This window comes from Plasticicumulans acidivorans (genome assembly GCF_003182095.1).
In the GTDB taxonomy this organism is placed as follows: Bacteria; Pseudomonadota; Gammaproteobacteria; order Competibacterales; family Competibacteraceae; genus Plasticicumulans; species Plasticicumulans acidivorans.
In genome coordinates, this window is the sequence record NZ_QGTJ01000002.1 from 1 (window position 1) to 92,337 (window position 92,337).

Sequence of the window (92,337 nt, forward strand, 5' to 3'; positions counted from 1 at the left end):
CATTATCCCGATTCCTTCGACAGTTGCAAGCCCTATCTTTCCAGACTCGCTATCGACCTCAACATCAAGACCTTTAACACCCCGCTCAATCAGCCTTTCAGCAGGACCAACCAAGCAAGAGCCGCGCATCATACCCCCTAAAAAATTTTAGTCAAGGCCTATATCAAGAACCAATGGCTTTATGCTGTTAAGCTATTCCACCAGACTCTTGCGGCAACCCAAAATACGCCCTCAACAACCACTCCTGGGCGCCTTTCACGGATCATTGAATCTCGGATCAGCGCGTTCCCGCACCATCAGTTATTGCTACAACACACAGCAATCACTGGGTTGGCGCACAGTACAGCGCTTTCCTCCAAACAGAAGCCCGCCTGAACGGCGGGCTTTTATACACACGGGCACGGAGGCGTGTGTTCAGAAAACCTTCGCGTCCAGCTCGCCGCTGGCGTAGCGCTTGGTCATCGTCTCCAGCGACAGGGCGCGGATCTTCGACGCGTTGCCCGCGGTGCCGAAGGCTTCATAGCGCTCAAGGCAGATGCCCTTCATCGCCTTGATCGTCTCGCCAAGGTACTTGCGCGGATCGAACTCCTTCGGATTCTTGGCGAGGAAGCGGCGGATCGTGCCAGTCGAGGCCATGCGCAGGTCAGTGTCGATGTTGACCTTGCGCACACCGTGCTTGATGCCTTCGACAATCTCCGCAACCGGCACGCCGTATGTCTCGCCGAGATCACCGCCGTACTCATTGATGATCGCCAGCCAGTCCTGCGGCACCGAGCTCGATCCGTGCATCACCAGATGAGTATTGGGGATGCGGGCATGGATCTCCTTGATACGCGAGATCGCCAGCACATCACCGGTCGGCGGGCGGGTGAACTTGTAAGCACCGTGGCTGGTACCGATGGCGATGGCGAGCGCATCGACCTGCGTCGCCTGCACGAAGCGCGCAGCCTCTTCCGGGTCGGTCAGCAGCTGCGAGTGATCGAGCTTGCCTTCGGCACCGATGCCGTCTTCCTCGCCGGCCATGCCGGTTTCCAGCGAGCCGAGGCAACCCAGTTCGCCTTCGACGGATACGCCGCAGGCATGCGCCATCATCACCACCTGACGCGTGGTGTCGACGTTGTAGTCGTAGGTGGTCGGCGTCTTGCCATCTTCACCCAGCGAGCCGTCCATCATCACCGAGCTGAAACCGAGCTGGATCGAGCGCTGGCATACGCCCGGCGAGGTACCGTGATCCTGATGCATGCACACCGGAATCTCGGGAAACTCCTCGATCGCCGCCAGAATCAGATGGCGCAGGAACGGCGCGCCCGCGTATTTGCGGGCACCGGCCGAAGCCTGGACGATGACCGGGCTGTCGGTCTGCGCCGCAGCCTCCATGATCGCGCGCATCTGCTCGAGGTTGTTGACGTTGAAGGCCGGCACGCCGTAGCCGTGCTCGGCCGCGTGATCCAGCAACTGACGCATCGAAATCAGGGCCATGTAATCTCTCCGGAAGCGGCGGACAGCGCCGCCGTCTGGGTTAGTGGGCTGTTACAACGCGGGTTTTTTCTGGCATCTGCGACGAATGATGGGTAACGATCAGCCAACGATCGCCCGACTTACGATAAACGAACGTGTACCGGGCCGGCACTCGACCGTTCTTCGTCTCGAACTCGTAGATGCCCGAATCGACGGCGATATCACCAAACAGCTGGATATTGCTTTCAAGGATGCGCCCACGCGGCTGCTTCTGCAGGAAATGCACGAAGTAATCGCGCAGCTCCGCCGGCGTGTGGCGGACCTGGTTGGAAAGTGTCGGCACCAGGATCGCGTCGGTGGCGTAGTTCGCCACCACGGCATCGGCATTCCCCGTACCGAGCGAGCGGTCCCAGCGATCGAACAGCGCCGCGATCTCCGCCTTCGATACCGCCGGCCCGGCCTGCACCGGTGGCTTGCCGCTCGCAGCACAGCCGCACACCAACGCGAGCGGCAGCAGCAGTGTCGCGAGATGCAGACGCAACTTGATGGTCATCACCATTCCTCCCTGTCATGAAAGCAGTGGTCCGCCTCGTGCGGCCCGTTGATCCAGTGTTCGCCTCAGCCGGCGCGACTCTCCAGCACCTCGATCGCCGGCAGCACCTTGCCTTCGAGGAATTCTAGGAAAGCACCACCGCCGGTGGAGATGTAGCCGACCTGATCAGCGATGCCGTACTTGGCGATCGCCGCCAGCGTGTCACCGCCACCGGCGATCGAGAAACCGGCGGACTGCGCAATTGCCTGCGCCAGCGCCTTGGTGCCACCACCGAACTGATCGTACTCGAACACTCCGACCGGACCATTCCAGACGATGGTACCGGCCTTGGCGATGATCTCGGCGAGCTTGGCTGCGGTCTGCGGGCCGATGTCGAGGATCATGTCATCGGCCTGCACGCCGTCGGCGGCAATGGTGCGCGCGGCGGCCTGCGCCGAGAACTCACTGGCGACGACGACGTCGACCGGCAGCGGCACTTCAGCACCGCGCGCCTTCATGATCTCGATGATCGCCTTGGCCTCGTCGACGAGATCGGCTTCGGCCAGCGATTTGCCGATATTCAGGCCGCTCGCCAGCATGAAGGTGTTGGCGATGCCGCCGCCAACGATCAGGCCGTCGACCTTCTCCGCCAGTGAGCGCAGGATCGTCAGCTTGGTGCTGACCTTGGAGCCGGCGACGATCGCCACCAGCGGACGCTTCGGATCGCCCAGCGCGCGCGACAGCGCATCGATTTCGGCTCCCATCAGCGGACCGGCACAGGCGACCTTGGCGTACTTGGCGATGCCGTGGGTGGTGGCCTCGGCTCGGTGCGCGGTGCCGAAGGCATCATTGGCGTAGATGTCACACAGCGCCGCCATCTTCTGCGCCAGCTCGTCGTTGTTCTTCTTTTCGCCTTTGTTGCAGCGGCAGTTTTCGAGCAGCACCACCTCACCCGGCGCGACGGCGAAGCCACCCTCGACCCAGTCGGTGACCAGCCGCACCGGCTGACCGAGCAGTTCGCTCAGGCGCCCGGCGATCGGCGCCAGCGAATCTTCCGGCTTGCATTCACCCTCGGTCGGTCGGCCCAGGTGCGAGGTCACCATCACCGCCGCTCCTTTATCCAGCGCCATGCGGATACCCGGCACCGAGGCGCGGATGCGGGTGTCGTCGCTGATGTTGCCGGCATCGTCCTGCGGCACATTGAGATCGGCGCGGATGAACACGCGCTTGCCGGCCAGATCGAGATCCGAGAGCTTGAGCACTTTCATCGAAGGGTCCCTGTGGTGATGGTCGAAGGTGCGGACAGAGCCAGCCAATGGCGGGCGACATCCAGCATGCGGTTGGCGAATCCCCATTCGTTGTCGAACCAGGCCAGCAGACTGACCAGCCGGCCATCGCCGCCGACGCGCGTCAGGCTGCCGTCGACGACGCCGGAATGGGGATCGTGATTGAAATCGCAGGAGGCGTGCGGCAGCTCGGTGTAGGCCAGCAGCCCGGCCAGTGGCCCCTCCGTGGCGGCGCGCAGTATGGCGTTGACCTCGCCCGCGGTGGTCGCCCGTGCCAGCGTCAGCACCGTATCCATCGCCGAGACGTTGAGCGTCGGCACGCGCACGGCCTTGGCCTGGATGCGCCCGTCGAGCTGCGGCAGCAGCCGGCCGATGCCGCGTGCCAGGCCTGTCGACACCGGGATCATCGACTGCATCGCCGAGCGCGTGCGGCGCAGGTCGACATCGTGATAGGCATCGATCAGCGGCTGATCATTCATCACCGAATGCAGCGTGCTGATGAAGCCAGCCTCGATGCCGAACGCCGCATCCAGTACAGACAGCACCGGCACGATGCAGTTGGTAGTGCAGGAGGCGTTGGAGACGATGCGCTCGCGGCCGCTCAGCGACTGCTGGTTGATGCCGTAGACGATGGTCGCATCGGCCTCAGCGGCCGCCGCCAGCGGGTGCGAGACCAGCACCCGCGGCACGCCGGCAGCGAGATAGGCGTCAGCCCCGGCGCGCGTCGAGTAGCTGCCGGAGCAGTCGAGCAGCAGATCGAGCTCAAGGCCGGTCCAGTCGACCTCTGCCGCCGCGCGGCCGTGGCTGACGCGCAGCGGCCGCCCGCCGATCGACAGGCCATGCTCGAATTCGGTGACGCCGACCGGGAAGCGGCCGTGCGTCGAATCGAAACGGGTCAGGTAGGCCAGGCTCGCCAGATCGGCCGCGGGTTCGTTGATGGCGACGATCTGCAGATCGTCGCGGCCGCTTTCGACCAGTGCCCGCAGTACGCAGCGCCCGATGCGGCCATAACCATTGATCGCGAGTCGCGCCATCGCCTTAGAGCAGCTCCTCCGCCACTTTGACGACGTTGGCCACGGTAAAGCCGAAGTGCTCGAACAGCTTGCCGGCCGGCGCCGACTCGCCAAAGCGGTCGAGGCCGACGACGCGGCCGTCGAGACCGACGTACTTGTACCAAGGCGCGGTCGCCCCGGCCTCGATGACCACGCGCCGGCGGCAGTCATTCGGCAGCACCGACTCGCGATAGGCCGCATCCTGCGCTTCGAACACTTCGGTGCACGGCAGCGACACCACGCGCACCGCCACGCCGCGGGCGCTCAGCTCGGTAGCGGCCGTCACCGCGATGCCGATTTCGGAGCCGGTGGCGATCAGGATCAGTTCCGGCGACCCCTGGCAGTCGACCAGCACGTAGCCGCCGCGGGCGACATTGGCCAGGGTCGCGGCATCGCGCGCCTGGTGCGGCAGATTCTGGCGCGAGAACACCAGCACGCTCGGACCGTCGCGGCGCTCGATCGCGGCCTGCCAGGCCACGGCCGCTTCGACGGCATCGCACGGCCGCCAGACCGCGATGCCCGGCATCACCCGCAGCGAGGCGAGCTGCTCGATCGGCTGGTGCGTCGGCCCGTCCTCGCCGAGGCCAATCGAATCATGGGTGTAGACGAAGATGCTCGGAATCTTGGCCAGCGCCGCCACGCGCAGCGCGTTGCGCGCGTAATCGGAGAACACCAGGAAGGTGCCGCCATAAGGGATGAAGCCGCCATGCAGCGCCATGCCATTCATCACCGCCGACATGCCGAACTCGCGCACGCCGTAGTTGATGTAGTCGCCGGCGAAATCATCATGACGGATCGCCTTGGCACCTTTCCAGAAGGTGTTGTTCGACGGTGTCAGATCCGCCGAGCCGCCGAACAGCTCCGGCAGCTGCGGGCCGAAGGCATTCAGCACCCGCTGCGAGGCCACGCGGGTGGCGATGCTTTCGCCGGCGGTCTGCGCGGCGGCGATGAATTCTCCGGCATGGCCGGCGAAAGGCTTCGGCAGTTCGCCACGCAGGCGCCGCTCGAACTCGGCCGCCAGCGCCGGGAACACCGTGCGGTAAGCGGCAAAACGCGCATTCCACTCGGTTTCCTGCCCGGCACCGCGCTGGCGGGCATCCCAGCCGGCATAGAGCTCGGCCGGCACAACGAAGGGCGGATGTTCCCAGCCGAGCTGGGCACGCGCCGCGGCGACTTCATCCTTGCCGAGCGGTGCGCCATGCACATCGTGGCCACCCTGCTTGTTCGGAGCACCAAAGCCGATGATGGTCTTGCAGACGATCAGGCTCGGCCGCGCCGTCTCGGCGCGCGCCGCCTCGATCGCCGCAGCCACGGCATCACCGTCATGGCCGTCGAGCGGGCCGAGGACCTGCCAGCCGTAAGCCTCGAAACGCTTGGCGGTGTCATCAGCGAACCAGTGCTCGACATCGCCGTCGATCGAGATGCCGTTGTCGTCGTAGAACGCGATCAGCTTGCCGAGGCCGAGCGTACCGGCCAGCGAGCAGACTTCATGCGAGATGCCTTCCATCAGGCAACCATCGCCGAGGAAAACATAGGTGTGATGATCGACGATGCTGTGGCCGGGCTTGTTGAAGTGCGCGGCCAGCGTTTTCTCGGCGATCGCCATGCCGACCGCGTTGGCGAGGCCCTGACCGAGCGGGCCGGTGGTGGTCTCGACGCCCGGCGTCATGCCGTACTCCGGATGACCGGGGGTCTTCGAGCCGAGCTGGCGGAACGCCTTGAGGTCTTCGACCGACAGTGCGTAGCCGCTCAGGTGCAGCAGGGAGTACAGCAGCATCGAGCCGTGACCGTTGGACAATACGAAGCGGTCGCGATCGGCCCAGTGCGGGTTGGCGGGGTTGTGCCGCAGGAATCCATTCCAGAGGCTTTCGGCGATATCCGCCATGCCCATCGGGGCGCCGGGGTGGCCGGAGTTGGCCTGCTGCACGGCATCCATGCTGAGGGCGCGGATCGCATTCGCCAATTCTCTGCGCGAAGGCATCGGGGGATCTCCTGAGACGCAAAATCAATCGGCGCCGGAACCGGAGGCCTTGGACGACGGGGCGCTACGGGGCGGGAAGCCGCGCGCCCTCGAACCGCGCCACCCGCCGTCGCGGGCGAACGGGCGGCCCGGCAAGTGGCGCGCGAGTATACGGAAAACCCCCTGCCCCGCCAAACGACTGGAGCAGGCAAACGCCATGTTCAGGCCGCCTTCCATTTGATCGAGCAGCCCATGCTGGCGATCTGCTGCTGCGGACCGGCTCCGCTGTCCGCAACCTGCTGCATGGCCTCGAACAGCTCGCGCCGCACGTCGGCCGGCGCCGGCTCGCGCGCGCTGGCATCGAGACGGCCGCGATACTGCAGTTCGAGCGCCGCGTTGTAGCCGAAAAAGTCCGGCGTGCACACCGCGCCATAGGCCCGCGCGACTTCCTGCGTCTCATCGAACAGATAGGGAAACGGATAATCGAACTCGCGGGCGACGGCTTTCATCTGTTCGAAACCGTCCTCCGGATAATCTGCCGGATCGTTGGCGCTGATCGCGACCACGCCGATGCCGAGTCCGCGCAATTCGCGCGCATCACGGATCAGGCGCTCGCGGATGGCCTTGACGTACGGGCAATGGTTGCAGATGAACATGACCAGCAGACCCTGAGGCCCGCGGCAGTCATCGCGGGTCCAGATGCGGCCATCGACCCCCTGCAGCCGAAAATCCGGCGCCGGCGTACCGAAGTCGCAGATGGGCGTATTCAGCGTGACCATGAGGCATCCTCCGTGAAAGAGGCCCGCCGCAGGGCGGGAACGGCCTTCGTTGTAGCACCACGATGCGCCCCCGTGAACCGCGCCAGCGCATGCAATCGCATGGCACGGTCGTTACACTTCCGCAGTTGCAATGCCCCGCCGCTGTGGGCTTCACCGATAAAACATGCAGACCACCGCGCGAGTGGTGCTGAGGATCATTCATGAGCGACGCTTATCTGTTCACCTCCGAGTCCGTATCCGAAGGCCATCCCGACAAGATCGCCGATCAGATCTCCGATGCCGTGCTCGATGCGCTGCTCGCCCAGGACAAGCATGCCCGCGTCGCCTGCGAAACCCTGGTCAAGACCGGCGTCGCCATCATCGCCGGCGAGATCACCACCAGCGCCTGGATCGATCTGGAAGACCTGGTGCGCAAGGTCATCTGCGACATCGGCTACACCTCCTCCGACGTCGGCTTCGATGGTGCCACCTGCGGCGTGATCAACATCATCGGCAAACAGTCGGTCGACATCGCCCAGGGCGTCGACCGCAGCAAGCCCGAGGATCAGGGGGCCGGTGACCAGGGCCTGATGTTCGGCTACGCCAGCGACGAAACCGACGTGCTGATGCCGGCGCCGATCTGCTTCTCGCATCGCCTCGTCGAGCGTCAGGCCGAGGCGCGCAAGTCCGGCCTGCTGCCGTGGCTGCGTCCGGACGCCAAGTCACAGGTCACCTGCCGCTATCAGGACGGCAAGGTCGTCGGCATCGACGCCATCGTGCTGTCAACGCAGCACAACCCCGACGTCAAGTACACCGACCTGCGCGAAGCGGTGATGGAGCTGATCGTCAAGCACGTGATCCCGGCGGAGCTGATCAGTGCCGACACGCAGTTCCACATCAACCCGACCGGCCAGTTCATCATCGGCGGACCGGTCGGCGACTGCGGCCTGACCGGGCGCAAGATCATCGTCGACACCTACGGCGGCATGGCCCGTCACGGCGGCGGCGCGTTCTCCGGCAAGGACCCGTCCAAGGTCGACCGCTCGGCCGCCTATGCCGGGCGCTACGTGGCAAAGAACATCGTCGCCGCCGGCCTCGCCAGCAAGTGCGAAATCCAGGTCAGCTACGCCATCGGCGTCGCTCAGCCAACCTCGATCTCGGTGACCACCTTCGGTACCGGCAAGGTCAGCGACGCGCGCATCGTCGAACTGGTGCGCGAACACTTCGACCTGCGCCCCTATGCGATCACCCGCATGCTCGATCTGCTGCACCCGATGTACCAGCCGACCGCAGCCTACGGCCACTTCGGCCGCCACCCGGTCGAGATGAGCTATGTCAGTCCGAAGGGTGAAACTGAAACCTTCACCGCCTTCCCCTGGGAAAAGACCGACAAGGCTGCCGCGCTGCAGGCCGCCGCCGGCCTCTGACAAGGCTTATCGCACGGACGACAAAAAGGGCCGCAGTCGCGGCCCTTTTTCATGTGTCCGAAGCCCCGCGCGAACCGGCCGCGCGGGGCCTGCGGCCTCAGTCGATCACCAGCATCAGATCCTTGGCGTCGACGCGCGTGCCGACGCCGACGTGGACTTCCTTGACGGTACCGGCGCGCTCGGCGCGGATCGTCGTTTCCATCTTCATCGCCTCGATCGACAGCAGCACGTCGCCCTTCTCGACGTGCAGCCCCGAACGCACCGCCACACTGACCACCAGCCCCGGCATCGGCGCCGGGATGTGGTGCGGATTGCCGTCCTCGGCCTTCGGATGCGCCTTGACCAGTGATTCCATGCCCTTCTTGGTCACGCGCACGGTGCGCGACTGGCCGTTGAGCTCGAAGAACACTTTGACCTGGCCTTCGGCATCCGGCTCGGAGGCCGTCAGGTAGCGCACGATCAGCGACTTGCCGCGGTCGATGTCGAGCGTAATGTCTTCACCCGACTCCATGCCGTACCAGAACACCGGCGTCGGCAGCACGCTGAGATTGCCGTACTGGCTGCGCTGCCTGGCATAGTCGAGGAACACCTTCGGGTACATCAGATACGAGGCGAGCTCGGTGTCACTGATCGCGCGATCGGCCTTGGTCGCCGCTTCGATGCGCACGGCATCCAGATCCGCCGGCGGCAGGTCGGCACCCGGGCGCACGGTGAACGCCTCAGCGCCGGCCAGCACCTTCTTCTGCAGCTCGACCGGCCAACCGCTCGGCGGCTGGCCGAGTTCGCCGCGGAACAGCTGCACCACCGACTCGGGGAAGGCGATCTCGCGGGCCGGATCGCTGACATCGGCCGGCGTCAGCCCCTGAGTGACCATCATCAGCGCCATGTCGCCGACCACCTTGGAGGTCGGCGTGACCTTGACGATGTCACCAAACAGCTCGTTGACCTGGGCATAGGCCTCGGCGACCTCCTCCCAGCGATGCTCGATGCCGAGCGAACGCGCCTGCTCGCGCAGATTGGTGTACTGGCCGCCGGGCATGGCGTGGCGGTAGACATCGGCGGTGCCGGAGCGGATGTCGCTCTCGAAGCCGGCGTAGTGCCGGCGCACGCCCTCCCAGTAACGCGACACCGCGCGCAGCGCCTGCACGTCGAGGCCCGGATCGCGATCGGTATCGCGCAGCGCGGCGACGATCGAGCCGAGGTTCGGCTGCGAAGTCAGGCCGCTCATTGCATCCATCGCCGCATCGACTGCGTCGCAGCCGGCCTCGACGGCGGCCAGCACGCTGGCGGCGGCGATGCCGGAGGTGTCGTGCGTGTGGAAGTGCAGCGGCAAACCGACTTCCTCGCGCAGCGTCAGCACCAGCTTGCGGATCGCCGCCGGGCGGGCGACGCCGGCCATGTCCTTGATGGCAATGGCGTGGGCGCCGGCGGCTTCCAGCGCCTTGGCCATCTTCACGTAGTAGCCGAGGTCGTACTTGTTCGGCTCCGGCGCCAGCATGTCGCCGGTGTAGCAGACGGTGGCCTCGCAGAAGCCGCCGGCCTCGATGACGGCGTCCATCGCCACGCGCATGTTCTCGACCCAGTTCAGCGAATCGAACACGCGGAACACGTCCATGCCGGCGGCGACTGCCTGCTGCACGAAATAGCGCACGACGTTGTCCGGGTAGCTGGTATAGCCGACGGCATTGGCACCGCGCAGCAGCATCTGGAACAGGATGTTCGGCACACGCTCGCGCAGACCGTGCAGGCGCTCCCAGGGGTCTTCCTTGAGGAAGCGCATCGCCACGTCGAAGGTCGCGCCGCCCCAGCACTCCAGCGAGAACAGCTGCGGCAGCTGCGCGGCGTAGTACGGCGCGATGGTCCACAGATCACGCGAACGCATGCGTGTGGCGAGCAGCGACTGGTGCGCATCACGCATCGTCGTATCGGTGATCAGGGCCTGCTTCTGCTCGCGCATCCAGCGCGAAAAACCCTCGGCGCCGAGCTGCTGGAACAACTGGCGGCTGCCGACCGGTGCCTCACCGGCAAACGGCGACGGCAACTGCGCCGGCTGCCGGGTGTCCGGCACCGAGCGCCCGGCCACTTCGGCATTGCCGTTGACGGTCGTTTCGGCGATGTAGCGCAGCAGCCGCGTGCCGCGATCGCGGCGCTTGGAGAAATGGAACAGCTCCGGCGTCTCGTCGATGAAGCGCGTGATGTAGCTGCCGTCACGGAACTGCGGGTGGTTGATGACGTTTTCGAGGAAGGCGAGGTTGGTCGCCAGGCCGCGCACGCGGAATTCGCGCAGCGCCCGATCCATGCGCTGGATGGCATCGTCGGCGTCCGGCGACCAGGCCGTGACCTTGACCAGCAGCGAATCGTAGTACGGCGTGATCACCGCGCCCGAATAGGCCGTGCCGGCATCGAGACGGATACCGAAGCCGGCCGCGCTGCGATAGGCCTGGATGCGGCCGTAATCCGGGGTGAAGCCGTTCTCCGGGTCCTCGGTGGTCACCCGGCACTGCAGCGCATGACCATGCAGGTGAATGTCCGCCTGCGCCGGCACGCCGCTGTCCGCCGTACCGATCTCCGCGCCCTCGCTGACGCGGATCTGCGCCTTGACCAGATCGATGCCGGTGACCATCTCGGTGACGGTGTGCTCGACCTGGATGCGCGGGTTGACCTCGATGAAGTAGAAGGCGCCGGTATCGGCATCCATCAGGAATTCGACGGTGCCGGCGCAGGAGTAATCGACGGCGCGCGCGAGCTTCAGCGCCGATTCGCACAGCGCGGCGCGGGTGGCCGCGGTCAGGTATTGCGCCGGGGCACGCTCGACGACCTTCTGATTGCGCCGCTGCACCGTGCAGTCGCGCTCGAACAGGTGCACGACGTTGCCATGGCGGTCACCGAGGATCTGCACCTCGACGTGACGGGCACGGCGCACCAGTTTTTCCAGGTAGACCTCGTCGTTGCCGAAAGCCGCCTTGGCCTCGCGTCGCGCCACCTCGATCTGCGGGCCGAGATCGGCCTCGGACTCGATCACGCGCATGCCGCGCCCGCCACCGCCCCAGCTCGCCTTGAGCATGAACGGGTAGCCGATGGCCGCCGCCATCCGCTTGACCTCGTCGAGGTCCTCCGGCAGCGGACCGGTGGCCGGCATCACCGGCACGCCGGCGCTGACCGCCATGTTGCGCGCGGCAACCTTGTTGCCGAGCGTGCGCATCACCTCCGGCGCCGGACCGATGAAAATGATCCCCGACTTGGCGCAGGCCTCGGCGAAATCCGGGTTCTCCGACAGGAAGCCGTAGCCGGGATGAATGGCGTCGACCTGCGCCTCACGGGCGATACGCAGGATGTCGTCGATGTCGAGATAGGCCTGGATCGGCTTCTTGCCCTGGCCGACCCGGTAACTCTCGTCGGCCTTGAAACGATGCAGGGCGAAACGATCCTCCTCGGCGTAGATCGCGACAGTGGCGATGCCGAGTTCCGCGGCCGCGCGCATGGCACGAATGGCAATCTCGCCGCGGTTGGCGACGAGCAGACGACGGATCTTGCGAGGCATTAGGTGGCTCCCGGAGCGCACTGCACGCTCAAGTAGTTATCTTATGTATTAACATGATTGATGTTATTGCGATGCCGCATTAGTAAAGCTAAACCGGATTCCCGACGCCCACAATGCCAATACAGACCTGCGTGTTGCAGCCGTTGCGGCCACGTGCAACGGGCGCAACGCAAGCCATATTCCGCAATCGAAAACACGGCTGCCGATGACGCCTGCAGACAAGAAAGCGGCGCCTGCACGCTGCATCACGCCGCTGACGGCTGTCTGTGCACGGGTAGCGGACTGCATCGACACGACACGATCTGCGGCTTGCACTGCACGGGCGAGTCGCTAAACTCCGCGGCCACTCCTGAGGAGCGCTGCAACGGGTCCGGTCCCGCCAGGCTCAGGGTTTTCCGTTTCAACGGCGCTCGTTCGACCCCCTGACTGTGATGGCGGTCGGCGAGCGAGCCCCCAGGCAGCGCCCCGCCTCACAGTCTGCCGCTGAGGTAATGACTGATGAGCGCAGTGCCGCAGACCCCCGCAAACAGCGATTTTCACGTCGCCGATCTGTCGCTGGCCGATTGGGGCCGCAAAGAAATCCGCATCGCTGAGACCGAAATGCCCGGCCTGATGGCGGTGCGTGCCGAATATGCAGCCGCACAGCCGCTCAAGGGCGCGCGCATCACCGGCTCGCTGCACATGACGATCCAGACCGCGGTGCTGATCGAGACGCTGGTCGCGCTCGGAGCCGAAGTACGCTGGGCCTCGTGCAATATTTTCTCGACGCAGGACCACGCCGCCGCGGCGATCGCCGCCGCCGGCATCCCGGTGTTCGCCTACAAGGGCGAATCGCTCGACGACTACTGGGATTATTCGCACCGCATCTTCGAGTGGGCCGACGGCGGCCACTCGAACATGATCCTCGACGACGGCGGCGACGCCACACTGCTGCTGGTGCTCGGCAGCCGCGCCGAGAGCGACCGTTCGGTCATCGCCAAGCCGACCTGTGATGAAGAAGTCGCGTTGTTCGCCGCCATCGCCCGCACGCTGGAGCGCGATCCGCACTGGTACTCGACGCGCCTGGCCAAGATCAAAGGCGTCACCGAGGAAACCACCACTGGCGTGCACCGCCTCTACCAGATGGAGAAGGAAGGCCGTCTGCCGTTCCCGGCGATCAACGTCAACGACTCGGTGACCAAGTCCAAGTTCGACAACCTCTACGGCTGCCGCGAATCGCTGGTCGATGGCATCAAGCGCGCCACCGACGTGATGATCGCCGGCAAGATCGCCGTGGTCCTCGGCTACGGCGATGTCGGCAAGGGCTGCGCGCAGTCGCTGCGCGGGCTGGGCGCGACGGTATGGGTCACCGAGATCGACCCGATCTGCGCGCTGCAGGCGGCGATGGAAGGCTACCGCGTGGTGCGCATGGACGAGATCGCTGATCAGGGCGACATCTTCGTCACCACCACCGGCAACGTCGGCGTCATCACCCACGAGCACATGCTGCGGATGAAGGATCAGGCCATCGTCTGCAACATCGGCCACTTCGACTCCGAAATCGAGGTCGCCAGCCTGCGCCAGTATCCGTGGGAGAACATCAAACCGCAGGTCGACCACATCATCTTCCCCGACGGCACGCGCATCATCCTGCTTGCTGAAGGCCGCCTGGTGAACCTCGGCTGCGCCACCGGCCACCCGAGCTTCGTGATGTCCAACAGCTTCACCAACCAGACGCTGGCGCAGATCGAGCTGTTCAACCACACCGAGAACTACACCAAGCGCGTCTACGTGCTGCCCAAGCACCTCGACGAGAAGGTCGCCCGCCTGCATCTGGCAAAGATCGGCGCGCGGCTGACCGAGCTGACCGACACCCAGGCCGCCTACATCAACGTGCCGAAGGAAGGCCCGTACAAGCCGGAGCACTACCGCTACTGAGCTTGTCGCGCCTGCGTCCCGTGCTGAGGGGCGCATCGGCTGGCGGCGGGGCTCGTGATGCCCGCCGCCATTTTTATCGGCCACCGCTCCGGGGACTCCGAGTCGATGGACACTCAACGCCGTTATCCGCAGGTTTGCTCCTGCGAATTCTTTCCACCGCACAGCGAAGACGGCCTGCAGAAGCTGCTGGTCACCAGTGCGGAGCTCGATGCACTGCGCCCCGCCTTCCGCTCGGTCACCTATGGTGCCGGCGGCAGTACGCGCGAGCGCACCTTCGTCACCGTCACCGCGCTCGGCGGGCTCGGCATCGATGCCGCTCCGCACCTGACCTGCGTCGGTTCGACGCGTGCCGGCATCGCCGAAATCCTTGAGGAATACCGCGTCCAGGGCGTGCGCCGCATCGTCGCGCTGCGTGGCGACGTGCCTTCAGGCATGCGTGACATCGGTGATTTTCGCTACGCCAACGAGCTGATCGAGTTCATCCGCGCAAGCACCGGTGAACATTTCCATCTCGAAATCGCCGCCTACCCGGAATACCACCCGCAGTCCTCCCGCCCCGAGCGCGACCTCGACAACTTCGCGCGCAAGGTGCAGGCCGGCGCCAATTCGGCGATCACGCAGTATTTCTACAACGCCGACGCCTACTTTCATTTCATCGATGAAATCGAGGCCCGCGGCGTCGACATCCCGGTGGTGCCCGGCATCATGCCGATCACCAATTTCACGCAGCTCGCGCGTTTCTCCGATGCCTGCGGCACCGAGATCCCGCGCTGGATGCGCCGCCAGCTCGAAGCCTACGGCGAGGACCGCGACGCCATCCGCGCTTTCGGTCTCGACGTGGTCACCGCGCTGTGTGAACGCCTGCTCGCCGCCGGTGCGCCGGGGCTGCATTTCTACACGATGAACCAGTCCGGCCCGACGCTGGAGATCGCCTCGCGACTCGGTCTGCTGCAGGCCTGAAGGTTCAGCCGGCCTTAAGCCAGCCGCCGGCGGGCGGGCCATAATCGCAGCCAACGGCGTCGCATCGTTCGCGACGCCGGGAGGAGTCCCGATGCGTGCCCTTCGCTTCGCGGTGCTGCTGCCCGTCCTGCTCGCAGGCTGCGCCACCCCTGCACCACCGCTGCCCGTGCAGCCCTACACGTCACCTGCCAATGCTGAAACCACGGCAGCCGATGGCTGCGGACATTTCGCCACACAGATGGAATTCGCCCCGCTGCGCGAGCATCTGGCGCTCGACAACCTGACCAGCCAGACGCCGCAGATGCTCGCCGACCGACGCGTGCCGACGCGTGCCGAGCGCACGCTGATCCGCCGCTGGCTGACACAGCGCGACAGCTGCCAGCGCGCCGCGATCGACGCCGAGCGCGAGCAATCCTCGCCACAGATGATCGCGCTCGATGAGCAGCTGCTACGCGACAACCAGGCCCTCGGCGAGCAGCTGGCAAAGGGCAGACTCAGTTATGGCGAATTCGCCCGCCGCCGGCAGGCGCTGGTCGATCGCTACAACGACGACTGGCAGGCGCAGTGGCAGGCGTATTCGGCCGCGCGCAGCGAAGCCGAGCGCCGGGCGGCCGAAGACGCCTGGCTGCGCGATCGCTACTGGCGCGACCGCGCCTACTACGACAGTTACTGGGGCACACCGGCCTACGGCCCGGGCTGGTACGCCTACCCGTATTACGACGCGCACAGCCACGTCTACATCGGCATCGGCGGGCGTTTCTGAGTGCCGGGGCGCGCTGCGCGCCCCGAGCGCTCCCGGCTCAGCGCTTCGGCGCCGGCACCACTTCGATGGCGACCGCCTGCGTGTAGCTGACCTCGACCAGATCGCCGACCTTCACCCCGTCGAGGCGCTTGGGATCACGCACGACGACCTCGACCAGATTGCCCTTCGGCCCCTTGAGCGTGACCGACGGCCGTTTCGAGTCGATCTTGACGATGGTCGCCACAGCGGTGACCTCGGTAGCGACGACGCCGGCCGGCTTGTCACCGAGCGCGGCGCGGTCCTTGTATTCGTTGGCGTCGAGCCGCGGCGTTTCCGTGCCCTTCTTGTGCAGCTGGATCAGCGTCGATTCATAGAAGCTGACCTGCACCAGGTCGCCCTTCTTGATCATCGCGAAGTTGCGCACTTCCGGTCCGGCCTGAACGTCGAAGGTGCGACCGTCCTTCGTGCGCAAGGTGACGATGCGCTTGCCGTGGTTGATGGCAACCACCTTGGCCTCAGCGCTGATGGCGTTGACGGCGACCACCTCCGGCTGCGGTGCCGGGGCAACCGGCGGAGTCGTTTCCTGCTGTGCGCAGGCACTCAGCGCAGCGAGTACGGCAACGGCACAAAGATGACGAGAAATGTTCACATCGGGCTCCCTGATCAGTCGAAAAACACAGGCTGCATTGCGTGAATGACTTATGGGTTCGAATACGCGTCGATACGCCCGCCGGACGATAGCCCACGTCCCGGCACCCAGCCAGTACCGGCGCTTAGCAAGCACTGGCGACCGGCGCACCGGGCCGCGATCGCCCGCCTGCGCTATGGTGCCGGCGATTCATGACGCCCGATGACGACAGGAGCCCCCCATGCACAATGCCGAACTGATCCGCCGCGACCTCGCGGCCGTCTGGCACCCCTGCACACAGATGAAGGATCACGAATGGCTGCCGCTGCTGCCGATCGCCCGCGGCGAGGGCGTGTGGCTGGAAGACTTCGACGGCAAGCGCTACCTCGACGCCATCAGCTCCTGGTGGGTCAACCTGTTCGGCCATGCCAATCCGCGCATCAGCGCGGCGATGAAGGATCAGCTCGACCGGCTGGAGCACGTGATCATGGCCGGCTGCACGCACGAGCCGATCGTCGAGCTCTCGGAGCGGCTGCTGGCACTGGCGCCGCCCGGCCTGGCGCGCGCCTTCTACTGCGACAACGGTTCGAGCGCGATCGAAGCGGCGCTGAAGATGAGCTTTCACTACTGGCTCAACAGCACCGGCAGAGCCGACAAATGCCGCTTCGTCACGCTGGCCAACAGCTACCACGGCGAAACCCTCGGCGCACTCGCCGTCGGTGACGTGGCACTGTTCAAAACCACCTACGCGCCGCTGATCAGCGAGGCGATCACCGTGCCCTCGCCCGATGCCTACCTGGCACAGCCCGGAGAAACGCCCGCCGACTGCGCGCGCCGCGCCGCCGCGGCGCTCGAAGCCACGCTGCAGCAGCACGCCGGCGAGGTCGCCGCACTGATCATTGAGCCACTGGTGCAGTGCGCCGGCGGCATGCGCATGTACGACCCGGAATACCTGCGCCTGGCGCGCGCTGCCTGCGACCGCCACGGCGTGCACCTGATCGCCGATGAGATCGCCGTCGGCTTTGGTCGCAGCGGCACGCTGTTCGCCTGCGAGCAGGGGCCGATCACACCGGACTTCCTGTGTCTGTCGAAGGGGCTGACCGGCGGCTACCTGCCGATGTCGGTGGTACTGACCACGGCACCGATCTATCAGGCCTTTTATGACGACTACACCAAGCTCAGCGCCTTCCTGCATTCGCACAGCTACACCGGCAACGCCCTGGCGGCGCGGGCGGCGCTGGCCACGCTCGACATCTTCGAGCAGGACGAGGTCATCGAGCGCAACCGCGCGCTCACGGCGCACATGGCCCGCATCTGCGAACCGTTCCGCGCGCATGCCCACGTCGCCGAGGTGCGCCAGCGCGGCATGATCCTCGCGATCGAACTGGTACGCGACAAAGCCACGCGCGAGCCCTACCCCTGGCAGGAACGGCGCGGGCTGACGGTCTACCAGCATGCCCTCGACCGCGGCGCGCTGCTGCGCCCGCTCGGCAACGTCGTCTACTTCATGCCGCCGTATGTGATCACCCCCGCCGAGCTCGACCGTCTGGCCGAAATCGCCTGGGAATGCATCGAGCTGGCGACACTGGACCCGGTGCCGTTCGGTGACATCAACAGCGACGGCCCCAGCGGCTGGCTCGCCTGAGACCGGCGCGCGCCCCTTCAATCCAGACGCTGCCGACCTCCGCGCCTGATGCGAAGCCGGGCCGTGCGCACGCTGTGCGACAGAACGCCGATCTGTTGAACCATGCGCCGCCGACACCATGCTCACGCGGCTTCATGGCTGTTTTCTCAGGGGAAAGTGATTTCTGCCACGCGTGTGCCACACACGCTCAGCAGCACCGTCATTCATTCGATGAATTTGACGGATGTTTGTCATAAGCGCGCCCACGGCCTTATCAGCCTCCGCTGCCGCACTGCGCGGCAGCACGCTGTTCGCCGCCTCCGCCGCCGCAACCCCGGTGCAATGGAGCGCCGCCAGCGGTGGCAACGACCACGGGTATGAATACGTTGCCGCCACACTGACGTGGAGTGACGCCAGCACCGCCGCCGCGGCGTCGAGCTGGCTCGGTCTCAACGGCCACCTGGTGACGATCACCTCGGCCGCGGAGCAGGTATTCCTGCTCGACCGGGCCGGCGATGGCCAGACCGGGGCCAGCGATGCGCAGCTCGAAGGTCAGCGGGTGTGGACCAGCGGCCCCGAAGCCGGGCAGCAGTTCTGGGCTGGCACCCGCTCGGCAGCAGTGTCGGCGGCTTTTTCACCAGCTGGAACAGCGGTGAGCCGAACAACATCAATGACACAGGCTACGCCCGTCTGAACTACGGCTACCGGAGCGATCTACCAGGCTACGCCGCGCGCGACGGTTATTTCGTCGAATACAGTGCCGCCGCCAGCCCCAGCAGCGTGCCCGAGCCGGGCGGACTACGCTGCTGGCCACCGGGGTGTTGACGCGGCTGCGCCGGCGCCACGGTCGCCGCCAGGCCCGGCTCGCCAGCGGCAGCGCAGCCCGAGAGCCCGGCCGCCGCCGAGTTTCTGCGGGCTGGTGGCGGCGACATGATGCCGTGCAGCATCGAGCGGTGGCGGTTAGCATGGAGGCTTCCCTTCGACTTCTGAGCGCCACATGGAAATTCTCGCCCAGTTCTTCGACATCGTGCTGCATCTGGACAAGCACCTTGCGCTGCTCGCCGCGGATTACGGCGTGTGGATGTACGCGATCCTGTTCGCGATCATCTTCTGCGAAACCGGCCTGGTGGTGACGCCGTTCCTGCCCGGCGACTCGCTGCTGTTCGCCACCGGCGCGCTGGCCGCCACCGGTGCGCTCGACGTGCACACCGCCGTCGTACTGCTGATGCTCGCCTCCTTCCTCGGCGACAACACCAACTACTGGATCGGCCATTTCCTCGGCGAAAAAGTCTTCAGGCCCGATGCCCGCGTGCTCAAGACCGAGTACCTCGACAAGACCCACGCCTTCTATGAAAAGCACGGCGGCAAGACGGTGCTGCTGGCGCGCTTTGCACCGATCGTGCGCACCTTCGCGCCCTTCGTCGCCGGCGCCGGCAGCATGCACTACCAGCGCTTCGTCGGCTTCTGCGCACTCGGCGCGATCTGCTGGGTCGGCTCGTTCCTCTACGCTGGCTACCTGTTCGGCAACATTCCGCTGGTGAAGAACAACTTCACGCTGGTGGTGCTCGGCATCATCGCCATTTCGCTGCTGCCGGCGATCATCGAAGTCATCAAGCACCGCCGCGCCGCCAAGGCGCAGGGTTGATCATGCGCGACCACGTCCGCCACCTCGTCGCCAGCCTCGACATCGACCTCGCCCGCGAGCGGGTCGCCACGCTGCCCGGCTGGCTGGCGGACGCCGGCATCATCATGGCGCAAGCCAGCGCCTGCGGCGCCGACGGGCCGGCGTTCGCGCCGGGACCGCAGGTCGCCGCGGCGCTCGACTGCAGCGAGCGCGACATCGAACGCCTGCGGCGACTGCCGCTCAACGGCCTGAGCCTGCAGAGCGGGCGCATGTTCTATCACTCGGCGCCGCCGGCGCTCGCCCACTGCCCGCACTGCGGCCATCCGCTCGATCTGCGCAGCGATCCGCGCTGGATCGACGCGCTGGAACACTGGATGCTGGAAGCCGGCGACGGCGGCCTCGAATGCAGCGCCTGCCTGCAGAAAAGCCCGCTGCCCAGCTGGCTCCACACGCCGCCGGTGGCCTTCGGCACCTTTGGCCTCAGTGCCTGGAACTGGCCGCCGTTCAGTGCCGCCTTCGTCGAACGCCTGCAGGACTTCATCGGTGCGCCGCTGCAGGCAATCGATCCGGAAGCCCCCTGAAACGCCCCTCCCCGTCCGCCGCCGCACCGCCCCGAGACGCACCCGATGTCCCTGCCCACCCTGCTGCTGTATTGCCGCCCCGGTTTCGAAGGCGAATGTGCCGCCGAGATCACCGAGCTGGCCGCTGCGCTCGGCTTTCCCGGCTACGTCAAAGCCAAGCCGGACAGCGCCTGCGTCAGTTTCCACCCCTATGCGGGCGATGCACTGGCGCTGCTGCGGGCGCTCGATTTCCAGCAGCTGATTTTCGCCCGGCAGATGATCGCCTGTGCCGAGCTGCTGCGCGGGCTGCCGGTCGATGACCGCATCACGCCACTGCTGGCCACGGCGCGCACGCTCGGCGCAACGTTCGCTGAAGTGCACATCGAAACGCCGGACACCAATGAGGCCAAGGCGCTGTCGAGTTTCTGCCGGCCATTCACCAAAGCCTTCACCGCTGCGGTGCGCCAGGCCGGACTGCTCGGCACCGATGCCGCGGCGCCGTACCTGCACCTGTGTTTTTTGTCATCGAGCGCCTGCCACGTCGGCCTGTCGCTCGCCGGCCAGCGCTCACCCTGGCCGATGGGCATTCCGCGCCTGCGCTTTCCGTCGCAGGCACCGAGCCGCTCGACGCTGAAGCTCGAAGAAGCCCTGCATGTGTTTCTCGGTGCCGCAGGGCAGGCGCGCGAGCTCAAAGCCGGCATGCGCGCCGTCGATCTCGGCGCCGCACCGGGCGGCTGGACCTGGCAGCTGGTGCGGCGCGGCCTGCACGTCAGTGCGATCGACAACGGCCCGATGGATGAAAACCTGATGGCGAGCGGCCTGGTCGAGCATCGCCGCGAAGATGGTTTTCGCTACCGTCCGCCACAGCCGGTCGACTGGCTGGTCTGCGACATGGTCGAGCAGCCGGCGCGCATCGCCCGTCTGATCGCGCGCTGGCTGGCCGACGGTGACGCCCGCCAGGCGATCTTCAATCTCAAGCTGCCGATGAAGAAGCGCTACGCCGAGGTACAGCGCTGCCGCGAGATCATCGCCGAGACGCTGGCCGGCCGCGCCTATCGCCTGTCATTGAAGCAGCTCTACCACGACCGCGAGGAAGTGACCGGCTGGCTGCGCTGCAGCAGCCGCTGAGCGCCGCACCCGCTCAGGGCTGCGGCCAGGCGAAGGCGGCGAACTGCTCCGGCGGCAGCGGTCGCGCGTAGAAATACCCCTGCGACTCGTCGCAATGATGTTCGAGCAGGAAGCTGCGCTGTGCCGCCGTCTCCACGCCTTCGGCGATGGTGCGCAGATTCAGCGCCCGCGCCATCTCGATGATCGCGCACACGATCGCCGCGTCGTTGCCGTCGTCGACGACGTCACGGATGAAGGACTGGTCGATCTTCAGGCGGTCGATGCGCAGGCGCTTGAGGTAGGCGAGGCTGGAATAGCCGGTGCCGAAATCATCGATCGACAGCTTCACGCCCAGATCCTTCAGGCGCTCGAACACCGCCGACATATTGCCGGCTCCGCCGAGCAGCACCGATTCCGTCAACTCCAGCTCAAGGCATTCGGGCGCCAGCCCGCTGGCCTCCAGCGCGGCCCGGACGGCCTGCTCGATGCCGCCGCGGCGAAACTGGATCGCCGAAACATTGACCGCCACCGTCATCGCGGCATGACCGGCCTGCCGCCAGGCCTGCGCCTGCCGGCAGGCCTCGTGCAGCACCCAGTTGCCGATCTCGACGATCAGCCCGGTTTTTTCGGCGATGCGGATGAAACGATCCGGGCTCAGCAAACCGTCGCCCGGGTGCTGCCAGCGGATCAGCGCCTCGGCACCGATCAGCGCACCGCTCGCCAGGTCGATCTGCGGCTGGTAGTGCAGTACCAGCTGACCGCCACTCAGGGCATTGCGCAGCCCCTGGGTGATGCGCAGGTACTCGATGCCGTCGCTGTTCAGCCTCTCGGTGAAATAGCGATAGGTGTTGCGCCCGGCGTCCTTGGCGTGGCGCAGCGCCGTATCCGCGCAGCGCGACAGGGTTTCGAAGCCGTGACCATCGTCTGGAAACAGCGCAATGCCGACCGATGCACTCAATGACCACGAACCGTCCGCACACGACACCGGCGTGGCCAGCTGTGCCAGCAGGGCTTCGACCGCCGCATTCAGCGCCTCGGTATCGGCCACCTGCGTCAGCGCCAGCAGGAATTCATCACCCCCCTTGCGACACAGCAGGTCGCCTGCCGCCACCGCCTGACGCAGGCGCGCGGCGAGGATCGTCAGAATCCGGTCACTGGCGGCATGGCCGAGGGAATCGTTGAGAAAGCGGAAGTTGTCGAGGTTGATCTGCAGCAGGGCGAGCTTGCCGCCATTGCTCTCGGCCAGGCCGATGGCCGCTTCCAGCTGTTCACGGAACAGCTCGCGATTGGGCAGACCGGTCAGTGCATCGTGTGAGGACAGAAACTCGATGCGCGCCTCGGCGCTCTTGCGCTCGGTGATGTCACTGAAGGTGCCGATGTAATGCGTGATCTGGCCGTCCTCGGTACGCACCGCCGCGATCGACAGCCACTCCGGAAACACCTCGCCGTTGCGGCGCCGGTTCCAGATCTCTCCGCGCCAGTGGCCAAACAGGCGCAGGCTCTCCCACATGGCTTCGTAGAACGCCCGCTCGTGCTGGCCGGATGACAGACAGCGCGGCGTGTCGCCGACGATGTCCTCGGATTCATAACCGAAGATGCGGGAAAACGCCTTGTTGACCAGCAGAATCCGCTCCTCGGCATCGGTGATCATCACCCCTTCGCCGCTGCCTTCGAGCACCTTCTGGTAGAGCCGCAGCGACTCCCGCGAGCGTTTGCGCTCAAGGACGATGCCGATGATCGAGGCGCCGACTTCGAGCAGTTGCTGGTGGAACACGCTCGGGGCGCGGTTCTCGAAACTCGACAGCGCGAAGGTGCCGACGACTTTGCGGTCGAGCGCATAAATTGGTACCGACCAGCAAGCGCACAGGTTGAAGTCGTAGGCGAGCTGGCGCAGATCGCTCCAGCGCGGGTCCTGGAAGGTATTGCTGACGAACTGCGGCTCCTGCCGAAACACCGCATTGCCACAGGAGCCGGCACCAGGCCCCGGTCGCATGCCGTTCAGCCGCGACCAGCCCTGCGGCGGCAGGCTCGGCGCGGCGTACACGTTGAGCGCCTCACGCGCACTGTCCAGCAGCATCACCGAGCCGACGGAACGGGGTAGCAATCCTTCCGCCAGACGACAGACCTGATCGATCACTTCGTGATGATCGGCACCGCAGACCACCGATTCGAGGATGGTTTGCTGCAGATGCAGTAGCTTTCCCTGCTCTTCGCTGGACAGCGCGCAGGCGGACACCTCATCCGTCGAGACTCTCGCCGCTCTCTGCGAGCGCAGGTTGCTGTTGTTTTCACTCATGATGGACGGACACGATCCTGCTTGGCATAGCCACGGTGCAACAGCGCCGCAACGGGCGCGCCGCAGCGCGCAGGCACCATCGTATGCAGGGATTCACACCTCAGCCAGCGCTCAGTTCACCGCGCAGGTCACAACGGATGGCGGCACGCACCTCGGCGGCCGACAGCCCCTCGGCGAACAGGTAGGCGAGTTTGGTCAGCGCCGCTTCGGCCGTCATGTCCTGGCCACCGACGCAGCCGGCGGCGGCGAGTGCGGAGCCGGCGGCGTAGGTGCCCAGCTCGGCACGGCCTTCGAGACACTGGGTGACGACGACGATGACCACGCCGCGGGCGCTGGCCTGCGTCAGCGCGGCGAGCACGTCCGGATCACGCGCCGGGCCATTGCCGGCGCCATAAGCTTCCAGCACCAGCCCGGCGAGCGGCTCGGCGAGGGCACGGCGCAGAAAGTCGGCACGGATGCCCGGAAACAGCCGCAGCGCGGCGACCTCGGCATCGCCGAACGGGCGCAGCCGGAACGGCAGCGCCGCCGGCGCGCGCACGCGCTCGCGGTGAATGCGGATATCGATGCCGAGTTCCGCCAGCGGCGGCAGATTCGGCGACTCGAACGCCCCCAGCCCCTCGGCCTTGACCTTGGTGGTGCGGTTGCCGCGCAGCAGCACGCCGTTGAAGGCGACGCAGACTTCGGCAATGCCGCAATGCCCGGCGAGGATCAGCGCATCGAGCAGGTTGTCGCGGGCATCGTTGCGCGGCTCGCACAACGGGATCTGCGAACCGGTGAGGATCACCGGCTTGCGCAGCCCTTCGAGCATGAACGACAGCGCCGAGGCGGTGTAGGCCATCGTATCGGTGCCGTGCAGCACGACGAAGCCGTCGTAGGCGTCGTGGCGCGCGGCGATATCGGCCGCGATGCGGTTCCAGTCATCCGGGCGCATGTTGGCGCTGTCGAGCAGCTCGGCGTATTCGTAGAGCTCGAAGTCCGGCACCGTCGGCGCATCGAGCTGCGGCAGGGCCTGGCGCAGCCGCGCCAGAAAACCGGGCGCCGGCACGTAGCCCGAGGCACTCGGCACCATGCCGATGGTGCCGCCGGTATAGGCCACCCACACCCGCGGCTTCATGCGCTCAAGCCCCGCTCACCCTTGATCCGCTCGAATCCTGCCAGCGCCTGCGCGCGGCTGCTGGCGAAATCGACGATCGGCAGGGGATAGCCCGCGCCCGGCTTGAAACAGCACCGCGCCGTCTCCGCGGCCGGCAGGGTCCACGGCGCATGGATGTACTTGGTCGGTACCGCCTTCAGCTCCGGCAGCCAGCGGCGCACGTAATCGCCGCCGGCATCGAATTGCTCGCCCTGGCGCAGCGGGCTGAACACGCGGAAATACGGTGCGGCATCGACGCCGCAACCGGCCGTCCACTGCCAGCCCAGCGTGTTGCTGGCGAGGTCGGCATCGACCAGCGTGTCCCAGAACCAGCGCGCCCCCTCCTGCCACGGGATGCGCAGGTTCTTGACCAGGAACGAGGCGCACAGCATGCGTACGCGGTTGTGCATCCAGCCCGTCGTCCACAGCTCGCGCATGCCGGCATCGACCAGCGGATAGCCGGTACGCCCCTGCTGCCAGGCGGCCAGCGCCGGGGCGTAATCCTCGGCCCACGGATAGGCGTCGAACCGCGCCTGCAGCGGCCGCTGCGGCGAATCCGGGTGGTGCCAGAGCACATGCGCGGCGAATTCGCGCCAGCCCAGCTCGCGCAGGAAGGCTTCGCCGCCGCGGCTCTCCAGCGGTTGCCCGCCACAGCGGTTGGCGACCGCCCACCACACCTGCCGCGGTGAGATCTCACCGAAGTGCAGATGCGGCGACAACCGCGACACCGCCGGTGCCGCGGGCAGATTGCGTGCATCAGCGTAATCGAACAGCCCCTCGTCGAGGAATTCGAGCAGCCGGCCGCGGGCCCCCGCCTCACCGGGGTTCCAGGCCGCCTCGATCCCCGCGGCCCAGGGGATGCACGGCAGCAGCGGCCAGTCATCGAGCGCTTCGCTGCGCGGGCGCCGCAGGGGCGCCAGCACCGTCAACGGCGCCGGATGCGGCGCGGCCACCGGCCGTCGCGAGACGCTCTTCCAGTACGGCGTAAATACCCGGTACGGATCACCGTTGCCGGTGCGCACGTCCCAGGGCTCGTTCAGCAGACTGGCCGGAAAACTGTGCGCCTCCAGCCCGGCGGCACGCAGAGCATGCTTGATGTCGGCGTCACGCGCGCTCAGCGCCGGCTCGTAGCCGCGATTCCAGTACACGGCACCGGCCTGCGTCTCGGCAACCAGGGCCTGCAGCACCGCCAGCGAATCTCCGCGACGCAGGACCAGGCAGCCGCCACGCTCGCCCAGTGCGCCAGCCAGCGCCCGCAGGCTGTGATGCAGCCAGACGCGGCTTGCCGCCCCCGCCTGCCACGGTGCCGCTTCGTGTTCAGCCAGCACATAGAGCACGACGACGTATTGATGCGCCCGGCAGGCATGATCGAGCGCGGGGTTATCAGCAAGGCGCAGGTCGCGCCTGAGCCAGACGATGGCGGTACTCATGGACGGCGGCTCCTTCGGCGAACTCGGCGATGGCGGGCAGCGCGTCAGCGGGCGAGGCATGACGCCCGCAGTCTACACGCCCCGGCGCGGGGGCCGCCGCTCAGCCGGCACTCGTGCCGACGATGTCGAGGACTTCGTCGAGACGGGCTGCCGCGGCGTAGCCGAGCTCACTCAGATAACCGCCGTCGGCCTGGGTGATCAGACCCTTGCCGTGCAGGCGCGTCGCGGCCGCGACCAGCTCCGGCGCAGCGTCATGATGGACTTTGAGACCCTCCTGTTGCGACGTGGCACTGAACAAGGCCAGCAAACGCAGCTCGGCATACAGGTCCGGGGTCAGACGATGACTCATAATCAGGCTCCAGGGGTCAAATGACGACGCGCCGCGGCGCGCCGGCGATAAAGGCTTGCACGTTCTCCACCAGCTGATCGACCAGGCGCTGACGCGCCTCGCGCGAACCCCACGCATTGTGCGGGGTGACGATCAGATTGGGCAGATCGTCCACCAACAGAGGATTGCCGGCGAGCGGCGGCTCGACGCTGAGCACGTCGACGCCGGCGCCACCCAGTCGCCCGCGGCGCAGGGCGGCGACAAGCGCCGCCTCGTCCACCAGTCCACCACGTGCGGTATTGATGAGGATGGCATCGGACTTCATCGCCGCAAGTTCAGCTGCGCCGATCAGGCCACGCGTCTCGGCGGTCAGCGGACAGTGCAGGCTGAGCACGTCAACCTGAGACAACAGCTCGGCCAGCGGGACGCGCCCCTCGCCCGCGGGCCGACCGGGCAGCGCAGCGATCCTGACCTGCATGCCGAAGGCCTGCGCCAGCTGCGCCGTGGCCCGGCCCAGCTCGCCATAGCCGACGATACCGAGCACGCGGCCACCCAGTTCACGAATAGGATGGTCGAGCAGGCAGAACTGCCGCGCCTGCTGCCAAGCACCGGCGCGCAGCTCGCGCTGGTAGGCATTGAAGCTGGTGGCCACCGTCAGCATCAGCATGATCGCGTGCTGCGCGACCGACTGCGTGCCGTAACCACGGCAGTTGCTGACGACGAGACCCCGTGTCCGTGCCGCATCGAGATCGACGTTATTGGTACCGGTGGCGGCGATGCAGATCAGCTGCAGCTCTTGCGCCTGACGCAGCGTTTCCGCATCGAGCATGACCTTGTTGCTGATGACGATGCCGGCGCCCTGAATGCGCGTGCACACCTCATCGCGTTCGGTAGCGGCGTGATACTGAAGCGTCCCGCAGACGCGCTCCAGAGCGGAAAAATCGAGATCGCCGGTATCCAGCGAATCGCGATCGAGAAACACTGCGCGCATGAAAGTCTCCCGGTGGCGGTAAAGGACTGCCTCACGAGCGGTGGCCGCGGCGCCGCTGACTATAATCGCCTGCCCACCGCATCGTTCCCCAGACACCGCCCAGTACGCGGAGAATCTCACATGAGTCACGCCCCCGCCGCAGCGCATGTGCACGGCCGCAGGAGCATCACCGGCATCCTGCTGACCAATCTCGGCACGCCGGACGCGCCGACACCGGCCGCACTGCGCCGCTATCTCGCTGAATTCCTCTGGGATCGGCGCGTCGTCGAGCTGCCGCGTGCGCTGTGGTGGCTCATCCTGCACGGCATCATCCTGCGCACGCGACCGGCCAGATCAGCCCGTAAATACGCAACCGTGTGGACGACGGAGGGCTCGCCGCTGCTCGCCACCGGCCAGCGTCAGCGCGCCGCGCTGCAGGACCTGCTGCACGCCCGGGAGCTTGGCTCGGTAGAGGTGGCACTCGGCATGCGCTACGGGCAGCCGTCGATCGCCACGGCACTGCGCGAGCTGCGCGAGGCCGGCTGCAACCGCCTGCTGGTACTGCCGCTGTATCCGCAGTACAGCGCCGCGACGACCGCCTCGACCTTCGATGCCGTCGCCGCGGAACTCGGTCGCTGGCGCTGGCTGCCGGAGCTGCGCTTCATCACCCACTATCACGATGATCCGCACTGGGTCGAAGCCGTCGCGGCGAGTATCCGCCACGCCTGGCAGGATGCCGAACCCCAGCGGCTGCTGTTTTCCTTCCATGGCTTGCCCGAGCGCAATCTGCTGGCCGGCGACCCCTACTTCTGCGAGTGCCATAAAAGCGCGCGACTGATTGCCGAGCGTCTGGCGCTCCCCGACGAACGCTGGGCAGTCGCATTCCAGTCACGGTTCGGCCGCGCTGAATGGCTCAAGCCCTACACCAGTGCGACGCTGCAGCAGTGGGCGCAGTCAGGCGTGAAGTCCGTGGACGTGATCTGTCCGGGATTCGCAGCGGACTGCCTGGAGACACTGGAGGAAATCGCCATCGAAAACCGCGACCTGTTCCTCGCCTCCGGCGGTGAGACCTTCCGTTACCTACCGGCGCTGAACGCCGCACCCGGACACATTGCGGCACTCGCCACGCTGGTGGAGCGCCACATCACCGGCTGGTCGAACCCCGACACCATCGATGACGAGAGTCTGGCGGCCTCACGCACACGTGCGCTGGCTCTCGGGGCAAGTGACTGAAAGTCTTCGAGCAAAAAAATGCCGCCGAGGAACGCCTTCCCCGGCGGCTTTAAAAAAGTATGCAGCCAAACTGAAACAGAAGACTTACTACACGGCCCTGCGGTCGCCATCCTGACCACCGTGAAACCGTCACTTCTCCATGGCCTCCCTGGCGCGTCGCTCCCTGCGACGGCTGGCATCATCCTGATGCCGATCCCTGCACTTCCTGAAGCATCCCTGCGGGTTCTACGTCCTGTATGAACCCTGGACTTCCTGTCCAGCTTCCATGCTGCGCTTCCTGCGCTTCCTGCGCTTCCTGCGCTTCCTAGCGCGGATCCCTGGGCCGTCCGTCGAGCCCTGTAGCTACTCCCTGCCTGAGCAGCGTCCTCATCGCGGCGATCCGGCCGCGTTGCGTCCTTGCGTGGGAGTTATTCTGGCAGTGCATCCCCGATGAGAAAGTCCGACTACCTCTTATCTTGCGGGACGACAATTCTGAACATGATGTACGAATCGTCTTACACGATCTTCGCCTCGCCTTTATGGAGATATGCATGCGCGAGCTCTATCCGGACCTCCTCCCCTACGCAAGCCACCGCTTGAATGTCGATTCCCGGCACAACCTCCATGTGGAGGAAGCTGGCAATGCCGGCGGTCTGCCCGCGCTGTTTCTGCACGGTGGCCCAGGCTCCGGCTGCCAGCCGATGCATCGCCGCTTCTTTGACCCGGCGCGCTATCGCATCGTGCTGTTCGACCAGCGCGGCGCCGGACGCTCGACGCCACATGCAGAACTGACCGACAACACCACACAGCATCTGGTGGCGGACATCGAACGCATACGCGAACAGCTCGGCATCGAGCGCTGGGTCGTGTTCGGTGGTTCCTGGGGTTCGACACTGGCGCTTGCCTATGCCGAAACCCATCCCGAGCGCGTGCTCGGCCTGGTGCTGCGCGGCATCTTTCTGTGCCGGGCGCATGACATCAGCTGGTTTTATCAGGAAGGGGCCAGCCGGCTGTTCCCCGATGCCTGGGAGCAGTACATCGAACCGATTCCGCCTGCGGAGCGTCACGAGATGGTCGCCGCCTACTACCGGCGACTGACCGGCGGCGACGAAATCGAGCGCATGCGCTGCGCCAAGGCCTGGTCGAGCTGGGAGGGCTCGACGCTGAGCCTGCTGCCGAGCCCGTCGACGGTCGACCAGTTCGCCGAACCGCACCATGCCCTGTCACTGGCGCGCATCGAATGCCATTACTTCATGCACGACAGCTTCCTCGAACCCGATCAGCTGGTGCGCGATGCCGGCCGCCTCGCCGACATACCCGGCGTCATCGTCCACGGCCGCTACGATGTCATCTGCCCGCTCGACGGCGCCTGGGCACTGCATCGCGCCTGGCCCGGTTCGCAGCTGGAGATCATCGCCAATGCCGGTCACGCCGCCAGCGAACCGGGTATCGTCGATGCGCTGGTGCGCGCCACCGACGCGCTCGCCGATCGCTTCGCATGATCGGTCTGCTGCAGCGGGTCAGCCGGGCCAGAGTCGAAGTCGCCGGCTGCGTCAGCGGCGAAATCGGCCGCGGCCTGCTGGTGCTGGTCGGGGTCGAACGCGGCGACGGCGAAACGCAGGCGCAGCGGCTGCTCGAACGCCTGCTGGGTTACCGCGTATTTGCCGATGAGGCCGGGCGGATGAACCGCAGTCTGAGCGACATCGGCGGCGGCCTGCTGCTGGTGCCTCAGTTCACGCTGCCAGCCGACACCCGCAAGGGCACGCGCCCGAGCTTTACACCGGCGGCCGAGCCCGCCGCGGGCAGGCGCCTGTTTGAATATCTGCTCACACTGGCGCACGAGCAGCATGCGACCGTCGCCTGCGGCGTGTTCGGTGCCGACATGCAGGTCGAGCTGGTCAACGACGGCCCGGTGACCTTCTGGCTGCAGGTCAGTCCGCCGGCTTCAGTGTGATATCGACCGCAGGACCGATGAAGCGCGGGCGCGTCTGCAGCAGATAGACATCGAGCACCGCCCACAAACGCGCCACCGCTTCGCGCAGGCGCGTCTTCACACCGTAGAGCGCCGGGACATCGGCGGCATCGAAGCCGATGGCGTCGAGGCCACTGCGTTCGGCGATGAACAGCGCGCGCTCATTGTGAAAGCGCTGCGAAATCACCGTCAGCTGCGTCTGCCCGAACACCTCGGCCGCGCGCACGATCGAATCGAGCGTGCGCAGGCCGGCGTAGTCGAGCGTCATCGCCTGATCCGGCACGCCGGCCTGCAACAGCGCCTGGCGCATCGCTTCCGGCTCGTTGTAATCGACGCGGCGGTTGTCGCCGCTCAGCAGCAGATGGCGCACCTTGCCGGCGTGATAGAGCCCGGCGGCGGCCTGGATGCGCGCCACGAAATACAGGTTGCGGCGGCCGTTGCCCAGGCGTTCGCTGGTACCGAGCACCAGGCCGAGCGCCCGCGGCGGGATCGCTTCGACACGGTCATACAACCGATCCTGAGTGCTCGTCGCCACCCAGCAATCACAGGCCACCGTCACGACCACCATCAGCAGCACGGCCACGCCCCCCCAAGCGATCCATCGGCGCGCCATCATCTTCACCCAGCGTCCTCCTCAAGGCTTCGCCAAAAAACAAGGCGGCCCGCAGGCCGCCTTGTCCGTGAAACACGTTCGCAGCGTCAGAGCGCTTTGACGTGTGCGATCAGCTCGGCGACCACCTTCTGCGCATCGCCATACACCATGCGGGTGTTGTCGAGGTAGAAGAGATGGTTCTCGATGCCGGAGAAGCCGGCGCCCTGGCCACGCTTGATGACCAGCACGTTCCGCGACTGATCGACGTTGAGGATCGGCATGCCGTAGATCGGGCTGTCTGGATTGCTCTTGGCAACCGGGTTGACAACGTCATTGGCGCCGATGACCAGGCTCACATCGGTGCTGGCGAACTCATTGTTGATCTCGTCGAGGTCGAAGATCTTGTCGTATGGCACACCGGCCTCGGCCAGCAGCACGTTCATGTGCCCGGGCATGCGACCGGCGACCGGATGGATCGCGAACTTGACTTCGACGCCGCGCTCTTCGAGCAGCTCGGCCAGCTCCCAGACCTTGTGCTGTGCCTGCGCCACCGCCAGACCGTAGCCGGGGACGATGATGACCTTGGCTGCGTAGCACATCTGCACCGCGGCATCCATCGGCTCGGAGGCCTTCATCGAGCCGGTGATCTCCTCCTCAGCCGCGGCACCGCCGCCACCGCCGAAGTTCGAGAACAGCACGTTGCTGATCGGCCGGTTCATCGCCTTGGCCATCAGCTGCGTCAGCAGCGTACCGGCGGCACCGACCACGGTACCGGCGATGATCATCGCCGCGTTCTGCAGCACGAAGCCCTCGAAAGCGACCGCCAGGCCGGTGAAGGCGTTGAACAGCGAAATCACCACCGGCATGTCGGCGCCGCCGATCGGCAGCGCCATCATCGCGCCGAAGGCCAGCGCCGCGAGGAAGAACACGATGATGGTAAAGGCACCGGCGTGACCCTTGCCGACGATGATCAGGCCGAACAGCAGCGCCAGCGCGAACACGGCGAGGTTGACCAGCTTCTGGTTGGGGAAGCGGATCGCCTTCTTCATGCGCCCGTCGAGCTTGGCCCAGGCGACCACCGAGCCGGAGAACGACACCGCACCGATCAGCGCGCCGAGCACGCCGAGCAGGAGCACGGCGAAGCCGTGCTCACCTCCCTTGAGCAGTTCGACGGCGGCGATGCACGCGGCGGCACCGCCACCCATGCCGTTGTAGATCGCGATCATCTGCGGCATGTCGGTCATCGCGACCGTCTTGCCGGACTTCCAGGCGACATAGGAGCCGACGCCGATGGCGATCAGGATCAGCAGATAGTTGCTCATCCCCGGGGTGAAGAAGGTGATCAGGGTCGCCACCAGCATGCCGGCACCGGCCCAGACGATGCCGCTGCGCGCGCTCTTCGGCGACGACATGCGCTTGAGGCCGAGGATGAACAGCACGGCCGCGGCGAAATAGCACAACTGAATGAACGCCACGACGGCTTACTCCTTGCTGCTCTTGAACATTTCGAGCATGCGCTCGGTGACGACGTAGCCGCCGACGGCATTACCGGCCGCCAGCGCCACGCCGACGAAGCCGATGATCTGCTCCAGCGCGGTCTGCGCCTGGCCGAGCGCGACCATCGCGCCGACGACGACGATGCCGTGCACGAAGTTCGATCCGGACATCAGCGGGGTGTGCAGGATGACCGGCACGCGGGAGATGACCTCATAGCCGACGAAGCCCGCCAGCATGAAGATGTACAGAGCGGTGAAACCTTCGATCATGATTCAGCCCCCCACGGCCTTGCGGGTCGGTTCGTGACGGATCGCGCCGTCGTGCGTCAGGCAGCTCTTGATGACCACCTCGTCGTTCCAGTCCAGTGTCAACTGGCCGTCCTTGACGAACGGCGAGAGGAAGTTGAACACGTTCTTCGAGTAGGTCTCGCTGGCATGCACCGGAATCATGCTCGGCACATTGAGCGGGCCGTGGATGATGACGTCGTTGTACTCGATGGTCTTGCCGGGCTCGGTCAGCTCGCAGTTGCCACCCGACTCGGCAGCGAGATCGACGATGACTGAACCGGCCTTCATGCCCTCGACCATCGCTTTGGTGACGATCTTCGGCGCAGCACGACCGGGAATCGCCGCCGTGGTGATCACCGCACTCGCTGCGGCGATGTGGCGCGCCAGCACTTCCGCCTGCTTGGCGATTTCTTCCTTGGTCAGCTCGCGGGCGTAGCCGCCCTGGCCGGACGCATCGACACCGGTGTCGATGAGCTTGGCGCCGAGTGACTCAACCTGCTCCTTCGCTGCGGCGCGGATGTCATAGGCTTCGACCATTGCGCCGAGGCGCTTGCAGGTCGCGATCGCCTGCAGACCGGCGACACCGGCGCCGACGACGACGACTTTGGCCGGACGGATGGTCCCGGCAGCGGTGGTCAGCATCGGGAAGAAGAAACTCGCCAGCTCGGCGGCCATCAGCGCGACCTTGTAGCCGGCGATCGAGGCCTGCGAAGACAGAGCGTCCATCGACTGCGCGCGGGAAATGCGCGGCAGCAGCTCGAAGGCAAAGCTCGTGATCTTCTTGTCGCGCAGGCGCTTGACCAGCTCGGGATTGCGGTGTGGCGCGAGAAAACCGAGCAGCACGGCACCTTCATGCAGACGCTCGACCTCTTCCAGGGTCGGCGGCTGCACCTTGACGACGACATCCGCCGCGCTCATGGCCTGAGCGGCATCGTCGAACAGGCTGGCCGAGGCCTCTTCGTACTGCACATCGCTGAAGTGCGAACTCTTCCCCGCACTGCGCTCGACCTGCACTTCGGCGCCGAGCTTGGCGAAGCGCCCGGCGACGCTCGGATCGAGCGCGACACGGCGCTCGCCCGGAAAGGTCTCTTTCGGGACCACCAAACGTAAAGTCATGCGATTTCTCCAAACAGAAACCGCCCCCCTGGCGGGCAGGCGGTTTCCTGCTGCGTCGTAACAACATTCCCCGGACCCGGCTCACACCGGCGAGGATTGCGGCTAGAGCATTAGCTCTAAATTGACCGCTGATCGTCCGGGTATCGTATCCGAAGCGCTTCCGCTCATGAAAGCGGCTTGTCCCTACTATCCACACCGCCCGTGCGGTGTTATCTAAGCGACTGAGCAGGAAAAACTTGGGCATCAACCCTGCGCCATAAGTCATTGAAGCTTCATTCTCCGTGAGGATGATCGGAGAACGGCCTGACGAGGGGGGAATGATGTACGGTCTGGATCAGCCAGTCTTGCGCACGGACGTCTCCGGAATGCCGCTTGAGTGGATCGACTACCAGGAAGCGGTACGCCTGTACTGCTCCGGTCACGTCGCCTACTCCGCCGGCTCGCTGCTGTATCGTCTGCATGGCGGGTTCAACGCCGTCACCGGCCGGCGCAGCAGCATCCCCGTCCATGCCGTACTGGCTACGCATGCCGGCCGTTTCGCCATCCTGCGCGCCCGTCCCGACTATCGGCCACCGCTTTCGAACGCTGCGCTGTTTCGCCGCGACTTCCACGTCTGCCTGTATTGCGGCGACACTTTTCCGACCCGCGAGCTGTCGCGCGACCATGTCACACCGCTGGTGCAGGGCGGTCAGGATCGCTGGACCAACGTCGTCACCGCCTGCAAGCGCTGCAATCACGCCAAAGGTGGCAGAACGCCCGAGCAGGCCCACATGCCGTTGCTGGCGGTGCCGTTCACGCCAACGCACGCGGAGTACGTGTATCTGCAGGGCCGGCGTATCCTTGCCGATCAGATGGAGTTTCTACGTGCGCACTTTCCGCGCAGCAGTCCGCTGCATGAGCGCCTGCGTCAAACCCGGCCCATGCAGTGAGGCACACCACACAGCAACCCGGAGAGCATCTGTCTTATGTCTTCAGAGCATCGCGCCGTCGTCCGCTGGCAACGTCACACGCCGGATTTCGACCTGAAAACCTTTGATCGCAACCACACGATCGAATACGAGGGAGGCGAATCGGTCAGAGCATCCAGTGCCCCCGACTACAACGGCGATCCAAGTGCGGTCGATCCCGAGCAGGGGCTGGTCGGTGCGCTGGCCAGTTGCCACATGCTGACGTTTCTCGCTGTGGCGGCATTGCGCCAGTTCGTCGTCAACGCCTATGAAGACGACGCCAGCGCCGAGCTCGGCAAGAATGAAGCGGGCCGCATGATGGTGAAACGCATGGTATTACGGCCGAAAGTGACATTCGCTGCGGGCGCCGCCCCCAGCGAAGCGCAGCTGGCTGCCCTTCACGAAAAAGCGCATGCCAACTGCTTCATCGCCAATTCACTGAGCAGTGAAGTCGCCATCGAGCCGCGCTGACGACCCGGGCCCGCCGCTCAGCGCCCGCTGCGCGGCGGAAATGCCAGAACGCGGTGAGAAATCTCGCTGCCGGCGGCCAGATGAGGCATCGGCGCATGGAAGCGGATCAGACCGCAGGACGGGCATCTCTGGTAGGAATACAGGGGATGCACGACCGTTTCGAGTTGAGCACCACAAATACATGCAGATGTAGCGGCATCCGCGCCCTGCCCGCCGGTCAGGAACTGCATCATCGTCAACGTTTGATCCAGCATCGTGTGCTGCGCCTGCCACCAAACCTTGGCACCCAGATCAAACCAGACAGGGATCATTTTATTCTCCTCACCCCTCGACAAGAGGACTCTTTGGTGCGCCTGCAGTGATCTTGGCAAATCGCACTGCACACCAATCCTTTGCATACGGCACGCCAATCACACTCCTGCGCCTTCAGGTCCGGCGAGCAATGGCCGACGCGGCGCGGAAGCGTTGCGTTTGTTGCACTGCATTGTCAATTGCTTATGACATTTTCGCGTCAGATTTAAAGCGGAACGAAAGCAGCTGCGTGCCGTATTCGTGACAACCGTGGTCCATACTCAGGACACGCGTTGCGTATCGTGAGGAGATTCCGACGTGGACATACATGAACTGATCCAGCAATGGGAACGACGCGGCGTCCCCCAGCTCAGCGCAAAAAGTTTTTCCATCCAGCTCCCCCTGCGTGAAGCGGCACGCCTTGCAGCTCTTGAGGAAATGTTCCCGTTCAAACGACGCGAGGAACTGATCGCAGAGCTTCTCGCCACGGCACTCGACCAGATCGAAGCCGCCCTCCCTTATGTACAAGGTGAGCGTGTCATCGCCGAAGACGAAGATGGCAACCCGATTTTCGAGGATGTCGGTCTGACACCGCAGTTTTTACACCTCACCCGCAAGCATGAAGAGCAATTGCGTGCCACTCCCGAGGCATGAAGCCGCCGGGAGAATTTCTGTCCACCCGGCCGGCCGGCGGGGGTTCTTTTTTTCTTTGCGGAGGGCGGCAGTCACTTGGCAAACGCATGCGAACCGATAAACTAACCACGCTCTGTTGCATGGTTCCAACAACTGTGCATTTTCTGTCACACCTCGATAAATAGGGAGTCAATCTCGATGAAGACCGTAATCAAGCTGTCGGCCCTGGCCGCCGTTGCTGCTCTGTCCGTCGGCTGCGCCAGCACCGGTGACGTTGAGGCCGTCCGCGCCGAAGCCCAGAAGGCCCAGGCGACTGCCAACCAGGCCCTGAGCACCGCCAACGAAGCCAAGGCCATCGCCACCGATACCAGCGAGAAGCTGAACCGCATGTTCAAGAAGAGCATGTACAAGTAAGCAGTACGCGCTGGACCCGCAAGGGTCCGCAGCAAGCCCGAGGACCCGGCGTAAATCGGGTCCTTAGCGTTTTGCAAGCCCGTATCGCATATTGAAAAGGCCCGCCTGGATCTCTCCAGGCGGGCCTTTTGTTTTATCGGCGGCGGATACGTCTCAGGGCGTGATGGCCACCGGCATGCCACTCGCCTGACGCACCACGGTCTCGACGATATCCGGTGCGCTGAGCTGCACGTTGGGCAGGCGGGAGTGAATCATCGTCACCGTGTCCGAGATCTGTTTGTCAGTGGGTATCTCGTCCTCTTCCAGCGGCGAGTGGTATTCGAGATACAAACGACCATCCTTCCAGCCCAGCTTGGCGAGCTGATTGACCAGCGTCACCTTGGTACTGACCGGTACCTCGGGGAACAGGCGCTCGATGTCCTCCGGATACATGCGGATGCAGCCATGCGTCACGCGCATGCCGATGCCATTGGGATTGTTGGTGCCGTGGATCAGATACCCCGGGATGCCAAGGCGCATCGCACGCGTACCGAGCGGATTGTCCGGCCCGCCGGGCACGACATCGGGCAGCGGGTCCCCCTTGGCCAGATGCTCGGCCTTGATCGATGCCGGAGGCGTCCAGGTCGGATTGACCTGCTTGGCGACGATGCGCGTGGTCCCCAGCGGTGAATGCCAGTCCATGCGGCCGATGCTGATGGCGAAGGTCTTCACCACGCCTTCGCCACCTGGGTAGTAGTACAGGCGCATTTCCGGCACGTTGACGACGATGCCCTCGTGCGGCGCATCCGGCAGGATGTGTTCCAGCGGCAGGATGACCGGTGTGCCTTCACCCGGGAGCCAGCGATCAACGCCGGGGTTGGCGGCGACGATTTCGTCATACCCCAGGCCGTTGCGGCGGGCGATATCGAGAAAGGTATCTTCCTGCCGGGCGTATTCGATGCGGATCTCGCCGACCAGATCGGTCCCGCTCGGCGGCAAGGGATAAGTATCGACGGCGGCGGCATGACCGCTGGCTGCGAGGAGGAGCGCGCCGAACCAGCAACGACGGGAAACAGTGGAGAAGACCATCTGCAACGAGGACTCCGGGCAGGAAAAGGGCGGCATTATAGGTACTTCGAGAGCCTGTGACAGAGCACCGGGCGCTGTGTTCAGCCCCCGCGACGAGCCTTTTCCGGCAGCAGCGTTTCAATGATGCCAAGCAGGCGTGCCAGCGCACCGCGATTCTGAGCCACAACCTGCGCAGCCGCTGCCGAGGCCCGGGCGCGCGCCTGAGCATCGGTCAACCAGTCCTCCAGCTGCGTCACCAGCGCTGTACCGGCATCAACGCACTGCCCGCCACCCGCCGTCAGCAGCAGTTGTTCGGCCTCAGCGAAATTGAACATATGCCGTCCGAACAGCACGGGCACACCGAGCGCCGCCGGTTCGAGCACGTTATGCCCGCCGACCGCCACCAGACTGCCGCCGACGAAGGCCACGTCCGCCGCGGCGTAGAGCAGCAGCAGCTCCCCCAGCGTATCGCCCAGGTAGACCTGACTGCCGGCGGCCGCCTCGCCGCAGCTGCGCTGCGCCAGAGCCAGACCGCGGCGGCGGACCAACTCGGCCACGGCGGCGAAACGCTCCGGGTGGCGGGGCACCAGGATCAGCAGCCAGTCCGCATGGCGCTGCAGCAGTTCGGCATGCGCGTCGAGCAGCAGCTCGTCCTCACCGGCATGGGTACTGGCCGCGATCCACACCCGCCGCTGCGCGCCCCAGGTGTCGCGCAGCGCCTGCCCCTGCGCCGCCAGTCCGGCCGGCACGCTCAGATCGAACTTGAGATTGCCGACGCATTCGACGTGTGGCGCACCGAGTGCCCGAAAGCGCTCGGCATCCGCGGCCGACTGTGCACCGATCACATCGACCGCGGCCAGCGTCGGTCGGGTCAACCAGGGGACACGTGCATAACCGCGCGCCGAGCGCGGCGACAGGCGCGCATTCGCCAGCAGCAGGGGGATACCGCGGCGACGGCAGCCATTGAACAGCTCGGGCCACAGCTCAGTCTCCATGACCACCAGCAGGCACGGCTGCAGCCGGTCGAGGAAAGCGCCGATCACGCCCGGCAGGTCATAGGGGATGTAGCGATGGTGGACGCTGTCACCGAGTGCCTCGCGCACCTGTTGCGAGCCGGTCGGGGTCGTCGTCGTCACCAGCAGCGGCTGCGCCGGCCGCGTGCGCAGCAGCGCGCGCACCAGAGGCAGCGCGGCGCGCACTTCACCGAGAGAGACAGCATGGATCCAGATCATGCCGCGTGGCAGATCCGATGCACCGCGACCGAAACGTTCGCCGATGCGCTGTCGATACCCGGGACTACGTCGTCCGCGCCACCACAAACGCAGCAGTGCGAACGGCACCACCAGATACAGCAGAACGCCGTAGAGCAGCCTGATACTGCCCGCGCGGATCACGCCAGCCAGGATTTGACGTTGTCCCACGGTGCCGCAGCCAGTTCGGGAGCCGGCCAGCCGTCGACGGCCCTCAGATCCGCCGCACTCGGATGCAGGCCGTCGGCACGCAGCAGCTCCATGACTTCGTCCGCCAGCAGCGGCGCTGTCGCCACGTTCGCCGACCAGGCGGTGATGAAACCATCGATCTGCTTGACCACCGGGAGCACCGCGATCGCATCGCGCAGACGCGCCGCCGCCCGCTGCACCGAAATACACGCGCTCTCGGTTCCGGCGAGCGACACCCACGGCATATAGCGCTCGATCTCGCCGCGCACCTGCTCGATCTGCTCCTCACCATCGACGGTCGAGCTGACGTCGCTGTTACCGCCGCCGAGATACCAGACGACACGCCCCTCGGCATCACGATGCGAGGTGACGTTGAAGCGCCGCCGCCCGCTGTCGTCCACGGCGTTGACGAAGACATCATCGGGTAACTGGCCACCGCGCAGCATCACCAGCGACTGCTGCCAGATGTGCAGCGGCACGCTGCCCAGCAGCGCTGAGCCGGTACCGGCGGTGAACACCGTGCGCTGTGCCTGCAACACCACGGGGTCGCGACCGTCGACGCGCAGATTGACGCTGCCGTCACCGGCGAGCACGACCGGGCCACGGCTGTGTAGAATGTACGGCCGCACCGGCCAGACCAGGGCTTCGAGCAGGCTGCGGTTGTCGATGACGAAGCCATCCAGCCGGTCCATATGCCCGCCGCGCTGCTCGCTGTGCCAGGATGCCGGCAGCTCGGCATCGGCCAAACCACTGCGCTCCACCACTGCCGGCTCATGCTTGCGGCGCAGGCCGAGCCAGCGCCGCAGGCTGAAGCCGCTGTTCGCCAGCACCGGCAGCTGCCAGCGCAGCGGCTGCTCGCTCAGGATCCGCACACGGCGCAAATCGATTTCACCACTGCCGGCGCACATCTCGCGCCAGCGCGACACCAGCGTCGAGACCTGTTGCGCCTGCGCCTCCGTGGGGGTCCAGGGACCGACGGTCGGATGCGCGACGATGAAGCCGTGACCGTGTATCGACTGGCCGCTGCCGATGCGATCGCTCTCGATCAGCAATGCGCTGTAACCCTCGCGGCAGGCGCGGTTCAACAGCCACAGGCCGGAAAACCCTGCACCGACGATGAGCAGATCAAGCTTGACTGCAGAACTGAGCATGAGGATCGCTGACTCCATGGCAGTGGCCTTCGCGCCCTGCCCGTCCTGGATGTGCATGGATGCGCGACACGTCTGGCGCGGCCGCGCAGGGAGACTTGCGGCGGCGGATCATAGCACAGGGGTTTTTTCACCCTGAGCAATGCGCTTCGCAAGCATCCGGTGCGCGGGTACCATGCGCCCTCCCCCAATCCCGGAGCCGATCGTTCATGACCAGCCGGGCTCTGTACCTGCGCCTGCTTGCCTATGTGCGCCCGCACCGGCGCATGTTTGCCATCTCGCTCGTCGGCACGGTGGTGCTCGCTGCCTGCGAACCCGGTATCGCCGCGCTGCTGCAGCCGTTGCTCGACGGCAGCTTCGTCGACAAGGATCCGCAGATGATCCGCACCATTCCGCTGCTGCTGATCGGGCTGTTCCTGATCCGTGGCAGTGCCGACTTCGTCAGCGAGGTCGCGATGAAATGGGTGGCCACACGTGTGGTCATGGATCTGCGCCAGTCGATGTTCGCGCGCATGCTGGTGCTGCCGACCAGTTACTTCGACCGCAATGCATCAGCCACGCTGCTGTCGAAGATCACCTACGACACCAACCAGGTGACGACCGCCTGCACCGATGCGCTGGTCACGCTGGTCAAGGACGGCCTGACCGTGGTCGGCCTGCTCGGCTGGATGTTCTATCTGAACTGGAAGCTGTCGCTGTTCACGCTGGCGATCGCGCCGGTGGTCGCCGGCATCATGAAGGTGTTCTCCAAGCGCCTGCGCCAGCTCAGCCGCCGCCTGCAGGGCGAGATCGGCGAGCTCAACCGCATCGTCGAGGAGGCGCTGACCGGTCACAAGGTGGTCAAGATCTTCGGCGGCCAGGCCTACGAGGCCAAGCGTTTCGACCGCACCAGCAACTGGGTGCGCCGGCTGCAGATGAAGCTCGCCGCCAGCTCGCAGGCCGCGGTGCCGGGCGTGCAGTTCGTCGGCGTGCTGGCGCTCGCCGCCGTGATCTATTACGCCTCGGTGGAGGCGGCTGAAGGCGACATCACCGTCGGCGGCTTCGTCTCGCTGTTCGGCGCGATGGGCATGCTGTTTGCGCCGATCAAGCGCCTGACCAAAGTCAACGAGCAGTTGCAGCGCGGCCTGGCTGCCGCCGAAAGCATCTTCACGCTGATCGACGCCGAGCCCGAGGCCGACCACGGCAGCCGCCGTCTGGAGCGCGCCCACGGCACGGTGCGCTTCGAGCAGGTGAGCTTCCAGTACGGGCCGGACCTGCCGCAGGTGGTCGAAAGCATCGACCTCGAAGCGCATGCCGGCCAGACCATCGCCCTGGTCGGAGCCTCCGGCAGTGGCAAGACCACGCTGATGGCGCTGCTGCCGCGGCTCTACGAACCCAGCAGCGGGCGCATTCTGATCGACGGCATCGACGCTCAGGAGCTGACGCTGGCCTCCCTGCGCGCCAATATCGCCTACGTCTCGCAGGAAACGGTGCTGTTCAACGACAGCATCGCCGCCAACATCGCCTACGGCTGTGCCGTCCCCCCCAGCCGCGAGGCGATCGAAGCCGCCGCCGAAGCCGCCTACGCGCTGGAATTCATCCGTGAACTGCCGGACGGTTTCGACACTCAGATCGGCGAGCGCGGCCTGCGCCTGTCCGGCGGCCAGCGCCAGCGCCTGGCGATCGCCCGCGCACTGCTGAAAAACGCGCCGATCCTGATCCTCGATGAAGCCACCTCGGCGCTCGACACCCAGAGCGAGCGCATGGTGCAGGCGGCGCTGGAGCGCCTGCGCGCCGGGCGCACCGCCTTCGTCATCGCCCACCGGCTGTCGACGATCGAGAGTGCCGACCGCATCATCGTCATGCGCAAGGGCCGCATCGTCGAGACCGGCGGCCACGACGAACTGCTGCACCAGGGTGGCGTCTACGCCCAGCTGCACCGTCTGCAAGAAGGTGTGCCAACGCCCTGAAAGCCGTCGTCGGCGGGAGCACTTCGGCTAACCTTCCGGGCATGGATGCCTTGCTCACCCCCCGCAGCCGACACTGGCTCATGCGCGTCGCGCACCTCACAAGCCTCGTCACCCTCGCCGGTCTACTCCTGCTGTGGACAGGCGTGCTGGTGCACCTCGACGGCGCCCGCGAACAGGCACGGGCACAAGCGCTGACCAGCACCAGCAACCTCACGATCGCCCTGCGCGAGCACGTGCAGCACTTGATCAAAGAAATCGACAACGTCCTGCTGCTGGTGCGCACACGCCAGATGACCACGGTGGAACCGAGCGGGCCGCTGCTGATTCCCGAAAATCTGCAAGGACGGCTGATACTGCTCGATGCCCGCGGCCGCCAGACCGAAGCCACGACCCTCGATGCCGACACCGCGCAATTCCTGCACGCCGACTTCAGCGCCGCCAGTGGCGAAGACCGCCTGCTGATCAGCCGCCCGCACTTCGACACGCGCTCGGCACGCTGGGTCGTCGGCTTTGCCCGTGCGTTCGGTCAGGACTCAAAGCCCCCCAAGGGTGAAGTCGTGTTCCTGCTCGATACCGCCGTGCTGCAGAGCTTCTATGACCAGCTCGACCTCGGCCACACCGGCACCCTGCTGCTCTGCGACACCCAGGGACGAGTGCTTGCGCGCGGCGCACACGAAAACTACGGGCGCGGCCTCGGCATGGTCCTGGCGCCACTCGTCACCCCCCAGGGCGACAGCGGCACGCTCGACGGACGCAGTCCGATCGATGCGATCGAGCGCCTCGGCAGCTGGCAGCGCCTCGAAGCACAGCCCCTGCTGGTTGCCGTGCAACGCGCCCGCAGCGACGTATTCGCTGGGTATTTTCAGCATCGCCAGCGCCTGCTACTGACCGCCGCGACCGCGAGCGCCGGCCTGCTGCTGATGCTGGTGCTGTTCCTGCACAGCTGCCGGCGGGAATGGCATGAGCTGCTGGCGCTCGAACATGCCCGCAATGAACTGGCCACCGCCGAAGAGCGCTGGCGCCTGGCGCTGGAAAACGCCGGCGACGGCGTCTGGGACTGCCGCCCGGGCAACGGCACCGTGTTCTATTCACCCGAGTGGCGCGAACGTCTCGGCCTGCCGGGCACCGAGTCCCTGCCGATCGATACCGTGCTGGAGCTGCTGCACGCGGACGATCGCGATGCCGTCAAAGCCCGCTTCGACGCACATGTACATGATGAAACACCGCGCTTTCGCAGCGAACACCGCATGCGCATGGCCGATGGCGGCTACCGCTGGGTGCTGAGCCGCGGCGTGGCCGTCGAACGCGACGCCACCGGTTATGCACTGCGTGTGATCGGCACCACGACCGACGTCACCGAAGCCCACGAGCTGCACCAGCAGCTCGAACGCCAGACCGTCGGCCTGCGCCAGATCAACAACCGCCTCGCCGCCAAGGAGCGGGAGCTGACCCGTCTCGCCGCCACCGATCCACTGACCGGCGCCTACAACCGGCGCACCTTCATGCAGCGCGCCGAGCTGGAAGTCGCGCGCGCCCTGCGCCGCAAGATGCCGCTCAGCCTGCTGATGCTCGACCTCGACCACTTCAAGCGCATCAACGACACCTGGACACACGCCGGCGGCGACGCGGTCCTCAAGGCGGTGACGCAGTTGTGCGCGCGGCTGCTGCGCAACCAGGACACCTTCGCACGCATGGGCGGCGAGGAATTCGCCGTGCTGCTGCCGGATACCGGCGCCTTCGAGGGCCGCAGCATCGCCGAGCGCCTGCGCGCCGCGATTCACGAACTGCAGATCACCCATGAGGCCGAAACGATTCCGGTGACCGCGAGTCTCGGCGTGGCCACCCTCAGTGCCTACGACAGTGATGGCGAAGCCCTGCTGCGCCGTGCCGACGTCGCCCTCTACGCCGCCAAACGCAGCGGGCGCGACCGCGTGGTCATGGCCAGCAGCGAAGGCCATACACCGCTGCAGCCCGACGGCTTTGATCCGGTCATCTGAGCGGCGGCAGCGCGGCCACGCGCGCCAGCAGCCAGTCGACCACGGCGCGCAGCCGCGGCGGCTGATGCTGCAGGCCGGGAAACACCACGTACAGCGGCGCCGGCTCGCCGTGCCAGTCATCGAGTGCGGTCTGCAGGCGGCCGCCACGGACATCGGCGGCGACGTCGATCCACGACTTGTAGGCGACACCGCAGCCGGCCAGCGCCCATTCACGTACCGCTGAACCATCATCGCTGGCAAGACCGCCGCGCACCTGCACCGACACCGCGCCCTTCGCTCCGCTGAACTGCCAGTCGGTATACGGACGTGAATCCAGCCGGTAGCACAGGCATTCGTGCTGGGTCAGATCGGCCGGCGTCGTCGGCCGGCCGGCACGCGCCCAGTACTGCGGCGCGGCGCAGACCACCCGGCGGTTGTCGGTCGCCAGTGCACGCGCCACCAGTGCCGAATCCGGCAGCGAACCGTAGCGCACGGCGAGATCGACCGGTTCGGCGTGCAGATCACTCAGCGCATCGCCCAGACGCAGCGTCACGCTCAGGCGCGGATGCTCGCGACGAAATTCGGCGAGCCAGGGCAGCAGGTACTGACGGCCGAAATCGGCCGGGCCGGCAATGCGCAGCTCGCCGGCAATCGTCGAGCGCGTCTGTGCCAGCGCCGCGCGGCCATCCTCGACCGCCGTCAGCGCTCGCCGGGCGTGCTCGTACCAGATTTCACCTTCCGAGGTCAGTCGCAGCTTGCGCGTGGTGCGCTCCACCAGCCGCACACCGAGGGCGGCTTCCAGGCGCTTGAGCGTGGCACTCGCCGTCGCCGGCAGCAGATCGGCGGCACGCGCGGCAGCGGACAGGCTGCCCAGCTCGGCAACGCGCACGAACAGTGCCAGGTCATCGACCGAGAACACACCGCCCCTCCGCGCCGGCCGCCGCCGGATCAGTCCTGCTGGCCGAGTTTCGCTTTGAGGTCGGCAAAGGGGTTGTAGGTCGCCACCGGCCCCTTGGCGCCGGCGATCGCGCCGCCCTTGGCGCGGGCCGCTTCTTCCTGGCGCTGGTGCTCGTTATCGTGACAGAACAGGCACAGCAGCTCCCAGTTGCTGCCATCGGCCGGGTTGTTGTCGTGATTGTGGTCGCGATGGTGCACGGTGAGTTCGCGCAGATTCTGCAGGTTGAATTCGCGGCCGCAGCGCCCACATACCCAGGGGTACAGCTTCAGTGCCTGCTCGCGGTAATCCCGCTCGCGGGCTTCGCGGTTTTGCCGCGCGCTGGCAACCAGCTGATCGAGCTTCGTCGCACTGGCCTGCGGCTTCTTCGGCGGACGGTTCATGAGGTCGACTCCCTGAACGATGAACGGACGGATGGCTGACCTCCTAGCTTCGACCAGCAAAGCTTGCAACGGAAGGCTCTGTCGTTGTCTAAAGTCGCTATTTCACATTGAAGCTCTTGCCATCGACTGATTTCACCGGAGGCTGCCCCATGCTGACACGTCGTCCGAAAATCCGCCGCCTGCGCTGGCTCGGCGCCGCACTGCTCTGCGCCGTGACCTTCACCGCGACCGCCAAAGTGCGCAGCACCCACGCCAGCGAAGCCGTCACCCATCAACAGGTCACCAACGGCAAGGCCCATCCGGCCAAAACCCGCGCCGTCGCCAAACCGGCGCACGTCAGCCCGACCAAGGCCACCAAGGCCACCAAGGCCACCAAGGCCACCAAGGCAAAGGTAACTCACGCCAAGCCGCAGACCGCCAAGGCCCGGCCGGCACACGCCAGGCCCGGCGTCGCCAAAAACGGCAGGGCGCACAGCGCCCCGGGACTGGTCGGTAAGGCCACCGTCTATCACAGCCGCTTCAACGGCCGGCGCACCGCCAGCGGCATCCGCTTCGACCCGCAGGCCATGACCGCAGCGCACCGCACGCTGCCACTCGGCACCTATGTGCGCGTCACCCATCAGGGCACCAGTCGCAGCGTCGTCGTGCAGATCAACGATCGCGGCAGCGGTCACAACGGCCGCGTCATCGACCTCTCGCCGGCCGCTGCCCACCAGCTCGGCTTTCGCACCGGCATGGTGCGGGTGACGGTCGAGCCGATCAGCCACGGCTGAGCGACGCCGGCATCCGCCTACGGCCAGCGTGCGTACAGCCTTTGCACCTCGCCAGGAGATCATCACCATGTTCGGTTTCGGCAAGAAACTCTCCCTGCCCGGCCCCGAAGAGGCCCTGCCCGGCCGCAGCGTCGAGATGCGCGTGCCGGCGCAGCATTTCGTCAACGCCCACCCGCTGCGTCCGCCGTTCCCGGCCGGCCTGCAGATCGCGGTGTTCGGTCTGGGCTGCTTCTGGGGTGCCGAGCGGCGCTTCTGGCAGCAACCGGGGGTGTATTCGACAGCGGTCGGCTACGCCGGCGGCCTGACGCCGAATCCGAGCTACGACGAGGTTTGCAGCGGCCGCACCGGCCACAGCGAAGTCGTGCAGGTGGTTTTCGATCCGGCGCAGATCAGCTACGAAGAGCTGCTCAAGGTGTTCTTCGAAGCCCACGATCCGACTCAGGGCATGCGCCAGGGCAATGATGTCGGCACGCAATACCGCAGTGCGATCTACGCCAGCGACGAGGCTCAGCTCGCCGCCGCGCAGGCGGCCTGCGCGCGCTACCAGCAGGCCTTGAGCGCGGCCGGATTCGGCGTGATCACCACCGAGATCCGCCCGGCGCCGCCGTTCTACTACGCCGAGGAATACCACCAGCAGTATCTGGCGAAGAATCCGCACGGCTACTGCGGTTTGGGCGGCACCGGCGTCGGCTGCCCGAACGGCCTCGCCAGCGCCGGCTGAAAACGCGCGCTCAGCCGCCGAGCGCGCGGCCGACGATGCTGCGGGCGTAGTCGCTCAGCGTCAGCGCCAGCGCCGCTTCATGGCCGCCGGCCGACATCTTCGCCCAGGTCTTGCGCACGATGGCGATGACCTTGTCGTCATCGTGCTGACGGCCGAAGGCATCGAAATCGTGCTGCAGGAATGCCAGGCAGATGGCGTCTTCCAGCGCCTGCACCTCGGCGTCGAGCTTGAGCTTCTCGCGGCGCACCAGCGCCTGCACGCGGGCGATGGTGTCGGCGTCGTAGCCGGCAGCGGCGAGCAGCTCACCGGCGCGCTCGGCATGAAAACGCTTGAGCTGCGCGCGCCACTGCAGATAACCCTCGCGGGTCATCGGAAAATCGCTGCGCGGGCTCTTCCAGCGCTCCAGATGGTGCGCGCGGGCGGCCAGACGCAGCGCCTCGCTGGCCTGCGGGTACAGCCGCACCAGCCAGGTACTGACGCGCTGCCCTTCGAGCAGGGCCTTCGCCTGCGGCCCGCCGTCGTGCTCGACGACATGCGGGTCGGCCGCATTGGCGGCGTCGATCAGTTCGAGGGCGCGGGTGAAGCGGTCATCGGGGCTCATGAGCGGTCAGTCCTGGCGGCAAGGCGGGTACTCAGGCTACCGGCAAAGCCGGTTCAGTAGCCACGTTTGAGATCGACCAGTCCGCTGACCGCCTCCCCGGCTTCGAGGCGCCGGATCTTTTCGGCGATCTGCGCGGCCGAGTCCTCGACCAGCGTCAGTGCGGCGATATGCGGCGTCAGCGTCACCCGCGGATGCGTCCACAGCGGGTGGCCGGCCGGCAGCGGCTCGTCGCGGCAGACATCGAGCACCGCATGGCCGACCTGGCCTTCGGCCAGCGCCGCCAGCAGATCGTCCTCGACCAGATGATCACCGCGCGCGATGTTGATCAGCAGCGCACCGCGACGCAGTGCCGACAGCGTGCGCCGGTTGAGGATACCGCGGGTTTCGGTGGTCAGCGGCAGCAGGCAGATCAGCACGTCGCAGGCCGACAGGAAGCGCTCCAGCTCCGCGGCGCCGGCGAAGGCTTCACCGCCTTCGAGCTCCTTGCGCGTGCGGCTCCAGCCGCGTACCGGAAACCCGAGGTCGCCCAGCGCGGCGGCCACCGTCAGCCCGAGTGCGCCGAGGCCGAGCACGCCGATCGTCGGCCGCCGGCCGAGCGGCAGCGGCCGCCACTCGCCGCGTGCGGCCTGGGCGGCGTAGTCATCGAAACGGCGGTAGCGGCGCAGTACCGCATGCAGCACGTACTCGACCATCTGCAGGGCCATGCCGGCATCTTCGAGGCGGATCAGCGGCACGCCGACCGGCAGCGTGTCCATCGCCAGCACGGCATCGACACCGGCGCCGAGATTGAAGACCGCGCGCAGCTGATTCTGCCTGGCGAACACCGCCGCCGGCGGCTTCCATACCAAGGCGTAATCGCAGGCCGGCAGCTCGGCATCCGCTGCCCAGGCGTGCAACTGGGCCTGCGGCAGGACGGTGGCGAGCGCGGATCGCCAGACGGCGGGCGCGTCGCCCGCGGCGCTGTAGAACAACAGATTCATGCAAGCTCCCGATGGCTGGGTGAAAGGGCTGCCCCGCCCGCAGTGCGCGCGGCGGCGGGCAGGTGCAGCGCCAGCCCCCAGCGTAGCCGGCTTGCGGCCGCCGGTGACAGTGGGCACGCAGCTGTGCGCCGTTGCGGGCTTGCTACACTGCGCGGCTGCCGGAACTCGCATCCGGCCGGAGCACAACGGCATGTCGGTCAAGAAATACCTCAAACAGCTCATCGTCGGTCATGCCCTCGATCCGCTGGCGGCGGATACGCGGCGCCGGACCTCGATGATCGCGCTGATGGCCTGGATCGGGCTGGGCGCCGACGGCCTGTCCTCGACCAGCTACGGTCCGGAGCAGGCGTTCGTCGCCCTCGGCGAACATACCTTCCTCGGTTTTTACCTGGCGCTGGCGACCTTCGCGACGGTGTTCATCATTTCGCTGGCCTACAACCAGGTCATCGAGCTGTTCCCGTCCGGCGGCGGCGGCTACAAGGTGGCCACGCAGCTGCTCAGCCCGCGTGCCGGGCTGGTTTCGGGCTCCGCGCTGCTGGTCGACTATGTGCTGACGGTGGCGATCTCGATCGCCAGCGGCACCGATGCCATGTTCTCGCTGCTGCCGCTGTCCTGGCAGGACTACAAGGTCCATACCGAAGTCGGCCTGCTGCTGCTGCTGCTGACGCTGAACCTGCGCGGCATCAAGGCCTCAGCGCTGCTGCTGCTGCCGATCTTCGCCGGCTTCCTGATCTCCCACACGGTGCTGATCGTCTACGGCATCAATGCCCACGCCGACCAGCTGCCCGACCTGTTCACCGCCACCCTCGCCGAAACCCGCACGCTGACGCAGGAGCTTGGCTGGGTCTTCGTCGCCGCGCTGTTTCTCAAGGCCTATTCGCTCGGCGGCGGCACCTACACCGGTCTGGAGGCGGTTTCCAACAACGTCAACATGCTGGTCGAGCCGCGTGTGCGCAACGGCAAGGCGACGATGGCCTACATGGCGGTGTCGCTGGCCTTCACCGCCGGCGGCATCATCCTGCTCTACCTGCTGTGGGCCAGCGAGCCGGTGGCCGGGCAGACACTCAATGCCGTGGTGTTCCAGTCGATCCTGTCGAGCTGGCACATCGGCGACAGCGTCGCCGAACAGACGGTGCTGTGGCTGGTGCTGGCGCTCGAAGCAGCATTGCTGATGGTCGCCGCCAACACCGGCCTGCTCGGCGGCCCGGCGGTACTCGCCAACATGGCGGTCGATTCCTGGGTTCCCCGCCACTTCCGCTCGCTGTCGACACGGCTGGTGACGCAGAACGGCGTGGTGCTGATGAGCCTGGCGGCGCTGGCGATCCTGCTGTGGTCGGGCGGCGATGTCGGCGTGCTGGTGGTGCTGTACTCGATCAACGTGTTCCTGACCTTCACACTGACGCTCGCCGGACTGGTGCGCTACTGGTGGCGCAACCGCCTCGATGAAGAACACTGGCTGCGCCGCCTGCTGCTCGCCCTCAGCGGCTGCCTGGTGACGAGCTTCATCCTGCTCGTCACCACCGTCGAGAAATTCGCCGAGGGCGGCTGGATGACCGTGCTGATCACCAGCGCCGTGGTCATCGTCTGCCTGCGCGTGCGCGACCACTACGACCGCGCGCGCCGCGAACTGGAACGCCTCGACGCGCAGCTCGCCCCCTCGCTCGGCCCCGAGGACGACAACGAACCGCGCTGCCCGCCACTCGACCGCGATGCCCCCACGGCGGTGTTCCTGATCGGCAAGAACCGCGGCATCGGCATGCACGCCCTGCTGTGGGTGTATCGGATGTTCCCCGGCCACTTCCGCAACTTCATCTTCCTGTCGGTCGGCGAGGTCGACTCGCAGAGCTACAACGGCGAGGGTGCGCTGCGTTCACTGCGCTACCGCATCGAGAATTCGCTGCATTACTTCGTGCGCGTCTGTGCCCGTCGCGGGCTGGCGGCGGAAACCCGTGCCGCCTTCGGTGCCGATCCGCTTGATGAGCTCGAACAGCTGGCCGCGCAGGTGATGAATGACTACCCCAACAGCGTGTGCTTCGCCTCGAAGCTGATCTTCCGCAGCGATGACTGGCTGACGCCCTGGCTGCACAACCAGACGGCGCTGACGATGCAGCGCCGTCTGTTCCTGCGCGACCGGCAGATGGTGATCGTGCCGCTGAAGGTCTGACGCGGCCGGCTAATAATCGATCAGCATCACGCCGGCCATCGCCAGCAGGTAGGCCAGCGGGTAGAAGGCCAGCACCAGGCGATCGATGCGCTGGATGCGCGCCAGGTGGCCGTCGGCCTCCTGGCGGCGCAGGTAGACCGACAGCACCAGCATCAGACCGGTGACGACGAAGGTGCTGATCAGCAGGATGTCCATCAGCGTCAGGTAGCCAAGCCGTGGCAGATCGCCGGAAATGGTGAAGCTGAAGGCGATGAACAACAGCAGGTTGCCGCCGGCGACATCGACGCGCTTGCCGTAGTCGCGCAGGAAGAAGGTCACCCAGGAGACGATGATGATGATCAGGATCGGCAGGAAAATCCGCGATATGTAGTAATTCAGGTGACGTTCGGCAACGAAGCCGAAGTTGTAGCGCGACACCGGCAGCCCGGTGCTGTCGCTGACGCTGTCGATGGCGCTGGTGTGGTGCGTCAGCACCCATTCCTCCTCGCCGAGCGCACCACCGACCTCAGTGAAACCGGGCAGCTCGGTGAAGTGATAGAGCCACTCCGGCCACAGCGCCTCGATGCGCACGAAGAACTTCTGCTGATCGAACGGAAACCGGCGGAAGTCGAAATCCGGCGCCTGCAGTGTCAGCGAGGCACGCTCGAAATAGGTCGCGTGGCCGTCGGGCTGCAGCACCACGACACGCCGCTGCGACCAGCGGTTGCCCTGCTGGTTGGCGAAGATGAACTCCGGCCAGCGCGCGTGCAGGCTCGCCACGTACTGCGCAAAGCTGTCGCCGACGAACACGCGCTGGCGGCAATCGCATTCCTGCGGATTGAAGGCCAGCGCCGGGTCGCTCCAGTCGAGCATCAGGCTGGCGACGATGCCGTAATTTTCGGCGCGCTGGTCGACGCCGGTGATCTGGTGCAGCTTCAGGCCGATCGACACCGCCAGCGGCTCACGCAGCACCGCCGGCCCGCGCGCCGACACGCGCCCCTGCTCGACCTCCGCGGCATTGATGCCGAGGCTCAGGTGATAGGCACCGGCCGCGACGCGGCCGTCGACCGGCTGCGCGCGGATGCGCAGGCGCGGATTGTCGTCACGCGCCCCGAAGGTGTGGTGCAGCACCAGCGCCTGTCCCTTGCCGGTGGCGCTGACGCTGGCCAGCGGTTTGTCACCGAAGTCATACAGCGTCAGCTGCGGCAGCCAGTCACCGTCGGCTTCGAGGCGCACGCTCAGCGTCTCTCCGCGGTTGATGCGCTGCAGCTCATACAGGCGCAGCGCGTGCGCCGGATCGAGCCTGGCATCGAGGCTCTGCACGCGCTCGCTGCCGACGCCGACCGGCTGCAGAAAGCTCAGCTGCGGCGCCGCGCCCTCGGCCATCGCCTCCAGACGGAACCCGCCCACGCTCGGGCGCAGCGGCGTGCTGGCGACCAGCAGCCGGTAGTCACCGTCCGCCGGCGCGGTGAAACGCAGCCGCGCGCCGTAGCCACCGTCACCGGCGTCGTCATTGCTGGCGAGGAAGAACCGCTCGGCGAGCCTGGCAAAGGCTTCCGGGCGATCGCGGCTGTGCACACGCAGCCGTTCGACTTCCGGCAGGTAGTCGTGCAGCAGGGCCGCGGTGTCGACCTCGGGACGCAGCACGCCGATCCAGGGATCGAGGCTGCCGCCGCTCGCCTGCAGCGTCAGCGTCACGCTCTGCCCGGCACGCAGCCCGTCGAGGCGATAGAGCAGGTCGCGCTGCAGCTCCAGCTCCCCGTCCAGTGCCGCAGCCCGCACCGGCGCCGCTGACAGCACCAGCAGCAGCCAGCACACCCACACGCCCAGACCGTACGAGCGCCCACGCGCACCGCACACCGCTTGCCTCATGATCGAGACTCCCTGAACGCGCCACGCCACGCGGCCCCGCGCACTGCCGCCTATCTCGCCATGAAGCGATTGTTTACACCATAGCTCGCCCGGGCCGGCTGCAAAAACCCTGTGCCGGGTGCGGATCTGAGCCTGACCAACTACGGTTAATCTGGATGCGCAAGCCGCCCCCGCGCCCAGCGCGGTGTCGGCGCTCCAACCCGGACCCGGAGCGACATGGCCAGCGCGGCCCAGCCGGTGAGCTGGCTTCTCGATTGGCTTTTTTCGTACCCAGCCCCGACCGAGTCCGTATCTTGGAAGGCAAACCGCTCTCTCCCGACAATGACACCACCCCCGGTCTGAACCGCTTTGCCGTATGGCTGGTCCTGGTGGTCGCACTGCTCGCCACCGGCACCGCCTGGCACCGTGTACGCTCCGACGTGCTCGACGCCGCCCAGCTGCATTTCCAGCGCATGGCGCTGCAGCTCGGCACGGCCATCAGTGAACGCATGCGCCACTATGAGCTGGTGCTGCGCGGCGGCGTCGGCATGTTCGTGGCTTCGCGCGACGTCGAGCGTGACGAATGGCGCCGCTACATCGCCAACCTCGACCTGGCCAGCAGTTCTCCCGGCATCCAGGGCGTCGGCTACGCCGTGCGCACGCCCGCCCCGGTACTGCCGCTGCTCGAACAGCGGGTCCGCGAGGAGGGGTTCACCGACTTCAACGTGCGCCCGCCCGGACCGCGAGCGGAGTACGTGCCGATCATCTACCTGGAGCCGTTCAGCGACCGCAATCTGCGCGCCTTCGGCTACGACATGTTCTCGGAGCCGATACGGCGCGAAGCCATGGAGCGCGCACGCGACAGCGGCCTGCCGGCGCTGAGCGGCAAAGTGACGCTGGTGCAGGAAACCGATGCCCACAAGCAGGCCGGCACCCTGCTCTACCTGCCGGTCTACCGCAACGACGCCACACCGCTGAACGTCGCCGAGCGTCGCGCCGCTCTGCAGGGCTATGTCTACGCGGCGTTTCGCATGGACAACCTGATGCACGGCATTTTCGGCAACCGCCCGGTGGAGCTCGACTTTGCCGTATTCGACGGCGACAGCGACGAGCGCGCCGCGCTGCTGTTCGATTCAAGCGCCCGCGACGGCCTGCCGCCCGAGCACGAACCGGGCGAGCTCTACCTGCGCACGCAGCATCGCCTGGACATTGCCGGGCGCACCTGGACGCTGCGCTTCGACACCACCCCCGCCTTCTGGAGCAGCGTCGATCTGAACAAGCCGCGGCTGGTGCTGCTCGGTGGCCTGTCGACCAGTATCCTGCTGGTCGCCATCGCCTGGTCGCTGGCGCGCACGCGCAGCCGCGCACTGAGCTACGCCCGCGAGATGACCAGCGCGCTGCGCACCAGCGCAACGCTGCAGCGCGCGATTCTGGAAAGCACCGACTACGCCATCATCAGCACCCGGGTCGACGGCGCGATCGAGCTGGTCAACCCGGCCGCCGAACGCATGCTCGGCTACGACGCCAGCGAACTGGCCGGCCGCCCGCTGCCGGAGTTCTTCCCCGACAGCGAACTGGCCAATCGCGCCAGGCAGCTGGCAGTGGACCTCGGCGAGCCGATCGAGCCCGGCTTCGAGACGCTCGTCGCCTGCGCGCGCCGCCAGCTGCACGATGAACACGAGTGGAACCTGCGTCAGCGCGGCGGCGGCCAGCTGCCGGTGCTGCTCGCCGTCACCGCGCTGCGCAGCGAACTCGGCGAGATCAGCGGTTTTCTCGGTGTCGCTCAGGACTTCACCGAGCGCCGCCGCGCCGCGCAGGCCGCACACCAGTTCACGATCGAACTCGAACAGCGCGTCGAGGAGCGCACCCAGGCGCTGGCACAGATCAACCTGCAGCTCGAAGCCGAGATCGCCGAGCGCCGCCATGCCGAGCAGCGCCTGCAGAAAGCCTACACCGACCTGCAGGTGTCGATGCGGGCGGTACAGCGCCACGCGCGCGAGGTGGCGATCCTGCGCGAAATGGGCGACCTGCTGCAGACCTGCGCCAACCTGCAGGAGATCGGCGAAGTGATCGAGCGCTTCGCCGTGCGCCTGTTCGAGCACGAGACCGGCGGGCTGTATCTGTTCAAGTCCTCACGCAATGTGCTCGAAGCGATCGCCACCTGGGGCGAGCTGCCGGCCGGCGATGCCGTGTTCGCCCCCGAGGCCTGCTGGGCATTGCGCCGCAGCAAGCCGCACATCGTCACCGCCGGCAGCCGCGACGTCAGCTGTCAGCACGTCAGCACCGCGCAGAGCTATCTGTGCATCCCGCTCAGCGCCCAGGGCGAGCTGATCGGCCTGCTGCACCTGCGCGCCACCGACACCCACGATGAACTCGACGAGCGCATGAGCTGCTGCACCTCGGCCGCCGAGGTGATCGGCCTGGCGATGGCCAACTTCCGCCTGCGCGAACGCCTGCGCGAGCAGTCGATCCACGACGACCTGACCGGCCTGTTCAACCGCCGCTACCTCGAAAACACCCTGGATCGCGAGGAAAGCCGTGCCGCCCGCGCCGGCAGCACGCTCGGCATCCTGATGCTCGACATCGATCACTTCAAACAGCTCAACGACACCTGGGGCCACAAGGCCGGTGATCTGGCGCTGCGGGCCGTCGGCCGCCTGCTCAGCGCGCTGGTGCGCAACGCCGACATCGCCACCCGCTACGGCGGCGAGGAATTCGTCATCGTGCTGCCCGACGCCGCCCGCGAGGCCTGCCTGCGCCGCGCCGAGGAAATCCGCCAGCGCATCGCCGAGGCGGCCGCCAGCGACCCGGCGCAGAACCCGCATCCGCTGACCGTGTCGATCGGCGTCGCCCTGTTCCCACAGCACGGCGAACACTGGCAGGCGGTGCTGCTCGCCGCCGATCAGGCGCTGTATCAGGCGAAGAAACTCGGCCGCAACCGCGTGGTGGAAGCAAGCGACAGCAGCAACCCGGCAGAGCCCCATCCCGCCTGACAGCCACAGATCCCGGCGGGTGAATCACACGACAGGGGAAAGCGCTGTCGGGCGCTGCGCGCCGACGTAAAGCCTCAGGAAGCCCGGCGGGCCGCGGCCGCCAGCGGAATCCCCAGATAGACGAGACGCTTCATTTCATTGCGTCCGCGCGTGACGTTATCGAGGATCAAGCCACAGCTGAACGACAACAGCGCACACACCATCATCGACGCCGACAGGACCGCCGTCGGAAACCGCGGCACCAGCCCCGTCTCCAGGAATTCGACGATCAGCGGCGTCGAGAGCAGCACCGACAGCGAGGCGAGCAATGCGGCACAAATGCTGAAAAACGAAAAAGGCCGTTCCGAGACGTAGAGGCGGGCAATGGTCTTGAGAATGCGCCAGCCATCCCGATAGGTCGACAGCTTGCTCTGCGAACCTTCCGCTCTGGCGCCATAAGGGGTCATCACCTCGCCATAGGGCATGCGCAGTTCCAGCGCATGCACCGTCAGCTCGGTTTCGATCTCGAAGCCGGTCGACAAGGCCGGAAACGATTTGACATAGCGACGGCTGAAAACGCGGTAGCCCGACAGCATGTCGGTAAACCCGCCACCGAAGATGTACACGACGCTTTGCGTGAGCAGGCGGTTGCCCCACTGATGTCCCCGCCGATAGGCGCTGGCCGCCTCGTCGGCCGCCGTCTCGCGGCAACCGACAACCATATCGAGGCGCTCGTCGATCAATTTATCGACCATCCGTGTCACCGATGCCGCATCGTAGGTCGCGTCGCCGTCGACCATCACGAAGATGTCAGCCTCGACATCGGCAAACATCCGCCGCACGACGTTGCCCTTGCCTCGCAGCGGCACGGCGATCACGCACGCACCTTCCGCGACCGCGACCGCGGCCGTGGCATCGGTCGAATTGTTGTCGAAGACGTAGGCGTCAATGTCTGGCATGACCTGGCGAAACGCCCGGATGACACGGGCAATGGCAGCCTCCTCGTTGTAGCAGGGCACAATTAGAGCGACTTTCAAGTCACGATACGGCATGAGCTATCTCGATTCGTAAAAGGCCATGATTGACTGGGGTCAGACTTCACCGGCTCAAGCCAACTGCGCAGAGGCGAGCCGGAGAACCCACCCCGCATTATTCTGCCCCGCCTGCATCCCGCTGGCTCCTGCGCTCAGCGAATTCGCGCAGCGGGCGATGAAACCTCGTGGCCACCGGCGAATGCAGCGCGCGGCTGCACAGGCGGACTCACTGCCGGAAATCGTCTGCAATGCGTAGCGTTGAGCACGCCAGTATCCGCCCAAGGCAATTCGGACATCCCATAGCAGAAAGCCACCGTTCACGGACAAGCCGAATGCGTCAGCCGGGTCATTTGGCAGCTCCCGATGCGTCCGCCTTCAATACCAGCAGCACGCCATCCGAGTCTCTGGCGAGGATGTCGAAATATTGCTCATAGGCCTGCTCGTCGAAGCGCGGAAAACGCTTGGTCGCGATGACCAGCAAGCGCGCATGAAACCCGCTCATCAGCGCTTTCATTTTATCCGGCTCGATCACTCCGCACGTACCTGTGGAACAGTCCAGCATGTTTCTATAACGCCCTGGACCAAACCAGTCACCTATTGAAACACCATCAAAGAAATAGATGGCGTTTTCAAAGCCGACCTGGAGCATGCGGGCACCCAATTGCGGGGCTACCTCATTGGCTTTAGAAAACAGCGTATAGCCCGCCCGCCCGCTCAATGCCGCATCCCAGCGGACCATGGCCGACCTGGCATGTCGCAACTGTCCCCATACCGATGCGACGACAGCCAACAGCACAATAATCTGCGCGACAACAGAAATGCGAATCCGCCATCGCAGCCGCTTCGCAAACAGGCCGTGTACCCACGGCAGTCGACAGATGCGATCCACAAAAAACCATGATAAAAAAGTCGCGACTGCATAAATCGGCGCCAGATAACGATCGACCTGAGTCACAAAAAACCAGAATAAAAGATAGCTGACAAAAATAAACTGAAAGCAGCGAATCGGACTTGGCAGGCGTCGCAGAAACAGGCTCGGCAGGGCCAGAATCCATAACCCGGCGCCAGCGGCTTTTAAAGCGGCAAATATATTCAGGGTGGCGGGAGAAACACCGAATGATGCCTGCTCCTGCTTTTGCACCAGCAGATCGCCCTGATCCCAGAGGAATGTCCCGAAAACATTCCCGCCTGCCGGATGCACCGGATCTCCGGAGACGACATAGCTGCGGATGTACCAGCCGGCCCCCGTCAACAGCAGTGCGGCCGTAAAAACGCTGACCGGCTTCCAGCCCCGGCAGCGGATCGGCACATACAGGAGGGCCAGCAGCGCGAACACCATGCCGAAATACTTGCTGCCCGCGGCGGCCCCTGCCAGCACGCCCGCGACCGCCAGCCACACCGTATGCGACCGGGCCGGCATCGACGCAGACCAGATCGCCAGTGCCAGCGCACTGCCCCAGCAGAACAGAGCCAGGCCGTTATCGATGTAGGCATAACCCAGGGTGTCACCGATCGGCCGCAGCACGAATAAACTCAGCGCCGCCAGCACCCCGGCGTTAACCGAGCCGGTCTGCCACCTCGATACCCCCAATAAGCCCAGCGCCATGACAAACAGCGGCAAAGTGGCAAACACCTGCGCCACAAGTTCACCGCCCAGCATCAGCCCGAGGGTAATCAGCAAATTGACGTTCTGCGGAAACAGCGGAAAACGAATGTACTCATGTACGACGATCGCCTGGTGCTGCAAATAAGCCCGTGCGAGCGGCAAATGATACATCGTGTCGTCCCAGTATCCTGGCGCGTGCATGGCGGCCAGTATCGTCATTACCAGCAGCGCCGATACCACGATGGTTTCAAGACCGGTCAAGCCCGGGGACTCAAATGAAAATCGATTTTTTCGTGACCACAGCGACCAGACGGCTACAGCGAGGAGAAACGTCGCCCCGCCCAGGACCCACTGCAGATTGAGATTTCCGTATGCGCCCAGAATAACGAGCAGCAGAATGTTCAGCAGCATTCCATGGCTGATGGCGAAAAACCATTCGAAATATCGGTTTCTTGACGGCTCGCCCGCCTGCGCCCACAGGCTCAGACGCTCTGCGAGCGCAAAGCCGCAAACGGCACAATGCAGCAGGAACAGCACGCTCAAGCCACCGAGTCTGATGAACTCAATCAGCATGTGACCGCTTCCCGTTTATCAGTTGCCATAACCTCACCATGCACAAAACACCTATCAGAAATTCGCCACAAAATCATAAAACACAAAAACAGCAGAAGCTTTCGAGTGCAGATCGAATACGAACCCGCATCGGTTTTTCAGTGAATGCAATGACGGTTTTTAAACCCGAAACAGCGCACACCACGGCAGGAATAAACATTTCATACGCCACAGCAATGACATGCGGTAAGTTTACAGGCTTGAAGAAGCCTTCAATACCGTCGAGCGTATTCCGTAAGTCTCCGCATCAAGGTCGCGCGCGCAGCGGCCAGGCGGTGGGGCTGTGATTTTTGCGACGGGCGGTAAAGCACTCGCGCTTCACCCTCGGTAACGGGATCTGGCGGCGGCAGCGACGTGGCGAGTTCATTCGACGCCGGCATACGGGCACAGCGCCGGTGGAGTGGAAATTTCAGCCGCCTGCGTCACCCGCCCAGATGGCCACCGTCCTCCCTTCCGCTGAGGCAGCAATCATTTCGCTCATAAGGAATCTGCGCGTTTTTCCAACCATCGAGCCGGCCTCGATACGGGTTAAGCCCGATGCACTCATGGCAGAATCTGGGGCTCCATCACGTTACGTGACCTTGTGTGCATCATTGACCGGCGGAGACGGCGAGCATGTTCGATACCAGTGGTTATCGCATCGGCGTTGACCTCGGCGGCACCAAGATCGAGCTGCTGATGCTCGATCCGCTGGGGCGCGAGCAGTGGCGGCGGCGAGTTGCCACGCCGCAGGGCGATTACGGCGCGACGCTGGCGGCGATCCGCCGGCTGGTCGACGATGCGGAGTCGGCGCTCGGCCTGCGCGCCAGTGTCGGCGTCGGCACTCCCGGCGCGCCGTCGCCGCTCAACGGCCGCATGCGCAACTGCAACTCCACCTGGCTCAACGGCGAGCGCCTGCAGGACGACCTCGAAGCAGTGCTCGCCCGTCCGGTGCACATCGCCAACGACGCCAACTGCTTCGCGCTGTCCGAGGCCATCGACGGTGCCGCCGCCGGCGCACGCTGCGTGTTCGGCGTGATCCTCGGTACCGGCGTCGGCGGCGGCATCGTCGTCCACGGCCAGCCGCTGAGCGGCTGCAATGCCATCGCCGGCGAATGGGGACACAACCCGCTGCCCTGGCCGCAGGACGAAGAACGCCCCGGCCCGGCCTGCTACTGCGGCCGCCACGGCTGTATCGAGACCTGGCTGTCCGGCCCCGGCTTTGCCGCCGATCACGTCCGTCACGGCGGTCTTGAGCGCGAGGCGCACGCCATCGCCCGCCGCGCCGCGCAGGGCTCCGTCGACTGCCTCGTCAGCCTCGAACGCTATTGCGAACGCCTGGCCCGGGCGCTCGCCCACGTCATCAATCTGCTCGACCCGGAGGTCATCGTTCTCGGTGGCGGCCTGTCCAACATCGAGGCGCTGTACACCGAGGTACCGCGCTACTGGAAACGCTGGGTGTTCTCCGACATCGTGCGCACCCGTCTGCTGCCGCCCAAGCATGGTGACTCCAGCGGCGTGCGCGGCGCCGCCTGGCTGTGGGCGCCCTAGGCCACGGCCTGCCACAACAGGCGCAGCGCCAGCGCCGTCACCAGCATTTTGAAGCCGGCACGAAACGCCGCTTCCGGCAGCCGGTGCAGCAGGCGCAGTCCCAGCCAGTTGCCGAACAGGCCGGCCAGCAGGATCACGCCGAGCAGCGGCAGCCAGTCGGTGAAGGAAAAACCGAGGCCGATGAAAGTCAGCGCCTTCAGCCCGTGCTGCGCCGACATGCAGGCGGCGAAGGTGGCGACGGTACGCAAACGCTCGGCGTGCAGGCGGTGGACGAAGGCTGCGACCAGCGGCCCGGTGGCGCCGACGAACATCGACACCGCGGTGGTCAGCGCGCCGACCAGCACCAGGCCACGCGGTGACACCAGCGCCCCCGGCAGGCGCGGCCCCCACACCAGGTAGAGCACGAAGCCGGCGATCAGCAGTTGCAGCAGGCGCGGCGGCAGGGCGACCACCAGCGGCGCGATCAGCAGCGCGCCGCCGACGGCGCCGAGGCCAAAGGCCCGGAGCGCCGGCCGGTCGAGATGCCGGCGTGTCATCCAGGCGCGGTCGAGGTTGTTGCCAAGCTGCGCCAGCCCGTGCACCGGCACGATCGCCAGCGGCGGCACGCTGCCGGCCATCACCGCGATCAGCAGCGTGCCGCCGCCGATGCCGAGCGCCGAGGTCAGTGCCGAGGCGATGACGTTGGTGCACACGATCAGCAGCGCGTCCGCCATGCCGAGGCCGGCAGGCAGCCCGTCGGCGAGGCTCACGCCAGCGCCTCGCCGGCCGCGTCGGCGCGCTCGCGCTGCTGCAGCGCCCAGAGCTCGGCGTACTGGCCGCCGCGCGCCAGCAGCTCGGCGTGCGTGCCGCGCTCACTGATATGCCCGCCCTCCATCACCAGGATCTCGTCGGCGTCGACGATGGTCGACAGGCGATGGGCGATGACCAGCGTGGTGTGGCCGCGCGCGGCACTGTGCAAGGCGTGGAGGATGGCCTGCTCGGCGCGCGAGTCGAGGCTCGATGTCGCCTCGTCGAACACCAGGATGCGCGGGCGCTTGAGGATCGCGCGGGCGATCGCCACGCGCTGCTTCTCACCACCGGAGAGCTTGAGGCCGCGCTCGCCGACCAGCGTGGCGTAGCCCTGCGGCAGACTGGCGATGAACGCATGCAGCTGCGCCAGACGCGCCGCCTCGGCGATCTCGGCATCGCTGGCATCCGGGCGGGCGTAGCGCAGGTTGTAGGCGAGCGATTCGTTGAACAGCACCGTGTCCTGCGGAACGATGCCGATCGCCGCGCGCAGGCTGTCCTGGGTGACGCCGGCGATGTCCTGGCCGTCGATGAGGATGCGCCCGCCCTGCACGTCGTAGAAGCGGAACAGCAGCCGCGCCAGCGTCGACTTGCCGGCACCGCTGGCGCCGACCACGGCAACGGTGTGCCCCGGCGCGATGCTGAAACTGACACCGTGCAGGATCGGCCGCTGCGGCTGGTAGGCAAAACGCACGTCCTCGAAACGCACTTCGCCGGCGCCGACCTGCAGCGCCGGGGCATCCGGCGCATCGACGACCTCCGGGCGCTCTTCGAGCAGCGCCACCAGGCTGTCCATGTCGGCCAGCGTGTAGCGGATCATGCGATAGACCACGCCGAGGAAGTTCAGCGGAATGAACAACTGCAGCAGGAAGGCGTTGACCAGCACCAGATCACCGATGCTCATACGCCCATCGACCACCTGCTGCGCGGCGACGAACATCATCAGCGTGACGCCGAGCGCGATGATCATGCCCTGGCCGAAATTGAGCAGCGCCAGCGTGTTCTGCGAACCGACCGACGCCTGCTCCCAGCGCGCCAGCGTCGCGTCACAGCGCGCCAGCTCCAGGCGCTCGTTGCCGAAGTATTTGACCGTCTCGTAATTGATCAGGCCGTCGACGGCCTCGTTCTGCGCCTGCGATTCGAGGCGGTTCATGTCGTGGCGGAATTCGATGCGCCAGTTGGTCATCGCCAGCGTGAAGGCGACGTAGACGCCGATCGCGCCGAGCACGATCAGCACGAACACTACGTCGTAATGCAGCAGCAGCACGCCGCAGATCAGCGCCAGCTCGATCGCCGCCGGCAGCACGCTGAACACCAGGTAGTTGAGCAGTGTCGACAGCGACTGCGAGCCGCGCTGCAGATCGCGGGTCAGCGCGCCGGTGCGCCGCTCCAGATGAAAGCGCAGGCTCAGCCGGTGCAGATGCTCGACGGTGCGGATGGTGATGCGGCGCACGGCGCGGAAACGCACCGCGGCAAACAGCGTGTCGCGCAGCTCATTGAACACGGTGGCGGCGATCTTCACGCCGCCATAGGCGGCGAGCAGCGCCACCGGCAGCGTCAGCGGACCGTGCGCACCGAGGGCATCAACCAAGTCCTTGAGCAGCAGCGGCACGCCGACACCGGCGAGCTTGGCCAGCAGCAGGCAAATCAGCGCCGCCAGCACACGGCCGCGGTATTCCCACAGATACGGCGCCAGCGCCCGCAGGTTGTGCAGGTGGGAATGGCGCTGGCTCGGCAGTTCGGTGTAGCGCTGGCCGGGTGGCATCATGATGCGCTCCCGCCGTTGCCCACCGCTCGCCGCCGTGGCGGCCCTGCGGCCGCAACGGCTCTCAGGCGATGATGTTGGGGATCAGCTGATCCTCGATCTTGGTGATCGTTTCTTTGAGACCCAGCTTGCGCTTCTTCATCCGCGTGATCTGCATCTGATCGATGTACGGCCCTTCGTGGAGCCGTTCGATGACGTCATCGAGATCGCGATGCTCCTGGCGCAGGGACGCGAGCTTGAATTCGAGCGATTGGCGTTCTTCTTCAGTAAGCATGATGCGGCCCCCCTTCCTCCCGCGAGCGCGCAGGCAGCATAGCCGAAGCCCCCAGCAATAGGGCGGCAATCCGCATCGCAAAAAAAGCCGCTGCCGTGCGCATCCAACACGCGCTTTCATCCGAATACGCAGCATGGCACGGCCGCCACGACATCCCTCGCAGCCGCCGCCTGCCCGCGTACCGCTTCCGGCACGGGCCTTTCACAGGAGATCAGACCATGAACAAAAAGACTATCGCCAGCGCCCTGCTCGGACTCAGCCTCGGCTTCGGTTTCGCCGCGATGGCACAGGCCGGTGAAGGTCGGCCCGAAGCCGGCATCGGCCGCCCGCTCGACATCTACCTGAGCCGCGATCAGGCGCCGATGCCCCACGAGGCGCAGGTCCAGGCGCAGGCGACGACGCCGGAGCACATGCCGATGCGCAGCGAAGGTCCGTACTGCACGCTGTATCCCTCGCTGATGCCGAACAGTGCCGAAGCCGGCCATGCCGGTCTGTGCTGATCCAGCCTGACGCGTGCGTATGCACACACTGCCGTCTGCAAGGCATCCGAGTCCGCGCACCATCCGCCCCGCGGACTCCCTTTTCCTTCTGCAGTCAAAAGCATACGGGCGTCGCTGCATGCGGCGCCCGTATGCCACATGCAAGGTTCAGGCAGCCTTTTCGCCCGCGGGCGAACGCCGGCGCAAGCTCGTCATCAATCCGGCGAGGCCGACGCCCAGCAACATCGATATGCCCGGCTCCGGCACCGCGGACACGCCACGCAGCGTCAGCACATAGTCACCCGTGGCGGGCTGTGAGCCGCCGCTGGCGGCGACCCAGCTTGAAAACGGCAGCGCACCGCCCGGACCGGTCGGGCCGTACTCAAGGCCGCTGTCGACCAGGCGGGTATCGGGGAACAGCAGGCCGTCCACGTTGCTCGGCGTGATGTCGAACACGGAAATGGCCAGGTAGTAATCCCCTGGAGTAACAACGAACGCCGACGTGAGCGCGCCGAAATTGGCGTTGACATTGGCAGTGTCGTCCCGCATCACGACGCCGCGACCGCTCGCATCAAAGAGAAACAGCATGCCGTCGATGCCGGGATTGCTCACTGCCGACACAAAAAACTGCGTCGGATCGGCCACATGAATCTTGTACAGATCCACGTCAGTCCCTGAACCCAGCGTTCCAGAAATCGATTCGACCGGCCCGGAACCGCTGATGACCTGCGCATCGGCGAGGCTTTGCCCCGCATCACCGATCTCCGTGGCGGGAAAAGCCGCCGCGCTACCCGCCACCAGTGCGAGCAGGGCGGCGGCGGCGGTTCGGGTGACACATTGGAACGAGTGCTGGTTCATAGGCTTCTCCGGTTATGGCTGTGGTTGCAGGCATCAGCCCCCGGAGTGTGTGCCGCATCGACACAACAAGCCGTTCGGGATCAGCCTGTTAGGTGACACAGCAAGAGCAGGGCCATATTTCCATCATATTGAAAATGAAATAATTTTAATGATCTGCCCTTTCTGGGCGAACACACGCTGCAAATTAAGCTGACAGATCACACGCCGGCCGCGGTCAAACAACCGTGCAAACCTCCGCACAGCCGCACGCGCACCGAGCCACAGCGCGAGGACTGCAGCGCCGTGCCGGTACCCCCTCCGGGCACTCGAAACCACCCCGCCACGCGACAACCGGCGACAGGGTGGCTTTGCAGCGCTAAACCGCCAGATGCGCCTTGACCACCTCGTCGGTGAGTTCGCTCATCGTGCCGGTGGCCACCCAGCGGCCTTTTTCCATGATCACGAAGTCGGTGCCGAGGCGGCGGGCGAACGGCAGCTTCTGTTCGACCAGCAGCACCGTCAAGCCGACCTCGCGGTTGAGGCGGATGATGATGTCGCCGATCTCGCGCACGATGTTGGGCTGGATGCCTTCGTTGGGCTCGTCGAGGATCAGCAGCTCCGGCTCCAGCACCAGCGCCCGGCCGATCGCCAGCTGCTGCTGCTGACCGCCGGAGAGATCACCACCGCGCCGGTGCAGGAACTGCTTGAGGATCGGGAACAGCTCGTAGATGCGCTCGGGAATCTCGCTCAGGCCGTGCTCGCGGATGCCGAGGCCGACCTGCAGGTTTTCCAGCACCGTCAGCTGCGGGAAGATCTCGCGGCCCTGCGGCACGTAACCGATGCCGATGCGCGCCCGCTGGTGCGCCGGCTGGCGTACCAGATCCTGGCCGTGGAAGCGGATGCTGCCGCCGAACGTCGGCGCCAGCCCCATCACCGCCCGCAGCAGCGTGGTCTTGCCGACGCCGTTGCGGCCCATCAGGCAGGTGCAGGAGCCGCGGCGCACGGCGAGGTTCATGCCCCAGAGAATCTGGCTCTGGCCGTAGCGCAGATCGACCTTCTCCACCGCCAGCAGGTTCTCGGCAGCGTCTTCCATCACGGCGGCCATCAGGCGCCCTCCCCGAGGTAGACCTCGACGACCTTCGGATTGGCCTGGATCTGATCCATCGTGCCCTCGGCGAGCACGTGACCCTCGTGCAGCACGGTGACCTTGCGCGCGATCGAACGCACGAAAGCCATGTCGTGCTCGACGACGATCACCGAATGTTTGCCCGCCAGCGACACCAGCAGCTCGGCGGTCTGCGCGGTTTCCTGCTCGGTCATGCCGGCGACCGGCTCGTCGACCAGCAGCACGCGCGGGTTCTGCATCAGCAGCATGCCGATCTCCAGCCACTGTTTCTGGCCGTGCGACAGCGCACCGGCCGGACGGCGCTCGTGACCGCGCAGGCCGATGATGCCGAGCACCTCGTCGATGCGCGCCCGCTGCCCGGCATCGAGCTGTGCGAACAGCGAGCGGCGCACGCGCTTGTCGGCCTGCATCGCCAGTTCGAGGTTTTCGAACACGCTGTGGCCCTGGAACACCGTCGGCTTCTGGAACTTACGGCCGATGCCGAGCTGGGCGATCTGCGCCTCGCGCAGTTCGAGCAGGTTGACCGTCTGGCCGAAATACACCTGCCCGGAATCGGGCCGCGTCTTGCCGGTGATGATGTCCATCATCGTGGTCTTGCCGGCGCCGTTGGGACCGATGATGCAGCGCAGCTCGCCGTCGTCGATCGACAAGTCGAGATCGTTGATCGCCTTGAAGCCGTCGAAGGCGACGTTGACGCCTTCGAGGTAGAGGATCGCGCCGTGGGAGACGTCCGGCACGGGACGATCGCGCACATCGGCCGGCAGCGGCTCACGCGGCACCGCCGGCACGGGAGCGGCGGGCGGCGCTTCGCCGAGGCCGGCGGCGACCGCCGGCAGGGCGCTGGAGCCGCCGAGCGGGCCGGCCGGCACGGGAATCGGGGGTTGCTGGCTCATGCGCGCACCTCCTCGGTTTTGCCCGGGCGCAGGCGGCGGACCAGGCCGATCAGCCCCTGCGGCAGGAACAGCGTGACGCCGACGAACAGCGCGCCGAGCACGTACAGCCACAGCTCGGGCGCGGCAACGGTGAACCAGCTCTTCAGGCCGTTGACGGTGGCGGCGCCGAGCAGCGCGCCGGCCAGCGTGCCGCGGCCGCCGACCGCGGTCCACACCGCCATCTCGATCGACTGCGTCGGCTCCAGCTCGCTCGGGTTGATGATGCCGACCTGCGGCACGTACAGCGCCCCGGCCAGGCCGCAGAGCACCGCCGACAGCGTCCACACCGCGAGCTTGTAGTAGAGCGGCTCGTAGCCGCAGAACATCACCCGGCTCTCGGCATCGCGGATCGCCGTCAGCACACGGCCGAACTTCGAATGCACGATCGCCTGCGCCAGCAGGTAGACCGTCAGCAGCACGCAGGCCGAGATCCAGTACAGGCCGAGCTTGACCCCCGGCTCGGCCAGCGAAAAGCCGAGCAGCTGCTTGAAGTCGGTCAGGCCGTTGTTGCCGCCGAAGCCGGTCTCGTTGCGGAAGAACAGCAGCATCAGCGCGAAGGTCAGCGCCTGAGTGATGATCGAGAAGTACACGCCCTTGATGCGCGAGCGGAAGGCGAACCAGCCGAAGACGAAGGCCAGCACGCCGGGCACCGCCAGCGCCATCAGCGCGGCGAACCAGAACTGGTCGAAGCCGTGCCAGAACCACGGCAGCTCCTTCCAGTTGAGGAACACCATGAAGTCCGGCAGCTGGGAGCGGTAGACGCCCTGCCCGGCCATCGAGCGCATCAAGTACATGCCCATCGAATAGCCGCCGAGCGCGAAGAACACGCCGTGGCCGAGCGAGAGGATGCCGGTGTAGCCCCAGATCAGGTCCATCGCCAGCGCCACCAGCGCGTAGCAGCAGAACTTGCCGAGCAGCGGCACCAGGTAGTCCGGCAGGTGCAGCGCCGAGTCGGCCGGCAGCGCGTTGAGCAGCGGCACGGCGATCAGCAGCAGCGCCGTCAGCGTGGCGAAGGCCAGCCAGCCGGTGCGCGTGTGCAGCGAGAGGAAGCCGCGCATGAATCACCCCTCCACGGCGCGGCCCTTGAGGGCGAACAGCCCCTGGGGTCGCTTCTGGATGAACAGGATGATGAAGCCGAGCAGCACGATCTTGCCGAGCACCGCGCCCATCGCCGGTTCGAGGAACTTGTTGACGATGCCCAGCCCCATGCCGCCGGCGACCGCGCCGGCCAGCTTGCCGACGCCGCCGAGCACCACGACCATGAAAGAGTCGACGATGCGGGCCTGCCCGAGATCCGGACTGACGTTGCCGAGCTGCGACAGCGCCACGCCGCCGAGGCCGGCGACGCCGGCGCCGAGGGCGAAGGTCATCGCGTCGATACGCCGGGTGTCGATGCCCATCGCCGCTGCCATGCCACGGTTCTGCGTCACCGCGCGCACGCGCAGGCCGAGCCGCGTCTTCTGGAAGATCAGCCACACCGCCGCCAGCACGGCGAAGGCGAAGATCACCGTGGCGATGCGGTTGTACGGCAGCACCATCTGCGCAGTGACCTGGATGCCGCCGGACAGCCACGAGGGATTGGCGACCTCGACGTTCTGCGCACCGAAGATCAGGCGCACCGTCTGGATCAGCATCAGCGACAGGCCGAAGGTCGCCAGCAGCGTCTCCAGCGGCCGGCCGTAGAGATGGCGCAGCACCAGGCGTTCGAGCAGCCAGCCGACCGCCGCCGCAGCGAGAAAGGCCACTGGCAGCGCCGCCAGCAGATACCAGTCGAAGGCTCCCGGCAGGTAGCTGCGGAACAGGTTCTGCACCACGTAGGTGGCGTAGGCGCCGATCATCAGCAGCTCGCCGTGCGCCATGTTGATGACGCCCATCAGGCCGAAGGTGATCGCCAGACCGAGCGCCGCCAGCAGCAGCACGCTGCCGAGTGACAGGCCGTAGAACAGGTTGCCGGCCTGGTCGCGGAACCACTGGCGATCAGTGATGGCATCGATCGCGCTCCTGGCCGCGGTGGCCAGCTCGGCGTCGTCGCCCTTGGCAATCGGGTCGAGCACGGCGATCACCCGCGGCTCGCCTTCATCGGCCAGCGTGCGGATCGCCGCCAGGCGTTTGCCGCGGTCCTCGCTCTGCAGCTCGATCGGCGCCAGCGCCAGGCGCAGCGCGTGGATCACTTCCTGATCGATCTCCGCCGCCAGCGCCGCGCGCAGGGAATCTTCGGCGGCGCGCACCGGACGGTCGGCAAAGGCCGTCGCCGCCGCCAGCCGCACCGCGCGATCCGGCGAGGTCAGTTGCAGGCGGGTCAGCGCACTGTCGATACCGCGGCGCACCGCATTGTTCAGCAGCGGCGCGCTGCCGGGCTCGCCGGTCACCGCGACACCGTCGCGCGCCCGCTTGAGCGTATCGCCATCCTTGATCAGCACTTCGCCATCGCGAAACGACACACGGCCGTCGCGCAGGGCTTCGAGAAAAATCAGCGCGCGCGGATCATTGGCCGCAGCCAGCTCACCGACCGCACTGCGCAGGCTCTGCGGGTCGGCGCCGAGGTGCGTGATGGTGTCGTCGAAGCTCACCGCGAACGCCGGGAGGGTGCTGCCCAGCGCACACGCGAGCAGCAGGAAGCGCAGCAGCCTGCACATGGCCAACCCCCTGGATATCAAATCTGCGATTGTTGATGCGATGCGGATGCGGCGACGGCCGGCAAGCCGGGCACTGCCCGCCCCGGCCGCCGCCGCATGACGCCTGGCTCGTCAGGGCCGACGGGCCGCGGCTTTACTTGAAGCGCGGCTCGGTGCAGTTGCCGCAGACCCACGGATAGGTCCAGTCGGCGACCTTCTTCGCGCTGTCCGGGATGTACGGCGACCAGGCCTGCGCACGGATCGGGCCTTCGGTCTTCCACACCACGTTGAACTGGCCGTCCTCGCGGATCTCGCCGATGTACACCGGCTTGTGCAGGTGGTGGTTCTTGGCGTCGAGCTGCTCGACGAAACCCGACGGCGCCTTGAAGGTCTGGTAGCCGAGCGCCTGACGCACGGCGTCGACGTCGGTGGTACCGGCCTGCTCAGCCGCCTGCGCCCACATGTTGATGCCGGTGTAGGTGGCTTCCATCGGATCGTTGGTGACGCGCGCATCACCGCCGGGCAGGTTGTTCTTCTTGACGTAGGCCTTCCACTTCTCGATGAACGCCTTGTTCTCCGGCGTATCGATGGTCATGAAGTAGTTCCACGCCGCCAGGTGGCCGACCAGCGGCTTGGTGTCGATGCCGCGCAGCTCCTCTTCACCGACCGAGAAGGCCACCACCGGCACGTCGGTCGACTTCAGGCCGGCGTTGCCGAGCTCCTTGTAGAACGGCACGTTGGAATCGCCGTTGATGGTCGAGATCACCGCGGTGCGCTTGCCGGCGCCGGCGAACTTCTTGATGTCGGCGACGATGGTCTGGTAGTCGCTGTGCCCGAACGGCGTGTAGGTCTCCATGATGTCGTCATCGGAGACGCCCTTCGAATGCAGGAAGGCGCGCAGGATCTTGTTGGTGGTGCGCGGATAGACGTAGTCGGTACCGAGCAGCACGAAGCGCTTGGCGGCGCCGCCGTCCTCGCTCATCAGGTACTCGACGGCCGGGATCGCCTGCTGGTTCGGCGCCGCGCCGGTGTAGAACACATTGCGCGAGGACTCCTCACCCTCGTACTGCACCGGGTAGAACAGCAGGCCGTTGAGCTCCTCGAACACCGGCAGCACCGACTTGCGGCTGACCGAGGTCCAGCAGCCGAACACCACCGCGACCTTGTCCTTCTGCAGCAGCTCGCGCGCCTTCTCGGCGAACAGCGGCCAGTTCGATGCCGGATCGACCACCACCGGCTCCAGCTTCTTGCCCAGTACGCCACCCTTGGCATTGATCTCCTCGATGGTCATCAGCGCGACGTCCTTCAGCGACGTCTCGGAGATGGCCATCGTGCCCGACAGCGAATGCAGGATACCGACCTTGATCGTGTCAGCAGCCAGCGCCGCGCCACTGGCCAAAGCCAGCGCGAGGCCCCCCGCCAGCGAGCTGAGGAAAAAGGTCCGCGACTTCGTGCTCATGCGTTGCCCCTCTAAACTTCGGGTGGTTCTTGGCTGTTCGGCCCCCCGCGGCCAGTGGCGCGACGGGCGAAGCACACAGGGGCACATGACGTGCCACCCGAAATTACACTTATGCGGCAAGCACTTGTTGCGACGCGACATCGTTTGCGGTGCAGCCCTGCCCTAAGCACGTGCATCGGGCGCACGGCACTGCACCGTACACACGCATTTCCGCACCGCGGGCAGGGCTGAAACGGAGCAGCGCACGGCGCGGGCGCAGCAGCCCCCGCGCGGCGCGGTTCAGGCGCTTTCGCGGGTCTGCAGTTCGAAGCCCAGATCGAGGGTTTCGGCATCGAGAGCCGGGTTGTCGATGCGGGCCAGCAGCAGCTCGGCGGCGCGGACACCGATGTGGTAGCGCGGCGTCGCCACGGTGGTCAGCGCCGGCACGCTGCAGGCGCCGAAGCCGAGGTCATTGAAGCCGGCGATGGCCAGATGCTGCGGCACCGGAATCCCGCGGCGCTGGCAGTGGAACAGCGCGCCGAGCGCCAGATCGTCGTTGCAGCAGAACACCGCATCGATCGCCGGATGCTCGGCCAGCAGCTGCGCGGTCAGCTCGACACCCAGGCCCACGCTGGAGGCCGCCGGCGAGGAAATTTCCGCGCAGTAGTCACCGTGGCCGGCCTCGTCCAGCGCCTGACGGTAGCCGTCGCGGCGCTTGAGCGTGCGCTCGTCGAGCTGAGCGGCCATGAAGGCGATGCGGCGGTGGCCGCGTTCGAGCAGATGGCGCGTCATCGCGTAACCGGCGGCCGGCTGTGAAAAACCGACACTGGTGACACTGTGATCGGCCATCAGATCCATCATGTGCACCGTCGGCACGCCGCTGCCGGCCAGCGCCGCACGCGCCCGCGGCGACTGCTGCAGACCGGTCAGCAGCAGGCCGTCCGGGTGATGCTCCAGATAAGCCATCAGCAGACGCTCTTCCTCGGCGGCATCGTAGAGGTTGTTGCCGATCAGCAGCTGGTAGCCGCGCGGGCCGAGCACGTCACGGATGCCGGCGAGCACATCGACGAAGACCTGATTCGACAGCGACGGCACCAGCACCGCGACGCTGTTCGAGCGCGCCGAGGCCAGCGTGCGCGCCGCGCGGTTGGGCACGTAGCCCAACGTGGCCACCGCCTGGCCGATGCGCTCGCGCAGGGGTTTGGACACGCTATCCGGCGTGCGCAGTGCGCGTGAGACGGTGATCGCGCTGACGCCGGCGTGACGTGCGACATCTTCGATGGTAGTCCGCCCGGTGGAGCGGGAGCCTGTGCGACGTTTGTTCAAGAGACACTCTCCGACGATGCGCCACCCCCGGCGCTACCCGATCCCTTCCCGCGACATCTGCTCCGCGAGCCTGCCCATGCTTGACACTGCTGATTATGGTAGCGCTAGCATCTGTTTGATTCTTTGACCTGACTCGGTACTGCGGTGTCCGCCGGGCCGGCGGGTCGCTTCTCTTACCCCTCTGCCGGGCAGGTGTCGTCACATGGCGCCGTATCCGAACATCGTGATCATGGGCGTCAGCGGCTGCGGCAAAAGCTCGATCGCCGCCCGCCTGGCCCTGCGCCTGGGGGCCACCTTCATCGAAGGCGACGGCTTTCACAGCGCCCAGAACATCGTGCGCATGGCCGCCGGTATCGCGCTGACCGATGCCGAACGCGCAGGCTGGCTGCAGGCGCTGGCCGCCCGCCTGGCCGCCGGGCGCCAGCGCGGTGAGCGCATGGTGCTGGCTTGCTCGGCACTCAAGCGCCACTACCGCGACGTGCTGCGCGGCGGCGATCCGGCGCTGCTGTTCGTGCACCTGTATGGCGACTACGCGCTGATCGCCCAGCGCATGACCGAACGCCCCGACCATTTCATGCCGCTCACCCTGCTCGACAGCCAGTTTCGCGATCTGCAGACGCCGCAGGTCGACGAAGCCGCGCTGTACTTCGACGTCCACGCCACACCCGCCGCGCTGGTCGAGGCGATCACCGCCCGGCTGTTTATCGGCACCTGAGCACAAACTGCACGCAACGCCTTGATCGACGCGTCAAATCGGGATACAGACGCGGGCAGCATCACGGAGGATGTAAACGATGAGGACCAAGTCCCTGCAGCGCTGGTGCGAGGGCCTGATGGCGTTCGCACTGGCGGCGATGGTCTTGCTGGTGTTCGGCAACGTGGTGTTGCGCTACGCCTTCGGCACCGGCCTCGCCGCCGCCGAGGAGCTGTCACGGCTGCTGTTCGTCTGGCTGGTGTTCCTCGGCGCGCTGCTCGCGCTGCGGGAAAACGCCCATCTCGGCTTTGATCTGCTGCAGGCCCGCCTGTCGCCGGCGGCACGCCGCCGCTGCGCCGTCCTCGCCCACCTGTTGATGCTCTACGTGCTGTGGCTGTTCGCCGCCGGCAGCTGGACGCAGCTGCGCATCGGCCTCGACGTGCGCTCGCCGGTGCTCGGCTACCCGCTGGCACTGCTGGCGCTGGCCGGCCTGCTCTGCGCCACGGGCATGGCCTGGCTGCTGCTGCGCCGGCTGTGGGGACTGCTGCGCTCTGCCGACACGACGCGCGAGCCGCCGGCATGAGCCTGGCCCTGTTCCTCGGCGTGCTGCTGGCGGCCATGGCCCTCGGCATGCCGGTGGCCTTCGCGCTGCTGCTCGCCGCCGTGGCGCTGATGGCGCAGCTCGATTTCTTCGATGCGCAGCTGGTGGCGCAGAACATGATCGCCGGCGCCGATTCCTTCCCGCTGATGGCGGTGCCGTTCTTCCTGCTCGCCGGTGAACTGATGAATGCCGGCGGCCTGGCGCGGCGCATCGTCGCGCTGGCGGTGGCCTGCGTCGGCCACATCCGCGGCGGCCTCGGCTTCGTCACCATCGCCGCCGCCGTGGTACTGGCCAGCCTGTCGGGCTCGGCGCTGGCCGATACCGCGATGCTCGCCGCGCTGCTGGTGCCGATGATGCGCACGCACGGCTATCCGCCGGCGCCGGCCGCCGGCCTGGTCGCCGCCGGCGGCATCATCGCGCCGGTGATCCCGCCGAGCATGCCGCTGATCATCCTCGGCGTGAGCACTCACCTCTCGATCAGCCAGCTGTTCCTCGCCGGCCTGGCGCCGGGGCTGCTGATGGGGCTGGCGCTGGTGCTGTGCTGGCGCTGGCTGGCGCGCGATCTGCCGGTCGCGCCGCTGCCGCGCACGCCCTCGCGCCAGCGGCTGCGGATGCTGGCCGACGCCGCCTGGGCGCTGGCGCTGCCGGTGATCATCCTCGGCGGCCTGCGCGGCGGCGTGTTCACACCGACCGAGGCGGCAGTGATCGCCGCCGTCTATGCGCTCGCCGTCAGCCTGCTGGTCTACCGCGAGCTGAACCCTGCGCAGCTCTACGGCGTGTTCGTGCGCGCGGCGAAGACCACCGCACTGGTGATGTTCCTGTGCGCGGCGGCGCAGGTCTCCTCGTACATGATCACCCTCGCCGAACTGCCGCAGCAGCTCGGCGACAACCTAGCGCCGCTGCTCGCCAGCCCGCGGCTGCTGATGACGGCGATCGTGCTGCTGCTGCTCGCCGTCGGCATGGTCATGGATCTGACGCCGACGATCCTGATCCTCGCTCCGGTGCTGCTGCCGCTGGCGCAGCGCGCCGGCATCGACCCGGTCTACTTCGGCGTGATGTTCGTGCTGGTCGGCTCGATCGGCCTGATCACGCCGCCGGTCGGCACCGTGCTCAACGTCGCCGCCGGCGTCGCCCGCGTTTCACTGAGCGACACCGTACGCGGCGTCGCGCCGTTCCTGCTCGCCTATGGCGTCGTGCTGGCGCTGCTGGTGGCGTTTCCGCAGCTGATCACCACACCGGCGCGCTGGCTGCACTGATTCACCCGATACCCACAACGAGCGGCCAGGATGCCGCAATTCCGGAGGATAAAAACCGTGCTTCGCTCACTGCTCAAGCCGCTTGGCCTGTGCCTGGCGCTCACCGCCGGCCTGCTCGCCGCGCTGCCGTCGCCGGCGCAGGCCGAGCTGCGCCCGCGCGTCATCCGTTTCGGCTACGGCCTCGCCGAGGACAGCAATCAGGGCCGCGCCGTGCGCTTTTTCGCCGAGGAGCTGCTGCGCCTGTCAGCCGGCCAGCTCAAGGTCCGCAGCTTCGGCGGCGCCAGCCTCGGCGCCGACATCCAGATGCAGAACGCGCTGATCGGCGGCGCGCAGGAAATGATGGTCGGCTCGACAGCGACGCTGGTCGGCATCGTCAAGGTCTTCGGTCTCTACGACCTGCCGTTCCTGTTCAACGACGTGCACGAGGCCGACGCCGTGCTCGACGGTCCGTTCGGCCAGAAACTGCTGACGCTGCTGCCGGCGCACGGGCTGATCGGCCTCACATACTGGGAAAACGGTTTTCGCGACCTGACCAACACCCGCCGCCCGATCACGCGGCTGGAGGATCTCGCCGGCGTCAAGCTGCGGGTGATGCAGAACCCGCTCTACATCGACGTGTTCGACGCCTTCGGTGCCCACGCCGTGCCGCTGCCGTTCTCCGAGCTGTTCACCGCACTGGAAACCGGCACCGTCGACGGCCAGGAAAATCCGCTGACGACGATCCAGTCCGACAAGTTCTACGAGGTGCAGCGCTACCTGAGCCTGACGCACCACGTCTACAGCCCGTGGATCCTGCTCGCCAGCGGCCCGTGGTGGAACGGCCTGAGCGCCGAGGAGCAGGCGCTGATCCGTCAGGCCGCCGCTGCCGCGCGCGATTTCGAGCGCGCCGACACCCGCCGTCAGGCGGCGCAGGCACTCGCCTTCCTGGAGGCGCAGGGCATGCAGGTCAACCGCCTGCCGGTCGCTGAAATCGAGCGTATGCGCGAGCGCGCACAGCCGGCGAGCGAGCGTTTCGCGGCTGAAATCGGCCCGCAGTGGCTCAGCGAACTGCAGGCGGCGATCAGTCAGGCACGCCAGCACTGAGCCGAAGTCAGGGGCCTGCAGCGACCTCACGCACTGTGCTGATTTCGTCAGCCCTGCGGGGAAAGCCATCAAGCCGTGACGGCGTGGCGGGCGCAGGCTTAAGGCTCGTTCTGCAAGCCTGGAAACCTGCCCATGCCGCGCATCCGCGTTCTCGACTCGCACACCGGCGGCGAGCCGACCCGCCTGGTTCTCGACGGCTTTCCCGCGCTGGGCAATGGCAGCATGGCCGAGCGCCGGCAGCGGCTGAGCGCGGAATTCGACCACTGGCGCAGTGCCTGCGTGCTGGAGCCGCGCGGCAGCGAGGTACTGGTCGGCGCGCTGCTGTGCACTCCGCTGGACCCCGGTGCCTGTGCCGGCGTGATCTTTTTCAACAACACCGGCTACCTCGGCATGTGCGGCCACGGCACCATCGGCCTGGTCGCCTCGCTGGCCCACCTCGGGCGCATCGGCCCCGGCGTACACCGCATCGAAACCCCGGTCGGCGAAGTCAGCGCCACGCTGCATGCCGACGGCGCGGTCAGCGTGCGCAACGTCGCCGCCTACCGCCACCGCCACGCCGTCACCGTCGAGGTGGCGGGCATCGGCCCGGTCTGCGGCGACATCGCCTGGGGCGGCAACTGGTTCTTCCTGATCGCCGGGCACGGCCAGCGCGTCGCCGGCGACAATCTGCCGGCGCTCACCGCCTATACGCGGGCGGTGCAGCAGGCACTGCTGGCACAGGGCATCCGCGGCGCCGACGGTGGCGTCATCGACCACATCGAGCTGTTCGCCGATGACGACCGCGCCGACAGCCGCAACTTCGTGCTCTGCCCCGGCGGCGCCTACGACCGCTCGCCCTGCGGCACCGGCACCAGCGCCAAGCTCGCCTGCCTGGCCGCCGACGGCAAACTCGCCCCCGGCGCGATCTGGACGCAGGCCAGCGTCATCGGCAGCCGCTTCGAGGGCTGTTACCAATGGGAAAGCACGGCCGCCAGCGGGCGCATCATCCCGACCATCCGCGGCCGCGCCCACATCAGCGCCGAGGCCACCCTGCTGATCGACGAGGCCGACCCCTTCGCCTGGGGGATCCGCCCGTGAACGCCCGCCGCTGCGCCGACGTCATCGTCGTCGGCGCCGGCATCGTCGGCGCCGCCTGCGCCCGCGCACTGGCGCAGCGCGGACTCGAAGTCCAGGTGCTCGACGATTACCGCGGCGGCGCCACCGCCGCCGGCATGGGCCACTTGCTAGTGCTCGACGACAACCCCGCCGAGCTGGCGCTGAGCGCCTACTCACTGCAGTGCTGGCGCGACTGGGCGCCGCGGCTGCCGGCCGGTTGCGCCTACCGCAACAACGGCACGCTGTGGCTGGCCGCCGATGCCGAGGAGCTGGCGCTGGCCGCCGCCAAGCAGCAGCGCCTCAGTACCCACGGCCTCGACTGCGAACTGCTCGGCGCCGCCGCGCTGCGCGCCGCCGAACCCGCGCTGCGCGCCGATCTGCACGGCGCGCTCAAGGTCGGCGGCGACGGCATCGTCTACGCACCGAACGTCGTCGACTGGCTGCTCGCCCACGAACACATCCGCCGCTGCCGCGCGCAGGTGGTCGAACTCGACGGCGCGGCCGTGCGTCTGGCCGACGGCCGCCGGCTCGCCGCCGGCGCCGTGGTGCTCGCCACCGGCATCGATGCCGGTGCGCTGTGCCCGGAACTGCCGCTGACGCCGAAGAAGGGCCAGCTGCTGATCACCGACCGCTACCCGCGCGAAATCCGCCACACGCTGGTCGAACTCGGTTACGTCAAGAGTGCGCATCAGGCCACCGGGCCGTCGGTGGCCTGCAACATCCAGCCGCGGCCGACCGGCCAGCTGCTGATCGGCTCCTCGCGCCAGTTCGGCAGCCGCGATCCGGGCATCGACGGCACGCTGCTGGCACGCATGCTCAAACGCGCCGTGCACTACGTGCCGGGGCTGGCGACGCTCAACGCCATCCGCTGCTGGAGCGGCCTGCGCGCCGCCAGCCCCGACGGCCAGCCGCTGCTCGGCCCGCATCCGCACCGCCCCGGCCTGTGGCTCGCGCTCGGCCATGAAGGGCTCGGCATCACCACCGCGCCGGGCAGTGCCGAACTGCTCGCCGCGCAGCTCTGCGACGAACGCCCGCCGCTGCCGGTGGCACCGTTCCTGCCGCAGCGCCTGCTGCCGGAGGCCGCCGATGCCTGAGCTCTACATCGACGGCCAGCGCATCAGCGTCGCCGCCGGCACCAGCGTCGCCGCCGCGCTGGCACTGGCCGGGGACGGCTGCAGCCGCAGCGCGCTCAACGGCACGCGGCGGGCGCCGCTGTGCGGCATGGGCGTCTGTCAGGAATGCCGCGTCAGCATCGACGGCCAGCGCCGTCTGGCCTGCCAGACGCCATGCCGCGACGGCATGCGCGTGGAGACCCGGCGATGAAGCGCGCCTACGACCTCGCCATCATCGGTGCCGGCCCGGCCGGCATCAGCGCCGCGCTCGCCGCGGCCGCCAGCGGCGCGCGCATCGCGCTGCTCGACGACAACCCGGTCGCCGGCGGCCAGATCTGGCGCGACGGCCCGCAGGTGCGCCTGCCGGCGCTGGCCCGGCGCCTGCGCGCCGAGCTGGCGGCGCAGGCCAACGTCGACTGTTTCGCCGCGACCCGCGTCGTCGCCCTGGCCGGTCCGCGCGGCCTGCTGCTCGAAGACGAACAACGCGGCTGGCGGCTCGACTATGCGCGGCTGATTCTGTGCACCGGCGCCCGCGAACTGCTGCTGCCCTTCCCCGGCTGGACGCTGCCCGGCGTCAGCGGCGCCGGCGGCCTGCAGGCGCTGCTGCACGGCGGCCTGCCGGTGCACGGCGAGCGCGTGGTCATCGCCGGCAGCGGCCCGCTGCTGCTGGCCTGCGCCGCCAGCGCCCGCCGCCACGGTGCGCGCGTGCAGCGCATCGCCGAGCAGGCGGCGTGGTCGACGCTGGCCCGCTTCGCGGCCGGCCTGCCGCGCTGGCCGGGCAAGCTGTGGCAGAGCCTGCGCCTGCTCGACCCGGCCTATCGCGGCGCCAGCCACGTCATCGCCGCCCTCGGCCGCGAGCGGCTGGAGGGCGTGCGCCTGCGTCAGGGCGGGCAGATCGTCGAACTCGAATGCGAGCGCCTGGCCTGCGGCTTCGGTCTGGTCGCCAATACCGAGATCGCCCAGGCGCTCGGCTGCGCGCTGCGCGATGACGCCATTGCCGTCAACGACTGGCAGGCCACCGCCTGCGACGGCATCTACGCCGCCGGCGAATGCACCGGCTGCGGCGGCAGTGAGCTGGCGCTGCTCGAAGGCAGCATCGCCGGCTACGCCGCGGTCGACGAGCACGCCCGGGCGCAGGCGCTGTGGCCGCAGCGGCAACGCTGGCAGCGCTTTGCCGAGGCGCTGCGCACGAGCTTTGCGCTCGATCCGGCGCTGCGCCACCTGGCCGCGGCCGACACGCTGGTCTGCCGCTGCGAGGACGTGCCCTACGCCGCGCTGGCCGGCCATGCCGGCTGGCACGCCGCCAAACTCGCCAGCCGCTGCGGCATGGGCGCCTGTCAGGGCCGCGTCTGCGGTGCCGCCGCGCGCACGCTGTTCGGCTGGAGCCGACCGGCACCGCGGCCGCCGTTCACGCCGGCGCGCATCGCCACGCTGCTCGAACTCGACGACGAGCAGGAGCCACCATGCGCGCCCTGATGCGCCAGCGCCCGGCAGCAAAGCACGCCCGGCAGCAGCCCGCCGCCGCCCCGTCCGCATGCAGATGTCGGCCCTCAGCTGCGGTGCGAAGCGCGAAACTGGCGCGGCGACAGTCCGGTCAGCGCCTTGAACTGGCGGCTGAAGGCGCTGTGGTCGGTGTAGCCGCAGCGCAGCGCGATCTCGGTGATCGGCAGCTCGCCGAGCAGCAGCTGCGAGGCGGCGCCGAGCCGTGCCTTGTGGATCATCTGCCGCGGCGTGAGCTGGAAGATGCGCTTGCAGTGGCGTTCGAGCTGCGCCACCGACAGGCCGGCGAGCGCGGTCAGCTCCTCAAGGCTGATCGGCCGGTCGTAGTGGCGGCGGATGTGCTCATCGACCGCGGCGAGCTTCTGGTAGGCCGGGTGCGTCGACTGCACCGTCTGCAGATCGCAGGAAATACCGACCATGCCGATGATCGCGCCGCCGGCATCGCGCAGCGCCAGCTTGTGCGTCAGGCACCAGCCGGGCTGGCGCGCCGGGTACAGGTGCAGCTCCAGCTGGTCGCTGAGTGCGCTGCCCTCGTCGAGCACGCGCCGGTCCTGCGCGGTGTAGAGCGGGCCGAAACGGCGCGGGAACACCTCCTCGGCGGTGCGCCCGAGCAGCTCCGCCGCTGCCCGCACACCGCAGCGCTGCAGCAGCGTGCGGTTGACCAGCACGTAGCGCGCCTGCACGTCCTTGACGAAGAACACCACGTTCGCCATCGCATCGAGCAGCGGCGCGATCTGGCGCAGCGTGCGCAGCAGCTCATCGAGGTCACGGCAACCTGCGGGTATCAGCTCTTGCATCGTCCCGGCGCCAACATGAACGAATATCAAGGCCAAGCATATGAAGCGAATCGCCAGCCCGGTAGGGGCAGCGTCCTCATCGTGCAGCCAATGGCGGGGCGCCGATGACGCCGCTGCCCGCCCGTTCGCTGATCGCCGGCACGGCCCAGGGCCCGCTGCTGTGGAGCGACACCGGACTGAGCTTCTGGGGCGGCGTCGATGCCGCCAGCGGCGAGGTCATCGACCGCCACCATCCGCTGAGCGGCCAATGCCTGGCCGGCCGCGTGCTGGCGATTCCCAGCGGCCGCGGCTCGTGCAGCGGCAGCGGCGTGCTGCTGGAGCTGCTGCTCAACGGCCACGCACCGGCGGCGTTGCTGCTCACCGAAGCCGACGAAATCCTCACCCTCGGGGCGCTGGTCGCGCAGCAGCTGTTCGGCCATTCGCTGCCGGTGCTGTGCCTGAGCGCGACCGACTTCGCCGCATTGCGCGAGCTCGATGCGGTGCACGTCGGCGCCGCCGGCGTGAGCACGCTGGCGCAAGCCGCCGGCCGTGAGGCTGCGCCAGCCGCCGCCGAGCCCGGCGCCGGCCTGCGGCTGAGCGCTTTCGACCGTGCGCTGCTCGCCGGCGAGCACGGCCGCGCGGCGCAGGCGGCGATGCGCATCGTGCTGCAGATGGCGGCGCTGCAGGGCGCGCACGAGCTGATCGACGTGCAGCAGGCGCACATCGACGGCTGCATCTACACCGGCCCGGCCAGCCTGCGCTTCGCCCGCCGCCTGCTCGACCGGGGCGCACGGGTGCGGGTGCCGACGACATTGAACGCGATCTCGGTCGACCAGCGGCGCTGGCGCGCGCTCGGCGTCGACCCGGCCTTCGGCGAGCCCGCCAGCGCGCTCGGCGAGGTCTACTGCGCGATGGGCGCGCAGCCGAGCTTCACCTGTGCGCCGTATCTGCTCGACAGCGCCCCGGCCTGCGGCGAGCAGATCGCCTGGGCCGAATCCAACGCCGTGGTCTACGCCAACAGCGTGCTCGGCGCGCGCACACTGAAGTACCCGGATTTCCTCGACATCTGCATCGCGCTGACCGGGCGCGCGCCGCTGTGCGGCAGCCATGGCGACGCCGGCCGCCGCGCCCGCGTGCGCATCGATGTCGAGCGGCCGGCCGCCGTCGACGACGCCTTTTATCCGCTGCTCGGCTACCACGTCGGCCAGCTCTGCGGCAGCGCGATCCCGCTGCTGTGCGGGCTGCAGCAGGCAGCGCCCGATCGTGACGCGCTCAAGGCCTTCGGCGCCGCCTTCGCCACCACCTCGGCGGCGCCGATGTTCCACATCCTCGGCGTCACGCCGGAGGCCGCCAGCGTCGAACAGGCACTCGGCGGCGCCAGCGCGCAACGCCATCTGTCCCTGCGGGCGGCCGATCTGCGCGCGAGCTGGGCGGAACTCGACCGCGCCACCGACAGCGCCGTGCAGCTGGTCGCGCTCGGCAATCCGCACTGCTCGCTCAGCGAATGCGCGCGGCTCGCCGCCCTCTGCCAGGGCCGCCGGCGCCACGCCGACACTGCCGTGATCGTCACCCTCGGCCGCGCCGTCTTCGAGCAGGCGACGCGCGCCGGCTACGTCGCCACGCTGCAGGCCTTCGGCGTGCAGTTCGTCACCGATACCTGCTGGTGCATGCTCGGCGAGCCGGTGCTGCCGCCGGCCACACGCACGCTGATGACCAATTCCGCCAAATACGCGCACTACGCGCCGGGGCTGAGCGGCCGCGCCGTGCACTTCGGCAGCCTCGCCGCCTGCATCGACACCGCCTGCCGCGGCCACTGCCACGCGCACCGTCCGCCCTGGCTGGACGCCTGAGCGCCCCTCGCGCATTCCCCCTCGGCCGCCCCCCGCGGCCCCCTCACCCCGCTCCCGGAGATCGAGCCATGAGCCAAGCCGCCATCGACTGGAAAGGCGTTTTCCCCGCCGTCACCACGCAGTTCAACGCCGATTTCTCGGTCAATCTCGACGCCACCCACCGCGTCATCGCCAATCTGGTGCGCGACGGCGTCTCCGGGCTGGTGGTCTGCGGCACCGTCGGTGAGAACACCTCGCTGGAGACCGAGGAAAAGGTCGCGCTGGTCGAAGTCGCCCGGGACGCCGCCGGCGGCCGCGTGCCGGTGATCTCCGGCATCGCCGAGTTCACCAGCGCGCGGGCGATCCGGGTGGCGCAGGCGGTACGCGCCGCCGGTGCCGACGGCATCATGCTGATGCCGGCACTGGTGTATTCCTCCAAGCCCTTCGAGACCGCCGCGCACTTTCGCAGCGTCGCCGCCGCCGTCGACCTGCCGGTGATGGTCTACAACAACCCGCCGGTCTACAAAAACGACGTCACGCCGGCGATCCTCGCCTCGCTCGCCGACTGCGACAACATCGTCTGCTTCAAGGATTCTTCCGGCGACACCCGCCGCTTCATCGACGTGCGCAACGCCGTCGGCGAACGCTTCGTGCTGTTCGCCGGTCTCGATGACGTGGTGCTGGAATGCCTGGCGCTCGGCGCCGCCGGCTGGGTCTCGGGCATGTCCAACGTGTTCCCGCGCGAGGGCGAAACGCTGTTCCGCCTGGCCAAAGCCGGGCGCTTCGCCGAGGCGATGCCGATCTACGAATGGTTCATGCCGCTGCTGCACCTCGATGCCCGTCCCGACCTGGTGCAGTGCATCAAGCTGAGCGAGGAACTCGCCGGCCGCGGCAGCGCCCTGACCCGCCCGCCGCGCCTGGCGCTGGCGGACGCCGAGCGCGAAGTCGTCGAGCACCTGATGCGCCAGGCACTGGCAACGCGGCCGACGCTGCCCGACGTCGGCCTGTAAACAGCGGGAGCCGTCCGGGGTGCCCGGGATTCTCGGCCAGTCCGACATCGGCGGCGCACACGCAGCGCCGCCAGCGTCACCGCCGGCGGCGAGCGGCCCCTGACGCTTGCATCGGGCCGGCATGGCGACAGCCAACGCCGCGGCATGCCAGCGGCCCGGCGCGGAGCAGCGCTTGCAGAAAGCGGTATTCGGCCTGTTGACGGAGTACAGACTCCGCATGCACCGGCACGCCGCTCAAGCGCTCGATCGCCAGCGTACCTTGAGCGGCTTGAAGGCCTCCTCGATGAACCAGCGCCCGCTGTAGAGCCCGACGAAGTCCTGCGCCGTAAAGCCTGCATCGAATACCTTGCTTCCAACACCCGCTGCGTGCCGTCAGGCGGCACGCAGCCCAGCAGGCACAGTGGGCGCAAGCTGCCCGCGGATGCCCGGCTCCCCGCGCTTCGTTGGCTTCGCTGTACGGAACGACATCACGCCGGCGGCACCCGCCGCTTCATCACGGAAGCTTTCCGTAGTGCTTCGATACGCTGGATCGCGCATCACTCTGCTACTGGCATGCAGATGAATTGGGATTTTTACCCTTGAAGGAACGCTGATGCTCAGATGGCTCTTACGCTTGGCAACGATTTCTTTGTGCCTCACTTCGGTGTTTTCCGCGTCGGCGGGCAATGCCGACAACGTGCGGAAGACGGTGCTGCCTGCATACAACGAGACCGTCTACTCCGTCTCGGCAGCCTCGTGCGAAATCCGCTGGACGGTGAAACGCTTCCGTGAAACGGCAGGCTTTGGGATTTCCGAGCGATCCCAGTGTTTTCTCCCGCTCGCGGAACAGGCCGACTACCGCAGCAACCTGCTCAAAGCCGTCATGGCGGATACGAACCATCTGGAAGGAATGCGCAATTTTTCCTGGGGCAGACTCCAACGTGGTGATGCCAACGATGAATATGGCGTCCGGCTTGCGCAGGCTGCGGCGGCTTCCAAGCATTGGAGTGCGTCCAAAGGAGCCGTGGTGCGGTACCCGGAAGGCGTCAATCGGTTTGTGATCGAGCTGCTGAATCGGCATCGGATTTTTTCCGAATTAGCCGCCAGTTTCGATGCCCTCGGCCTGGAATTGACCGTCAACGGCGTGGAAGAAGTCCGCACGGGTGAACTGCCTGGCGCCGGCGCACCAGGCGGCAAGTACCCAATCGATTGTGCAGTCACTTTCGCCATCAGCAAAAAGACCGATGCCCCTCGGTAGAACCTGCCCGGCGACGCCTCGCGCCAAATCCAGCACGTGGACGAATACTCGGCCGCATGTGTGAGGTGAGCGGGGATTGGTTCGAGCCGGAAGGCAAGCGTTGGCTCCGGGAGCATGGTCCTGCGCGGCTCCACACACGCAACGGACCAGTCCTTGGAGTCGGCACGAAAGAGCCGGGCTGAGTGCCGGGGACCAGGCAATCAATCGATCAGGGGCTTCCTAGCCCCTCCCAGCCTCCAGCAGGCCCTTCAAATCCTCATACAGCGCCCGCGGGATCTGCACGCCTTCGGCGAGGCTGATGGCGCGGGCGCTGTAGCGGCGTTGGGAGGGCAGGCGGGCGCCCTGGGCCTCGATGGCGCTGAACAGGGTTTCGGCGCGGGCGAGGTGGCGCTCGGTGTCGGCACCGAGGAAGCGCTGCGGGTCGAGGGCGATGATCAGTTCGCCATGGTAGGGCAGCGCCTTGCTGCCGGCGTCGAAGGCCAGCGATTCGGCGCTGGTCAGATCGCCAATCAGCACGCCGGCGAGCAGTTCGATCATCGCCGACAGTGCCGAGCCTTTATGACCGCCGAAGGGCAGCATCGCGCCTTCGTCGAGCACGGTCGCCGGGTCGGTGCACGAACGGCCTTCGCCGTCGACGCCCCAGCCTTCGGGGATCGCTTTGCCGGCGCGGCGGTGCAGTTCGATTTCACCGCGGGCGACGGCGCTGGTGGCGAAGTCGAAGATGAACGGCAGCGCGTCGCTGCGCGGCCAGCCGAAGGCGAGCGGATTGGTGCCGAACAGCGGCCGGCTGCCGCCGGCGGGAGCGACGTAGGCCTGCGTCGGATTGCAGGCCAGCCCGGCCAGGCCGGCTTCGGCGATCGCCTCCATCTCCACCCACAGCGCGGAAAAATGCACGCAGCGGTTGATCGCCAGCGCGGCGATGCCCTGGCTGCGCGCCTTCTCGCACAGCAGCGGCAGACCGGCCTGGAAGGCGAGCTGCGAGAAACCGCCATGGGCGTCGACACGCACCAGTCCCGGCGCCTGATCGACGAGTTCGGGCTCGGCGTCGGCGATCACCTTGCCGGCCTTGAGCGTGGCGATGCAGCCGAGCAGGCGGTAAAGCCCGTGCGAGGCGCAGCCGTCGCGCTCGCCGGCGACGACGGTGGCGGCGATGGCGCGCACGTAGGCTTCGCTGAAGCCGTGGCGGCGCAGGATGCTTTCGGCAAATTCGCCGGCTTCGGTGAGGGTCAAGCGGATCATGGCATACGCTCCAGACAGACTTGCTCCTAACGGTAACGCGCCGGCGGGGCGCGGCGCTTGCGCGCTTGCGTCGGCAGGTATGCCGAATTCGGCACAATCGGCAGCCGGCGGCCGATACGGCGGCGGAGTAACAGCGACGGCCCGCCCTCCGGCGGGCGGGCCTCAGTCGCCGGACAGCCCCCCTGCACCACGGTCCGGCAAGCAGCCGCAACAGCGTCGGCAGGATGCTCCGCCGCAGGCCGCCGGCGCTGACAAACCATTGAAAGCAAAAGCCTGCCGCATCGCCCACCAAGGGCAATTGGTGATTGCACCCGTCATCTGCACGGCTCAGACTCCACGCCCCTGATCGCGGCGGCCGCTCGCCGAAACGATCGCCGATGGAGTACCCCCCGATGCGTCCCCTTTCCCCCGCCGGCCAGCAGGCCGTCAACGATCTTGCGCAGAAGCATGGTTTCAGCACCGACGCCGTCGCCCACATGCTCGATGCCATCGCCGCCGGCAACGGCAGCATGGCGCAGTTCAACCACCCGGAATTCGCCGGCTCCGGCCAATGGATGAGCGGCGGCATGCTGATGCTGTCGGACATGTTCAACAACGTGCTGAAAGGCCGCGTCGACGCACTGTGCTACGACCTGTCCAATCTGCTCGCCAACGATCCGAACCTGCTGGCGCCGGCGAGCTTTCAGTCGCAGTCGCAGAGCGGCGGTTATCAGCAGCAGGGCGGCGGCGGTTTCCAGCAGCAGAGCAGTGGCGGCTTCCAGCAGCAGGGCGGCAACAGCCTGTTCGCCAACAGCGGCGCCTGGTGGCCGGGCGATCTCGGCCAGCCGTCGAGCAGCGGCGCGCAGAACGACGTGCGCTACGCGGTGTTCCCGCAGTCGCGGCGGCTGGCGATCGAGCAGAACGGGCAGGTGACCGTTTACGACACGCTCGATCATCAGATCGGCGGCGTCTCGCAGCAGCAGTCCGGTTTTGGCGGCGCACCGAGCTTCACCAGCCAGTACGGACTGGTCAACGTCGGCACGCTGCCGATCGTCTCCGGCCAGCCGCAGCCCGGCTACGCCGCGCCGCAGCCGACGTGGGCGCCGGCGCCGGCCGCACCGGTCTACAACGAACCGGCTCCGGTCACCCCGCCGCCGGCCGCCAGCGACGACATCTTCGCGACGATCGAGCGCCTGGCCGGGCTGCGCGACAAGGGCATCCTCAGCGACGAGGAATTCGCACAGAAGAAGGCCGAGCTGCTCAAGCGCCTGTGAGGTCAGTGCGCCGATGAGCGTCGTCTTCAGCATCGTGCGCACGCCACAGCCGATCGGCCGCGCGGAGTTCGAGCAGGCGGCGCGGCGCGATGCGCAGCTGCGCGTCGACGCCGACGGCTCGGTCTACGTGCGCCGCGCCGGCGGGCTGGAAGCGCCGCTGTACTGGGAAGACGGCGAGATCTACACCGACGTCCCGGAAAGCGACGTGCTGGCGGTGATGATCGCGCTCGCCGCGACGCTCGGCGGCCGCCTGCGCGACGAGTCGCTGACCAGCTGGCGCACGCTCGATGCGGGCTACGTGCATGCCGACGATGCCGCCACGCTCGCCGCCCGGCAGAGCGCGCAGCAGCGCTGGCAGCGCAAGCGCCGCCTGCGCGGTGGCCTGAAGCTGGCAGCCGTGCTGCTGCTGGCGGTGGTGGCGATTGCGCTGCGCCATCCGGCGCTGTGGCCGACGCCGCTGACCGATCCGGCCTCGGCTTTCGCGCTGCCGGCCGCATGGCGCGCCGCCCTCGGCGACCGGCGACCGGCGCTGCTGCTGGTGCCGGCCGATGACTTCAGCGAAAGCTACGCCGCCCATCTCGGCGACCGCCTCGCCGAGTTGAGCGCGCTACCGGTGAAAACCACGCTCGGCGTCGGCCTCGGCCCGCTGCAGCCGCTCGCCGACAGCACGCAGTTCGACAGCACCGAGCTGGTCGCGGCGGCGGCACCGGCGATCGCCCGCCTGCGCGCGCAGTACGGTGAGGTGCCGGTGTTGCTGCTGACGCAGCGCGACATCAACACCGCCGAGCGCAGCCTGCGCTATCGCTTCGCCCAGCACTACCTGGGGCCGCGCATCAGCGTGATTTCGGTCGCGCGCATGCTGCCGGGGCGTTTCGTCGGCCGCGCCAGCGACGAACTGATCGAGGCCCGGCTGCTGAAATTCCTGCTGCGCAGCGTCGGCCAGCAGGTCTACCGGCTGCCACGCGACACCGACATCGACAGCGTCATGTACGCACCGATCATGGGGCTGGCGGACCTCGATCGCATGGGGCTGCAGCTGCCGCCACCGCGCTAGTCGCCGGTCGAGGAAGCACGGCCGTAGGCGCGCCGGTACCAGACCGGCCGACCGTCATCGCCGGCCGCGGCGAGCGGCGCGTGGCGGCAGGCCTCCAGCCGCTTCAGCTCCGCCTCCAGGAATTCGACGACGGCACGGGTCGCCCCGGAGCCGCGCGCCAGCGAGCGATGCAGCAGGTTGACCGGCGGATCGTCCGGCGTCTCCCAGTCCAGCAGCACCGGCTCCAGCTGACCATCACGCAGCAGGTGCTGGATCGATAGGTCGGCGAAGCGGCCGATGCCTTCGCCGGCGAGCACGGCATCGAGCACGGTGTCGCGATGATCGCTGACCAGCCAGCCGGACAGCTTCACCGCCTCCTCCTCGTCACCGCGCCGATAGCGCCAGTAATCGAGCAGCACGCCTTTCGGGTTACGCACCAGAAACGCGGTGTGCCGCGCCAGCTCGGCCGGCCGCTGCGGCAGGCCGTGGCGCGCCCAGTACGCCGGCGTGGCGCAGACCAGCAGACGCATGCGCGCGATCTGCCGCACCACCATGTCGAGTGCGTCCGGCCAGCCGAGCACGACGCAGATATCGCAGCCGCTGGCATCGACGTCGGTGATCGTCGAACGGTCGATCAGCCGCAGCTCGATCTGCACCTCGGGGCAGCGCTGATGAAAACCGGGCAGGGCCGGCAGTATCCAGAAGCGCGCCATCAGCGGCGGCACTTCGACGACCACGCTCCCGCGCGGCCGCTCGCCGCCGCGACCGAGACTGTGCTCGACCGCGGCGAGGCGCTCGACGACGCCTTCGCAGACGGCGAGGTAGCGCTCGCCGTCCGCAGTCAGCGCCAGGCCGCGCGGCGTGCGGTCGAACAGTTTGGCATCGAGCTCGCCTTCCAGCGCGCTGATCAGCTTGGCCACCGCCGGCACGCTGACATCGAGCCGGCGCGCGGCCCGCGACAGGCTGCCGTCGCGGGCCGCGGCGAGGAAGTACTGAATGGCGCGCAGTTTGTCCATCGACCGACCTCCAGCGGGGCTGCCGCTGAGCGTAAACCATGGGTTAACACCAGGCTTGCCACGGATGGCATTCCGGCCGGCCCATGCGCCTACCTAGGATGGAGACATCCGCCCCGGGAGGTGAAACATGAAACGCTATCTTGCCTGGCTGCTGCTCTGCGGGCTGCTGGCGCTGCACAGCGCGCTGGCCGGTGAATACCCGGAGAAGCCCGTCACCCTGGTCGTCATGCTGCCGGCCGGCGGACCGACCGATGCCGCCGCCCGCGTGCTGGCCGATGCACTGTCGAGCGCCCTCGGTCAGCCCTTCGTCGTCGAGAATCGGCCGGGGGCCGACGGCGTCATCGGCGTCCGCGCCGTACTCGATGCGCCGGCCGACGGCTACACGCTGCTGTTCGGCATCGGTTCCCTGGTGGCGGTGCCGATGCTGCAGACGCCGGCACCGTTCGACCTGCAGCGCGACTTCACGCCGGTGGCCGCGATCGGCAGCTACCCGTTCGGGCTCTTCGTGCACCCGTCGGTACCGGCCAACAGCGTCGCCGAGCTGATTGCCTACGCCAAAAGCCGCGAGGAGCCGCTGTTCTACGCCAGCAGCACACCGGGCGAGACGCTGGCGACGGCCGAATTCATGCAGGCGACCGGCGTGCGGATGAGCCGCGTGCCCTATAAAGGTTTCGCACAGGCGCTGCCGGACCTGCTGGCGGGACGCGTGCAGCTGGCCTTCGGCCCGGTCTCCGCGGCACTGGCGCACGTGCAGGACGGCAAGCTGCGCCTGCTGGCCACCCTGACGCCGACGCGCCTGCCGGCACTGCCGACGGTGCCCACCCTGGAGGAAGCCGGAGTCCGCGGGGCGTCGGTGCCGTCCTGGCAGGCGATCTTCGCCCCGGCGCAGACGCCGGCGCCGATCGTCGAACGCCTGAGCCGCGCGGTCGCCGCCGCCCTGCAAACCGACGCTGTGCGCACCCGCCTCGGGCGACTGTTGCTGCAGATCGAAATGACGCCGCCCGCCGCCCTCACCGAACGCATCAGCCGCGAACACAGCCGCTGGCAGCACTTCATCGAAGAAACCGGCACGGGCCGCCCCTGAAGACATGCGCAAGATGAACTGCGCGCCGCCGATGCCATCGGAGCCGCCCCCATCCTCTCCAGCCTCTCTGCCGGAAACCCCTGACATGATCACGATCCGCAAGCTGCGTGACGGCCTCGCCGGTCTCAGTCTCGCCCTGTTCGGCGGCGGAGTGATGCTGTGCACCCTGCACTACCCCGTCGGCACGCTGGCGAACATGGGCCCCGGCTATGTTCCCCGCCTGTTGGGCGGACTGCTGGTGCTGCTCGGTCTACTGATCGCCGGCACGGCCCGCCGCGGTCAGCCGGTCGTGCGCCAGCCGCTCGCCTGGCGACCGCCGCTGGCGGTGCTCGGCAGCGTCGTGCTGTTTGCGCTGACGCTGCGCAGCGGCGGACTGCTGCTGGCAACACTGGGCAGCGTCATGCTCGCCAGCAGCGCAGTACGCGGTGTCCGCTGGCGCGAAAGGCTCGCCGTAGCGCTCGTGCTCGGTGCGCTGGCGGTTAGCGTGTTCGTCTACGGCCTCGGCCTGCCGCTGCCGGTGTGGCCCCGCTTCGGCGGTATCTGACCGTGGAACTGATCGAGCACCTCGCGCTCGGCTTCAGCGCCGCCGCCAGCGCACAGAACCTGCTCAGCTGCTTCATCGGCAGCGTGCTCGGCACACTGATCGGCGTACTGCCGGGCATCGGGCCGGTGGCAACCATCGCCATGCTGCTGCCGCTGACTTACGGCATGCCGCCACTGAGCGCACTGATCATGCTCGCCGGCATCTATTACGGCGCGCAGTACGGCGGCTCGACCACCTCGATCATGCTCAACCTACCGGGCGAGGCGAGCTCGGCGATCACCTGCCTGGACGGTCATCCGCTGGCGCGCCGGGGGCGGGCCGGCGCCGCCCTGACGGTCGCCGCGCTCGGTTCTTTCTTCGCCGGCTGCGTGGGCACACTGTTCCTCGCCGCCTTCGCCGCGCCGCTGACGACGTTCGCGCTCGATTTCGGTCCAGCGGAATACTGCTCGCTGATGATCTTCGGCCTGGCCGGTGCCATCGTCCTCGCCAGCAAGTCCCTGCTCAAAGCCTGCGCCATGGTGGTGCTCGGCCTGCTGCTCGGACTGGTCGGCACCGACGTCAACTCCGGCGCCGTGCGCTTCACCTTCGGCATTCGCGAGCTCAATGACGGCATCGGTACCGCCGTGCTCGCCGTCGGCGTGTTTGGCTTCGCTGAAATCCTGCTCGGTCTCGAACGTCTGCACGAGCACAGCACACTGACGGCCCGCTGCGGCCGCCTGGGCCTGAGCCGCGACGAGCTGCGCCAGGCGACGCCGGCCGTGCTGCGCGGCACGGGCCTGGGCACGCTGCTCGGCCTGCTGCCAGGTGCCGGCGCGCTGATGCCGGCGTTCGCCGCCTACGCGCTGGAAAAATGGTGCGCACGCGACCCCGGCCGCTTCGGCCGCGGGGCGATCGAAGGCGTCGCCGCACCGGAATCCGCCAACAACGCCGCGGCGCAGACCGCCTTCATCCCGCTGCTGACACTCGGCATTCCGTCCAACGCCATCATGGCGCTGATGATCGGCGCGATGACGCTTCACGACATCCAGCCCGGCCCGCAGGTCATCAGCCACGATCCGACGCTGTTCTGGGGGCTGGTGGCGAGCATGTGGATCGGCAACGCCATGCTGGTGCTGCTCAATCTGCCGCTCGTCGGCCTCTGGATCAGGCTGCTGACGACGCCCTACCGGTGGCTGTTCCCGGCCATCCTGCTGTTCTGCTGCATCGGCATCTACACGCTGTCGCACAGCACCGTGGACCTGCTGCTCACGGCCTTCTTCGGCCTGCTCGGCTACCTGCTGCAGAAGTTCGACTGCGAGCCCGCGCCGCTGCTACTCGGCTTCATCCTCGGCCCGCTGTTCGAGGAGCATCTGCGCCGCACGCTGCTGCTTTCGCGCGGCGATCCGAGCGTGTTCCTCAGCCGGCCGCTGTCGCTGGTGCTGCTGCTGGCCGCCGCCGCCCTGCTCTGCACTGCGCTGACACCCTCCGCCCGCCGCATCCGCGCACAGGCACTCACTGCCGAGCAGGATGACGCGATCGCCGACCCGGCGCGCTGAAAGCGCCGGGGCGGCCGGTGAACACGGTGCGCTGTTTCAGCTGCCATTCATCCGCGCCGGAGCAGACTGCCTGCAAGCCCACAGACTTGAGGAGTCAATCTCATGTCGCTCACGCATTCGATATCCACCCCCCGTCTCAGCGCGTTCTGGAGTACGCCTGAGCGCCTGTTCCACTGGCTGGTCGCCGCCTGCATGGCCGGCGCGGCGCTGACGCCGGGCGCCAGCCTCGCCCACGAGGTGTTCGGCATCGGCGCGCTGCTGCTGGTGATCGGCTGGCCGTCACGGCGACCGTTCGCGCCGGCACGCATCGTCGTCGGCCTGAGCCTGGCCGGCCTCGCACTCAGCGGCTGGCTCGCCCCGTACGGCGTGCTGCACCCG

At 67.1% G+C, this 92,337-nt stretch carries 81 protein-coding genes, 1 pseudogene and 1 riboswitch; of the genes and pseudogenes, 41 read left to right on the forward strand and 41 right to left on the reverse strand.

Going from position 1 to position 92,337, the window contains the following annotated elements:
- Window positions 1-414 precede the first annotated feature (414 nt).
- From fba to C7443_RS02600, 6 genes are all read right to left on the reverse strand, one after another.
- The gene (fba, locus tag C7443_RS02575; protein ID WP_110017029.1) at window positions 415-1,479 is read right to left on the reverse strand and encodes a class II fructose-bisphosphate aldolase; all 1,065 of its coding nucleotides are present in this window, start codon (window positions 1,477-1,479) and stop codon (window positions 415-417) included.
- A gap of 40 nt (window positions 1,480-1,519) precedes the next feature.
- Window positions 1,520-2,011 carry an SgcJ/EcaC family oxidoreductase gene (locus C7443_RS02580; protein WP_211346143.1) on the reverse strand — a complete coding sequence of 164 codons (492 nt, stop codon included), beginning with the start codon at window positions 2,009-2,011 and terminating at the stop codon, window positions 1,520-1,522.
- A 65-nt stretch (window positions 2,012-2,076) separates the two neighbouring features.
- The gene (locus tag C7443_RS02585; RefSeq protein ID WP_110017031.1) at window positions 2,077-3,258 is read right to left on the reverse strand and encodes a phosphoglycerate kinase; all 1,182 of its coding nucleotides are present in this window, start codon (window positions 3,256-3,258) and stop codon (window positions 2,077-2,079) included.
- A complete protein-coding gene (locus C7443_RS02590; RefSeq protein WP_110017032.1) occupies window positions 3,255-4,310 on the reverse strand; it encodes a type I glyceraldehyde-3-phosphate dehydrogenase in 1,056 nt (351 codons plus the stop codon). Before C7443_RS02590 ends, C7443_RS02585 begins: the two co-directional genes overlap by 4 nt.
- 4 nt (window positions 4,311-4,314) lie before the next feature.
- The gene (tkt, locus tag C7443_RS02595) at window positions 4,315-6,309 is read right to left on the reverse strand and encodes a transketolase (RefSeq protein ID WP_110017033.1); all 1,995 of its coding nucleotides are present in this window, start codon (window positions 6,307-6,309) and stop codon (window positions 4,315-4,317) included.
- A 200-nt stretch (window positions 6,310-6,509) separates the two neighbouring features.
- On the reverse strand, window positions 6,510-7,067 hold the full coding sequence (locus C7443_RS02600; protein ID WP_110017034.1) for a thioredoxin family protein: 558 nt from the start codon (window positions 7,065-7,067) through the stop codon (window positions 6,510-6,512).
- A gap of 200 nt (window positions 7,068-7,267) precedes the next feature.
- On the opposite strand from C7443_RS02600, the gene metK reads away from it, so the two are divergent.
- Entirely contained in the window at window positions 7,268-8,473 is a 1,206-nt protein-coding gene (gene metK, locus C7443_RS02605; protein WP_110017035.1) for a methionine adenosyltransferase, read from the forward strand.
- A 97-nt stretch (window positions 8,474-8,570) separates the two neighbouring features.
- On the opposite strand, the gene pyc is transcribed toward metK, so the two are convergent.
- Window positions 8,571-12,014, reverse strand: coding sequence for a pyruvate carboxylase (pyc, locus tag C7443_RS02610; protein ID WP_110017036.1), 3,444 nt, complete (start codon window positions 12,012-12,014; stop codon window positions 8,571-8,573).
- Window positions 12,015-12,360: 346 nt separating this feature from the next.
- A riboswitch (S-adenosyl-L-homocysteine riboswitch) is annotated at window positions 12,361-12,433 on the forward strand.
- A gap of 79 nt (window positions 12,434-12,512) precedes the next feature.
- Here pyc and ahcY point away from each other — a divergent pair.
- From ahcY to C7443_RS02625, 3 genes are all read left to right on the forward strand, one after another.
- Window positions 12,513-13,931, forward strand: a complete 1,419-nt coding sequence (gene ahcY / locus C7443_RS02615) for an adenosylhomocysteinase (protein WP_110017037.1) — start codon at window positions 12,513-12,515, stop codon at window positions 13,929-13,931.
- 105 nt (window positions 13,932-14,036) lie between these two features.
- Complete coding sequence (gene metF / locus C7443_RS02620; RefSeq protein ID WP_110017541.1) at window positions 14,037-14,891, forward strand: methylenetetrahydrofolate reductase [NAD(P)H]; 855 nt, start codon at window positions 14,037-14,039, stop codon at window positions 14,889-14,891.
- A 91-nt stretch (window positions 14,892-14,982) separates the two neighbouring features.
- Window positions 14,983-15,654 carry a hypothetical protein gene (locus C7443_RS02625; protein WP_110017038.1) on the forward strand — a complete coding sequence of 224 codons (672 nt, stop codon included), beginning with the start codon at window positions 14,983-14,985 and terminating at the stop codon, window positions 15,652-15,654.
- Window positions 15,655-15,691: 37 nt separating this feature from the next.
- Here the strand turns inward: C7443_RS02625 and C7443_RS02630 are convergent, their stop codons facing one another.
- On the reverse strand, window positions 15,692-16,282 hold the full coding sequence (locus tag C7443_RS02630) for a hypothetical protein (RefSeq protein ID WP_146213217.1): 591 nt from the start codon (window positions 16,280-16,282) through the stop codon (window positions 15,692-15,694).
- A 220-nt stretch (window positions 16,283-16,502) separates the two neighbouring features.
- Between C7443_RS02630 and C7443_RS02635 the strand changes: the two genes are divergently transcribed.
- The 5 genes from C7443_RS02635 (at window position 16,503) to rlmM (ending at window position 21,197) form a co-directional block, all read left to right on the forward strand.
- Entirely contained in the window at window positions 16,503-17,906 is a 1,404-nt protein-coding gene (locus tag C7443_RS02635; protein WP_110017040.1) for an adenosylmethionine--8-amino-7-oxononanoate transaminase, read from the forward strand.
- Window positions 17,907-18,129: 223 nt separating this feature from the next.
- Window positions 18,130-18,579 (forward strand): C-type lectin-like domain-containing protein, encoded by a 450-nt coding sequence (locus C7443_RS02640; protein ID WP_110017041.1) that lies wholly within the window; start codon window positions 18,130-18,132, stop codon window positions 18,577-18,579.
- 303 nt (window positions 18,580-18,882) lie between these two features.
- Window positions 18,883-19,530 (forward strand): DedA family protein, encoded by a 648-nt coding sequence (locus C7443_RS02650; RefSeq protein WP_110017043.1) that lies wholly within the window; start codon window positions 18,883-18,885, stop codon window positions 19,528-19,530.
- 2 nt (window positions 19,531-19,532) lie between these two features.
- A complete protein-coding gene (locus tag C7443_RS02655; RefSeq protein ID WP_110017044.1) occupies window positions 19,533-20,090 on the forward strand; it encodes a hypothetical protein in 558 nt (185 codons plus the stop codon).
- 45 nt (window positions 20,091-20,135) lie between these two features.
- On the forward strand, window positions 20,136-21,197 hold the full coding sequence (rlmM, locus tag C7443_RS02660; protein ID WP_110017045.1) for a 23S rRNA (cytidine(2498)-2'-O)-methyltransferase RlmM: 1,062 nt from the start codon (window positions 20,136-20,138) through the stop codon (window positions 21,195-21,197).
- 13 nt (window positions 21,198-21,210) lie between these two features.
- Here the strand turns inward: rlmM and C7443_RS02665 are convergent, their stop codons facing one another.
- From C7443_RS02665 to C7443_RS02685, 5 genes are all read right to left on the reverse strand, one after another.
- Window positions 21,211-23,472, reverse strand: a complete 2,262-nt coding sequence (locus C7443_RS02665) for a bifunctional diguanylate cyclase/phosphodiesterase (protein ID WP_110017046.1) — start codon at window positions 23,470-23,472, stop codon at window positions 21,211-21,213.
- A gap of 100 nt (window positions 23,473-23,572) precedes the next feature.
- Window positions 23,573-24,586 (reverse strand): asparaginase, encoded by a 1,014-nt coding sequence (gene ansA, locus C7443_RS02670; protein WP_110017047.1) that lies wholly within the window; start codon window positions 24,584-24,586, stop codon window positions 23,573-23,575.
- Window positions 24,583-26,034 carry a cryptochrome/photolyase family protein gene (locus C7443_RS02675; protein WP_110017048.1) on the reverse strand — a complete coding sequence of 484 codons (1,452 nt, stop codon included), beginning with the start codon at window positions 26,032-26,034 and terminating at the stop codon, window positions 24,583-24,585. The genes ansA and C7443_RS02675 overlap by 4 nt, the downstream gene beginning before the upstream one ends.
- 100 nt (window positions 26,035-26,134) lie before the next feature.
- The gene (locus C7443_RS02680; RefSeq protein ID WP_110017049.1) at window positions 26,135-26,383 is read right to left on the reverse strand and encodes a TIGR02647 family protein; all 249 of its coding nucleotides are present in this window, start codon (window positions 26,381-26,383) and stop codon (window positions 26,135-26,137) included.
- Window positions 26,384-26,399: 16 nt separating this feature from the next.
- On the reverse strand, window positions 26,400-27,353 hold the full coding sequence (locus C7443_RS02685) for a 2-hydroxyacid dehydrogenase (protein WP_110017050.1): 954 nt from the start codon (window positions 27,351-27,353) through the stop codon (window positions 26,400-26,402).
- Between the two features lie 120 nt (window positions 27,354-27,473).
- Here C7443_RS02685 and hemH point away from each other — a divergent pair, with 120 nt between their 5' ends.
- The 3 genes from hemH to dtd all read left to right on the forward strand — a co-directional run bounded on the left by hemH (window position 27,474) and on the right by dtd (window position 30,498).
- A complete protein-coding gene (gene hemH / locus C7443_RS02690; protein ID WP_110017051.1) occupies window positions 27,474-28,565 on the forward strand; it encodes a ferrochelatase in 1,092 nt (363 codons plus the stop codon).
- A gap of 530 nt (window positions 28,566-29,095) precedes the next feature.
- Window positions 29,096-30,046 carry a prolyl aminopeptidase gene (gene pip, locus C7443_RS02695; RefSeq protein WP_110017052.1) on the forward strand — a complete coding sequence of 317 codons (951 nt, stop codon included), beginning with the start codon at window positions 29,096-29,098 and terminating at the stop codon, window positions 30,044-30,046.
- Window positions 30,043-30,498, forward strand: coding sequence for a D-aminoacyl-tRNA deacylase (dtd, locus tag C7443_RS02700; protein WP_110017053.1), 456 nt, complete (start codon window positions 30,043-30,045; stop codon window positions 30,496-30,498). The genes pip and dtd overlap by 4 nt, the downstream gene beginning before the upstream one ends.
- On the opposite strand, the gene C7443_RS02705 is transcribed toward dtd, so the two are convergent.
- The 4 genes from C7443_RS02705 to C7443_RS02720 form a co-directional block, all read right to left on the reverse strand.
- The gene (locus tag C7443_RS02705; RefSeq protein ID WP_246004562.1) at window positions 30,476-31,132 is read right to left on the reverse strand and encodes a SanA/YdcF family protein; all 657 of its coding nucleotides are present in this window, start codon (window positions 31,130-31,132) and stop codon (window positions 30,476-30,478) included. The genes dtd and C7443_RS02705 overlap by 23 nt on opposite strands.
- Window positions 31,133-31,215: 83 nt before the next feature.
- The gene (locus C7443_RS02710) at window positions 31,216-32,583 is read right to left on the reverse strand and encodes an NAD(P)(+) transhydrogenase (Re/Si-specific) subunit beta (RefSeq protein WP_110017055.1); all 1,368 of its coding nucleotides are present in this window, start codon (window positions 32,581-32,583) and stop codon (window positions 31,216-31,218) included.
- 6 nt (window positions 32,584-32,589) lie between these two features.
- Window positions 32,590-32,877 (reverse strand): NAD(P) transhydrogenase subunit alpha part 2, encoded by a 288-nt coding sequence (locus tag C7443_RS02715; protein ID WP_211346150.1) that lies wholly within the window; start codon window positions 32,875-32,877, stop codon window positions 32,590-32,592.
- On the reverse strand, window positions 32,878-34,008 hold the full coding sequence (locus C7443_RS02720; protein WP_110017057.1) for a Re/Si-specific NAD(P)(+) transhydrogenase subunit alpha: 1,131 nt from the start codon (window positions 34,006-34,008) through the stop codon (window positions 32,878-32,880).
- 320 nt (window positions 34,009-34,328) lie between these two features.
- Between C7443_RS02720 and C7443_RS02725 the strand changes: the two genes are divergently transcribed.
- Window positions 34,329-34,937, forward strand: coding sequence for an HNH endonuclease (locus C7443_RS02725; RefSeq protein ID WP_110017542.1), 609 nt, complete (start codon window positions 34,329-34,331; stop codon window positions 34,935-34,937).
- A 36-nt stretch (window positions 34,938-34,973) separates the two neighbouring features.
- A complete protein-coding gene (locus tag C7443_RS02730) occupies window positions 34,974-35,426 on the forward strand; it encodes an OsmC family protein (protein ID WP_110017058.1) in 453 nt (150 codons plus the stop codon).
- Between the two features lie 17 nt (window positions 35,427-35,443).
- Here the strand turns inward: C7443_RS02730 and C7443_RS02735 are convergent, their stop codons facing one another.
- The gene (locus C7443_RS02735) at window positions 35,444-35,737 is read right to left on the reverse strand and encodes a hypothetical protein (protein WP_110017059.1); all 294 of its coding nucleotides are present in this window, start codon (window positions 35,735-35,737) and stop codon (window positions 35,444-35,446) included.
- A gap of 298 nt (window positions 35,738-36,035) precedes the next feature.
- Here C7443_RS02735 and C7443_RS02740 point away from each other — a divergent pair, with 298 nt between their 5' ends.
- Window positions 36,036-36,371: a type 1 pili tip component gene (locus tag C7443_RS02740; RefSeq protein ID WP_110017060.1), complete on the forward strand. Its 336-nt coding sequence runs from the start codon at window positions 36,036-36,038 to the stop codon at window positions 36,369-36,371.
- A gap of 177 nt (window positions 36,372-36,548) precedes the next feature.
- Complete coding sequence (locus C7443_RS02745; protein WP_110017061.1) at window positions 36,549-36,764, forward strand: alanine-zipper protein; 216 nt, start codon at window positions 36,549-36,551, stop codon at window positions 36,762-36,764.
- Window positions 36,765-36,917: 153 nt separating this feature from the next.
- Here C7443_RS02745 and C7443_RS02750 read toward each other — a convergent pair whose 3' ends face one another.
- The 3 genes from C7443_RS02750 to C7443_RS02760 form a co-directional block, all read right to left on the reverse strand.
- Window positions 36,918-37,832 (reverse strand): L,D-transpeptidase family protein, encoded by a 915-nt coding sequence (locus C7443_RS02750; RefSeq protein ID WP_110017062.1) that lies wholly within the window; start codon window positions 37,830-37,832, stop codon window positions 36,918-36,920.
- Between the two features lie 80 nt (window positions 37,833-37,912).
- Window positions 37,913-39,232, reverse strand: coding sequence for a lipid IV(A) 3-deoxy-D-manno-octulosonic acid transferase (gene waaA, locus C7443_RS02755; protein ID WP_246004515.1), 1,320 nt, complete (start codon window positions 39,230-39,232; stop codon window positions 37,913-37,915).
- Complete coding sequence (locus C7443_RS02760; protein ID WP_170123463.1) at window positions 39,202-40,401, reverse strand: FAD-dependent oxidoreductase; 1,200 nt, start codon at window positions 40,399-40,401, stop codon at window positions 39,202-39,204. Before C7443_RS02760 ends, waaA begins: the two co-directional genes overlap by 31 nt.
- 206 nt (window positions 40,402-40,607) lie before the next feature.
- Between C7443_RS02760 and msbA the strand changes: the two genes are divergently transcribed.
- Window positions 40,608-42,347: a lipid A export permease/ATP-binding protein MsbA gene (msbA, locus tag C7443_RS02765; protein WP_110017064.1), complete on the forward strand. Its 1,740-nt coding sequence runs from the start codon at window positions 40,608-40,610 to the stop codon at window positions 42,345-42,347.
- A gap of 80 nt (window positions 42,348-42,427) precedes the next feature.
- On the forward strand, window positions 42,428-44,344 hold the full coding sequence (locus C7443_RS02770) for a diguanylate cyclase (protein ID WP_170123464.1): 1,917 nt from the start codon (window positions 42,428-42,430) through the stop codon (window positions 44,342-44,344).
- On the opposite strand, the gene C7443_RS02775 is transcribed toward C7443_RS02770, so the two are convergent.
- Together C7443_RS02775 and C7443_RS02780 are read right to left on the reverse strand one after the other, a co-directional pair.
- On the reverse strand, window positions 44,337-45,242 hold the full coding sequence (locus tag C7443_RS02775) for a LysR family transcriptional regulator (protein ID WP_110017066.1): 906 nt from the start codon (window positions 45,240-45,242) through the stop codon (window positions 44,337-44,339). The two genes, C7443_RS02770 and C7443_RS02775, sit on opposite strands and share 8 nt — an antisense overlap.
- 29 nt (window positions 45,243-45,271) lie before the next feature.
- Window positions 45,272-45,661 (reverse strand): YajD family HNH nuclease, encoded by a 390-nt coding sequence (locus tag C7443_RS02780; RefSeq protein WP_110017067.1) that lies wholly within the window; start codon window positions 45,659-45,661, stop codon window positions 45,272-45,274.
- 149 nt (window positions 45,662-45,810) lie between these two features.
- Here C7443_RS02780 and C7443_RS20335 point away from each other — a divergent pair, with 149 nt between their 5' ends.
- Window positions 45,811-46,434 carry a septal ring lytic transglycosylase RlpA family protein gene (locus C7443_RS20335; protein WP_246004516.1) on the forward strand — a complete coding sequence of 208 codons (624 nt, stop codon included), beginning with the start codon at window positions 45,811-45,813 and terminating at the stop codon, window positions 46,432-46,434.
- Window positions 46,435-46,495: 61 nt separating this feature from the next.
- Entirely contained in the window at window positions 46,496-47,155 is a 660-nt protein-coding gene (gene msrA, locus C7443_RS02790; RefSeq protein ID WP_110017545.1) for a peptide-methionine (S)-S-oxide reductase MsrA, read from the forward strand.
- Window positions 47,156-47,165: 10 nt separating this feature from the next.
- Here msrA and C7443_RS02795 read toward each other — a convergent pair whose 3' ends face one another.
- A complete protein-coding gene (locus tag C7443_RS02795; RefSeq protein ID WP_110017068.1) occupies window positions 47,166-47,756 on the reverse strand; it encodes a DUF4202 domain-containing protein in 591 nt (196 codons plus the stop codon).
- Between the two features lie 53 nt (window positions 47,757-47,809).
- Window positions 47,810-48,736 carry a 2-hydroxyacid dehydrogenase gene (locus C7443_RS02800; protein WP_110017069.1) on the reverse strand — a complete coding sequence of 309 codons (927 nt, stop codon included), beginning with the start codon at window positions 48,734-48,736 and terminating at the stop codon, window positions 47,810-47,812.
- Window positions 48,737-48,926: 190 nt separating this feature from the next.
- On the opposite strand from C7443_RS02800, the gene C7443_RS02805 reads away from it, so the two are divergent.
- Entirely contained in the window at window positions 48,927-50,900 is a 1,974-nt protein-coding gene (locus C7443_RS02805) for an APC family permease (RefSeq protein ID WP_110017070.1), read from the forward strand.
- A gap of 9 nt (window positions 50,901-50,909) precedes the next feature.
- On the opposite strand, the gene C7443_RS02810 is transcribed toward C7443_RS02805, so the two are convergent.
- Window positions 50,910-52,751, reverse strand: a complete 1,842-nt coding sequence (locus tag C7443_RS02810) for a ligand-gated ion channel (RefSeq protein ID WP_146213219.1) — start codon at window positions 52,749-52,751, stop codon at window positions 50,910-50,912.
- Between the two features lie 293 nt (window positions 52,752-53,044).
- Here C7443_RS02810 and C7443_RS02815 point away from each other — a divergent pair, with 293 nt between their 5' ends.
- Window positions 53,045-55,723 (forward strand): CHASE domain-containing protein, encoded by a 2,679-nt coding sequence (locus tag C7443_RS02815; RefSeq protein ID WP_170123465.1) that lies wholly within the window; start codon window positions 53,045-53,047, stop codon window positions 55,721-55,723.
- A gap of 74 nt (window positions 55,724-55,797) precedes the next feature.
- Here the strand turns inward: C7443_RS02815 and C7443_RS02820 are convergent, their stop codons facing one another.
- Window positions 55,798-56,754 (reverse strand): glycosyltransferase family 2 protein, encoded by a 957-nt coding sequence (locus C7443_RS02820; protein WP_110017073.1) that lies wholly within the window; start codon window positions 56,752-56,754, stop codon window positions 55,798-55,800.
- 328 nt (window positions 56,755-57,082) lie between these two features.
- Window positions 57,083-58,915: a hypothetical protein gene (locus C7443_RS02825; protein ID WP_110017074.1), complete on the reverse strand. Its 1,833-nt coding sequence runs from the start codon at window positions 58,913-58,915 to the stop codon at window positions 57,083-57,085.
- A 654-nt stretch (window positions 58,916-59,569) separates the two neighbouring features.
- On the opposite strand from C7443_RS02825, the gene C7443_RS02830 reads away from it, so the two are divergent.
- Window positions 59,570-60,484, forward strand: coding sequence for an ROK family protein (locus C7443_RS02830; protein ID WP_110017075.1), 915 nt, complete (start codon window positions 59,570-59,572; stop codon window positions 60,482-60,484).
- On the opposite strand, the gene C7443_RS02835 is transcribed toward C7443_RS02830, so the two are convergent.
- From C7443_RS02835 to C7443_RS02845, 3 genes are all read right to left on the reverse strand, one after another.
- On the reverse strand, window positions 60,481-61,233 hold the full coding sequence (locus tag C7443_RS02835) for a sulfite exporter TauE/SafE family protein (protein ID WP_246004517.1): 753 nt from the start codon (window positions 61,231-61,233) through the stop codon (window positions 60,481-60,483). The two genes, C7443_RS02830 and C7443_RS02835, sit on opposite strands and share 4 nt — an antisense overlap.
- The gene (locus C7443_RS02840; RefSeq protein WP_110017076.1) at window positions 61,230-63,038 is read right to left on the reverse strand and encodes an ABCB family ABC transporter ATP-binding protein/permease; all 1,809 of its coding nucleotides are present in this window, start codon (window positions 63,036-63,038) and stop codon (window positions 61,230-61,232) included. Before C7443_RS02840 ends, C7443_RS02835 begins: the two co-directional genes overlap by 4 nt.
- Before the next feature lie 61 nt (window positions 63,039-63,099).
- Window positions 63,100-63,309: a YdcH family protein gene (locus C7443_RS02845; protein WP_110017077.1), complete on the reverse strand. Its 210-nt coding sequence runs from the start codon at window positions 63,307-63,309 to the stop codon at window positions 63,100-63,102.
- Between the two features lie 218 nt (window positions 63,310-63,527).
- Here C7443_RS02845 and C7443_RS02850 point away from each other — a divergent pair, with 218 nt between their 5' ends.
- Window positions 63,528-63,809: a hypothetical protein gene (locus tag C7443_RS02850; RefSeq protein ID WP_110017078.1), complete on the forward strand. Its 282-nt coding sequence runs from the start codon at window positions 63,528-63,530 to the stop codon at window positions 63,807-63,809.
- A 147-nt stretch (window positions 63,810-63,956) separates the two neighbouring features.
- Here C7443_RS02850 and C7443_RS02855 read toward each other — a convergent pair whose 3' ends face one another.
- From C7443_RS02855 to gntR, 7 genes are all read right to left on the reverse strand, one after another.
- Entirely contained in the window at window positions 63,957-64,646 is a 690-nt protein-coding gene (locus tag C7443_RS02855; protein WP_110017079.1) for a DVUA0089 family protein, read from the reverse strand.
- 355 nt (window positions 64,647-65,001) lie between these two features.
- On the reverse strand, window positions 65,002-65,697 hold the full coding sequence (gene urtE, locus C7443_RS02860) for an urea ABC transporter ATP-binding subunit UrtE (RefSeq protein ID WP_110017547.1): 696 nt from the start codon (window positions 65,695-65,697) through the stop codon (window positions 65,002-65,004).
- Between the two features lie 32 nt (window positions 65,698-65,729).
- Entirely contained in the window at window positions 65,730-66,644 is a 915-nt protein-coding gene (gene urtD / locus C7443_RS02865) for an urea ABC transporter ATP-binding protein UrtD (RefSeq protein WP_110017080.1), read from the reverse strand.
- Complete coding sequence (urtC, locus tag C7443_RS02870) at window positions 66,641-67,741, reverse strand: urea ABC transporter permease subunit UrtC (RefSeq protein ID WP_110017081.1); 1,101 nt, start codon at window positions 67,739-67,741, stop codon at window positions 66,641-66,643. The genes urtD and urtC overlap by 4 nt, the downstream gene beginning before the upstream one ends.
- Before the next feature lie 3 nt (window positions 67,742-67,744).
- Window positions 67,745-69,319, reverse strand: a complete 1,575-nt coding sequence (gene urtB / locus C7443_RS02875) for an urea ABC transporter permease subunit UrtB (protein ID WP_110017082.1) — start codon at window positions 69,317-69,319, stop codon at window positions 67,745-67,747.
- A 133-nt stretch (window positions 69,320-69,452) separates the two neighbouring features.
- The gene (urtA, locus tag C7443_RS02880; RefSeq protein ID WP_110017083.1) at window positions 69,453-70,757 is read right to left on the reverse strand and encodes an urea ABC transporter substrate-binding protein; all 1,305 of its coding nucleotides are present in this window, start codon (window positions 70,755-70,757) and stop codon (window positions 69,453-69,455) included.
- A gap of 279 nt (window positions 70,758-71,036) precedes the next feature.
- Entirely contained in the window at window positions 71,037-72,062 is a 1,026-nt protein-coding gene (gene gntR, locus C7443_RS02885; protein ID WP_110017084.1) for an HTH-type transcriptional regulator GntR, read from the reverse strand.
- Window positions 72,063-72,264: 202 nt separating this feature from the next.
- Here gntR and C7443_RS02890 point away from each other — a divergent pair, with 202 nt between their 5' ends.
- The 8 genes from C7443_RS02890 to C7443_RS02925 all read left to right on the forward strand — a co-directional run bounded on the left by C7443_RS02890 (window position 72,265) and on the right by C7443_RS02925 (window position 79,379).
- Entirely contained in the window at window positions 72,265-72,777 is a 513-nt protein-coding gene (locus C7443_RS02890; RefSeq protein WP_246004518.1) for a gluconokinase, read from the forward strand.
- A gap of 79 nt (window positions 72,778-72,856) precedes the next feature.
- Complete coding sequence (locus tag C7443_RS02895) at window positions 72,857-73,339, forward strand: TRAP transporter small permease (RefSeq protein WP_110017085.1); 483 nt, start codon at window positions 72,857-72,859, stop codon at window positions 73,337-73,339.
- Entirely contained in the window at window positions 73,336-74,613 is a 1,278-nt protein-coding gene (locus C7443_RS02900; protein WP_110017086.1) for a TRAP transporter large permease, read from the forward strand. Before C7443_RS02895 ends, C7443_RS02900 begins: the two co-directional genes overlap by 4 nt.
- Window positions 74,614-74,661: 48 nt before the next feature.
- Window positions 74,662-75,696: a TRAP transporter substrate-binding protein gene (locus C7443_RS02905; protein WP_246004564.1), complete on the forward strand. Its 1,035-nt coding sequence runs from the start codon at window positions 74,662-74,664 to the stop codon at window positions 75,694-75,696.
- Window positions 75,697-75,828: 132 nt separating this feature from the next.
- Window positions 75,829-76,773, forward strand: coding sequence for a 4-hydroxyproline epimerase (locus C7443_RS02910; RefSeq protein ID WP_110017088.1), 945 nt, complete (start codon window positions 75,829-75,831; stop codon window positions 76,771-76,773).
- Entirely contained in the window at window positions 76,770-77,885 is a 1,116-nt protein-coding gene (locus C7443_RS02915) for an NAD(P)/FAD-dependent oxidoreductase (RefSeq protein WP_110017089.1), read from the forward strand. Before C7443_RS02910 ends, C7443_RS02915 begins: the two co-directional genes overlap by 4 nt.
- A complete protein-coding gene (locus tag C7443_RS02920) occupies window positions 77,878-78,114 on the forward strand; it encodes a 2Fe-2S iron-sulfur cluster-binding protein (protein WP_110017090.1) in 237 nt (78 codons plus the stop codon). Before C7443_RS02915 ends, C7443_RS02920 begins: the two co-directional genes overlap by 8 nt.
- A complete protein-coding gene (locus C7443_RS02925) occupies window positions 78,111-79,379 on the forward strand; it encodes an NAD(P)/FAD-dependent oxidoreductase (protein ID WP_110017091.1) in 1,269 nt (422 codons plus the stop codon). The genes C7443_RS02920 and C7443_RS02925 overlap by 4 nt, the downstream gene beginning before the upstream one ends.
- A gap of 74 nt (window positions 79,380-79,453) precedes the next feature.
- On the opposite strand, the gene C7443_RS02930 is transcribed toward C7443_RS02925, so the two are convergent.
- A complete protein-coding gene (locus C7443_RS02930; RefSeq protein WP_211346144.1) occupies window positions 79,454-80,200 on the reverse strand; it encodes an AraC family transcriptional regulator in 747 nt (248 codons plus the stop codon).
- A 104-nt stretch (window positions 80,201-80,304) separates the two neighbouring features.
- On the opposite strand from C7443_RS02930, the gene lhpI reads away from it, so the two are divergent.
- From lhpI to C7443_RS02950, 3 genes are all read left to right on the forward strand, one after another.
- Entirely contained in the window at window positions 80,305-82,029 is a 1,725-nt protein-coding gene (lhpI, locus tag C7443_RS02935) for a cis-3-hydroxy-L-proline dehydratase (protein ID WP_211346145.1), read from the forward strand.
- Between the two features lie 68 nt (window positions 82,030-82,097).
- Window positions 82,098-83,018 (forward strand): dihydrodipicolinate synthase family protein, encoded by a 921-nt coding sequence (locus C7443_RS02940; protein ID WP_110017092.1) that lies wholly within the window; start codon window positions 82,098-82,100, stop codon window positions 83,016-83,018.
- A gap of 592 nt (window positions 83,019-83,610) precedes the next feature.
- Window positions 83,611-84,255 carry a hypothetical protein gene (locus C7443_RS02950; RefSeq protein WP_110017094.1) on the forward strand — a complete coding sequence of 215 codons (645 nt, stop codon included), beginning with the start codon at window positions 83,611-83,613 and terminating at the stop codon, window positions 84,253-84,255.
- Window positions 84,256-84,474: 219 nt separating this feature from the next.
- Here C7443_RS02950 and C7443_RS02955 read toward each other — a convergent pair whose 3' ends face one another.
- Entirely contained in the window at window positions 84,475-85,494 is a 1,020-nt protein-coding gene (locus C7443_RS02955) for an Ldh family oxidoreductase (protein WP_110017095.1), read from the reverse strand.
- A gap of 392 nt (window positions 85,495-85,886) precedes the next feature.
- On the opposite strand from C7443_RS02955, the gene C7443_RS02960 reads away from it, so the two are divergent.
- Together C7443_RS02960 and C7443_RS02965 are read left to right on the forward strand one after the other, a co-directional pair.
- Window positions 85,887-86,747, forward strand: a complete 861-nt coding sequence (locus C7443_RS02960) for an SHOCT domain-containing protein (RefSeq protein WP_110017096.1) — start codon at window positions 85,887-85,889, stop codon at window positions 86,745-86,747.
- A 13-nt stretch (window positions 86,748-86,760) separates the two neighbouring features.
- Entirely contained in the window at window positions 86,761-87,801 is a 1,041-nt protein-coding gene (locus C7443_RS02965; protein WP_110017097.1) for a hypothetical protein, read from the forward strand.
- On the opposite strand, the gene C7443_RS02970 is transcribed toward C7443_RS02965, so the two are convergent.
- Window positions 87,798-88,796, reverse strand: a complete 999-nt coding sequence (locus C7443_RS02970; protein ID WP_110017098.1) for a LysR family transcriptional regulator — start codon at window positions 88,794-88,796, stop codon at window positions 87,798-87,800. The genes C7443_RS02965 and C7443_RS02970 overlap by 4 nt on opposite strands.
- A 127-nt stretch (window positions 88,797-88,923) precedes the next feature.
- On the opposite strand from C7443_RS02970, the gene C7443_RS02975 reads away from it, so the two are divergent.
- From C7443_RS02975 to C7443_RS20040, 4 genes and pseudogenes are all read left to right on the forward strand, one after another.
- The gene (locus C7443_RS02975) at window positions 88,924-89,880 is read left to right on the forward strand and encodes a Bug family tripartite tricarboxylate transporter substrate binding protein (protein WP_110017099.1); all 957 of its coding nucleotides are present in this window, start codon (window positions 88,924-88,926) and stop codon (window positions 89,878-89,880) included.
- Between the two features lie 85 nt (window positions 89,881-89,965).
- Window positions 89,966-90,424: a tripartite tricarboxylate transporter TctB family protein gene (locus tag C7443_RS02980; RefSeq protein ID WP_170123466.1), complete on the forward strand. Its 459-nt coding sequence runs from the start codon at window positions 89,966-89,968 to the stop codon at window positions 90,422-90,424.
- Window positions 90,425-90,426: 2 nt separating this feature from the next.
- Complete coding sequence (locus C7443_RS02985; RefSeq protein ID WP_110017101.1) at window positions 90,427-91,959, forward strand: tripartite tricarboxylate transporter permease; 1,533 nt, start codon at window positions 90,427-90,429, stop codon at window positions 91,957-91,959.
- Window positions 91,960-92,061: 102 nt separating this feature from the next.
- Window positions 92,062-92,337: pseudogene (locus C7443_RS20040) on the forward strand (hypothetical protein); the annotation flags it as partial.

Coding starts and splice junctions, on each gene's coding strand:
- fba (WP_110017029.1), bottom strand. CDS start 1,479: ATGGCCCTGATTTCGATGCGTCAGTTGCTGGATCACGCGGCCGAGCAC.
- C7443_RS02580 (WP_211346143.1), bottom strand. CDS start 2,011: ATGACCATCAAGTTGCGTCTGCATCTCGCGACACTGCTGCTGCCGCTC.
- C7443_RS02585 (WP_110017031.1), bottom strand. CDS start 3,258: ATGAAAGTGCTCAAGCTCTCGGATCTCGATCTGGCCGGCAAGCGCGTG.
- C7443_RS02590 (WP_110017032.1), bottom strand. CDS start 4,310: ATGGCGCGACTCGCGATCAATGGTTATGGCCGCATCGGGCGCTGCGTA.
- tkt (WP_110017033.1), bottom strand. CDS start 6,309: ATGCCTTCGCGCAGAGAATTGGCGAATGCGATCCGCGCCCTCAGCATG.
- C7443_RS02600 (WP_110017034.1), bottom strand. CDS start 7,067: ATGGTCACGCTGAATACGCCCATCTGCGACTTCGGTACGCCGGCGCCG.
- metK (WP_110017035.1), top strand. CDS start 7,268: ATGAGCGACGCTTATCTGTTCACCTCCGAGTCCGTATCCGAAGGCCAT.
- pyc (WP_110017036.1), bottom strand. CDS start 12,014: ATGCCTCGCAAGATCCGTCGTCTGCTCGTCGCCAACCGCGGCGAGATT.
- ahcY (WP_110017037.1), top strand. CDS start 12,513: ATGAGCGCAGTGCCGCAGACCCCCGCAAACAGCGATTTTCACGTCGCC.
- metF (WP_110017541.1), top strand. CDS start 14,037: ATGGACACTCAACGCCGTTATCCGCAGGTTTGCTCCTGCGAATTCTTT.
- C7443_RS02625 (WP_110017038.1), top strand. CDS start 14,983: ATGCGTGCCCTTCGCTTCGCGGTGCTGCTGCCCGTCCTGCTCGCAGGC.
- C7443_RS02635 (WP_110017040.1), top strand. CDS start 16,503: ATGCACAATGCCGAACTGATCCGCCGCGACCTCGCGGCCGTCTGGCAC.
- C7443_RS02640 (WP_110017041.1), top strand. CDS start 18,130: ATGTTTGTCATAAGCGCGCCCACGGCCTTATCAGCCTCCGCTGCCGCA.
- C7443_RS02650 (WP_110017043.1), top strand. CDS start 18,883: ATGGAAATTCTCGCCCAGTTCTTCGACATCGTGCTGCATCTGGACAAG.
- C7443_RS02655 (WP_110017044.1), top strand. CDS start 19,533: ATGCGCGACCACGTCCGCCACCTCGTCGCCAGCCTCGACATCGACCTC.
- rlmM (WP_110017045.1), top strand. CDS start 20,136: ATGTCCCTGCCCACCCTGCTGCTGTATTGCCGCCCCGGTTTCGAAGGC.
- C7443_RS02665 (WP_110017046.1), bottom strand. CDS start 23,472: ATGAGTGAAAACAACAGCAACCTGCGCTCGCAGAGAGCGGCGAGAGTC.
- ansA (WP_110017047.1), bottom strand. CDS start 24,586: ATGAAGCCGCGGGTGTGGGTGGCCTATACCGGCGGCACCATCGGCATG.
- C7443_RS02675 (WP_110017048.1), bottom strand. CDS start 26,034: ATGAGTACCGCCATCGTCTGGCTCAGGCGCGACCTGCGCCTTGCTGAT.
- C7443_RS02680 (WP_110017049.1), bottom strand. CDS start 26,383: ATGAGTCATCGTCTGACCCCGGACCTGTATGCCGAGCTGCGTTTGCTG.
- C7443_RS02685 (WP_110017050.1), bottom strand. CDS start 27,353: ATGCGCGCAGTGTTTCTCGATCGCGATTCGCTGGATACCGGCGATCTC.
- hemH (WP_110017051.1), top strand. CDS start 27,474: ATGAGTCACGCCCCCGCCGCAGCGCATGTGCACGGCCGCAGGAGCATC.
- pip (WP_110017052.1), top strand. CDS start 29,096: ATGCGCGAGCTCTATCCGGACCTCCTCCCCTACGCAAGCCACCGCTTG.
- dtd (WP_110017053.1), top strand. CDS start 30,043: ATGATCGGTCTGCTGCAGCGGGTCAGCCGGGCCAGAGTCGAAGTCGCC.
- C7443_RS02705 (WP_246004562.1), bottom strand. CDS start 31,132: ATGATGGCGCGCCGATGGATCGCTTGGGGGGGCGTGGCCGTGCTGCTG.
- C7443_RS02720 (WP_110017057.1), bottom strand. CDS start 34,008: ATGACTTTACGTTTGGTGGTCCCGAAAGAGACCTTTCCGGGCGAGCGC.
- C7443_RS02725 (WP_110017542.1), top strand. CDS start 34,329: ATGTACGGTCTGGATCAGCCAGTCTTGCGCACGGACGTCTCCGGAATG.
- C7443_RS02730 (WP_110017058.1), top strand. CDS start 34,974: ATGTCTTCAGAGCATCGCGCCGTCGTCCGCTGGCAACGTCACACGCCG.
- C7443_RS02735 (WP_110017059.1), bottom strand. CDS start 35,737: ATGATCCCTGTCTGGTTTGATCTGGGTGCCAAGGTTTGGTGGCAGGCG.
- C7443_RS02745 (WP_110017061.1), top strand. CDS start 36,549: ATGAAGACCGTAATCAAGCTGTCGGCCCTGGCCGCCGTTGCTGCTCTG.
- C7443_RS02750 (WP_110017062.1), bottom strand. CDS start 37,832: ATGGTCTTCTCCACTGTTTCCCGTCGTTGCTGGTTCGGCGCGCTCCTC.
- C7443_RS02760 (WP_170123463.1), bottom strand. CDS start 40,401: ATGCTCAGTTCTGCAGTCAAGCTTGATCTGCTCATCGTCGGTGCAGGG.
- msbA (WP_110017064.1), top strand. CDS start 40,608: ATGACCAGCCGGGCTCTGTACCTGCGCCTGCTTGCCTATGTGCGCCCG.
- C7443_RS02770 (WP_170123464.1), top strand. CDS start 42,428: ATGCGCGTCGCGCACCTCACAAGCCTCGTCACCCTCGCCGGTCTACTC.
- C7443_RS02780 (WP_110017067.1), bottom strand. CDS start 45,661: ATGAACCGTCCGCCGAAGAAGCCGCAGGCCAGTGCGACGAAGCTCGAT.
- C7443_RS20335 (WP_246004516.1), top strand. CDS start 45,811: ATGCTGACACGTCGTCCGAAAATCCGCCGCCTGCGCTGGCTCGGCGCC.
- C7443_RS02795 (WP_110017068.1), bottom strand. CDS start 47,756: ATGAGCCCCGATGACCGCTTCACCCGCGCCCTCGAACTGATCGACGCC.
- C7443_RS02800 (WP_110017069.1), bottom strand. CDS start 48,736: ATGAATCTGTTGTTCTACAGCGCCGCGGGCGACGCGCCCGCCGTCTGG.
- C7443_RS02805 (WP_110017070.1), top strand. CDS start 48,927: ATGTCGGTCAAGAAATACCTCAAACAGCTCATCGTCGGTCATGCCCTC.
- C7443_RS02810 (WP_146213219.1), bottom strand. CDS start 52,751: ATGAGGCAAGCGGTGTGCGGTGCGCGTGGGCGCTCGTACGGTCTGGGC.
- C7443_RS02820 (WP_110017073.1), bottom strand. CDS start 56,754: ATGCCGTATCGTGACTTGAAAGTCGCTCTAATTGTGCCCTGCTACAAC.
- C7443_RS02825 (WP_110017074.1), bottom strand. CDS start 58,915: ATGCTGATTGAGTTCATCAGACTCGGTGGCTTGAGCGTGCTGTTCCTG.
- C7443_RS02830 (WP_110017075.1), top strand. CDS start 59,570: ATGTTCGATACCAGTGGTTATCGCATCGGCGTTGACCTCGGCGGCACC.
- C7443_RS02840 (WP_110017076.1), bottom strand. CDS start 63,038: ATGATGCCACCCGGCCAGCGCTACACCGAACTGCCGAGCCAGCGCCAT.
- C7443_RS02845 (WP_110017077.1), bottom strand. CDS start 63,309: ATGCTTACTGAAGAAGAACGCCAATCGCTCGAATTCAAGCTCGCGTCC.
- C7443_RS02850 (WP_110017078.1), top strand. CDS start 63,528: ATGAACAAAAAGACTATCGCCAGCGCCCTGCTCGGACTCAGCCTCGGC.
- C7443_RS02855 (WP_110017079.1), bottom strand. CDS start 64,646: ATGAACCAGCACTCGTTCCAATGTGTCACCCGAACCGCCGCCGCCGCC.
- urtD (WP_110017080.1), bottom strand. CDS start 66,644: ATGAGCCAGCAACCCCCGATTCCCGTGCCGGCCGGCCCGCTCGGCGGC.
- urtC (WP_110017081.1), bottom strand. CDS start 67,741: ATGCGCGGCTTCCTCTCGCTGCACACGCGCACCGGCTGGCTGGCCTTC.
- urtB (WP_110017082.1), bottom strand. CDS start 69,319: ATGTGCAGGCTGCTGCGCTTCCTGCTGCTCGCGTGTGCGCTGGGCAGC.
- urtA (WP_110017083.1), bottom strand. CDS start 70,757: ATGAGCACGAAGTCGCGGACCTTTTTCCTCAGCTCGCTGGCGGGGGGC.
- C7443_RS02890 (WP_246004518.1), top strand. CDS start 72,265: ATGGCGCCGTATCCGAACATCGTGATCATGGGCGTCAGCGGCTGCGGC.
- C7443_RS02895 (WP_110017085.1), top strand. CDS start 72,857: ATGAGGACCAAGTCCCTGCAGCGCTGGTGCGAGGGCCTGATGGCGTTC.
- C7443_RS02900 (WP_110017086.1), top strand. CDS start 73,336: ATGAGCCTGGCCCTGTTCCTCGGCGTGCTGCTGGCGGCCATGGCCCTC.
- C7443_RS02910 (WP_110017088.1), top strand. CDS start 75,829: ATGCCGCGCATCCGCGTTCTCGACTCGCACACCGGCGGCGAGCCGACC.
- C7443_RS02920 (WP_110017090.1), top strand. CDS start 77,878: ATGCCTGAGCTCTACATCGACGGCCAGCGCATCAGCGTCGCCGCCGGC.
- C7443_RS02925 (WP_110017091.1), top strand. CDS start 78,111: ATGAAGCGCGCCTACGACCTCGCCATCATCGGTGCCGGCCCGGCCGGC.
- C7443_RS02930 (WP_211346144.1), bottom strand. CDS start 80,200: ATGCAAGAGCTGATACCCGCAGGTTGCCGTGACCTCGATGAGCTGCTG.
- lhpI (WP_211346145.1), top strand. CDS start 80,305: ATGACGCCGCTGCCCGCCCGTTCGCTGATCGCCGGCACGGCCCAGGGC.
- C7443_RS02940 (WP_110017092.1), top strand. CDS start 82,098: ATGAGCCAAGCCGCCATCGACTGGAAAGGCGTTTTCCCCGCCGTCACC.
- C7443_RS02950 (WP_110017094.1), top strand. CDS start 83,611: ATGCTCAGATGGCTCTTACGCTTGGCAACGATTTCTTTGTGCCTCACT.
- C7443_RS02955 (WP_110017095.1), bottom strand. CDS start 85,494: ATGATCCGCTTGACCCTCACCGAAGCCGGCGAATTTGCCGAAAGCATC.
- C7443_RS02960 (WP_110017096.1), top strand. CDS start 85,887: ATGCGTCCCCTTTCCCCCGCCGGCCAGCAGGCCGTCAACGATCTTGCG.
- C7443_RS02965 (WP_110017097.1), top strand. CDS start 86,761: ATGAGCGTCGTCTTCAGCATCGTGCGCACGCCACAGCCGATCGGCCGC.
- C7443_RS02970 (WP_110017098.1), bottom strand. CDS start 88,796: ATGGACAAACTGCGCGCCATTCAGTACTTCCTCGCCGCGGCCCGCGAC.
- C7443_RS02975 (WP_110017099.1), top strand. CDS start 88,924: ATGAAACGCTATCTTGCCTGGCTGCTGCTCTGCGGGCTGCTGGCGCTG.
- C7443_RS02980 (WP_170123466.1), top strand. CDS start 89,966: ATGATCACGATCCGCAAGCTGCGTGACGGCCTCGCCGGTCTCAGTCTC.